The sequence below is a fragment of the Proteiniphilum sp. UBA5463 genome, from assembly GCF_002427225.1.
Taxonomy (GTDB): domain Bacteria; phylum Bacteroidota; class Bacteroidia; order Bacteroidales; family Dysgonomonadaceae; genus Proteiniphilum; species Proteiniphilum propionicum.
The window spans coordinates 1-88,798 of record NZ_DIQL01000010.1 but is presented as its reverse complement, the minus strand read 5'-3'; the positions used below and the strand labels follow the sequence as shown (position 1 = coordinate 88,798).

At 41.3% G+C, this 88,798-nt stretch carries 63 protein-coding genes and 1 tRNA gene; 34 read left to right on the top strand and 30 right to left on the bottom strand.

From position 1 onward, the window contains the following. The first annotated feature begins 39 nt into the window (after window positions 1–39). From B3B27_RS02180 to B3B27_RS02145, 8 genes are all read left to right on the top strand, one after another. Window positions 40–3,642, top strand: a complete 3,603-nt coding sequence (locus B3B27_RS02180) for a hybrid sensor histidine kinase/response regulator (RefSeq protein WP_286846773.1) — start codon at window positions 40–42, stop codon at window positions 3,640–3,642. Window positions 3,643–3,977: 335 nt separating this feature from the next. After that, window positions 3,978–7,127 carry a SusC/RagA family TonB-linked outer membrane protein gene (locus B3B27_RS02175; protein ID WP_286833747.1) on the top strand — a complete coding sequence of 1,050 codons (3,150 nt, stop codon included), beginning with the start codon at window positions 3,978–3,980 and terminating at the stop codon, window positions 7,125–7,127. 11 nt (window positions 7,128–7,138) lie between these two features. Next, window positions 7,139–8,671 carry a RagB/SusD family nutrient uptake outer membrane protein gene (locus B3B27_RS02170; RefSeq protein ID WP_286833746.1) on the top strand — a complete coding sequence of 511 codons (1,533 nt, stop codon included), beginning with the start codon at window positions 7,139–7,141 and terminating at the stop codon, window positions 8,669–8,671. A 4-nt stretch (window positions 8,672–8,675) separates the two neighbouring features. Then, on the top strand, window positions 8,676–9,080 hold the full coding sequence (locus tag B3B27_RS02165; protein WP_286833745.1) for a hypothetical protein: 405 nt from the start codon (window positions 8,676–8,678) through the stop codon (window positions 9,078–9,080). Between the two features lie 154 nt (window positions 9,081–9,234). Further along, a complete protein-coding gene (locus B3B27_RS02160; RefSeq protein WP_286846771.1) occupies window positions 9,235–9,606 on the top strand; it encodes a hypothetical protein in 372 nt (123 codons plus the stop codon). Window positions 9,607–9,720: 114 nt separating this feature from the next. Then, window positions 9,721–12,420, top strand: coding sequence for a formylglycine-generating enzyme family protein (locus tag B3B27_RS02155; RefSeq protein ID WP_286846769.1), 2,700 nt, complete (start codon window positions 9,721–9,723; stop codon window positions 12,418–12,420). A gap of 152 nt (window positions 12,421–12,572) precedes the next feature. Next, on the top strand, window positions 12,573–14,606 hold the full coding sequence (locus B3B27_RS02150) for a beta-L-arabinofuranosidase domain-containing protein (protein ID WP_294071457.1): 2,034 nt from the start codon (window positions 12,573–12,575) through the stop codon (window positions 14,604–14,606). A 17-nt stretch (window positions 14,607–14,623) separates the two neighbouring features. Beyond that, window positions 14,624–16,483, top strand: coding sequence for a glycoside hydrolase family 127 protein (locus B3B27_RS02145; protein ID WP_414703222.1), 1,860 nt, complete (start codon window positions 14,624–14,626; stop codon window positions 16,481–16,483). 75 nt (window positions 16,484–16,558) lie between these two features. On the opposite strand, the gene B3B27_RS02140 is transcribed toward B3B27_RS02145, so the two are convergent. Both B3B27_RS02140 and B3B27_RS02135 read right to left on the bottom strand, forming a co-directional pair. Then, complete coding sequence (locus B3B27_RS02140) at window positions 16,559–19,108, bottom strand: DUF4982 domain-containing protein (RefSeq protein WP_286844911.1); 2,550 nt, start codon at window positions 19,106–19,108, stop codon at window positions 16,559–16,561. A 73-nt stretch (window positions 19,109–19,181) separates the two neighbouring features. Then, entirely contained in the window at window positions 19,182–20,822 is a 1,641-nt protein-coding gene (locus B3B27_RS02135) for a fumarate hydratase (protein ID WP_238868175.1), read from the bottom strand. Between the two features lie 387 nt (window positions 20,823–21,209). Between B3B27_RS02135 and feoB the strand changes: the two genes are divergently transcribed. From feoB to B3B27_RS02120, 3 genes are all read left to right on the top strand, one after another. Further along, the gene (feoB, locus tag B3B27_RS02130) at window positions 21,210–23,702 is read left to right on the top strand and encodes a ferrous iron transport protein B (protein WP_286833749.1); all 2,493 of its coding nucleotides are present in this window, start codon (window positions 21,210–21,212) and stop codon (window positions 23,700–23,702) included. A 152-nt stretch (window positions 23,703–23,854) separates the two neighbouring features. After that, window positions 23,855–24,019: a hypothetical protein gene (locus B3B27_RS02125; protein ID WP_286833737.1), complete on the top strand. Its 165-nt coding sequence runs from the start codon at window positions 23,855–23,857 to the stop codon at window positions 24,017–24,019. Window positions 24,020–24,462: 443 nt separating this feature from the next. Continuing rightward, entirely contained in the window at window positions 24,463–26,844 is a 2,382-nt protein-coding gene (locus B3B27_RS02120) for a TonB-dependent receptor (protein WP_238868177.1), read from the top strand. 278 nt (window positions 26,845–27,122) lie between these two features. Here B3B27_RS02120 and B3B27_RS02115 read toward each other — a convergent pair. After that, a tRNA-Leu gene (locus tag B3B27_RS02115) sits at window positions 27,123–27,204 on the bottom strand. Between the two features lie 23 nt (window positions 27,205–27,227). Continuing rightward, window positions 27,228–27,875, bottom strand: coding sequence for a phosphoribosylglycinamide formyltransferase (locus B3B27_RS02110; RefSeq protein WP_407681803.1), 648 nt, complete (start codon window positions 27,873–27,875; stop codon window positions 27,228–27,230). 100 nt (window positions 27,876–27,975) lie between these two features. On the opposite strand from B3B27_RS02110, the gene B3B27_RS02105 reads away from it, so the two are divergent. The 3 genes from B3B27_RS02105 to rnc are packed head-to-tail and all read left to right on the top strand — an operon-like array spanning window position 27,976 to window position 30,292. Beyond that, on the top strand, window positions 27,976–28,212 hold the full coding sequence (locus tag B3B27_RS02105) for an acyl carrier protein (protein ID WP_238868179.1): 237 nt from the start codon (window positions 27,976–27,978) through the stop codon (window positions 28,210–28,212). Between the two features lie 12 nt (window positions 28,213–28,224). Then, on the top strand, window positions 28,225–29,487 hold the full coding sequence (gene fabF, locus B3B27_RS02100; protein WP_238868180.1) for a beta-ketoacyl-ACP synthase II: 1,263 nt from the start codon (window positions 28,225–28,227) through the stop codon (window positions 29,485–29,487). A gap of 1 nt (window position 29,488) precedes the next feature. Continuing rightward, a complete protein-coding gene (rnc, locus tag B3B27_RS02095) occupies window positions 29,489–30,292 on the top strand; it encodes a ribonuclease III (RefSeq protein WP_238868181.1) in 804 nt (267 codons plus the stop codon). Between the two features lie 79 nt (window positions 30,293–30,371). Here rnc and B3B27_RS02090 read toward each other — a convergent pair whose 3' ends face one another. The 3 genes from B3B27_RS02090 to surE all read right to left on the bottom strand — a co-directional run bounded on the left by B3B27_RS02090 (window position 30,372) and on the right by surE (window position 33,646). Beyond that, the gene (locus B3B27_RS02090; protein ID WP_238868182.1) at window positions 30,372–31,388 is read right to left on the bottom strand and encodes an ATP-dependent 6-phosphofructokinase; all 1,017 of its coding nucleotides are present in this window, start codon (window positions 31,386–31,388) and stop codon (window positions 30,372–30,374) included. A gap of 349 nt (window positions 31,389–31,737) precedes the next feature. Beyond that, window positions 31,738–32,871, bottom strand: a complete 1,134-nt coding sequence (gene lpxB, locus B3B27_RS02085) for a lipid-A-disaccharide synthase (RefSeq protein ID WP_238868183.1) — start codon at window positions 32,869–32,871, stop codon at window positions 31,738–31,740. Between the two features lie 10 nt (window positions 32,872–32,881). Next, window positions 32,882–33,646: a 5'/3'-nucleotidase SurE gene (surE, locus tag B3B27_RS02080; protein ID WP_238869531.1), complete on the bottom strand. Its 765-nt coding sequence runs from the start codon at window positions 33,644–33,646 to the stop codon at window positions 32,882–32,884. Window positions 33,647–33,800: 154 nt separating this feature from the next. On the opposite strand from surE, the gene B3B27_RS02075 reads away from it, so the two are divergent. Continuing rightward, complete coding sequence (locus B3B27_RS02075; RefSeq protein ID WP_238868184.1) at window positions 33,801–35,429, top strand: alkaline phosphatase; 1,629 nt, start codon at window positions 33,801–33,803, stop codon at window positions 35,427–35,429. Window positions 35,430–35,525: 96 nt separating this feature from the next. Here the strand turns inward: B3B27_RS02075 and B3B27_RS02070 are convergent, their stop codons facing one another. The 3 genes from B3B27_RS02070 to purD form a co-directional block, all read right to left on the bottom strand. Beyond that, on the bottom strand, window positions 35,526–36,029 hold the full coding sequence (locus tag B3B27_RS02070) for a DUF4251 domain-containing protein (RefSeq protein ID WP_238868185.1): 504 nt from the start codon (window positions 36,027–36,029) through the stop codon (window positions 35,526–35,528). 156 nt (window positions 36,030–36,185) lie between these two features. Continuing rightward, complete coding sequence (locus B3B27_RS02065; RefSeq protein ID WP_238868186.1) at window positions 36,186–37,229, bottom strand: hypothetical protein; 1,044 nt, start codon at window positions 37,227–37,229, stop codon at window positions 36,186–36,188. A 13-nt stretch (window positions 37,230–37,242) separates the two neighbouring features. Next, a complete protein-coding gene (gene purD, locus B3B27_RS02060; protein ID WP_238868187.1) occupies window positions 37,243–38,520 on the bottom strand; it encodes a phosphoribosylamine--glycine ligase in 1,278 nt (425 codons plus the stop codon). A gap of 173 nt (window positions 38,521–38,693) precedes the next feature. Between purD and B3B27_RS02055 the strand changes: the two genes are divergently transcribed. From B3B27_RS02055 to B3B27_RS02025, 7 genes are all read left to right on the top strand, one after another. Continuing rightward, window positions 38,694–39,647, top strand: a complete 954-nt coding sequence (locus B3B27_RS02055; protein WP_238868188.1) for an NAD(P)H-dependent flavin oxidoreductase — start codon at window positions 38,694–38,696, stop codon at window positions 39,645–39,647. 84 nt (window positions 39,648–39,731) lie between these two features. Next, window positions 39,732–40,571 (top strand): glycosyl transferase, encoded by an 840-nt coding sequence (locus tag B3B27_RS02050; RefSeq protein ID WP_238868189.1) that lies wholly within the window; start codon window positions 39,732–39,734, stop codon window positions 40,569–40,571. Between the two features lie 56 nt (window positions 40,572–40,627). Continuing rightward, window positions 40,628–41,452, top strand: coding sequence for an MBL fold metallo-hydrolase (locus B3B27_RS02045; protein ID WP_286846768.1), 825 nt, complete (start codon window positions 40,628–40,630; stop codon window positions 41,450–41,452). A 3-nt stretch (window positions 41,453–41,455) separates the two neighbouring features. Continuing rightward, the gene (locus B3B27_RS02040) at window positions 41,456–42,352 is read left to right on the top strand and encodes a glycosyltransferase (RefSeq protein ID WP_238868191.1); all 897 of its coding nucleotides are present in this window, start codon (window positions 41,456–41,458) and stop codon (window positions 42,350–42,352) included. A 3-nt stretch (window positions 42,353–42,355) separates the two neighbouring features. Continuing rightward, a complete protein-coding gene (locus tag B3B27_RS02035; protein WP_238868192.1) occupies window positions 42,356–43,585 on the top strand; it encodes a glycosyltransferase family 4 protein in 1,230 nt (409 codons plus the stop codon). Continuing rightward, window positions 43,578–44,321 carry a glycosyltransferase family 2 protein gene (locus B3B27_RS02030; protein WP_238868193.1) on the top strand — a complete coding sequence of 248 codons (744 nt, stop codon included), beginning with the start codon at window positions 43,578–43,580 and terminating at the stop codon, window positions 44,319–44,321. The genes B3B27_RS02035 and B3B27_RS02030 overlap by 8 nt, the downstream gene beginning before the upstream one ends. 227 nt (window positions 44,322–44,548) lie before the next feature. Beyond that, window positions 44,549–45,088: an RNA methyltransferase gene (locus B3B27_RS02025; RefSeq protein WP_238868194.1), complete on the top strand. Its 540-nt coding sequence runs from the start codon at window positions 44,549–44,551 to the stop codon at window positions 45,086–45,088. 111 nt (window positions 45,089–45,199) lie between these two features. Here B3B27_RS02025 and B3B27_RS02020 read toward each other — a convergent pair whose 3' ends face one another. From B3B27_RS02020 to B3B27_RS01990, 7 genes are all read right to left on the bottom strand, one after another. Continuing rightward, window positions 45,200–45,943, bottom strand: a complete 744-nt coding sequence (locus B3B27_RS02020) for a UDP-2,3-diacylglucosamine diphosphatase (RefSeq protein WP_238868195.1) — start codon at window positions 45,941–45,943, stop codon at window positions 45,200–45,202. A 31-nt stretch (window positions 45,944–45,974) separates the two neighbouring features. Beyond that, a complete protein-coding gene (locus B3B27_RS02015) occupies window positions 45,975–46,292 on the bottom strand; it encodes a metal-sulfur cluster assembly factor (protein ID WP_238868196.1) in 318 nt (105 codons plus the stop codon). 49 nt (window positions 46,293–46,341) lie between these two features. Continuing rightward, complete coding sequence (gene radC / locus B3B27_RS02010; protein WP_238868197.1) at window positions 46,342–47,031, bottom strand: RadC family protein; 690 nt, start codon at window positions 47,029–47,031, stop codon at window positions 46,342–46,344. Between the two features lie 148 nt (window positions 47,032–47,179). Continuing rightward, on the bottom strand, window positions 47,180–47,746 hold the full coding sequence (gene efp, locus B3B27_RS02005; RefSeq protein ID WP_238868198.1) for an elongation factor P: 567 nt from the start codon (window positions 47,744–47,746) through the stop codon (window positions 47,180–47,182). Between the two features lie 90 nt (window positions 47,747–47,836). Further along, a complete protein-coding gene (locus tag B3B27_RS02000; RefSeq protein ID WP_238869532.1) occupies window positions 47,837–48,223 on the bottom strand; it encodes a GtrA family protein in 387 nt (128 codons plus the stop codon). A gap of 141 nt (window positions 48,224–48,364) precedes the next feature. Then, window positions 48,365–49,675 carry an NCS2 family permease gene (locus B3B27_RS01995; protein ID WP_238868199.1) on the bottom strand — a complete coding sequence of 437 codons (1,311 nt, stop codon included), beginning with the start codon at window positions 49,673–49,675 and terminating at the stop codon, window positions 48,365–48,367. Window positions 49,676–49,693: 18 nt separating this feature from the next. Beyond that, window positions 49,694–50,404: a DUF5020 family protein gene (locus tag B3B27_RS01990; RefSeq protein ID WP_238868200.1), complete on the bottom strand. Its 711-nt coding sequence runs from the start codon at window positions 50,402–50,404 to the stop codon at window positions 49,694–49,696. 161 nt (window positions 50,405–50,565) lie between these two features. On the opposite strand from B3B27_RS01990, the gene cysS reads away from it, so the two are divergent. From cysS to B3B27_RS01955, 7 genes are all read left to right on the top strand, one after another. After that, window positions 50,566–52,044, top strand: a complete 1,479-nt coding sequence (cysS, locus tag B3B27_RS01985; RefSeq protein ID WP_238868201.1) for a cysteine--tRNA ligase — start codon at window positions 50,566–50,568, stop codon at window positions 52,042–52,044. A gap of 421 nt (window positions 52,045–52,465) precedes the next feature. Continuing rightward, entirely contained in the window at window positions 52,466–53,695 is a 1,230-nt protein-coding gene (locus B3B27_RS01980; protein WP_286832726.1) for a 3-phosphoshikimate 1-carboxyvinyltransferase, read from the top strand. Window positions 53,696–53,701: 6 nt separating this feature from the next. Next, on the top strand, window positions 53,702–54,133 hold the full coding sequence (locus B3B27_RS01975) for a phospholipase (protein ID WP_238868203.1): 432 nt from the start codon (window positions 53,702–53,704) through the stop codon (window positions 54,131–54,133). 14 nt (window positions 54,134–54,147) lie between these two features. Then, window positions 54,148–54,975 carry a metal ABC transporter permease gene (locus B3B27_RS01970; RefSeq protein WP_238868204.1) on the top strand — a complete coding sequence of 276 codons (828 nt, stop codon included), beginning with the start codon at window positions 54,148–54,150 and terminating at the stop codon, window positions 54,973–54,975. Window positions 54,976–55,416: 441 nt separating this feature from the next. Continuing rightward, on the top strand, window positions 55,417–57,693 hold the full coding sequence (locus B3B27_RS01965) for a tetratricopeptide repeat protein (RefSeq protein WP_286846767.1): 2,277 nt from the start codon (window positions 55,417–55,419) through the stop codon (window positions 57,691–57,693). Between the two features lie 61 nt (window positions 57,694–57,754). After that, window positions 57,755–58,336 carry a non-canonical purine NTP diphosphatase gene (locus tag B3B27_RS01960; RefSeq protein WP_238868206.1) on the top strand — a complete coding sequence of 194 codons (582 nt, stop codon included), beginning with the start codon at window positions 57,755–57,757 and terminating at the stop codon, window positions 58,334–58,336. Window positions 58,337–58,397: 61 nt separating this feature from the next. Continuing rightward, a complete protein-coding gene (locus B3B27_RS01955) occupies window positions 58,398–59,459 on the top strand; it encodes an oxidoreductase (protein WP_238868207.1) in 1,062 nt (353 codons plus the stop codon). Window positions 59,460–59,596: 137 nt separating this feature from the next. Here B3B27_RS01955 and B3B27_RS01950 read toward each other — a convergent pair whose 3' ends face one another. The 5 genes from B3B27_RS01950 to B3B27_RS01930 all read right to left on the bottom strand — a co-directional run bounded on the left by B3B27_RS01950 (window position 59,597) and on the right by B3B27_RS01930 (window position 70,129). Beyond that, window positions 59,597–61,192 (bottom strand): hypothetical protein, encoded by a 1,596-nt coding sequence (locus tag B3B27_RS01950; RefSeq protein WP_286846765.1) that lies wholly within the window; start codon window positions 61,190–61,192, stop codon window positions 59,597–59,599. A gap of 70 nt (window positions 61,193–61,262) precedes the next feature. After that, a complete protein-coding gene (locus B3B27_RS01945) occupies window positions 61,263–62,279 on the bottom strand; it encodes a family 16 glycosylhydrolase (protein WP_238868209.1) in 1,017 nt (338 codons plus the stop codon). Between the two features lie 255 nt (window positions 62,280–62,534). Then, complete coding sequence (locus B3B27_RS01940; RefSeq protein WP_238868210.1) at window positions 62,535–64,514, bottom strand: RagB/SusD family nutrient uptake outer membrane protein; 1,980 nt, start codon at window positions 64,512–64,514, stop codon at window positions 62,535–62,537. A gap of 17 nt (window positions 64,515–64,531) precedes the next feature. After that, window positions 64,532–67,726: a SusC/RagA family TonB-linked outer membrane protein gene (locus B3B27_RS01935; RefSeq protein ID WP_238868211.1), complete on the bottom strand. Its 3,195-nt coding sequence runs from the start codon at window positions 67,724–67,726 to the stop codon at window positions 64,532–64,534. Between the two features lie 99 nt (window positions 67,727–67,825). Beyond that, window positions 67,826–70,129, bottom strand: a complete 2,304-nt coding sequence (locus tag B3B27_RS01930; protein ID WP_238868212.1) for a family 20 glycosylhydrolase — start codon at window positions 70,127–70,129, stop codon at window positions 67,826–67,828. Window positions 70,130–70,769: 640 nt separating this feature from the next. On the opposite strand from B3B27_RS01930, the gene B3B27_RS01925 reads away from it, so the two are divergent. After that, window positions 70,770–74,768: a hybrid sensor histidine kinase/response regulator transcription factor gene (locus B3B27_RS01925; RefSeq protein WP_238868213.1), complete on the top strand. Its 3,999-nt coding sequence runs from the start codon at window positions 70,770–70,772 to the stop codon at window positions 74,766–74,768. A 172-nt stretch (window positions 74,769–74,940) separates the two neighbouring features. Here B3B27_RS01925 and trpA read toward each other — a convergent pair whose 3' ends face one another. The 7 genes from trpA to B3B27_RS01890 form a co-directional block, all read right to left on the bottom strand. Continuing rightward, on the bottom strand, window positions 74,941–75,711 hold the full coding sequence (gene trpA, locus B3B27_RS01920; RefSeq protein WP_238868214.1) for a tryptophan synthase subunit alpha: 771 nt from the start codon (window positions 75,709–75,711) through the stop codon (window positions 74,941–74,943). Between the two features lie 63 nt (window positions 75,712–75,774). Beyond that, complete coding sequence (locus B3B27_RS01915; protein WP_238868215.1) at window positions 75,775–76,386, bottom strand: phosphoribosylanthranilate isomerase; 612 nt, start codon at window positions 76,384–76,386, stop codon at window positions 75,775–75,777. Window positions 76,387–76,473: 87 nt separating this feature from the next. Next, window positions 76,474–77,280, bottom strand: coding sequence for an indole-3-glycerol phosphate synthase TrpC (trpC, locus tag B3B27_RS01910; protein WP_238868216.1), 807 nt, complete (start codon window positions 77,278–77,280; stop codon window positions 76,474–76,476). 97 nt (window positions 77,281–77,377) lie between these two features. Further along, complete coding sequence (gene trpD, locus B3B27_RS01905) at window positions 77,378–78,373, bottom strand: anthranilate phosphoribosyltransferase (RefSeq protein ID WP_238868217.1); 996 nt, start codon at window positions 78,371–78,373, stop codon at window positions 77,378–77,380. Window positions 78,374–78,548: 175 nt separating this feature from the next. Then, window positions 78,549–79,955: an anthranilate synthase component I family protein gene (locus tag B3B27_RS01900; RefSeq protein ID WP_238868218.1), complete on the bottom strand. Its 1,407-nt coding sequence runs from the start codon at window positions 79,953–79,955 to the stop codon at window positions 78,549–78,551. A gap of 21 nt (window positions 79,956–79,976) precedes the next feature. Further along, window positions 79,977–81,164, bottom strand: a complete 1,188-nt coding sequence (gene trpB / locus B3B27_RS01895) for a tryptophan synthase subunit beta (protein WP_238868219.1) — start codon at window positions 81,162–81,164, stop codon at window positions 79,977–79,979. Between the two features lie 374 nt (window positions 81,165–81,538). Further along, the gene (locus B3B27_RS01890) at window positions 81,539–81,748 is read right to left on the bottom strand and encodes a heavy-metal-associated domain-containing protein (RefSeq protein WP_238868220.1); all 210 of its coding nucleotides are present in this window, start codon (window positions 81,746–81,748) and stop codon (window positions 81,539–81,541) included. Window positions 81,749–82,128: 380 nt separating this feature from the next. Here B3B27_RS01890 and B3B27_RS01885 point away from each other — a divergent pair, with 380 nt between their 5' ends. After that, entirely contained in the window at window positions 82,129–83,187 is a 1,059-nt protein-coding gene (locus tag B3B27_RS01885; RefSeq protein WP_238868221.1) for a DUF3810 domain-containing protein, read from the top strand. A gap of 207 nt (window positions 83,188–83,394) precedes the next feature. Continuing rightward, window positions 83,395–83,811, top strand: coding sequence for a DUF6146 family protein (locus tag B3B27_RS01880; protein ID WP_238868222.1), 417 nt, complete (start codon window positions 83,395–83,397; stop codon window positions 83,809–83,811). Between the two features lie 87 nt (window positions 83,812–83,898). Here the strand turns inward: B3B27_RS01880 and B3B27_RS01875 are convergent, their stop codons facing one another. After that, window positions 83,899–86,316 (bottom strand): heavy metal translocating P-type ATPase, encoded by a 2,418-nt coding sequence (locus B3B27_RS01875; protein ID WP_286833985.1) that lies wholly within the window; start codon window positions 86,314–86,316, stop codon window positions 83,899–83,901. A gap of 406 nt (window positions 86,317–86,722) precedes the next feature. Here B3B27_RS01875 and B3B27_RS01870 point away from each other — a divergent pair, with 406 nt between their 5' ends. After that, on the top strand, window positions 86,723–87,301 hold the full coding sequence (locus tag B3B27_RS01870; protein WP_238868224.1) for an RNA polymerase sigma-70 factor: 579 nt from the start codon (window positions 86,723–86,725) through the stop codon (window positions 87,299–87,301). Between the two features lie 123 nt (window positions 87,302–87,424). Beyond that, window positions 87,425–88,408: a FecR family protein gene (locus tag B3B27_RS01865; protein ID WP_238868225.1), complete on the top strand. Its 984-nt coding sequence runs from the start codon at window positions 87,425–87,427 to the stop codon at window positions 88,406–88,408. The last annotated feature ends 390 nt before the right edge of the window (window positions 88,409–88,798 follow it).

The following is an 88,798-nucleotide window of genomic DNA, read 5'->3' as shown; positions in this document are numbered from 1 at the left end:
ATTTACGATCCAATGTGTGAAAAATTTTTCCGTTTCGATATGAAAACGACTGACGGGGAAAAGGTGGAGGGCGCAGTCAGGGATTTAAAAAGAGATGGGAAAGGGAATATTTGGATAGGTGTACAAGACAAGGGTATATATTGTTTGAGCAATGAAAAAGAACTTAAAATATATCGGTTGAAGAATACAAACGTACGAAAATTTGATTTTGATGTGGATGGCAACGTATGGGTGGCGACCTATGGGCGGGGATTGCTTAAAATTAACCCGGCATCTGCTCAAGTGAAGGAGTTTCTGATAGATGAGAAAAGGAATAAGATTTCAGAGAACGATATTAATACCATTTTGTCATTTAGCTCCAGCTATCTGTTGGTCGGGACGGTCAATAAGGGTGTACAACGGTTCGATTTGCATACCGAAAAATTTACTCCGTTTTTGGAGAAGGGACAGGACAATTCACCTCTCTTTGTACGGTGTATGATAAAAACTGACAATCAGGAACTGTGGATCGGTACTGAGGAAGGTGTATTTATCTATGATTTAAGAACAAATGATTTTGTTAATCTTAAACATAGTCATAATAATCCTTATTCATTATCCGACAACGCAATTCACAGTCTTTACCAGGATAAAGAAGGAGGGGTATGGGTTGGTACTTTTTTTGGTGGGGTCAGCTATTTCCATAACTCTTTCACACAGTTTGAAAAATACTATCCGAAACCTGGTAAAAACTCAATAAGTGGGAAAAGTATCAGTGAGTTTTGTGAAGACAAAAAGAAAAACATTTGGATCGGGACAGAAGATGCCGGACTTAATAAATTTAACCCAATAACTATAGAGTTCACTAAAAGCCCGATAACATCAGGAAATATTCATTCCCTGTTATGCGATGAAGACAGATTATGGGTAGGAACATTTTCTGATGGTCTTCATGTTATGAATCTAGAAACTCAAGAGGTGGATTCGTATAAAAACGGTGTGTCAGACTACTCGATAAAAGATGATAATATTTATTCAATTTATAAGGATACCTCAGGAAGAATATGGATCGGGTCATCGACCGGCTTGCAATACTACAATGAGCAGACAGACGACTTTAGGAGAATTAAGGAGGAAATCATAAAAAACCAGGTTAACGATATACTTGAAGACTATAGAGGCACTCTATGGTTTGCCACAATTGGCAATGGAGTTTTCTCATACGACAGATTCTCAGAAGTATGGCATCACTATTTATCAGCATCTGAAACACAAGACGAGGATACCGGAAAATCAATTATTTGCCTGTTACAAGATAAAAAAAACAGATTATGGATAGGTACGGAAGGGGCAGGTATTGGAGTCTTCAACAGAGAGTCAAACTCCTTTTCTACTTTAATTACTTCTAACACAGGCTTACCCAACGATGTTATCTACAAGCTGATAGAGGATCCGAAAGGGTATATTTGGGGCAGCACAAACAAGGGGATTTTCAGGCTTGATCCTGAGAGCTTGGATGTTATAATTTATACACATTCGAACGGACTATTGGGAGATCAGTTCAATTACAAGTCCGGATTTAAAGATCATAACGGTAAAATATACTTTGGAGGCGTTAAAGGCTTTGTGGCATTTAATCCATGTGATTTGGGCATTAATGAATACATTCCACCGCTAGTTCTGACCAGTTTCCAAATTCAAAATAAAGAAGTTTCTTTAAATGACGAAGAGTCTCCATTAATAAACTCTATCACACATAGCAATAGCATCAACATCCCATATAATTCTTCAGTATTTAGCATTGGCTTTGCCGCCCTTAGCTACGTCTATCCTAAAGGTAATATTTACGCATATAAATTAGAGGGACGTGATAACGACTGGATTTTTGGCTACCAGGCCCATCAGGTAAATTATACAGATTTATCACCGGGAAGTTATACATTTAAAGTAAAAGGAGCTAACAGTGACGGAATCTGGAACGAAACAGGCGTATCCCTGTCTATCAATATTTTACCACCATGGTACCAGACAGTATGGGCGTACTTACTCTATCTTGCAATAGCAGGTGCCATCCTGTATTATAGCATACGCAACATTGTTAGAAAAGCTAAACGCCGTAATGCAAGGGTACTCAAAGAACTTGAAAACACCAAGGAGAAGGAACTATATACTGCAAAAATTGAATTCTTTACACATATTACACACGAGATAAGAACTCCTTTAAGCCTGATTAAGATCCCATTGGAAGATGTTATTAAAAATATCGACCGGCAAAGTCCCTATCTGGAAAATCTTACAATTATCCAACGAAATGTCAACAGATTGTTGAAGCTGGTGAATGAATTAATGGATTTTAGGAAGACGGAATCACAGGTTCTCAGATTAAATTTTGCAAAAGCCGATATCATAAATATTGTAAACGAAACAATTAATAGATTCAAGCCGAGTTTTGAATCCAAAAAAATTACATTTAACACACTCTATTCAATCAAGAGCCTTTATGCCGATGTTGACAGGGAAGTCTTAACGAAAATATTAAGTAATTTATTCTCAAATGCGTTAAAACATTCTCATACAGTCATAGAGCTGGGTTTAAGGTGCAATGAAAAATACTTTGAAATAAAAATTGAAAATGATGGTGATGTAATTCCTGACGAATACGTCGAAAAAATATTTGAACCTTTATTTAAATTGAACAAAAACATCCAGGGAACAGGTTTGGGCCTTGCGTTTGTAAAGTCGCTGGTGGAGCTGCATAAGGGAACGATCTGTTGTGATAACTCTAAAATGGGAAAGACAATCTTTGTGATGACTCTTCCAATTAAGCAGGAACAAAGTATAAATATTCACGATGAAGAGGATCAATTCGAAAAAACAGAATCCTCACAAATAGCCTTGCTGAAAAGTCAAAAGCCAAGTGCTACACCAACAATTCTCACTGTGGAAGATAACGAGGAGTTTCAGCATCTTCTCTATAAACATTTGATAAAAAAATATCATGTATTGCAGTGTAAAAACGGAATGGAGGCTCTAGACATTTTGGATAAGGAAAATGTAGATATAGTAATTTGTGATATAATGATGCCTATAATGGATGGATTGGAATTTTGCAAAACAATGAAGGAGAACATTAAGTATAGTCATATACCGGTCATCCTATTAACTGCCAGAACCAATTTGGAATCCAAAATTGAAGGGATTAATTGTGGTGCAGACGAATATATTGAGAAACCGTACTCTACCGATTATCTTCTGGCCAGAATTGAGAACCTGCTGGAGAGCCGAAGAAAAATGCAGGAAATGTTCAGGAACTCACCCGAACTTGCTTATCAAAGCATTACTCACTCAAAAGCAGATGAGGATTTCTTACAAAGACTAATTGCTATTATTCATGATAACCTTGATGAACCTGATCTGAATATTGACAAACTAGCTGAGGAAATGGCTGTCAGCCGATCAACTCTCTATAGGAAAGTCAAAAATGTATCCGAACTTTCTCCAAATGATTTTATTATGCTCATAAGGCTTAAAAAAGCAGCTGAGCTGATAAAAGAAAAACAATATCAAATCAGCGAAATTGCATATATGGTAGGTTTTAGTTCACCGAACTATTTTTCGAAGTGCTTTTTTAAACAGTTTGGAGTTTCGCCTAAGGACTTTTAATCCTCCCCGGAATAATTGTTAACCTTATTTTGACACAATTTTGCATTTAATTGGAACAATATTTCAATCCTTAACACTTTAATTTGTCCATCTTTGGATTGACTATTCATTCTATTTGATTATCAATGTCTCAAAATACTTTTCACCTGTTTAAGGTATTTATTTTTTATTTATAAACATATTTGCCTATGAAGATAATAAGTTCAAACATCCCATTTTAAAACTGTAAATTTTAAATCAGGTAACCCTATTTGTGGGTCTAATCAGCAATTTATAAATTTAAATCTGCCAAATATTTCGAGATTAATCAAATGAAATTAAATTAATATGACAATATGAATAACATTAATACACAAAGTGACAATATGACCATTGCATTTTCCGGTCATATAATAAAAAAAGCAAAAAAAAGAATATCGTTATTGCTAGTTGCCTTTTTAAGCTCTGTTGCCTTGTTCGGGAGCTCCCATAATATTTTACTGATTGAAATAAATACCGGATTAAATAATTTTGCTATTGAAAAATCAACTATTCAGCAAAATAAAAAGCGGATCACAGGCAAAGTAACAGACTCAAGAAAAGAGCCAATTATCGGTGCAAATATTATTGAAGCCGGCACATCCAATGGAACGGTAACCGATATTGACGGAAACTTTTTATTAGAGGTAAATGATAATGCTGTTTTAAAAATCTCGTATATCGGTTTTAAAGATATTGATTTCGACACAAAAAACAGATCTTATGTCGAGATTGTATTGGAGGAAGATACAAAAATCCTTGATGAAATTGTTGTTACGGGTGTAGCAAAAGGCACTTCAAAAGAAAAGCTGTCCTTTACAGTTGAAAAAGTAAGTAACGAGGTTGTAAAGGAGGTACCTGGACTTAATGTTGCTTCAACTCTATCTGGGAAAATGCCTGGAATAAAAGTTTTTTCTACAACCGGAAACCCAATGGACGAACCGATCATTCAGTTACGTGGCACAACATCTTTTACAGGAACATCTCAACCATTAATTATAATTGATGGCATTATAACATCTGGCGTACTGAAAGATATCAATATGGAAGATGTTGAAAGTATAGAGGTGATCAAAGGAGCTGCAGCTGCATCATTTTACGGTTCAAAAGCTGCAGGTGGTGTCGTGAATATTATTACGAAAAGAGGAGGGAACTTGGAAAGTGGGATTTCCAGAGTCTCTCTAAAAAGTGAGATCGGAGCTAACTGGATTGGATTTTTACCATCAAGATCGACAGCTCATGGTAATTTGGTTGATGAAAATGGAGAACCTACACGAGGAGTACTGGATGAAGACCAAATCTGGGACAACAAATACAAAATGACTCATAATTCATATGACGATTTCTTTATTCCCCGCATTTTTAACTCAACTACAGCAGGCATAACAAGCCGATCAAGAGACGGAGATATGAATTATTATACCTCAATTCAATACACTCATAATCCGGGCATCGTTCGCGATTTGGATGGAGTAAAACGACACAGCTTCAGAGTCAACCTTGACAACAAAATTTCTAATACAGTATCGCTCAACTTGTCAAATCTTTATGTAAGGACAATTAACGATCGGCGTTCAATAAATTTCGATGATATCTATTATGCTGATCCAAATGCAAATTTTTTTGCAAACAACCTGGATGGTACTCCATATAAAGTTAATCCGAATATTGTATCCACTCGTAACAATATAAACCCATTGTACGACATAAACAACAAAATTCAACGTGGGACAGCAAACCGTTTTTTAGGGAGTTACGGGATTAGGTACATGCCAACTATGTGGTCAACATTCAATGTTAATTATAATCTGGATTATTTCCACTATCAGGATGAAGACTTGATCCCAAAGGGACGGCTGTTAGTTAATTATCCTGACGGCAGCATTCGCGACGACGGTTATGTCTACAAAGGATCCGGAAATACATTCAAGCATAATCTTGAAGTAAGCGGCCTTCTTACGAAAACTTTTAGCGAACTAACAACCACATTAAAGCTTCAATATTTATATGAAGATTCGAAGTCGGAGGGTCTGTGGGGAAACGGTTCCAAGCTTGCCGTTTCGGGGATGAACAATACTTCTCTTGAACTGGCAGATCCAGAAACAAGGGATCACTCATCTTGGGGAAGTCGTATTGTGTCCAATAGTTATACAGCTGTCGGGAACCTCGATTATAAAGGAAAATACATTATTGATGGCTTGGTGAGAAGAGACGGGGCCTCCGTAATTGGAGATGATAACATGTGGCAAACATACTACCGGATTTCTGGCGCATGGAATGTAACCGGAGACTTTATAATCCCCTATTTCCAAATGCTTAAGCCTAGGATATCATATGGCACAGCTGGAATACTACCAAGTTATGGAGCTAAGTACGAAACATTTTCACTTAGCAACGGTACTTTATATGGAGGGGCTCAACTAGGAAACAAAAAACTTAAACCTGCACTATCACAAGAACTTGAAGTCGGTGTAGATATGCGATTTTTGAATCAATTTGACTTGTCCTATACGTATTCGAACAAAAGGAACACAGACCTGCCTTACGTGATGACAGTTTCCGGCGTTACAGGATTCCAATTTCAAAATATAAATATAGGAGAGTTCTTTGTACACAGTCATGAAGTCTCTCTTAATGCGAACCTTCTGAAAAGGAAGGGCTGGAGATGGGATGCCACCCTGACCTGGGACAAGCTAACCGAGTATGTAGGAGAGCTGGGGCGACCTGATTTTACGATCGGTTACACCAAAGTAGCATCTAATGAGAAGTACGGGAACCTCTACTCAAGTAAATTTGCAACTTCTCTTGATCAGGTAAAGACGAGTCCATTAATAAAACCGGGGCAATCGGTAGAAGATGTTTTTACAATTAACAACTACGGGTATGTTGTTCGGAAAGACCTTATAGGCACCAGGGATGAAGCTAAAATGTCGGTGTTAAACGAAAACGGTGCTACCTCACAGAATGAGTTTATTGGAAATATGCTGCCTGACTTTAATGTTAATTTAATGAATATCCTGAATTACAAAAATTGGATGTTTTACTTTACACTTTCATGGCAACAAGGCGGAGTGTTATATAATAATACAAAAGTATACATGTCTTTCGCAGGAAGAAATGCAGCTTTTTGGGATATGTCGGAACGTCCATGGGAACGAAAAAAACCAATGAGCTATCTTAACCAACACTCGAGAGCTTCATTCACAGAAGATGCCACTTTTTTGAAAATGAGAGAAATGTCGTTAAATTACAATATTAACAAACAACAATTGCAGATGTGGGGCATTTCATTTATTAACAATATTAAATGTGGTGTTGTAGGCAGAAATTTATTTACTCTTACAAAATACTCAGGGCCAGATCCAGAGACCCGTACAGTTGAGAGTGGTACATTAAACGGATCGGATACTCCAAAATATCCTTCCGATATCAGAACTATTACCGGAACAGTAACTATTGAATTTTAATTCTTAAAATTATGAGAAAGATAATATTTATATCGTGTTTTATTTTCTTGTATCTAGAAGCATGTGACCCATATTTTTCAGGCTTGGATATAAAGAACGATCATCAGCCGGATATTTCAACGGTTATGGGAGATATTAATCAGTATCCATCTCTTATAAGCGGAGCTTATAATAATTGGTGGCATCACATGCTGGCACCTAATGATGGTGATACATGGATATTGGCAACTAATTCAGATTCTTTTACTGCAGGAGCAGGCAACTGGGACCTTCAGGTATATTATTATCGGAAGAACTATGAAAAACCAATGATTCCTAACACGGATAAAAATGCTGGTTTCCCCAGAACATTATGGTATAACCACTACAGCAAAATAAGTACAGTAAGGAATATGTTGGCAATGATTAAAGACAACCAGCTTATATACAAAGAAGATAACAAAGATCAAACATTTAAGATACTAGCAAACTGCTACTTTTTGATGGGAGCTTTCTACACAGAATTGAGCTTGTTATTTGACAAATGTTTCTTGGTAACTGAAGAGTCAGATCTTCAAAAAATTACATCTGATGACATTAAGCCTGCTTCAGAAGCAAAGTCTTTAGCGCTTGAATATCTGGACAAGTGCATTGAAATATGCAACAATCAAAGCTTTACAAACTTCGGAGGGCTGTTACCTTCTGATATTGTAGGGAACAGCATAAAATTACGTCAATTCGCTAACTTTATGGCTGCCAGAGCTATAGCCTATCATCCTAGAAATAAGGAACAATACAATTCTGTGGACTGGAGTGAAGTAAAGAAATACATATCCGAAGGACTGACAGAAGATGTGAAGGCAAAACTGCCTCAACAAGGATGGGATGTATGGTCATATGCTGCAGCTTCATGGCCGGGTGGCAATCAGTGGGGAAGAGTTGGCATGAGAGTTATTAATATGATGGCTAATCCGGGCGATCCGGGTGCAATCTGGCCGCTTCCAACAGATTTCGGTCAAGGGAAAACCTTACCTGAGGCCAATTCTCCTGATTTCAGATTAGGCACTGATTTTATATATTATCCTTCAGTAAATACACCTACGGGAGGCCTGTCATATGATGGATACACAAAATACAGCTCTTATGTTTTAAACCGATTTTCGGAGACCGGACAACAATCGGGAGAAGGGGATCTTTATTTTTTTACAAAAGCTGAATCTGATCTATTATATGCAGAAGCAGCACTCCAAACGACAGATATAACCAAAGCAGTTCAAATGGTGAATCTCACACACGCTAATAGAGGCAAGCTAAACGATATAGATGTAAATTCAACAAAAGATGAAATTTTAGAGGCAATTTATTACGAACGATTTGTTGAATGCGGATATGCTTATACTGCTACACCATTTTATGATAGGCGGCGAACCCCGATTGATAAATTTCAATTGACCACCAGATCGTTTCGTCAACTACCAATTCCCATACTGGAGCTTAGCTTTTATGACATTGATTCTTACACTTTTGGAGGAGAACAAGATAAAAATGACCAATATAATTTTTAAATATATGAAAACTATCAGAATAATAACTATAATAATATTTTCGATATTCATAGTGTCTTGTGACAGATCCGGAATATTTGAAGAATTTCAGAAAGCGACTCCCTGGGAGTTTCACGTTCAGGTATTCAATGATGATAATATGACACAAACAGTTGCCGATGCAGTTGTAAATATCTATAAAACAAAAGAAGATCGTGACGGCAACACAAACATTTTTTTAACACGCAATACTGGCGAGAACGGTGAAGCTGTTTTTTCTTTAAAAGATTTTGAACCCGGTTTGGATGTCCAAAAGTCAAAAGGAATATACTATGTAAGAGTTGAAAAAAACGGAATCGTCAAGAACGATATAACTCGCTATCTTTTAATGAATGATGGACATACATACCATAAAATTGTCCTTAAATAGCAAATAGTAACTTTCATTAATCCATTGTAGATTAGGTCTCTATCAATTGCAACAAGAAAACAGAGTAAATTTTCCGTACGATTTGATCTGCAATGGATTTATATTAAACTTATTATGCAAATAAAGCAAGTATTATTTAACAAATATATCTCAATTGACCTCGTGGGAGAAATACTCTGCCTATTGTTTAAAGTATGAAAAATTTGAAAAGGGGAAAGCACAGGTTGGCAATGTTCATTATCCTCCTAATGGAGAACACGATTATGACTTTGGAAATGAAACATATATAACAAATTATACAGATGATTGGCTAAACTACCCTTATCTAAGAGGGAAAGAGTCAAAAAGTGTGAACCGCACAGAGTGGGTCAATCCTGAAGGATCATGGCAACTGGGATGGATGAAATATTATCTTGCTCTCATTCCCCGTTACAGAGGGATCAATCTAAATGACGGGAAATTGAATAACTGGTGGCATTACGTAGTTGATTATAACGATGCAATCAAAAAACAAAAGATCGATTAAACTATGGAAGTATCAAAAAAACTGCTAAACCTTAATTGTTGTCTCTTTTTGAGTTTATCCTTACTTTGCGGACAATCACTGAATTCAATACAGTTTGACAAAGAGAACCATCTTATGGTTCAATCACTTGAACCCGGCATCTTACTACCCAAAGGATTACCACTTGTCTCGTACCGGATTGACGAAACAGATTATTCAACGGCTTGTCCCTCCAAAATTATGGATATCTCTTTTTCAGCAAAACCGTTTGAACACGGAATTAAAGGGATAATACGTTTTAAAAACAATTCAACCGACACAATAAACCTACATAATGTTGTTCCGTTAGGCCGGGATGAAAAGCATGTGTATATCACCGGAAAAGGAACTCACGGCTTATCCCGGTCCTATCTGTTCAGACCCGGATATCAGCCATTGAATGTAATCCTGCCCGATAATGCCTGGGAATTAGGATTTACATGTGCCGAGACAGAAGAGAGCTGCAATATTGCCGCATTGGTCCGTCGTAATAACAAAAGCCTGAATAATGGAAAGCTGAGACGCTTTGAAACAACACTCTATCCCGGTGGCACAATTGAATATAATTTCTGGCTGGACAGGTATCAGGGAAATTGGCAGGAGGGGCTGAGATTAATATTTCAGGACAGACTACTGTACGATGTTCCGGTAGGTACATTCAATAACAAATTGCTTGAAAGAGAAGATCTTAAATGGATCCGGAACTGCTATGCGGTGAATCTTATGATGACATGGGATAAACGTTTTTATGACTATACAGATAATGCTTTTCATGTAAAAGGACACCTGGAAAAGATGAAAAGCCTTATGGGAGGCTACGATGTGTATGGTATTTGGCCTACATGGCCAGCATTGGGGATGGATCAAAGAAATCAATGGGATATGTTCCGGGATTTACCTGGTGGGTTTCAAAAGCTCAGGGAAATATCAGATTTATGTTACAAGTTGGGAAGCGCTTTCTTCATTTGCTACAATCCCTGGGACGAAAGCACTCGTGACGATGAAGGACATCTTGAAGGGATAACCAATATTACCCGGACTGCAAATATAGATGGCTTTGTATTAGATACAAAGGGAGGATCAAGTGATGAGTTACAAGACGCAGTTGATACAGCCAGAAAAGGGGTGGTGATGTATAGTGAAGGAATGGCGGTCCCAAAAGACATGCAAGGCATTGTATCAGGCAGAGTTCACAATGCTCTTTATTATCCTCCAATTCTAAATTTAAACAAGTTTATAAAGCCCGATTTTGCAATATTTAGAGTGGCTGAGGAAGCCCGGGAACCCATCAAAAGAGAATTTAACCTCTCTTTTTTCAATGGATACGGTACTGAAATAAACAGTTTTCCTCCAGGCAGATTCGAATGGTCTGATGAACAGATGTGCTACTGGGGCAAGCTATTGCAAATACAAAGGGAAAGCAGCAGTAACTTTCTACAAAAGTTATATATTCCTCTAATACCTACTCTCGTTGATAGCATATACGTGAATGAGTGGCCCACAGAGTCAAAAACCATATATACAATATGCAATTTTCATCCGGGTGGTTTCAGTGGTAACCTTTTTGAAGTAAATTCAGCAGATAACGATTCCCATTTTGTCGATATATTTCATCATGAGGAGCTGGCAATAAACAGTGTTGAAGATAAAAATTACATTACTGTAAATCTTGATGGGTTCAACTGTACAGACTTAGGAACAAATAACGAGAGCACTGTTTCTGCTATTGCAAAATTTCCAAAATTGCTGTCGGTAAAGCTGTCAGGAGATATTTTAACCTTTTCAAGCCAGACAGGAGATAGTATACGTATCTGGGCAGGTAATCCCTCTTACCAAAAGATAGCTGCTTTGTTTGGAATTCAAGAGCAATCGATCAGACTACTTTCATACTTCCCTGATTACGAAGGAAAGTTTGTTATTCAAGCTTTCAAAAATAGAGAAATTATTGATGAACGAATAATAAATATTAATCCCGGTACAGCACGGCTTATATCGGAACCTGAAGTAACGGCCAGGATTGGCAAAGCGCCTCAGGGAATGGTTCTCATTCCATCAGGCATATTCCAATGCGACAGCTACCGGACAGGGGACTCATTCATCAGTTATCCCGAAAATCCAACATCAAATGGAGATAAAGTGGTAATGAAAAAATTCTACATGGATAAATACCCGGTCACCAACAGACAATACCGGGAATTTCTGGAGGCAACAGGATATCAACCAAATGATACGGCAAATTTTCTAAAGCACTGGACAAACAATCAAATTCCCAAAGGGCAAGAGAACTATCCTGTAACGTATGTAACTCTTGAAGATGCAAAAGCCTATGCTAAGTGGGCAGGAAAACGTATTCCGACCGAAATAGAATGGCAGTATGCGGCTCAGACCGAAAAAGGCAACGAATGGCCATGGATACAGGAAAAACCAGTGGAAAGGGAAGAAGAATTCATCACGAATACTCTTTCTGTCTGGAAGATAAAAGGAATAAACCCAAACCGATGTAATTTGGGCGATGGTTCACTTTACCCGGTTGGAAAATATAAGGATGGAGCAAACCCATACGGATTAAATGATTTAGTCGGTTGTGTATGGCAGTTGACAAATGATGTATATGATAATACCACTTATAGATATATAATGTTAAAAGGAGGAAGTTATTTCTTACCCACATCTAGTTTTTGGTATGTACAGGGGGGCCCTAGAGAATTGAATTTTAGGCAATATTTATTACGGCTCTCAACATCGTTCGAAAGAAAAGCAACGGTTGGGTTCCGCTGCGTCAAGGATGCTTTATAAGAATAAGATTTGATTATTAACTGATTCTACAATTGATATACAGAGAGCGATTTTAATAAATCCGGCCTATTAGATAAAAATTCCGGGTCCGATATGCATGTAAAGAAAACAGACAGACAAAAATAAATTAATTTATGTAAATTTGAAATATTATGAAGAAAGTAAACTTGATCATTTTATTTTTTATTGTAATAAATATGTGCACCAAGTCTCAATTAAAACAACCGACAACAGATTTATATTTAAATAATCGTACACCATTAATTACAAAACCATTTATGGAACTCCCAGTAGGGACAGTACGCCCTGAAGGGTGGCTGAAAAGCCAGTTGCTAAAGATGAAAAACGGGATGACAGGACACCTTGACTCTCTTTACAGTGAGGTTATGGGGCCTCGAAATGGATGGCTGGGAGGCGACGGAGATGTATGGGAAAGAGGGCCTTACTGGATTGACGGGCTGTTGCCTTTAGCATACATCCTGGATGACAGCTTGCTAAAAGCCAAGGTCCAACCCTGGGTGGAGTGGACATTGAAAAGTCAGAGGCCTGATGGTTATTTTGGCCCCTCTGTAGATCGGAAACCGGAAGAGGGATTACAAAGAACAAATGCACAGGACTGGTGGCCAAAAATGGTTGTATTAAAGTTCATGAAATCATATTATGAGGCAACTGGCGATGAGCGCGTCATTCCTTTTATGACAAACTATTTTAAATACCAATTAAAAGAGCTGCCCCAGAAACCCTTGAATCATTGGACACGTTGGGGACAACAACGGGGAGGAGATAACTTAATGGTCGTTTATTGGCTTTATAACATTACCGGTGAAAAATTTCTATTGGATCTGGGTGATTTAATCACCGGGCAAACTATCGACTGGACAAATTCTTTTTTGGAGGGAAATATGCTTAACAGGCTCTTTGGCGTACATTGTGTGAATCTGGCACAAGGCATGAAACAACCAATTATCCGGTATCAAGCCACAAAGGATACAAAACATATTGATGCTATTAACAAAGGATTTTCCGATTTGATGAGAGCGCACGGTTGGCCTAATGGATTATATGGTGCGGACGAGCTGTTGCATACCGGAAATCCGACCCATGGTTCTGAACTTTGTACTGCGGTTGAACTAATGTTTTCTTTGGAAAAAATGGTTGAAATTACAGGAAATGTAGCATGGGCAGATTGGCTGGAAAGAGTTACTTTTAATGCATTACCCACACAGGTGACTGACAATTACGATGCACGGCAATATTACCAGCAACTTAATCAGGTAGAAATATCACGCCATCCAAGAAATTTTGTAACCAGCTACAACGGCACCGATCAATTATTTGGGCTTTTGACCGGATATCCCTGTTGCACTTCAAACCTGCACCAGGGTTGGCCTAAATTTACAAAGCACCTTTGGTTCGCGTCAGAAGATAACGGTTTAGCAGCACTTTTTTATTCGCCTTGTATGGTAACTGCAAAGGTAGGATCCGGTACTGCTGTGAAAATTGAGGAAACAACAGATTATCCATTCGACGAGTCAATTCATTTCCAAATAGAGATCATGGATAAAAAAATAGAATCGACAGAGTTCCCATTCTATTTGCGAATCCCTGAGTGGTGCAGCGAAGCTACTATAAAAATTAACAATGAAATTCGATTAAAGGCGAAAGGCGGAAATATTGAAAGACTATCAAGAAAATGGAAATCAGGAGATAAAGTGGAGCTAATACTACCAATGAGTGTTATTATCACCCGTTGGTATGAAGGATCTGCAGCAGTTGAAAGGGGGCCGCTTTTATATGCTTTGCGTATGGAGGAAAAATGGACAAAGGTTCGGGATGACCGCAAGTTCGGTAGCAGGTATGGCGACTGGTATTACGAAGTTCACAGCGATTCTCCCTGGAACTACTGTTTAAAAGAAGAATCAATTAAGCCGGAAAATATTAAAACCGATTTTCAGGTAGTGAAAAAAAGGATGAAAGGATATCCCTGGAATGTTAACAATGCACCCATTGAGATTAAAACAAAAGGGAAGCGGATAAATGAATGGCAATTGTACAACAGTTCTGCAGGGCCCCAACCATTTAGTGTTCAATACCAGTCGGAAACTTTACCCGAAGAAGAAATCACTTTAATCCCTTATGGTTGCACAACATTAAGGATAGCTGAATTTCCAATTACAAGAAAATAAGTTAAAATGTATCAAAAATGAACAAATATTTGATTTCACTCATAATCCCCCTTTTGGTCTTATGTTGTATAATGATCAAAAATGAAACGAACCCTTCATCAAAGATGATCAACCAGGTAAATTTCGCAAGTGTAAAAATCACAGATAGTTTTTGGTCGCCAAGGCTAAAAAGCCATGTAATATCAACGCTTCCTGTTTGTATAGATCAAATTGAAAATAAAACAGGGAGAATCCGCAATTTTGAAAACGCGGGAAAAGGTACCGGCGAACATTCGGGTATTTTTTACGATGATTCCGACGTGTATAAAGCATTGGAAGGGATGGCATACAGCCTTATCAACAACCCCGATCCCGAACTGGAGAAAAAATGTGACGAATGGATCGATAAATTTGCGGCGGCGCAGCAACCCGACGGGTACATCAATACATTCTACGCGCTTACGGGGCTCGATAAGCGATGGACAAATATGGACAAGCACGAGATGTACTGTGCCGGACATATGATTGAAGCGGCAGTGGCATACTACAAGGCAACGGGCAAACGGAAATTGCTGGACGTATCAGTTCGGATGACCGAGCATATGATGAGTCTGTTCGGGTCAGGCAAACGTCATTGGGTGCCGGGGCACGAGGAAATAGAACTGGCATTGGTTAAACTCTACGAAGTGACAAAAGAGAAAAAGTATCTCGACTTCGCTTACTGGCTTCTCGAAGAGAGAGGCCATGGATATGGGAGCAAGGGAACGGAAGGGGAATGGAACAAACTCTACTATCAGGATTCTGTACCTGTAAGAGAACTGGAGGAGATAACAGGACACGCAGTACGAGCCATGTATCTTTTCTGTGGAATGGCTGATGTAGCTGCACTTAAGGGGGATAAGGGTTATATTCATGCTTTAAACCGTTTATGGGATGATGTCGTACTTCGAAAAATGTATGTTACCGGTGGCATTGGTTCATCGCTGCAGAACGAAGGCTTTACCGAGCCTTACGATTTGCCCAACTATGAAGCTTATTGTGAAACGTGTGCTTCGGTTGGGATGGTATTCTGGAACTCACGCATGCATCAATTAACCGGCGATTCAAAATATATTGATGTGATGGAGCGGTCCATGTACAACGGAGCTCTTGCCGGCATATCTTTGAACGGCGATCGGTTCTTTTATGTGAACCCGTTGGCATCACACGGCAATCATCATCGCCGTGAATGGTATGGAACAGCTTGCTGTCCCAGCCAGATCTCCCGGTTTTTGCCATCCATCGGAAGCTATATTTACGGGGTATCAGATAAGGCAATATGGGTAAATCTATTTATAGGGAACAACGCTGAAATTACTACCGGGAGAGAAACTGTCATCATACATCAGAAAACCGGTTATCCGTGGGATGGTGCAGTAGAGCTTAGCATAGATTCACTAAAAAGGCCAATGGAAAAGGAAATTCGTCTGCGCATTCCCGGATGGTGCAAAAAGTACAAAATCACTATAAACGGTGAAAAAGTAGAGAACATACCAGTTGATAAAGGTTTTGCTGTGATCGACAGAAAATGGAAAAACTCCGACAGGCTGACATTCACTATGGATATGCCTATAGAGGTAGTAGAGGCTGACAATCGTGTAAGAGAGAACATCGGTAAACGAGCCGTTCAGCGCGGACCGTTGGTATATTGTATGGAAGAAGTTGATAATATCTCTTTTGATAACCTGTTCCTGACAAGGAACACAAAATTTACAAACGGTTTTGAACCTGCTTTACTAAACGGGGTAGTTGCAATAAATGCATATATAAACAGCGATAGCATCCGTTTTGTTCCATACTATGCCTGGGATAACAGAGAACCCGGACAAATGAAAGTGTGGATTAACTATAAAGAATAAAAATCAAACAACAGAGATAGTGTAAACGCTCCACCTTTTGATGGAGCGTTTACACTATCTCTGTATGATTCTGAACTACTTTGCTTGAATTTTGATTGAAGCACTCCTAATCCCTTTGGCGTTGGCCTCGAAAGTAATTGTTCCAGGCTTATCGGCCGACTCAACAATTGCCACAAGCTTGCCGTTGAAAAGGTGCATCTGTGGCAGATGAAACAGGTCGAGGCTTGTGGGGTCACCGTTGGCCCCGGCACGGTAGGTTCCTGCCCCGTTCACATTGAATTTAACCAGTTCATTTACATTGGGGCAAGGGTTTCCGTTCTTGTCTTCAACCGATACGGTGATGAACGAAAGGTCTTTTCCGTCGGCACTGATCACATTCCTGTCTGTTTCCAGCACCAGACGGTACGGTTTCCCTGCTGTGTGGATCTCTTTTTCAGCAACCGCAATCCCGTTATTGTCATATGCAACCACCTTCACCGTTCCCGGCTCATACCGGGTATCCATCCACATCAACCGGTAGCGCTTCTGCCGTTCCAGCCCTTTCTGTGCTTCTGAGCTGTAGCTCCCTTTGAGCGGAACGGAGAGATCTTTTTTCCGTACACCCTGGCTCTTGCCGTTGATAAACAACTCTGCCGAGGGATAATTGGTATAGACGAATACCGGTGTTACCTCGCCCTCACGGCCCTCCCAGTTCCAGTGGGGAAGGATATGGAGTGTTTCAGCCTCTTTGTTCCAGTGGCTTCGGTAGAGGTAGAAGCGATCCTTTGGAATACCTGCCAGGTCCACCGCCCCGAAGAGGGAACTGTGGCTGGGCCAGTTGCTATAATAGGGCGTGGGTTCGCCCAGATAGTCGAACCCGGTCCATATAAACTCACCGATGGTATAGGGCAATTCCTCATGCTGTATAAAGTCATCCTCCGGCAGGTTTGACCAGCCGGCATGCTCAAGGTCGTAGGAAGAGGCCTGATGATCGTCATACATAACCATCGCCTTCCGCTCCACCGGGAACTTGTAAACCCCGCGTGAACTAAGCGTGGAGGTGGTCTCACTGCCAAGCACTATCTGCTGCGGCAATTTCTCATATGCTTCCTGATAACGAAATGAGCGGTAGTTGAAACCAGGAACATCCATGATAGCAGCCATATGGTTGCTGAATACATGATCGGGGCGGTCCATACCATTGGTAACAGGACGGGTGGGGTCTTCCCGGTGACATATATCCTGAAGGTAACGGGCCACCTTAGCACCCTGCGGGTTGCTCTGCTCTTCCACCTCATTACCTATACACCACATTACCACGCTGGGGTTGTTACGGTAATGATGCAATACATTGACCACATCCTTCTCTGCCCAATCCTTGAAATAGCGGTTATACCCATTCTTTACCTTAGGTATAGCCCATTCATCAAAGGTCTCAACCATCAGCATCATCCCCATCTCATCAGCAATACGAACATATTCAGGAGAGGGCATGTTGTGCGAGGTACGGATGGCGTTTACACCCATATCCTGCAAGATGCCAATCTGACGACGTATCGCCGCTTCGTTCACTGCGCCACCGAGCGGCCCCAAATCATGGTGCATGCATGCGCCTTGAAATTTCACCTTTCTACCATTGAGAAAGAACCCTTTATCAGCAACCACCTCAACACTACGAATGCCGAAAGAAGTAGTAAATTCATCTACAGGATATGCCAACTCCTCAGTAGTAGTTTTATTCTCTTCTGTTTTCACCTTTCTTTCAACCATAATCAGCTCTGAATATACCTTGTAAAGGTTGGGCTGCCTGATATCCCACAACAGCGGATTCTCTACTATAAGTGACTGCTCCATCTCATCCCCATCGAATTTGGTAAATTCATCTTCCGACTCAGCCACTAACTTCCCGGCAGGGTCGAGGATCGAGGTCTTCAGCCTGAGAAAGTTTATATCGGAAAGCCCTTCTGCGCAATCCACTTTCGTCTTCACATTAACCTTCGCAAATGCTTCATTTACTTCGGGTGTAGTTACATAGGTTCCCCAAACAGGAATATGAGTCTTGTGAGTTGTAATAAGGTGTACGTTCCGATAGAGCCCAGCTCCCGGATACCAGCGGGATTGCTCTTCGAAGTTCTCTAAGCGAACAGCCAGTGTATTGTTTTTCCCATCACTGTTTAAAAGATCTGTAATATCGAAGTAAAACGTATTGTAACCATTAGGCCAGACACCCGCCTCTTTCCCGTTTACAAAAACACGGGCGTTGCTCATGGCACCATCGAACTGGATGGTTACGCGCCTATCGTTGGAAAAACCGGGAATAGTAAAAGTGTTTCTGTACCACCCCACTCCAACAAAAGGAAGCCCGCCGGTACGGCCGTAATGTTCTATGGCCTTTGTTTGTCCATCCTGAACGATAGCCATCCTGTGAATATCATTTTCTTTGCTGAACGGGCCGTAAGTAGCCCAATCGTGGGGTACTCTGACCGATTGCCATTCACTGTCGCTAAAATCGGTTTCAGATGACCTCGGATTATCCTCCCGGGTAAATCTCCACCCATTTTCCAGAGTGATGCTGGTCCGGGTCTGTGATTCTATAGCCGATAAACCTAAAAAAAGAGCAATCAATATAATAAACGTTTTCTTCATATTTTTTTACTTGTAATGTGAATCAATACTTTGGCAAATATCAAATCAATAAACTTCAAAATTGACATTATGGTTATCCAAATAAACAATTTGGCTGCGTCACCACCTGGAAGAAATCATTACCCTTATCATCCACCAGTATAAATGCCGGGAAATCTTCCACCTCTATCTTCCATATCGCCTCCATGCCTAACTCCGGGTATTCAATGCATTCGAGGCTTTTGATACTGTTCTGCGCTAGAATTGCAGCAGGTCCACCTATGCTCCCGAGGTAAAAACCACCGTGCTTTTTACATGCATCGGTAACCTGCTGGCTTCGATTACCTTTTGCCAGCATTATCATGCTGCCACCGTTCGACTGAAACAGATCAACGTAGGAGTCCATGCGCCCTGCCGTTGTAGGTCCCATTGAGCCTGAGGCATATCCTTTGGGGGTCTTTGCGGGCCCGGCATAGTAGATAGGATGATCTTTTATGTATTGAGGCAGTCCCTCGCCAAGGTCGATACGTTCTTTGAGCTTTGCATGGGCAATATCGCGCCCAACAATGATGGTACCGTTCAACGACAACCGGGTGGAGACCGGATATTTTGACAACTCAGCCAGTATCTCTTTCATAGGCCGGTTTAAATCTATCTTAACACCTCCAGCTTCCCCTGCTTCACGGTATTCCTCAGGAATAAGGCGAGTAGGATTATCTTCAAGCTTCTCAATCCAAATACCATCGCGGTTGATCTTCGCCTTTATGTTACGGTCAGCCGAACAGGAAACACCCATTCCAACCGGGCAGGAGGCGCCGTGACGCGGCAGGCGGATCACCCGCACATCGTGTGCAAAATATTTCCCTCCAAACTGTGCACCCAATCCAAGCTTTTCCGAAGCCCTCTTCAGTCTCTCTTCCAGCTCATGATCACGGAAAGCCTGGCCGAGCTCATTCCCTTCCGAAGGAAGGTTATCGTAGTATTTAGCTGAGGCCATCTTCACCGTTTTCAGATTGGCTTCGGCTGAGGTACCACCGATAACGAAGGCCAGGTGATAGGGAGGACATGCAGCGGTACCCAGCGATTTCATCTTATCAATAAGGAAATCCTCAAGTTTCCCGGGGGTCAACAGAGCTTTCGTCTCCTGATAAAGATAGGTCTTATTGGCCGAACCTCCTCCCTTTGCAATACAAAGGAAATTATATTCATCTCCATCAACAGCATACAGGTCAATCTGTGCGGGGAGGTTTGTTCCAGTATTCACTTCATCATACATATTCAACGGCGCATTTTGCGAGTAACGCAGATTCTCGTTAACAAAGGTGTTGTAAACACCCAGTGAAAGGGCTTCTTCATCATTGCCTTCAGTCCATACCCGTTGACCTTTTTTACCCATGATAATGGCCGTGCCTGTGTCCTGGCAGAAAGGGAGAATTCCCTTTGCGGATATCTCCGCATTGCGCAGGAATGTAAGAGCCACGAACTTGTCGTTTTCACTCGCTTCGGGATCGGACAGAATTTTTGCTACCTGTTCCTGATGTTCGGAACGAAGCAGAAACTCTACATCACGAAAAGCAGTCTGAGCCAACAGCGTCAATCCCTCTTTCGATACTTTCAGAATCTCCTTCCCTTCGAATTCAGATACTGAAACATGCTCCTTAGTGAGCAGATAATACTCCGTTTGGTCCTTCGACATGGGGAAAGGCGGCTGATATTTGAATGGTTTATTTGCCATAAATAATTGGTTATATTTGTTTTGATTACTATCTGTTTTATTCTTAAGCAGACAAAAATACAAAGAAAAAACGGCATCGAAAAACGATAAAGCAAAACATTTCCCAGTCATACCCGGTCGCCCATACCTTAAGATGCACCCTCTCGCCGGAGTCTTCTGCCGTTAAAGACTCATCTCGCTCTGCCTCCTCTCTCAGCGTATCTTTTCTATCCTGTAATCCAAGCTATATTGTAGTTTACTGATCTATTATAAACTGATTATTTTTAAACTTTTAAATAATATACTGAGAACAACCTAGAACAGCCCAAATGTTATTATTTATAATTAATATAAATAATACAGAGAAAAATCTTACCTTTGCAGGCTAATCAGGGAGTTTATTCATCTATGCGTCTTTCAGAACTTCAGACAGGACAAAAAGCATACATCATAAAAGTAAATGGTAGTGGGGCTTTCAGAAAACGTATTCTCGAAATGGGGTTCGTTCGTGGAGAAGAGGTAAAGTCAATTCTGAACGCTCCTTTAAGGGATCCCATCAAATATGAGATCATGGAGTACGATGTTTCATTGCGCCGCAGCGAAGCAGTGATGATAGAAATCTCCATGCTAAAAGAGGATGTCAGGAACAATGGTTACACCAAAGATGAACTGGCCTTAACAGGAGAGCTACCTTGCAATGGCACAGGGAAGGGGCATAGGAAGCGTCACCGGAGAAGGGATAACTGCCTGAACAAGAAAAACATCAAGGTTGCCTTGCTGGGAAACCCCAACTCGGGAAAGACCTCCATCTTCAACCTCGCATCGGGCGCTCACGAACATGTTGGTAATTACAGTGGTGTAACAATTAATTCCAAGGAGGGGAAATTAAGGCATAACGGATATTCATTTACGCTGGTAGATCTTCCCGGCACCTATTCTCTATCTGCATATTCACCTGAAGAGTTATATGCAAGAAAATATCTACTGGATGAGAAGCCTGACGTAATTGTGAATGTGGTGTCAGCTTCCGCGCTGGAGAGGAATCTCTATCTCACCACCGAACTGATAGATCTGGAAGTCCCCATGGTTATAGCCCTGAACATGTACGACGAACTGGAACAGAGCGGCCGCAAATTCGATTATGAAAAGTTCTCTTCACTTATCAATATTCCAGTTGTACCTACCGTCGGCAAGAGGGGAGAAGGGATTCCGCAACTGCTTGAGAAGGTTATTGCAGTACACAATGAGGAGGTACACAATTATGTACAGATCCCCTACGGCAGGGTATTGGAAAAATCGATCAGCATCATGGAGCGTGAAATAAAAAACTGCAATATTTCCGGATGGGGAATACCTCAACGGTATATATGCATCAAGATGCTTGAAGGCGACCACGAGGTAGAAAGGCGTACCAGGGAACTCCCCCTGAATGAACAGATATTTGCACGTAGAGATAAGGAACAAGCATATATCGGGAAACTTCTCCGCGAAGACCCGGAGTCGGCATTCACCAATGCCCGCTATGGCTTTATCGCTGGTGGGCTGCAGGAAACGCTCACGGAGAAAGGTCAAAAGACAGATAAAACAAAACTGCTAGACTCCATACTTACCCACAGGTATCTTGGCTTCCCACTATTCTTTCTCTTTCTCTGGGTCATGTTTGAGGCTACGTTCCGTCTGGGGGGCTATCCAATGGAGTGGATCGAATGGCTGGTGGCCCAACTGGGTAACCTCATCAGAAACAATATGGCTGAAGGGCCTCTGAAAGCTTTGATTGTTGATGGTATTATCGGGGGTGTGGGTGGAGTTATCGTGTTTCTTCCCAATATCGTAATATTGTACCTCTTTATTGCTTTTATGGAAGATTCTGGTTATATGGCACGTGCAGCCTTTATCATGGATAAGCTTATGCACAAGATAGGGCTGCATGGGAAATCGTTTATTCCGTTAATCATGGGATTTGGTTGTAACGTTCCGGCTATCATGGCTACACGTACTATCGAAAGCCGCAGTAGCCGGATGATAACCATGTTCATTGTTCCGTTCATGTCGTGTAGCGCCCGCTTACCAGTATATATACTCTTTGTTGGAGCATTTTTCCCTTCCCGGGGCAGCATTGTAATGCTGGGATTGTATATTTTTGGTATTGCGATAGCAGCTCTGACAGCCCGAATGTTCCGGAATACACTGTTCAAAGAGGAAGAGACTCCGTTTGTTATGGAGCTGCCTCCCTACAGAATGCCGACTAAAAAATCAATTCTCACACATATGTGGGATCGTTCAAGCCAGTATCTCCGTAAAATGGGAGGACCAATTCTCATCGCATCCATCCTGATATGGTTTCTGGGATACTTTCCACAAGACAAGGAGAGAGACAATTTGTTCGACAGAGATATAGTGCAGATAGGTGTACAATATGACAAGAATGAAATCAGCAGCGACGAGAAAAAGCAGATGACAGCCGTGATTGATCATGCCCGTAACACCTCTCATCAGGAAAACTCATACATAGGAAGGATCGGAAAATTTATTGAGCCTGTGATGCGTCCCCTTGGGTTTGATTGGAAAATATCAGTCAGCCTGCTTTCAGGGATGGCTGCCAAAGAGATCGTTGTCAGCACAATGGGAGTACTCTACACCGGCGATAGTAACAATCAGCATTCGTTGCAGGAGCGGCTGCAAGCAGAAACCTATCCGGGAGGGGCACCAGTTTTCACTAATCTCGTGACCATTGGTTTTCTCCTTTTCGTGTTGATCTACTTCCCCTGCATTGCCACAATCGTGGCTATTAAGGAAGAGTCTCACTCTTGGAGATGGGCTCTCTTCAGCGTACTTTATTCCACCGGCCTGGCGTGGCTTGTTGCCTTTGTGGTGCATCAGGCAGGAAATCTTTTTGTTTAAAAATAAGAGTCAGCTCCTAAAACCCAAAATATAAAATTGATTACATATTATTGAATACAAACATCTGTTTTGGCCCGATTATAATGAAAGAGACTTTTAGGGAAGAGATTTAAAAAATATTTATCTAACATCACAAAATTTGTTTCAAGGAGATGGACCTACAACTACTTATAGTTATTATAACAGGTATTGCGGTTGCGGTTAAGCTTATACGCTCAATATATAATCTCTTTGTTGAAAAGAGAGACAACCCCTACTGCGGCGGTTGCAAAGGATGTGATATATCAAACAGGGTAATGCCACCAAAAAAAGAGTAATTCTCATTAATTGAATTCTCTGTTAAATATAGGATATCACATTTGCCTGACTCCCGCCGGCAGCTGCATACACTAACTCCGTTATCTGAAAAGAACCGCTTAGTCAATCCCGGAAAATAGCTCTTTCGTCAGGAAATTTGCATTACTCACCAAAAGTTGTCCGGCAATTTCAAAGAACCCGTATGGTACCGTGAAAACGTTAGTGAACTATTTCGTTAAGCTAAATGAGCAGAGGACAAGTTTATTTGGACTATGCCATAGCGAGAAATAGTCTAACGTTAGTGAACTATTTTGCTGCAATCGTGATGCATTCGAAGAATGAATGAAAAATTTTCAATGAAAAAAACATTACTTCATGTTGAACAAAAGCAAATAAATTATGTTTATTTCAGGTATAAATTCTCACCAATATCTTTTTTTAAAAATCATATTGTGAAACTTTTATGAAAAAGTTTTTCATTTTTATTTTCTTACTCATAAGCGTTTTGTCTTATGGCCAGAAAGGAAATATCCAGGGTCGCGTTTACAATGCCAAAACAAACGAACCGCTTGAATTTGCTACTATTCAGATTGAGGGTACTACCATTGGATCAAATTCAGATATTGACGGCAATTTCCGGCTTACAGGTATTGATCCCGGGTTCAAAAAACTTATCGTGACTATGGTGGGCTTTGAAAAGACAATCTCACCGGAAATACAGGTACAGGGAAATCAAACTTCGTATATAGATATTGAGGTTAGGGAGGCATCTATCCAGCTTCAGGGTGTGGAGATAATGCCCAGGATCACGGCAAAGCGTATCGAAAGCCCATTGTCGGTGGTAACTATCGGAGTACAACAGATTGAAAAAAGCGCCGGTGCCAACCGCGATGTATCTAAAATAGTGCAGACATTGCCCGGCGTGGGCGCAACCGACCCAAACCGTAACGACCTGATTGTCCGTGGTGGAGGCCCCTCGGAAAATGTCTTTTACCTTGATGGCATAGAGATACCGGTGATCAATCATTTCTCCACCCAGGGAGCTTCTGGAGGTGTAGTCGGAATCATCAATCCCGATTTTGTTCGCGAAATCAGCTTCTACACCGGAGCATTCCCTGCTGCTCGCCCCAATGCATTAAGCTCAGTGATGGAAATACGTCAGAAAGATGGCAGCAAAGACCGTCTGCATAGCAAGATTTCAGTCGGAGCTTCGGATGCAGCTCTTACCCTTGACGGCCCAGCAGGTAAGAAATCCACTTTTATCATTTCAGCCAGACAATCCTACCTTCAATTGCTTTTCAAAGCGATAGGACTTCCCTTTTTACCTACATACAACGATTTTCAAATTAAATATAAGTACTCTGTCGGCCTCAAGAACGAACTCACGTTTATTGGCCTCGGCGCTATCGATAACATGACACTCAACACCGATTTGCAAAAGACCGGTACCGAGTCGCAACAGTATCTGTTAAGCTATCTTCCCGTTTACAAACAATGGAATTATGCTTTAGGGACCGTTTACAAGCACTTCTCCGACAACTATTTTGACACTTGGGTACTCAGTCGCAACATGCTGCGAAACAGTAATTACAAATATCCTGAAAACGATGAATCCAAACCTAAGAGTTCCGATTATCGCTCCGATGAAGCAGAAAATAAACTGCGCTTTGAGCGCAGTTACCCTGCATTTCCTGTAAAACTGCAGTTTGGTGGAGGAGTAAAGCATACCCGATATACCAATTATACTTACAGGAAGATCTTTATTGACGGAACAACTCGCGATTTTGATTATCAAACTAAACTCAACCTGTTTGCTTATCAGGCTTTCGTACAGCTTTCCGACGATTATATAGACGGAAAGCTTAGGCTCTCTCTAGGACTCAATACGGCAGGAAACACATTCAACGATAATATGAGAAACCCTTTTAATCAACTTTCGCCCCGCTTTTCGATATCATATGCCTTATCCGAAAGATTGAACCTGAACACAAACATTGGACGTTATGTTATGCAACCTTCCTATACGACTATGGGATTTAAAAACAGTAACGGAACATTTGCAAACAGAAATGAAAGTGTTCGATATATTCTTTCAGATCAGGTAGTTGCAGGTTTTGAATATAATCCCCAGGAAATGATACGGTTTACGGTAGAAGGGTTTTACAAGCAATATAACCGCTATCCGATTTCTGTAGCCGATGGAATAAGCATTGCCAGCAAGGGCACCGAATACGGCCAGGTGGGAGACGAAGAGGTGATTTCCGAAGGCAAGGGAAGAGCATACGGTGTAGAGTTTCTAGCCAGGGTTATGTCGTTGGGAAATGTAGATCTAACCTCTACCTTTACCCTTTTCAGAAGCGAATTCAGCAATAGTAAAGGCCTCTATATCCCTTCATCATGGGAAACAAAGTCAATATTGAATATTACGGGGGGCTACCGTTTCGGCAAAAGCTGGTATATTGCAGCACGGTGGCGATATGTGGGTGGGGCACCCTATTCTCCCATCGACTGGAACCTGTCGACCGACAAAGAGGCATGGAGCATCACCAGTCAGGCTTATATCGATTATAAGAAATTCAACACATTGCGTTTAAAAGATTCTCATCAGCTGGATATTCGTATCGACAAGGAGTTCTATTTTCAGTGGTTGATGCTGAATGTTTATGCCGATGTACAAAATGTATATAACTTCCGTTCTGAGAATACGCCCATCTATACCAATAAAGATACTGAGGGGAAGATAATGGACGATCCGAATGATCCAGGGAAGCGGCAGTTGCTTCGCACGCTCGACTCTTTCAGAGGAACAGTATTACCAACAATAGGGCTTATCGTAAAATTTTAAAAACTCCCGGAATAGCACTTTAACTTCATTTATAACTCAGCTGCTTAAGATTGATATGATGAGTCTGATTCAAAAACCATAAAACCAATTTAACGGATTGTAAAACACTGAATTTCAGAATATGTTCCCGTATATTTTGGACATAAAAGACTTATCGGAGGAAACTAATAGGAATAATATTACTGAAGAAATAAAGTAAAAGCTTTTACATCTGCGCTTTAAGTAACCTTGAAGAATAAAAAAACTCCCCTCGGGTTTCCCTGAAAGGAGCTTTAATGTGCGGCTGAAGGGACTCGAACCCCCACGACTCTCGTCACTAGATCCTAAGTCTAGCGCGGCTACCAATTACGCCACAGCCGCAAAACGGGATACAAAGGTACTACTTATTTTTTTATCTGCGACTCTCCGCTTGCTATTTTTTTTACCACCTCTTCAACCACCCGCGGATAGTGAGTATACTCCAGAACATGAACTTTCCGGGCAATATCATCAGGCGTATCCTCTTTATTTACTTCACAGGTTGCCTGATAGATGATGCTACCTTCATCATAATTTTCATTTACATAATGTATTGTGATTCCCGACTCCTTATCACCTGAATCAACCACAGCACGATGCACCCTGTCGCCATACATTCCTTTTCCTCCGTGCCTTGGCAGAAGAGCAGGATGAATGTTAACTATTCGTTCAGGATAACTGTCAAGAAGAGGTTGCGACAATTTCAGGAGAAACCCGGCAAGTACAATAAAATCGATATTGTATTCACGAAGAGTGTCGAGAACAAGCAGGCCGTCATCAAATTCAGGCTTGCTGAATGTAAAAGAGGGGATACCCAGATGCCTGGCACGCTCGTGCACATAAGCATCTCTTTTATTAGAGATAATTAGTGAAACCACAATATCGTCACTATCGGAAAAATAACGGACAATATTTTCAGCATTACTGCCGTTACCCGACGCAAAAATAGAAATACGAGTCATAAAACGGATGTTTTTTGCACAAAAAAACGTGATTTGTGCACTTATTTTGATTTTAATAGACAAAAGTTTGCACAATTAGAGAAAAAATGCGTTACTTTGCATCGCAAATTTAAGAATAAAATTTTTAATTTATTAATTAATATCGAAAGTTATGTCTGAAGTAGCACAAAGAGTAAAATCGATTATTGTCGACAAATTAGGTGTTGAAGAAGCTGAAGTAACAGAAACAGCAAGCTTTACCAATGATTTGGGAGCCGACTCACTTGACACAGTAGAATTGATCATGGAATTTGAAAAGGAATTCAATATCTCAATTCCAGACGATCAGGCAGAAAAAATCTCTACTGTTGGCGACGCAGTTTCTTATGTAGAACAACACGCGAAATAATCCATTCTATTCATGGAGTTAAAAAGAGTAGTAGTAACAGGCTTGGGAGCAATTACTCCGCTGGGTAACGACGTTAAGACAACGTGGGAAAATGCCTTAGCGGGTAAGAGTGGTTCCAGGCCTATTACTCATTTTGATGCATCGCTTTTTAAAACGCAGTTTGCCTGCGAAGTAAAAGATTTCAACCCCAGCGATCTTTTTGACCGCAAGGAAGCAAGAAAATATGACAGATATGCCCAACTTGCGATCAAGGCAGCCAAAGAGGCGATGGAAAATTCCGGACTTGACCTGGAGAAAGAAGATACAAGCCGTATTGGGGTAATATTTTCTGCGGGGATCGGAGGAATAAGAACATTTGAAGACGAGGTAGGTGACTATTATATCAATAAGGAGAAAGGACCACGGTTCAACCCCTTTTTCATTCCGAAAATGATAGCGGATATCGCAGCTGGGCATATCTCTATGATTTACGGACTGAGAGGTCCGAACTATGCAACCGTATCCGCTTGCGCTTCATCAACAAATGCCATCGTGGATGCTTTCAACCTCATTCGTCTTGGTAAGGCAAATGTGATCGTTACCGGTGGTGCTGAATCGACCATCAGCCCGTCTGCCGTGGGCGGATTCAATTCAATGCATGCTCTGTCTACACGAAACGACTCTCCGGAAACAGCATCACGCCCGTTCAGTGCGAGCCGTGACGGGTTTGTTATCGGCGAGGGAGGGTCAGCACTCATCCTGGAAGAGCTGGAGCATGCAATAGCCCGTGGAGCAAACATTTACGCGGAGGTGGCCGGTGGAGGTATGTCTGCCGATGCATACCATATAACCGCTTCACATCCTGAAGGATTGGGAGCAAAGTTAGTTATGCGTAATGCACTGGAAGATGCCGGAATGAAGCCCGAAGATATCGATTACGTAAACGTACATGGAACATCTACAACTGTTGGAGATATATCAGAGGTAAAAGCTATTCTCGAAGTATTCGGTGAACATAGCTATAAACTGAATATCAGCTCTACAAAATCGATGACAGGCCATTTGCTGGGAGGAGCAGGCGCACTTGAAGCAATGCTTAGTATCCTGGCAATCAGGGATCAGATTGTCCCCCCCACCATCAACCATGAAGAAGGGGATGACGATCCGGAAATTGACTATAATCTTAATTTTACATTCAACAAAGCTCAAAAAAGGGAGATAAGAGCTGCGTTATCTAACACTTTTGGCTTTGGGGGACACAACGCAAGTGTAATTCTCAAGCAATACAGCAAATAATGTGTTAAGAAGACTCGTAAAAAGGATCAAGGCTCTCCCTCATATTGGGAAAGAGCCTTATCTTTCATATTACAATGTACTTGGGTTCTATCCTGACAGGATTGATCTCTACAGGGAAGCTATGACTCACCGTTCCTCTTCCGTACGCTCCAAAAAAGGGAGATGGGTGAACAATGAGCGACTTGAATTTTTGGGAGACGCCATTCTCGATGCTATCGTTGCAGATATTCTCTATAAAAAATTCGAACACAAAAAGGAGGGATTTCTTACAAGCACTCGCTCACGTATTGTACAAAGAGAGACACTTAACAAGTTGGCAGTAGAATTAGGACTTGACAAGAAGATTGTATCATCTACCCGAAACCTGGCACACAACACTAACATATATGGAGATGCTCTCGAGGCTCTAATTGGCGCCATCTACCTTGATCAGGGCTACAGGGTAGCCAAGAAATTTGTATACGAAACACTTATAAAGGAGCATCTGAACATTGAAAAGGTACTAAAGAGTGAAGTCGATTTCAAATCACGCCTAATTGAATGGGGACAAAAAAACAAGGTGGATGTCTGTTTTGAGGTCACAGAATCGCTGTATGATACCCAAAACAACCCTGTTTTTATTTCATGTGTAAAGGTTGCAGGAGCTGAGATTGGTTCGGGAAAAGGATATTCAAAGAAAGAGTCGCATCAGATGGCAGCCAAGGTGGCCATCAAAAAACTTAGAGAAAGCGACAGCCTGCAGGAAGCCATCGCCAAAACTCAACAAAATAACTTATCAGCTCAAAACGAAATAACACAGGAGTAATGTCCTGAACAGAATTAAGGCAGCTAAAAAAATCATCTGTACTGACAGTCTTCAGAATGTGGTGCGTGCAACGCTTACCCTATAAAGTACCAAAAGAGATACCCATGCGCTTACCATGGACAACCAGGTCAGTGTCGGGTGTTACCAGTCGAAGCTTTCCTGCAATTTCTGACAAAGGTATATCGGAGATGCTGTTTCCCAGCTTTGCCACCATTCTCCCAAACTTCCCTTCATGGATCAGTTCCGCAGCATGTCCCCCCAGCAACGTACCAAGATTTCTGTCATAAGGCGAAGGTGATCCGCCTCTCTGTATATATCCAAGCACTGTTTCACGTGTCTCGAAACCGGTATGCTCCTCAATTTCACGGGCGAAATATGTAGCTGGCCGTTCTCTCACTGGCACTTCCACACCCTCTGCAACAGCAACAATAGAATAAGCTTTCCCCATCTCCATCCGTTTGTTGATTTTTTCTATTATTGCCTTCATATTATATCCCAGTTCGGGTATAAGAATTATATCCGCACCCCCTGCCATTCCTGCATAAAGGGTAATCCACCCAGCGTGATGCCCCATCAGCTCAATCACCATAACGCGACGGTGAGAACTGGCTGTGGAGTGTAGCCTGTCGATAGCCTCGGTAGCAATATTTACCGCCGTATCAAAACCGAAGGTTATATCAGTGCCGTACACATCGTTATCAATGGTTTTTGGTATCCCCACCACATTTAATCCAAGCTCCGAAAGCATCCATGTTGTTCGTTGGGTGCCGTTTCCTCCAATGCATACCAGACAATCGAGCCCCAGCTCGTGATAGGCATTTTTTATCTGCTCCCTGTCCTTCTCGTCGGGAGAGGTAATCATCTTGCGAAATACCTTTTCACGCGCAGTCCCTAAAATTGTACCACCCATATTAAGGATACCGGACAACGACGGGTCGGTAAGTTCTACAATATCTTTATGCAACAATCCTGAAAATCCATTCAAGATACCTATTACCTGCATACCGTAATTATTGATGACTGTTTTACCTACACCACGTATTGTAGCGTTAATGCCTGGAGCATCTCCGCCTGAAGTAAGAATACCGACTTTCATAAAATTTTTCTTTTAATCATTCAGGTCTGTGGATAATTGAATAGTCGCATAGATGCTGAATTGCATACTTGTTACCTCCCTATTCTACTTATCCTTCAAAATTGACATGTAAATGTGACATGCAAAGGAAATAAAAAAGAGGTAAAAAAAGAACAGGAGGGGGTTATTTTATTAAGGAGACTTCATAAAAGCCCTTAAAAATTATGCTTAATTGTTGGAACCCCCACTAAATGCTTGTTAACGCCTTAAAACTCTTTCCTTATATCAGTCGCAAGATATTTATTTAAAAAAACTCCAAAGCCTCCCGGTACCGGCTGCTTATTAAAAAATTGAAAGCTTGGAAGAATATTTATTTATTGCTGCTAAAAATTATCTCCGCAGCTCTGTCAGATGCACCGGGCCCACCCAGAACCTGTTTCATATTTTTGTAATTATTAAGCATATTCTGCCTGTAGCTCTGCACATGAAGAATCTGATGCAACTCTTTGCGAATATTGTCTTCCGTAAAGTTAATTGCAAATAATTCTTTTACAACCTCATGTCCGCATATCAGGTTAACCAGCGAAATATAAGGTGTGTGAAGAAGATGTCTGAATCCCCAATAAGATAGCCTGGGCATTGCCATGCGGTAACATACCACTTGGGGCACTCCAAGCAAAGCAGTCTCAAGGGTGGCTGTCCCCGATGTCACCAACGCCGCATCCGATTGTGCCAGAATGCGATAAGTTTGATTGAAAAGCACGGTTGCAGGAGGGAAAGAGGTGGTGAAATCTTCATAAAATTGTGGATCTATTCCTGGGGCACCGGCTACAATAAACTGGTAACCATCAGCAAAACCCGCTACCGCCTGTAGCATAGAAGGTAAATTGCCCGCGATCTCCTGTTTGCGGCTTCCGGCCAGAAGAGCAATAACAGGCTTGTTCTCGAGGTTATTGACAGTGATGAAATCGTTGAAAACCTCATCTTTATGGCTTCTTGCCGCAATAGCATCTAACGTTGGATTACCAACATAACGGACTTTATATTGATGTTTTTGGTAAAAATCGACTTCAAACGGCAGGATGGAGAGCATCTCATCAACATATTTTTTTAACAATCTTATCCTGTACTCTTTCCATGCCCAAACTTTTGGTGATATATAATAATAAACAGGAATTCCAAGAACTCCTTTTGCATACCTGGCTATTTTCAGGTTGAATCCCGGATAATCTACCAGAATAACCACATCGGGACTGTATTCTGAAATATCTCTCTTGCAGTAAGCTAGATTTTTGAGAATAGTGCGAGAGTTCATAACAACAGGAATTATACCCATATATGCCATATCGCGGTAATGTCTTACAAGTGTCCCACCTTTTGACTGCATAAGATCACCTCCGAAGAAACGAAATTGAGCCTCATCGTCAAGTTTTTTGAGCGACTGCATCAGGTTCGATGCATGCAAATCGCCTGATGCTTCTCCTGCCACAAGATAATATTTCATGTTTTTTATTTTATAATCGCCACTCGTTCAACTCGGGAAGAAAATTGTGAGCTGTCATATCTATTTTGACCGGGACTACTGCTGCATAACCGTTCGCAAGTGCCCACTCATCGTTATTATTGTTTTCCTCTTCCCAATTTTCAAAATTACCGGTCATCCAGAAGACATCTCTTCCCATGCCATCTTTCGACCGGTGATACTCATTCACCCATTTCCCTTGTGTCTGGGTTGTCATTCTAATCCCTTTAATGTTGCCCGCAGGAACATTGACATTCAAACAGATCCCTCTGGGAAGCCTAACTTCAAGAACTTTTTTTGCAAGCTTGCGAGCAACATTTGCCGTAATTGAAAAATCCGCGTCGGGCGTAAAATCACAAAGCGAGAAACCTATTGAAGGTACATCAAAAATACAACCTTCAATTGCTGCCCCCATAGTTCCTGAATAGAGCACACTGATGCCGGCATTTGAGCCGTGATTGATTCCTGAGACAAGCAAATCGGGTTTTCTGTCCATGAACTCGTTGAGTGCAAGCTTCACACAGTCTGCCGGCGTTCCGTTACACATGTATGCTGTAAGATCCTCTTCTTTGTGAAATACTCTTGCACGAAGCGGTGTTGAAGTAGAGATAGCACTCGACATGCCCGAGCGGGGTGAATCGGGTGCAAAAACAACAATCTCTCCCAAACCTTTCATCGCTGAAGTAAGCGAAACAATTCCTTTAGCCTGATATCCATCATCGTTGGTGACAAGGATCAGGGGTTTTCTATTACTCATCATTCAATTTTTTAAAACCACAAATATAAGTAAATTCAAACACTTCCGCACAATGATGACTGTTTACAGGTCTAATTATTATGTAATCCTTATAATAACATAAGAAGAATTTACTACCTTTGGACGGTTAGATTAAATAAAAAAAATCAATATAATGAGAAAATTACATCTTTTGTTTTGCTTATTACTTATTTCCCTTACACTTTTTGCACAGGAAGTAAGACCAGTAAAAAACTTAATCGTTATGATCCCTGACGGCACCTCCATAGGTGTGTATTCCGCAGCAAGATGGTTCAAATACTATAACAATCAGGGCGAGTCGCTTCACATTGACCCCTATCTCACCGGGACCGTTACAACTTTTTCATCCAACGCGCCCATAGGCGACTCTGCACCTACAAGCTCAACATATGCCACAGGAATCTTGCAGCAATCGGGTAATGTAGCAATTTATCCGGAAAAATCGGATAACGACATTTTCCCGGTTGACGAATCAAGAACCTGGCAGCCGGCGGCAACAATACTTGAAGCGTCTAAAATTGAAAAGAAAAAAGCAGCCGGACTGGTAGTAACCTGTGAATTCCCGCATGCAACTCCTGCCGACTTTTCGGCACATCATTATAAACGAAGCAATTATAAAGCCCTTGCAGCTCAAATGGCATATCAGAATTTAGACGTGATGTTTGGAGGTGGAAACGGAATTCTTACGGATGACATCAAACAACATTTGTCCAACAACGGGACCACACTTATTCAGGATGATAAAAATTCACTTCTTAACTATAAGGGAGACGGAAAGGTTTGGGCATTGTTTGGTGACAAGGCTCTGCCTTACAACATCGACAGAAACACTGATAAGATACCAAGCCTTGCAGAAATGACAGAAAAAGCTATTGAACTACTATCAAAAAATGATAACGGTTTTTTCCTTATGGTAGAAGGGAGTCAGGTGGACTGGGCAGCACACGCCAATGACCCTGCTGCTATGATTGACGAATTTCTTGCTTTTGACGAAGCTGCAGGCAAAGTGATTGAATTTGCTATAAACGATGGAAATACAGCTGTGGTAATTCTTCCCGATCACGGGAACAGCGGCTTCTCAATAGGCAGGAAAGACTGCCCCGGATATGATAAGCTTTCAATTGAAAAATTATTTGGAGCAGTATCAAAATATAAACTTAGCACCAATGGTTTGGAATCAATCCTGGCAGATACGAAACCTGAAAATATTAAAGCTGTTTTTAAGAAATATACCAGTATAGACATTACGGACGAGGAGTTAGAAACGCTGCTCTCTTCCAAGAACTACAAAGAAGCCGATTATACAAAGGTGGGCACAGGCAACAATCTGGCGCATAATATTGGGAATATTTTAAATTCACGCACCTGTTTTGGTTTCACCACAGGAGGCCATACCGGAGAAGAAGTACTTCTTGCAGCCTATCACCCACAGGGTGATGTACCTGGAGGGCACCTGATGAACACACAGGTAAACGAATATCTTCAGAAGGTATCGGGTCTGGAAACATCGTTGCAAGAGCTTACAGACCGGATTTTTGTAAAACATTCGGAGTTGTTTTCAGGACTTAATTACTCTATTGATAAAAAAGATCCTGACTTTCCTTTGTTACGAGTAAAAAAAGGGAAGAACAGTCTTGAAGTGAAGGCTTTTTCATCGGTGGCAAACCTTAACGGAAAACCATTCGATATAGGCTCAGTAGTGGTTTACATCGATAAAAACGATACTTTTTATCTGCCAAAGATGCTTGCTGAGAAATTATAAACGGCAATGGAATTTAATCCAGGTTGTTGAACAAAAAAATCCACTTTACCGTGGATTTTTTTGTAATAATGCAATGAAAGACTTCATGGTCGGGACTTATCTCTTATTTGCTGTTTCAATATTTCCCAGAAATGAGATATGTTCTCTGTTTACATCACTCACATCGAGACGTGCTGTACCGTTCTCCCAGATATCAAAGCTAAATGTCACAGCCCTGTCCAAATCTAAAATGGAAATTTGAGCAATCCAATTCCCTTTTTTCTTTCCCTGAGCGACCTGGTACGAAAAATCGGTACTTGTGAAGTTAAAACCACCTTCCCGCGGATCCATGAGTGCCCGGTATGCCCGTCCATAATATGGCAGATATGCCTTTACAGTATCGGGAGTGACTTTTACATCATAATAGGGAGAAAGGTAAACCGACATAAATCTGTTAGGATAGGCATAAGTGGCTTCAAAAGTAAAGTGAGGTATCTCCACCGCATTTTTTATCTCTGCTGCCCGCATCTCTTTATCGGCGGCTGTCTGTGTGCTTCCGCATGCCTGAAAAACAAGCAGGACAAAAAGCACAACTATTACATAGCGTAGCAATTTTGTCATTTTTCACCTCCTTAATTATTTGAAAGATCTTTCTGAGTTAAAGCCAAAACAGCACCGTATATCAATGCTGCTAGCGAAAAAACTAATCTCAGGCAAGAGAATATTTTTACGCGGGTTTAATGCAAAAAATAAAATAATCACATGAAACCTATATATTTAACACCTGAAAACATGATATTGTTTAACTAAAAGATCAGCAAAAAAGGAAAAATGAGAAAGGTAAAAACAGGTCATCACCACTATAATGAAATATGCCATATATATAGCTGACTTGGAAACAGTCCTAGTGTAGAAGTATGCATTCAGATAAGATATTAGAGGCACGACAAGAGTTAGAAAGAATATGTTCCGGCTCCAGTAAACAATCTGCAATAATAACATAAATACGGTGAGGAATACCACAAACTGCATAAAGCTAATTGTTAGCACTTTATCTCTTGAGTAGGTATTTATACTAAAAATCATGTTCGACACAAAAAACAGGCCGGTAATAATCACAGCCACCCACTCCGAAACGGAAAAAGCTGGAATCCCGGGAAGCGAAAATAAAGCAAAAGCTAAAAAAGGCTGAACGAAACCGGGAATATCATCGAAAAGAAAATAGAGAGAAAAAACAGATAGATATATTAGTGAAACACCGAAAAGCGATGACAAGAGCGAACGGAACTGAGGGCCGCGCATTGTCCGTTCCCCTTTCCACCATAGAGGTATCAGCATAAGCGCGTAGATCTGGAACAATGAAGCTGCAGCTATTAACACCCCTGCACGAAAGGAATAGAGGTATGAACTTGACTTTTGATAAGATCTCAGTAGAGGAAAAAATGCCAGCAGGACAAACACGATGGCGATATAGTTGCCGTTCATCACAAGAAAACATGGATGGAGGCTTAACAAAAAAAGAGGAACAACAAAGGGAAGATTTGAACGTGAACGGATAAGGTTAAACCTGCCATTCATAGTGGCAATTATTGATGCAATAAGAAAAACAGAGAGAGTGGAAACGAAAAACGATGTAAACGGATCATCAAACAAATGTTCAAAATATCTCCAAAGATGGCTATCGTCGATAAAAGAGGCTTGTGCCCTGTTTCCCCAATAAAACATTGCGGCACGCATACCTATCACACATATTGAAGTGAGCACAGGGATGAAGCGTCCCTCGACTATTACTGACCTGAATCTCCTTACAACACTGTGCATGAGGATTGATTGTTTACGGGATGCGAAGATCGAACCCTATATCTTTTCTGAAATAACTCTCTTCGAATCTTATTTTTTCAATGTTCTTGTAGGATGTTTTTAATGCTTCATCCATTGTGTTGCCATAAGAGGTAACTGCCAACACGCGGCCGCCTGCAGTAACCACATCGTTGCCCTGAATTTTTGTTCCTGCATGAAACACAATACTATCCTGAATATTTTCAAGACCGTCAATCTTTTTACCTTTTTCATAGGCTTCTGGGTAACCCCCTGAAACCATCATAACGGTTGTTGCAAAACGACCGTCAACCTCCAGCGTTTTGCTATCAAGCGTCTCGGTTGCCACACTGATAAACAGTTCTAAAAGGTCGGACTTGACAAGCGGCATCACCACTTCCGATTCCGGATCACCCATACGCACATTGTATTCAATCACTTTTGGGTCTTCTCCTATCTTAATCAGTCCCAGGAAAATAAATCCTTTATATTCGATCTTCTCTTTTTGTAATCCTTTTATGGTAGGTTCAACAATGCTAATGCGCACTTTTTCCATGAATTCTTTATCTGCAAAGGGGACAGGCGATACGGCACCCATGCCGCCGGTATTCAAGCCGGTATTACCTTCTCCAACACGCTTATAATCTTTTGCAACAGGAAATATCTTGTATGAGTTTCCATCGGTCAACACAAAAACCGAACACTCTATACCAGACAGGAACTCCTCTATCACTACCTTGCTGCTTGCCTTGCCGAACTTCCCGTTAAGCATCTCCCAAAGCATCCTCTTTGCTTCATTAAGTTCATCAATAATAAGTACACCCTTACCTGCAGCCAATCCGTCAGCTTTTAACACGTAGGGTGAAGGAAGTGATTCTAGAAAGGTGTTTCCCTCTACAATATTTTCAAGAGTGACAGTTTTATAAATTGCCGTGGGGATATTGTGGCGAATCATGAAATCTTTGGCAAAATCCTTGCTCCCTTCCAGCTGTGCCCCCTTTTTTGAAGGGCCTATTACGGCAATATGACAAATATCTTCATCGTCATGAAAAAAATCGTAAATACCTTGTACCAAAGGGTCTTCAGGACCGACCACAATCATATCAACATCATTGTCGAGCGAGAATTGCTTCATCGCTTCAAAATCAGTAACGCTAATAGAAACATTTGTCCCCAGCATTGCAGTGCCTGCATTACCAGGAGCAATATAAAGATTATTCAGATAGCCGCTTTTGCGTATTTTCCACGCTAAAGCATGCTCACGACCACCGGAACCAAGAAGAAGGACATTCATAATGTCAGCGATTCATTTACAATTTTACTTATTCATTGCCTTATCAGAGACATCAGGCAACAGCTTACAAAGCTACTAAAAATATTCTTAAGAAGCAGATAGTAAATTAAAATTTGGATTATGATTAGATAAAATTGATAAGCAAAAGCTATCTTTGCACAATAAACAAAAAAATGAACAGTAACAGGATATCAGCCCTATTTGGCATACGCTACCCTATTGTACAGGCCGGCATGGTATGGTGCAGCGGGTGGAGGCTGGCTTCAGCAGTTAGCAATGCCGGTGCTTTGGGATTGATTGGAGCGGGATCAATGCATCCTGTCACGCTGCGGGAGCATATTAAAAAATGCAAGGCAGCAACTGAAAAACCCTTTGGGGTGAATGTCCCGCTGATGTATCCCCAGATAGAAGAGATTATAAAGATAGTGATGGAAGAGGGAGTACCTGTAGTTTTCACTTCCGCTGGAAATCCAAAAACGTGGACCCCGGTACTGAAAGCCAGGGGAATAAAAGTAGCGCATGTTGTCTCAAGCTCCCTGTTTGCCCAAAAATCCGCTGCTGCAGGTGTTGATGCCATAGTTGCCGAAGGGTTTGAAGCAGGTGGCCACAACGGCCGCGAAGAGACCACCACACTTACTTTAATACCACAGGTAAGGGGTGCAGTTGATCTGCCGCTTATTGCCGCCGGTGGTATTGCCTCCGGAGAGGCGATGGCTGCAGCATTTGCTCTGGGTGCAGAAGGGGTGCAGTCAGGTACACGCTTCGCCCTTACTTATGAGAGCTCTGCCAGCGATGCATTCAAAGAAAAGTGCATCACCTTGGATGAGGGCGATACCATGCTTTCACTCAAGAAAGTAAGTCCCACACGCATAATTAAAAACGACTTTTACCGTCAGGTTCAGGAGATGGAAGACAGGGGGGCCACAGAGGACGAATTACGGCAACTCCTTGGCAGGGGTCGTTCCAAAAAAGGTATTTTTGAAGGTGATCTCAACGAAGGCGAGCTAGAGATTGGGCAGATAGCTTCACAGATCAAACAGATTATCCACGCCGAAGATGTGGTGAGAAAGATGATTGAAAGCTATAACCAAACAGTAATAAGGCTGTCTCAGCAAACTTTTGAATAAACAAGCGTTGCAACCAAACGTAAGCCGGCATGCCAATATCTGCAAATGAGGAATAACTTTATAGATATCCGTTAGTTAATTGAAATGAAATCATATGTAACACTTGTACCATACGGGGGACTTGCAAACCGCATGAAAGCTATCGAATCAATTATAGCTTTAATAAGAGGTACGAATATACAAGCTACGGCGATATGGTTCAAAGACAAAGGACTGAACTGCTCTTTTGAACAATTATTCCAATCAATTGACATACCAAATTTAAGATTGCGCAACGCTGTATTATCGGATTACATACTGTATGACCGTCCCCGTAGGAAAAACCTTTTTATTCCATTTATTTTTGAAAAAGCTGCTTTCAATAACTGCCTGTATGAAGATGATGTAACACAAAGGGTAAGCATGAATTTCGACTTCCGTCAATGGGTGTTATCAAATAAAAAAACTTATCTGTCAGCATGCGTGCTATTCTATCCAGGCGAATCTAAGTTCAGATTCAACTCTTTTATTCCTGTACCCTGGTTGCAGGAACGGATAAATGAAAGGTGCAAAAATTTTACAAACTATACTGTTGGGGTACATATCCGCCGCACAGATAACATTAACTCCATCAGAGAAAGTCCTACTGAATTGTTTATCCAGCGGATGAAAAAAGAGATAGAAAGTGAAAGTGACGTACGTTTCTACGTAGCATCGGATTCTACGGAAGAAAAAAAGAAGCTTACAAGCATTTTCGGAGATCGAATAATAACGGACTGGAAACCCACTTCACGATCTACCCCCGAAGGGATAGAGGATGCTTTAGTGGAACTATACTCCTTATCACGTACACAAAAAATATTTGGATCACATCGCAGTTCTTACTCAGAGACAGCTGCTGAAATAGGCAAGATATCACACGAGAAGATAAAAAGCAAATTATAAGCTGCCCATAAAGAGATGCCGGTATTGATTTATTTACTTTATCTTTGTATTCAACTATGCAATACGAACTTTTTCAATTGGAACGATTCTCATTTTTCAGCCTGAGCAGCGGGAGTTGCGGCAATTGCTACTATCTGGGTAACAGCCGTTACGGCATCCTTATAGATGCCGGTATAGGGCCCCGCGTTATCAGAAAGCGACTTGCCGAAAACGGAGTTGATCTATCATCTATTATGGCAGTTCTGATAACTCACGATCACTACGATCATATAAAATCGGCCGGATACCTGGGAGAGAAACTGCATATCCCGGTGTATGCAACCCGTGAGGTGCACAGAGGCATATCAAACAGTCCACTTATACGCCACAGCCTCAACGGGTCATCAAAATATATTAAAAAAGGGAACCCTTTTCAGATTGAAGATTTCCGCATTACTGCTTTCAACGTGCCACACGATAGTATCGATAATGCAGGCTATTTTTTTGAATTCGGCAACAACAAGCTTACTCTGGTTACCGATGTAGGTGCCATAACCGATGAGGTAGCATACTATATCTGCAAAGCAAACCACTTGGTTATTGAAAGCAATTATGATGAGGAGATGCTCCGTAACGGCTGCTATCCCTATCATCTGAAACGCCGGATCACATCAGGAGAAGGACATCTCAGCAACCGTGAAACTGCCGAATTCCTAGCTAACAACTATTCATCGGAGCTGCGCAATATCTGGCTCTGCCATCTGAGCGGCGACAATAATAATCCAACACTGGCTTATGAAACAGTAGAGAGACAGCTTTCGCAGAGAGGTATAGAAGTGAGGCGCCACGTTGCGCTACATGTGCTAGAACGAAATGTGCTGTCGAACAAAATAGATTTTTAGCCTATGAACCCTGCCCCTGTCATACTCTTCACATATAACCGTCCTTCCCATACCCGGCAAACATTAGAGGCATTGCTCAACAACAAGTTAAGCAGCCAGAGCGTGCTATATATTTTTTCTGACGGTTATAAAGACAACTCCGATAAGAGTGAGGTGCTGAAGGTACGTGAACTTATACACTCAATAGAAGGCTTCAAGGAGATTCATATTATTGAAAACAAGTTTAACCAGGGCCTGGCAAGAAATATTATCGACGGTGTTACCAGGATTGTAAACGAATATGGCAGAGTAATTGTTCTTGAAGACGATATTGTTACATCTCCATATTTTCTGACGTTTATGAACGAAACGCTTGAGAGATTCAAAGATGAAGAGAGGATAGGTCATATACAGGGATTCTGTTTCCCTTTGCCCGACCTGCCGGATGTCTTTTTAATAAGATGGACAGGCAGCTGGGGATGGGCAACCTGGAAAAGAGCTTGGCAGATGTTTAACCCTGACGGGGAAGCTCTGTTATTGTCACTGAAAAAGAAGAGACTAACAAAAGCGTTCGATTTCAATGGAAATTACCCATATACACGTATGCTGAAAAGGCAGGTTAAAGGGAAAAACGACTCCTGGGCTATCCGCTGGTACGCTTCACTGTTCCTGAACAACGTTCTTTCACTCAATGCAGGAAAATCACTCGTTCAAAACATTGGATTTGACGGAAGTGGAAGACATAGCGGAAGGAACATCGTTTATTCGACCAGTCTCCATAAAGATGATTTAAAGACAGAGATCGGAGTAATCAGAGAAAACAGAGCTGTAAAAAAAGCAATCGGTAAATATTACAGAAGAAAAAACTCTGTTTGGGCAAAGTTAAAGGGAAGGATTAACCGTTTTCTGAGAAGTAGATAACATATGAACATTCTCATTGTAAGCACATCAGACATTTACGGCGGGGCAGCTTTGGCAGCATTCAGGCTAATGAGAGCACTAAATTCCGGTGGAGAAAATGTTAAAATGCTTGTCCGGGATAAAAGGTCAAATGACCCTGATGTGTTTGTGGTTGGCAACCAACTCAAAAGCAGATGGAATTTTTATTTTGAACGGGGAGCGATTTTTTTACAAAACCGTTTCTCAAAAGAAAACTTATTCGACGTTTCTATCGCCAACACTGGCTGCTCAATTACAGAGCTACCCTTATTCAGGGAGGCCGATGTTATTCATCTGCATTGGATTAATCAAGGGATGCTATCCGTAAATGAAATTGAAAAGATCATTGCCTCCGGCAAAAAGGTGGTGTGGACAATGCACGATATGTGGCCGTTCACCGGAATCTGCCACCATGCGGTTACTTGCATTAACTACGAGAGGTCATGCGGTTTGTGCCCCTATTTAGTATCAGCATCGCCTGAAGATCTGTCACACAGTATTTTTCTGAAAAAACAAGCCATCTACGGAAATGGGAAAATCACTTTTGTGGCCTGCAGCAACTGGCTCAAAGAACTTGCAATCAGAAGTCCGCTAACGCAAGGACATACGGTAGTATCCATACCTAATCCCATAAATACTGATGAGTATTGCCAAAAAAACAAATTTGAAGCGCTCAAAAGGCTCAATCTGCCCGTTGACAGGAAAATTGTGCTGTTTGCAGCAGTAAAAGCATCTGATCCCAGAAAAGGGATTCACTGTCTGCTCGAGGCAAGCCGAATACTTGCAAAGAATCACAACAACATACTGTTCATCATTGCCGGCGGCAACGGTGAAGAATTGGAGGAAAAGCTTTCGCTCCCTGCTATTGACTTGGGACTTATTCCGCCTAATAAAATGGTTGATGCCTATAACGCTGCCGATCTGTTTGTAACACCATCGTTACAGGAGAACCTGCCCAATACCCTCATGGAGGCAATGGCATGCGGAACACCCTGTGTAGGGTTCAATACAGGTGGTATTCCCGAGATGATCTTACACGGTGAAAACGGTTACGTAGCCAAATACAAAGACGCCGGAGACCTGGCAAACGGGATATTATGGACTCTTTATAAGGCCGATTACGCAACACTATCATCCAACGCACGCAAAAAAGCACTTAAAGATTACAATGAATCACTGATAGCACAACAGTACATCGATATATATCATGCTTAAACTTTCTGTCATAACTGTTACCTTCAATGCCGAAATGACTCTGGAACGAACACTGAAAAGCGTTCAGGAGCAAACATATCATAACATTGAGCACGTGATTGTAGATGGAGCGTCAAAAGACGATACACCGATGCTCATCAGTCGATATTCAAATGAGAAGATGAAATGGATGAGCGAGCCGGATAAAGGATTATACGACGCAATGAACAAGGCTGTAGCAATGGCATCGGGCGATTATATCTGTTTTCTGAACGCCGGTGATACCTTTTTTGAAAAGGAAACGGTAGAAAAAATGATGCAATCTTTTAAGGAGAAGGCTTCTCCCGATATTCTCTACGGAGAGACTGCCATTGTAAATGGAGAGGGTGAATTTTTACATATGCGCCGGCTGAAAGCTCCTGACAGACTCTCTTGGAAGAGTTTCAAAATGGGAATGGTAGTGTGTCATCAGGCATTTTTTGTGAAACGGATACTCTTTGAGCCTTACGATATTTCATACCGATTCTCCTCCGATTTCGACTGGTGCATTCGAATGATGAAAAAGGCTGCATCAATTTACAACACTCGCAGTACGCTCATCAACTATCTTAACGAAGGAATGACTACTGCCAACCGTAAAGCATCTCTAAGAGAACGGTACCGTATCATGGTGAAATATTACGGCCACCTGTCAACCTTGCTTCATCATGCATGGTTTGTTATAAGGGCTGTTATAAAACGCGATGGGAAAAAGTGATTTAATATTGAGAAATACCTTCTCTGTTTACTTTATTTATGCCTCTTTGGCCTTTGAAAAGGTAACTGAGTATTTGGAAAGACCATTTGAAATAACAGGAGGATGCGTGCGAATGTTTATCTACGAAAAGGCTATCGAGTGTTGGAAATGACGGATTGATACGATAGAGATGTTTGAGATGATTGAAAACAACAGCATGATAATGAATAAATCTGATGTTTAGTAAAATGAAAAGACGAAAACTTAAGGTTGAAGAGCTGAATCGTATAAGTATTGAGGAGTTTCAGGCTGCTGAGAAAATTCCCCTGGTAATAGTACTTGATAACGTACGCAGCAGGAACAATATAGGTTCTGTTTTTCGCACAAGCGATGCTTTCAGAGTCAAGGAGATATTACTTTGCGGTATAACCGCAACACCACCCGATGCCGAAATCCACAAGACTGCTCTCGGTTCCGAAGACTCAGTAAAGTGGCGCTATTTTGAAAAAACATTATCGGCCGTTCAGCAACTGCGATCTGAAGGCTATACAATCTTCTCCGTTGAGCAGGCTGAGAACAGTCTCTCATTGGAATCAACGGAGTTGGACAAAAACAAAAAATATGCTGTTGTCTTCGGACACGAAGTTTACGGTGTGCAACAATCAGTTATCGATGCTTCGGACGGGTGTATCGAGATCCCGCAATATGGCACCAAGCACTCTCTCAATGTGTCGGTTGCTGCAGGTATTGTAATATGGGATTTTTTCAAAAAAATTTTGCATCCCTAAAATTACACTGCATGAATTGAAGTTCGCCATGTGCGAAGGCCCATTATATGTTTACCGGGGATATAGCTTCGTAAATCTCGGTACATCAGTTAAAAAGGATAAAACTGATATTTAAGAGTCGTACCTCTCTAGCCTTAAGGTTTTCCCGTTGAATACTGCATAGGAGAAGTATGTTATCCAGTCCCCAAGCATAATTACTTTAGAGCTCTCTGCTATGGGCAGTTCAAGCAATATATGGCGGTGTCCGAAAATAAAGTAATCAATATCAGGAACTTCACTCAGTTTCTGTTTTGCAAAGTTGACAAGATTCTCCTTTTCCTCGCCCAGGTAGGGCTGCACTCCGCCGTAGAGGCGGCTGCTATTCGACCAGGCATGTGCCATCGGTATGGTCCACCTTGGGTGAATAGCCGAAAAACATCTCCTGAGGAATTTGCTGTGGAACACTTTTCTAAGCAGGCGAAACGACCTGGAGTTATCCCCCAGCCCATCGCCGTGAGCAAGAAAAAATTTCTTTCCTTCTATTTCGGTTATAAAAGGTTCGAAATGCAGAATTAGCCCACACTCTTCTGAAAGGTAGTCGGTTAACCATATATCGTGGTTCCCAATAAAAAAATGGACCTCCACCCCTGAATCGGTCACCTCTGCCAGCTTTCCCAAAACACGAGTAAACCCTTTAGGTACAACATACCTGTATTCATACCAGTAGTCAAATATATCACCCATCAGATAAATCGCCTGGGCATCCTGTCTTGCGAAATCAAGCCAACGACACAGCTTCCGTTCCGTCTCAAAGGAATCGTTATGCGATTTTGATCCTAAATGGGCATCAGCGAGGAAATATATCTTTTTATCCACTGTTAATGATTCTGCAAATTTCCACACCAGATTACATCATTCCCAGCTCCAGAAGAGCCTCTTCACTCATCATCGAACGATCCCACGGCGGATCGAAGGTAAGATTGATGTCCACCTTTTTCACCTCCTGTATCGATTCAACTTTCAACTGCACATCCATAAGGATAAAATCTGCAGCCGGACAAGCGGGCGATGTAAATGTCATTTCTATTGTTACATTGCTATCATCATCTACATCCACATCGTAGATCATACCCAGATCATAGATATTCACGGGAATTTCGGGATCATACACCGTACGGAGCATCACCACTATTTTATCTTGTATCGCCTGTATCTTTTCGTTCATAATTCATTTTTTATTATTAAACCGAATTCCGGGCAAATTGTTTCTTTAATCAGATAATTCCTTCATCTGCATAACTGAAATAAGTTTCCCCGCATACTATAATATGATCCAACAGCATGATATCCATCAATTGAGCAGCATCTTTCAGCTTTTTTGAAATATGAGTATCCTGAGGGCTAGGACGGCAATTCCCGGAGGGATGATTATGCCCAAGTATTATACCTGATGCATAATGATTTAGCGCCTCTCGAAGAATCAGACGGATATCCACAACGGTCCCCGAAATACCTCCCCTGCTGACCTGCATTGTGGTAAGTACCTTGTTTGACCGGTCTGTAAGCAAAGCCCACGTCTCTTCATGGTTCAGATCGGAAAGAATTGGAAAGAAATGTTCATGTGCATCGCGTGATGATACTATTTTTCTTCTGTCGGAGATATCCGTATTTTTCCTTCGCCTCCCCAATTCGAGAGCCGAGATAACTGTAACTGCCTTGGCTTCACCTATTCCACGGAAGTTCCGCACCAGGTCGGCCACACTCATACGGGCAAGATTATTCAAATCGTTGTCGGCTTTAAGCAGAATTCGTTTACTCAGTTCTACCGCACTCTCCCTGTCATTACCAGAGCCAATCAATATAGCAAGTAGCTCTGAATCGGAGAGCGCCGATACCCCTTTCATCACTAATTTTTCCCTTGGACGATCTTCCTCTGCCCACTGTTTGATACTTAACCTGTTCATGTTATTATATTTCCGGATTGTAACAGAACAAATGTACGAATAAAAATCATAATGGGAAGGGGACGGCAGTTTTAAAACAAAAGAGGACGGACATTTTCTTTCATGTTCGTCCTCTCTAATACGAAGTTATTTAAATGTTTACTAAGAATCACTCTCTCACACGTTCCACATAGGATCCGTTTCGTGTATCAACTTTTATTTTTTCACCTGTGTTTACAAAAAGTGGCACACGCACCTCAGCACCTGTTTCAACGGTTGCAGGCTTCAAGGCGTTTGTTGCGGTATCGCCTTTTATTCCTGGCTCGGTATAGGTAACCTCAAGCACAACATGCAGAGGCATTTCTGCTGTAAGAATAGTCCCGCTTTCGGCATGGATCTGCACATCCACTATATCACCTTCTTTTAAGAACTGCACTCCTTCAATCTGCTCTTCAGGGATGGGTATTTGCTCAAATGTTTCGGTATTCATGAAATTATATCCCATATCGTCGCGGTAGAGATACTGAAAAGGGCGACGTTCTATACGTACCTCATCCACCCTTACCCCCGAGTTGAATGTCTTTTCAAGCACGCGTCCGGTAGTCACATTTTTAAGTTTTGTACGAACGAAAGCTGCCCCTTTACCTGGTTTCACATGCAGAAATTCCACAATAAAAAAATACTGCCCATCCAAATCGATGCACATCCCGTTCCTGAAATCAGCAGTTGTTGCCATAAAATATTGTCAGTGTTAGTATTACTTATTATTAATTGATTCAGAGCGCAAAAGTAATTATTTCATCTGTAAAAAGCAAATGAAAATGCTTTAGCATTTATTAAAGGTGAAGAAATAGTTTGCAACGAAGTTCCACAGGGTTACGAATGCAGTAGCGATAGCTTTAGATATGTAGAAGTTTATCTTCCCCTTTTCGTGAAGTAGATAAAGAAACAGGTTATTCAATCCTAGGCCAATCACCGAAACTAGGAAAAAAGATAAATATTCAAGTCCCACATCAGGATTTTCGCTTTCAAATGTCCAGATTCTGTTCAAAACATAGTTGGATGTGGCTGCCAGCATAAAACCGATTGAATTGGAAAGAAATTTATTCCACTTTAACTTCTCCTTGCACATCCATGTAAAGAAAAAATCGATCACCGTACCCGACAATCCTACCACGCCAAATTTAAGAAACTTTAAAAACAAATCTATCATCATTCAAAAACTTTATTAATCGGTTTTTCCATTAAAAAAAGATACCAGATGAAGCCTGTACCTAACTACCGTTTTCTGCAAAAATAAAAAGTAAGTCCCGGTAAAACGAATTTTACAGGACTTACTTTCATTAATAGTTATTTATAGCACATTCATCGCATCCAATACCATCTTCACAATAAACAACACAAATATCACCCACATGGTCGTGGAGATCTGCCTGAATTTTCCGCTCAGCGCTTTCAGGAAGACAAAAGATAGCATGCCGAACACGATACCCTGGGCAATACTGAAAGCAAAAGGCATCATCACAATGGTAAGGAAAGCCGGCAGGGCTTCTGTCATATCATGGAAATTGATCTTTACAACTGAAGTTATCATGAACAGCCCAACCAGTATAAGCGCTGGAGCAGTAGCTGAGGCAGGAACCATTAGGAACAGCGGGGCGAGAAACAACGCCAGTGCAAACATTACAGCCGTGGAGAGAGCGGTCAGCCCGGTGCGTCCTCCCACAGCTACGCCAGAAGCACTCTCAACGTATGAGGTAACTGTACTTGTTCCCAGAACAGCACCAAAGGTTGTGCCAAGAGCATCGGCAAAAAGGGCACGTTTAATTTGCGGAAAGCTCCCTTCGTTGTCAGTAAGCCCAATCTTAGAAGCAACTCCCAAAAGGGTTCCAATGGTATCGAAGAGATTTACAAAAAGGAATGTAAACACTACGATCAGCATATCGGGTGTAAAGATATTGTGCCATTCAAACTTCATAAAGATTGGTGATATATCGGGAGGGAGAGCAACAATGCCTCCTTCGGGCAGGTGGACCAGTCCCAGCAAGCCTGCAAAAATTGTAGCGACAATAATCCCTATAAGGAACGCCCCGTGTACTTTTTTATGATACAATACCGCTGTAAGTATAAGTCCCGCCGAAGCGACCCATATATGGGGGTTAGACATCGCCCCAAGGGTTAGCATGGTGTTTTCATCTTTCACAATCAATCCCGCGTTCTGCAGCCCAAGAAAGGTAATGAAAAGGCCTATTCCTACTGGAATAGCATTTTTGATTGAACCCGGAATACTCTTCACTATCAGTTCCCGCACATTAAAGAACGTGAGGATAACAAAAATAATCCCTTCTATAAAAACTGCAGTAAGGGCCATCTGCCAAGAATAGCCGAGCCCTAACACTACTGAAAAGGCGAAGAAAGAGTTAAGCCCCATACCGGGTGCCTGTGCCACCGGCAGATTAGGGATGAACGCCATAAACATGGTTCCCAGTACGCTAGCTAATGCCGTTGCCGTAAAAAGTGCTGCCTTGTCCATACCCGATGCGCTCAGGATATTTGGGTTCACTATTAAAATATAAGACATGGTGAGAAAAGTTATGATCCCCGCCACAATCTCGGTACGAACAGTCGTCTTGTGTGCTTTTAGCTTAAATAATTTTTCCAACATAGATTCTTATATTAAACTTCAGAAAGTCCATTTAGTTGCCAGCGTTGGGATGGCATAAAAATTCTCAAGTCGCACAAAATTGTAGCTTATCTCCACTTCGCTCCCAACAGAAAAATTGGGAGTGACATTGTACCATATCTGCGGTTCGCTCAGCAAAACCAGCCTTTTCCCCGATTCAACACCTGTACGGTCTTTGTTCTCGGACCACAAGTCGAAAAATCCGGAAAGCGAAAGCTTGCTATCAGCCAGCAACGAGTTCCATGTAAAGGTCCACTGTGCGTCGTGACTCACCTCCTGAAACGAATTCAGCTTGTATGCCACGTATGTGTTCATGTGGAAATTACCCAACTGAAAGGGGTATCCCAAACCTCCCAGATAAGCAGCAGGAATGGAAAAGCCAATACCTGTACCTTTTACCAGTCCCAGGCCCCCATTATATTCTATATGGGGAAAAAGCGGAAAATCGCCTATCTTAAATTCACGGGCTATCTCTGCATAAACCAATCCCGGGTTCCTTTTATCGAAACTAAAATCAAAGTCCACAAACATAAAAGTATTCCCCCACCGGTCGGGTTTAAACATTTCAAATGTAGCCGTAAGATAATTGACAGGGGCAACTTCATCGCCGTAAAATGAATGGCGGGGATCGAAATGCAGTTGTAGATTCTGCGCCTCAATCACAACCGCAACAGAAAGGATTGCAAGGGAAAGAAAGATCTTCCTGAACATACTGTAGTTGTTTTGATGAGTTAAACAAAAATAAATCGCAAAAGTAATAAAAAACGCAAAACAACACCGGTTACAGAAGACTTTTTTTCCTTTTTTATACCAAATGCCGTTATTACCGCTTAAATTTGTAATTTTGCCTTTTTAAAAAACTAGCCGGTAAAATGAACGAAGAAAAAGCAAAAAGTTTGGTAATCTACAACACATTAAGCAGGACAAAAGAAGTTTTTAAGCCACTGCATCCTCCTCTCGTGGGTATGTATGTATGCGGCCCCACTGTGTATAGTGATATCCACCTTGGGAACTGCCGTACATTCATCTCTTTCGATATGATATACAGATATCTGCTTCACCTCGGATACAGAGTGCGCTATGTACGCAATATTACAGATGCGGGGCATCTTGAAGGCGACCGTGATGAAGGAGAGGATAAATTTGCCAAAAGGGCCAGGATAGAACAACTTGAGCCGATGGAGATTGTACAAAAGTACACCATCGGATTTCATGAAGTACTCTCACTCTTCAACACTCTTCCGCCAAATATTGAGCCCACCGCCACCGGACATATCATTGAGCAGGTAGAGATGATAAAAGAGATTATGGCTGCAGGGTTTGCTTATGAGGTGAACGGATCAGTCTACTTCGACGTAGAAAAATACAGCCGTCACCACGACTACGGAATGCTTACAAACAGAAAACTGGAAGATCTGCTGGAAGGTACTCGCGAACTGAGCGGACAGGATGAAAAACGGGGAAGGCTTGATTTTGCACTATGGATAAAAGCAAATCCGGAAACTCTTATGCAGTGGCCTTCACCATGGGGCCAGGGTTTCCCGGGCTGGCATATCGAATGTTCAGCCATGAGCACCAAATACTTAGGTACTTCGTTCGATATTCATGGTGGCGGAATGGACCTTCAGGCAACTCACCACACCAATGAGATTGCTCAATCGGTAGCCTGCAATCACACTGAGCCTGTAAAGTACTGGGTTCACACCAATATGCTCACCGTAAATGGTACACGTATGTCCAAAACGGCGGGAAACGGTTTTTTGCCAAGGGAGCTGTTCACCGGTAGCCATCCATTGCTGGAAAGAGGTTATTCACCCATGACCGTACGTTTCTTTATGGCTCAGTCTCATTACCGGAGCACACTCGATTTCTCCAACGAGGCTCTTCAGGCATCAGAAAAAGGATATAAAAAATTGATGGAGAGCTTCTCAACAATAGAGAAGATAGAGCCTTCACCCTCCTCTTCGGTAAACATCGCCGATCTGGAAGACAGATGCTACGCTGCCATGAACGACGACTTTAACAGCCCCGTGCTGATTGCCCATCTGTTCGATGGAGTACGTATTATCAACTCAGCGTACGATAAAACAGAATCTCTCACTGCCGATGATCTGGCAGCACTGAAAAGGGTTATGCACACCTTTGTTTTTGAAGTATTAGGGTTGGTGGATGAGTCAAAAAGCGTGGCAGGAAGTAATGTGATTGACAATCTTATGAAGTTGATTCTTGATATAAGAGAGACTGCCCGTGAAAACAAAGACTGGGCTACTTCAGATAAGATACGTGACGAACTGAAAGCCGCAGGCGTGGAGATAAAGGACACCAAACAAGGTGTTGAATGGAGAATGTAAGACAGAATATGTATATCTGGACAGGATATTAAACAATTGAGAAAGCATTATATTGCGCCCTAAACCTAAAATATCAAAAATAATTATTTATAATATAAATACCTTTTTGGCAATTGATATTAAAATAGATTTTCAGAGGAGACTCAAGGCATTGAATGTAGAAAGTAAGATAAACAGAGTATGACGAAAACCGGGATAGTGGTATTCATAGTGAAAAGAGATGCAGAAAAGAGATGCAAGGTCAAAACAATATTCAAAGCAGAAGAGTGTAAATAACATCAACAACCGATTGCCAATATTTCACAAGGCGGAAAAATTAATTAAATGAATTTAAACAACGTAAAAGCGAAAAGAAACAGCTGAACCTTCGTTTTAAAGTATTATTTTTGTATTATATATCAGTGATAAAAGTCGCACAGAGATGCAATTACAATATAAATTGTTTCCACCCGGCTCAATCCGGGTCACAGTACAGCTCCCCTCTTCTAAGAGCATGAGCAACAGAGCTCTTATTCTCAATGCATTGAGTTTGAGCGATAATCCTATCAGGAATCTTTCCGATTGCGAAGACACGCAAGTGCTTATAGATGCTTTCAACTCCGACTCCAACGTGTTCGACGTTAAGGGGGCCGGCACCGCAATGAGGTTTCTGACTGCTTTTCTAGCGGGGATGGAGGGCGAATGGATCGTAAAGGGGTCAAAAAGAATGCATGAGCGCCCCATTCATCCTCTTGTAGAGACTCTCATAGCGCTGGGAGCAGAGATTGAATATCTCGAGAAAGAGGGATTTCCACCTCTCAAGATAAAGGGGCGAAAACTCAAGGGTGGCGAAGTGTATCTCTCCGGAAATATCAGTTCTCAATTCATATCGGCACTACTTATGGTTGCCCCTCTGATGGAAAAGGGACTGACCATGCATATCGAGAAAGAAATAGTCTCCAGGCCTTATATCGACCTTACTCTGAACATGATGGAGAAATGTGGCGTTCATGCCAAGTGGGATGGTAATGATATAACAGTCAAGCACCAAGCCTACAAGCCAATTGAGCATGTGGTGGAGGCAGACTGGACCGCTGCTTCCTATTGGTATGAAATGGTTTCCCTGCTTCCAGGTTCTGAGGTAAAGCTGAATGGGCTGAAGAAAAAGAGTCTCCAGGGCGATGCCAATGTGGCTAATCTTTTCGGCGACCTGGGTGTAACAACTGATTTTGTTTCGGATGGTATTATCATTCGTAATTCAAAGAGAAAAACGAGAAAATTTTTTCACGACTTTGTAAATGAACCTGATCTAGCACAAACTTTTGCGGCTACCTGTTGTTTTATGGGTATACCATTTCTTTTCTCAGGTATCCAGAGCCTGAAGATCAAAGAGACTGATCGTGTGCAGGCATTGATCAATGAGTTGGAAAAGCTTGGATATCTGCTTAATGAAACTGAAATAGGCATGCTTGAATGGGACGGAACGCGATGTTCTCCCGTAAAAGAGCCGTCTATAGACACCTACGATGACCATCGTATGGCTATGTCCTTTGCTCCGGGTGCAATCATTTTAGACACACTGATTATTAATGACCCAAATGTGGTTTCCAAATCGTATCCCAATTTCTGGGAAGATTTAAAATATGCAGGATTTAGAATAGAAGAAAGGTAACTGATTATGCAAAGTTTATTTGTTTTTGCCGGCATCATAGTTTTTTTCATCATAGCACTTGCTGTATCCAACAGCTTACAGCGCAAAAAGGGTAATACGAAGGAGCGGGAAGCCACTCCCCCCTATATCGACTTAAGTGGAGGCGGTTGTTGCGGAGCGCACGAAGTGTGCGAAAAAGACAGCCTTATAGCTGCCTTCGAGGAGAAACCGGAATATTTTGACGACGAGGAACTTGATAAATACTCAAACCGCGACTCTTCAAAATATGCCACAAACGAGATAGAGGAGTTTCGTGAGGTGTTCTACTCTGTTCTTGATGAGGAGAAACCACGCTGGATAAGAAGCCTTCAGATGAGAGGAATTTCCGTTCCCGATCAGATGAAAGATGAAGTGCTTATGATAGTAAATGATCTTAGAGCACAAAAAATGCATGCCTGACAGGGAATAAAGAGATGAATATCATTGAACTGTTTCAGTATGCTTTCTTCAGGAATGCACTTTTGGGAAGCCTTTTCGCAAGCATTGCCTGTGGAATCATAGGTACTTATGTAGTTACAAGACGACTGGTATTCATCAGTGGCGGCATTACACATGCATCATTCGGGGGATTGGGAATAGGTTTTTATTTTGGTCTTCCTCCTGTTTTGTCGGCTATGGCCTTCTCTGTTTTTTCAGCTTTCGGCATCCAGTGGCTATCAAGCAAGCAAGACGTTCGTGAAGACTCTGCCATTGCCGTCTTCTGGTCGCTGGGAATGGCAATAGGAATAGTACTTACTTTTCTTACCCCGGGGTATGCCCCTAACCTGTCGGAATACCTTTTCGGCAACATCCTTACTATTACACGAGCCGATATTGTTTCTCTGTTTGTTTTATCACTTGTTCTCCTGCTTTTCTTTGTACTGTTTTATCATTCTATTGTATCAGTATCGTTCGACACCGAATTTGCCCGTACCCGGCGTCTACCCACCCAATTTATTGAATATACGATGATGCTCTTTATCGCTGTTACCATTGTCCTGAGCATCCGCCTTGTGGGAATTGTGCTGCTTATGTCGCTTATCACCGTCCCGCAGATGACCGCCAACCTGTTCACTGTAAGCTATTCAAAAATTATCTCACTCTCTGTCCTGTTCAGTTTTGTGGGATGTGTTACCGGCTTGCTTCTCTCTTATTACCTGAACGTTCCCTCCGGAGCATTTATCATTTTTATACTGATCTTGATATTTTTTATCGGGAGAACCTTAAAACTCATTTTAAAAAACAAAAACAGGAATAATTAAAAACACGATAAGCATAGAAATGCTATTTAATCCATTAACTATCTGAGAATATGCTTTGCCGAATCTCAGTAGCCTTTCTTTTCGATTGTCAGTTGTTAAATAAACATTAACCTAAATAAAAGTCCCCTCCGATAAGTTTTTTATACACATAATGCACAAAATCACATACTTATTTTTAGCATGTTGCAATCCGTTAATATCGGTTTTCGGGGTTTTCGTGACAATCTCAAGTTTCGATATTGAAAAGCCTAAAACTTTAAGAAACTTATATGGCATACACAATAAAACAGTGTTTTTAGTGTTATTTACATAGAACAACGCCATATCGATATAAAACATATACTCCTCGCTGCTATCCAGCGAAAATCTACTAATATTGAACAAAGTAAATATCCTTATATCGAACACGCGTTGCAATAATTATTCATTTTAAACCGGTGAGTGAAATTAAAAGACAAAATCTGCATAGTTATCTCGGGATCTCTCTGTATAGCCCTCATTTTCGGGTGTTCTACCAAAAAGAATACCCCAGTCACACGTGCCTATCACGAGCTAACCACCCGCTACAACGTTTTTTTTAATGCACAGCAGGCCTATAATGAAGCACTGGCAAATCAGGTGGAAAATTTATCTGACAATTATTATAAACTACTCCCGTTTTACCCCTTGGAAACAATACAGGGGAAGACAACACCAGGCGGACCGTTTGATGGCGTGATTGATAAAACCACAAAAGCCATTCGGGAGCACTCTATTTCAACTAAACCGCGCCGCATCTCCTCAAAGAGATACTCGAAAGAGCAGTTACAGTGGTTTCGACAGGAGGAGTATAATCCCTTTATGAAAAATGCCTGGCTGCTTATGGGAAAAGCCTTTGTGCAGAACCGCGACTATGAAGAGGCGTTATCGGTTTTCGGTCAGATCATACGCTTATACAAGGATGATGCCGATGTGAAGTTTGAAACAGAGATCTGGATGTTGCGTATATACACTGAGATGAACAGGACGTACGATGCAGACAATATGGCCTATGTTTTGAAGCTGAAAACGGTTCCTACTCATTTAAACACTATTTTCACAGAGACTTACACACTCTATCTGCTTCATAAAAAAGAGTACGCCAATGCTATCCCTTACCTGAAAAGAGCAATCAGTACCGAGAAAAATCACAAACAGCAAAAACGGCTGCAATTCCTTCTCGGGCAGGTTTATGCAATTCTTGGCGAGAACAAAAATGCTTACCAAGCATTCGAAAAAGTAAAAGGGCTCACTACCCCTTATAATCTTTTGCTGAATGCCACAGTTTACCAGACTGCCCTTTCTACCGGAAAGCAACAGCACAAAAGTCATGGAGAGTGGATAAACCTAGCTAAGAGAGAAGTCAACAAAGACACTACCGCAACGGCTTATAAGCTCTATAAGATATACAGTGAACTAGGTAGTGATTATCTCTCTCAAACACTATATCAAGGACTGACAGAAGAGAAACCAAATAAAAAGGAGACCACATTATCTTCCTTGCCTGCACCCCAAAGCAGGGTATCTCTTTTTACCTACCCTGAAGAGGAGTTGTATCAAAAAGCATATGAGGCTTATAAAAAAGGAGTTACCGCAAGTGTGCATAATGCTTTTGAAGAATTCATCGTTAAACATCCCGGATCGGGATTAATGCCTCAGTTCCTTCTGCTTAACGCACTATCTTACGCGCAAACAGGCAATGTGGCACAGACAAATGAATATTTGAACAAGCTTCTTGAAAGCTTTCCGGACTCAGATGCGGCTCCTATTGCCGAAAACATAGTGGAAGCGATATCGCAAGGCCGGACATTGGCAGACAACGCTTCCATGTATGTTGAGTGGAATAACGATTCGGCCGGCTCTCTCAATCAAAAAAAAGTAAAATTTGAGAACACCCTGTTCAGTAACGATAAAAAAGGGCTGCACCTTTTCCTCCTCTTATTTACACATAACTACACTGGTAAAAACAGGCTCCTTTTCGCAACGGCAAATTTCAATTTTTCACACTTCAGCTATCGCCGGTTTAATCTTTCTTTCATCCCTCTCATTAAGATGGAGGCGCTCAGTGTTCAGCCCTTTAACTCTTTTGAAGAAGCTTCACAATATGCACAAACAATATTATCTGATTCCATTTTTATATCTGCGTTGACTAAGGAAGTTTTTCCCGTAGTAATCTCCGAAGAGAACATCTCCTTACTGCAAATCCCGGAAGATATTGAAGAGTATCTTACCTTCTGCCGGGAGTATTTAAATACTTCACCGGCAAGAGTTCAGCAGACTGAAATGATTGTAAAAGCAGAAACAGGTGAAAATTTCGCACAAAAAGAGGAAAAGATTGTACCTTTGGATAGACGGAGTATCCCTGTGGGGGAAGGTTCGGTGAAACCGATCCGGCAAACAGACCGAATTACACCCGATGAGTTGAAACTGAGGCTCGAAGTGAAGGCCGCTGAGGCGATCCGGCAGAACAGGAAAGCCACGGAATCCGCCAGCAGAAAAGCTTTACAGAAAAAACGGGAACGTGAAAGAAAAGAAAAGATCAGGCAACGGGAACAGGAACTGAAGAGAAGGCAGCGCTTGCGTGAAATCGAATTAAAACAACGTGAACGGGAAAGAGATTTAAAAATTCGGAAACAGGAGGGTACCCGGAGAGAGAAGCTCAATGAAAGAGAGGCACTATTGCGTAATCAGAAAAAATAAACAGTTAATAAAAGCATAAACATCGTTTTCATTTGCTTATATGAATATGAATAGTCAACGTATGAAACAAATTGTTTTTGCAACAAACAACAGCCATAAACTCGACGAGATCAGAAAAATTATTAACGGAAGACTGCAAATCCTCAGTCTTTCCGATATTAACTGTCACAACGAGATAGAAGAGACCGGGGGAACCCTTGAAGAGAACGCCCTTATCAAAGCCAGATTCGTTAGAGAAATGTTTGGATACGACTGCTTTGCCGACGATTCAGGACTGGAGGTGGAAGCACTTGGTGGAGCTCCCGGCGTTTACTCATCGCGTTATGCAGGTGAAGGGTGCAATTCTATCGACAATATGAATAAACTGCTCCTGGCATTGCAGGGATTGGGAAACCGCATGGCACAATTTCGCACCGTAATAGCTTTGGTTATCAATGGAGAAGAGCACCTGTTTGAAGGAGTAATAAAGGGACAAATCATTGAGGAAAAGCGTGGGAAAAGCGGTTTTGGTTACGATCCTGTATTTGTCCCCCTTGGTTATGATCAAACCTTTGCCGAACTGGGCAACGACATTAAAAACAGCATCAGCCATCGGGCCATTGCCACTCAAAAACTGGTCGATTTTCTGCTGAAGCAAGAGTAACACTCTCTTTTTATTGAAAAATTCCCTATCTTTGAGAACTTAACAAATAAATTTATAACCTATGTCAACCAATATTCGTACAGGCATCATCGGCTACGGACTCTCCGGCCGCGTGTTTCATGCACCTTTCATCGACGTTGTGGAAGGCTTTGAACTTTCAAAAATAAGCACATCAAATCCCGGAAGGCAGGCCCTGGTAGAAGAACGATACCCAATCACAACAGTTGTTCCCAACGGAAAAGGGATCATCGATGATCCAGAGATAGATCTCGTAATCGTTACCTCTCCCAATACCGGTCATTTCCGTTGGGCAAGAGAAGCGTTGCTGGCTGGTAAGCATGTTGTGGTTGAAAAGCCTTTTACTATAAATGTAGCAGAAGCAAACGAGCTTATTGAGATTGCGGAACGACAAAAAAAGATCTTGACAGTTTACCACAATCGCCGTTTCACCAGCGACACCAAGACTGTAAAAAAACTACTTGAAAGCGGAATATTGGGAGAAATTGTTGACTATGAGACCCATTTCGACCGATACCGAACTGAACAACGTCCTAATGGGGCTTGGCGTGAAGAACCTCTTCCCGGATCGGGCATCTTCTACGATCTGGGTTCTCACCTTATCGACCAAGCCTTGTGGTTTTTCGGCATGCCTGCAGCAGTAACGGCGCAAATCGACTCACAGCGGCCTTGGGCAAAGGCTGACGACCATTTCGACGTGCGCCTCCACTATTCCAATTTCATCGCTACTCTGAAATCTGGAATGATCTGCCGGATACCTGGACCCACCTATATGCTTCACGGCACTAAAGGGTCGTTCGTCAAGTATGGGCTCGACGTGCAGGAGGCAACACTCGACAGCGGTATAATACCCTCCGGAAAAGATTGGGGGCGTGAACCGGATAACATCTGGGGCTCCATCAACATCGAATATAAGGGAGTGAAAATACAGGGAAAAGTAGAAAGTGAGCACGGCGATTATCGCGATTATTTCATCAATCTGCGTGATGCTATCAACGGTGAAGCCGAACTGGCCGTAAAACCGGAAGAGGCACGCAACGTAATGAGGATCATTGAACTTGCATTCCAGAGTAGCAAGGAGAGAAGGACCATCAAAGTCTTGTAATAGCTATGACAATCAGGGAAGATGTTAAATTGTTATTTCAACATCTTCCCTTCACCATTTTGAAAGTGTGTTTCATTACTATAAAAATGAAACGCTTTCGTATTTAACCTTCTGTCCCGATAATGCCAGCAACTTAATTATTTTCTTTCTGAATTGATTTGTTCTATTCTGATAAAGGCCAAATCCGTTTTATCAAAATCAGAAACAGTAAAGGTAAAAACACTGTTTGTCTCTGAGAAAAATTTCTCAATTTTTTTTTCTTCTTTGGAGGTATATACCTTAATGGCATATTTCCCGGGCATGGTTACAGAACATTGGATAGCTACATCTTCGTTCTTAGCCCCTTCTAAATTATCAGTAATTTCAATGCCGGTAAGGTCGTATATCAGAGCAAGCGTTTTTCCGCCATCTAAATTCAAGTGGCTGATTTTTATATTATCGTCTTTTGCCGTCAGCACAGCATATCCAGGTCCCGGTAGACCCGGGTAAATAATGTCTACATTACTGGTGATATTTGAAAATATTCTCGTCAATGCTTCTCTTTCTGTTACTTTATTTGGCAGTTCTTCTCTTACCTCTCCGTAACAATACACTCCAAATCCTTGCGCAGCACGTTCAAGTGTTTGTGCTGTGAATCGGCGGAAGTAAGGCAAGGAATTGAAAGATCCTATCCCAATCTCTGATGGTATGAGTACAGGCAGTCTGTAATTATACATATTTCCGTAATGTATGTCTAACCCCAAAAGAGCTTTTTCTCCCCAATGTTTATAAAGCATTGTACCTATAGCATCTAAGTTCCCGTCGGCATAAGTGGCAGCACTGGTCCCGGTCATTTCTACTCTTTTCGGGTCATTGGCTTCCGCTTGTCCCGCATCTAAATTAAAAGAGATAATTTTATAGGGGTCGCCTTCGTGATAGGCAGTTGTAAATTGTTTCCACCACCAATCCATAGCATCTTTCTTAAAGAGCGCATAATCTGTTTTGTTTGTCTTTAGCTTCCATTCTTCGTAGAGTGCTGATGTAACCGGATTAAAGTCGCTTTCATCCAAAAAGCTAAATCCTTCCTCGTTCCCCAACTGAATGCCCAATACTGTTGGATCGTCGCGATAATGTACCGCCAGTTTATATAACATGCGACGAATACGGTGAAATATTTCGGGATGCCCGTAAACGTGCAGCGGACGAATTCCGCCATCTTCGAGCAAACTCTTAATATCTTTATATACTTTTCCGTTTCGTTTTGGCCATTGCATTGTATAATTGGCCGAATCTCTATTGTCGAGGTGAAAAGTCCATGCTGTCTCAGGTTTTTCAGTCGGCACTTTGTCACGCTGGGCATGGAGAAACAGTATCCATTTAATTTTGAGTCCTTGCTTTGCGGCAGCATTTGTTACTTTATCGGAAAAGCTGAAGTCGAATTTATTATCCTGTGTTTCAATATCTTCCCAATGCAACATAACATAAGCGGTATTAGCTCCAATCCCCTTCATATCAGCAAACACCTTGTTGTAATCCGTATCCGGGTGGTAGCGTGTGTCCCAATAGCCTGTTTCTATAGCTTTTATGAAGAATGGCTGCATCACACCATTTTCTTTTGACATGTAAACAACTTTCTTGTTAGTAAGGCGTACTAATGAAAATGGTGCGTTAACTGTGTCTTTGTGCTCATAATCTGTTATGATTGCCGATTTTGGAGCAAACGGAGTCATAAAAGGAATTTCTTTGCTCATCATAGACTGAGCGCTGACTGCCAGGGATAAAATTAATCCGGCGACTAAACAAATAAAAGGTCGTATCATTGTATCAATAGTATCTGGCTTTAGAAGGAGCTTCTCCTTTATATTTTTCGTTTGTATAAACCCTGATCCAATCTATTTGCATATTTGGAGGATTACCTGGATTCCAGTCTGCCGGGTTTGCGCTTCCCATCCAGGATCCCTGACTAAAGGAGAATCCGGGAGTCATCATAAAATACCATCCTTCGGGGGTATTCCAGGGCCAGTCGATATTCCCGTTGTCCCCATATTTATGAATAAAATAGCAATCTCCATTAATACCAGCACGTATCTCTTTTTCTGTCAGTTCAATCCAATATATATGCCATTGGTTCATATCGTCAAGATCAAGCGTTTTATGAGTACTTCCATTAGGAGATTGATTATTGAAATTTTTGGAGTGCAGCGTAAACCACGCCTTCTCATTGGGCTTAGCCCGAGGTGTTTCCAGGAGATCTATCTCTCCGCATTCGGGCCAGCCAACGTAAGACGCGCCGCCATCTTTTCCGTAACGGGAGTTCTCCGGCATAAACCACAAGGCATGATTAAACCCGAGTTCGGGACCACACTTCATACGCACCTCATAGCGCATATTTTCTGTAAAAACGCCCCAGTATTGTGGAGATATGGGGGCAACCGTTTGTGTGGAGTAGGTAGAGTATTTCACAGTATTTCCGAAGAAATTGACAACTGAGTCGGGCTCTTCGATAGTAAGAAGATGGAGAACACCTTTTTTTACTCTCATACACTTGCTATTGTCTATTGCAGCATGATTCTTAAACCATTTCATTTGGTCTTCAAATCCGTAAGGGACACCATTAGGATTTACATCTTTGTCTTTAAATTCATGGGCTGTAAAGAAATACCATCCTGTCTGTGTCGGGTGCTTATCACCTGGTTTCAATTTAATTGGTTTGGAAGGGTTGGAATAAATAAGTGTTTCGTCTTCCTTGGGTTGTTTTACTTGTTTTGTCTGTGCTATAAGCGGGGTATAGTTGAGTGTCAACAAGCAGACACTAATAATAGTAAATAATATTCTAATCATAGTTTTATAAAGATTAGCTGTTTATTTGTTTAATTCAAACAAAAAAGTCATCGAACTATTTCTTTCTATTTTTTTTGGCAAATAAATTTTCACTTTGTTGCCTTTTACTTCGCATCTCCCCTTTTATAAAGTTTCAATAGCCCATAATCTGTTAATTAATGGATTACGTGGCATACAGGAACTTTATTACCGAACTGATTTAAATTATAAAAGAGAAAAAAGCACCGGCACTATTGCCGGTACTTTTTAAAAAATTTAGTAGCCAATAGCTCCTGAATTTGAAGTAAGCGGCCAACCGGGATTCTGATAGATTACCGAAGTAGAGGGATCATCGGGATTGGTGGCTGTAATTCGGAAATGCTCAATGTTGATCGGACTCAAATAATGAGCTTCACACCATTTGTAACCATCTTTCACGTAGTTGCTCGCAGTCAGGTTGATGCGATATGGACGGATATATTCGCTCTCATCAGGACTAGAAACGTTAGCTTTAGCAGCCGGAGCAGGAATCAGCACTTTTTTGGCATCTATTTTCCCTTCCGCTTCATAGAGAGGTTTATAATGAGAGCCCCAAAGACGGAATCCTTCGGGCATAAAACCGTTGATATTATCAAGAGCTCTCCATCGTTTCAGATCGTCCATACGAAAGCTTTCTTCCATAAGTTCGCAACGACGCTCTCTTCGGATATTGTAAAGAAGTGAAGATACCAAGTTCTTACCTGAATATTTTCCCCAATCTGACTCTTTACTCAAATCGGTAGCGGCAACTGTAACAGCGTAATCTGCAGGTAGCATTGCACGGGTACGCAGCTGTTTCCAATATTTATCTGCAGTAGCGTCAACGCTGTTTCCACCATTTTTAATGCACGAAGCTTCAATATAGTTAAGATAGGCCTCTGTAACTCTGAAGATAGGACAGCCTTCAACGCACCAGCTACCACCTCCGGCATAGGGTTCGTCCGAAAGGCCTTTGCGGAGAACATATCCGGTTACAGGCCTTACTTCAACCAAATCGACTACGTTGGGAAGAAGTGGCGCTTTGTCAAGGTTATCGCTTTTGGTGGTAAATTTTTCACCGGGTGTCATCATGAAAATCTGCAAACGATTATCGCGGTTTTCTCTTACACTTTCGATTGAAAGATCACCTTGATAAAGCGATGATGCATAAATTGGCTTGCCATCGCTGCAGAGGAATGTTTCAACAAATTGACGAGTGAATCCGTTATTTCCGCCATGACGGAGGTAGGAAGACGCACTGTGATTCAATTTGTCATTACCGCTACCTAAATCTTTCTCATAAGCACGCCAAAAAAGTATTTCAGGATATTTTTCCAGGCTCTTGTCAGCAAATTGTATGTAATAGGGGTTATTGGCATATCCACCGTTGTTTTCTGCCAAAGGAATAGCATCTGCTAGTTCTTTGGAAGCTTTCATACATTCATCGAGAAAGAAAGATATTTCGGTTTCGATATTGATACCTGTTTTTTTGCCAGGCCAACCCGGGCCACCAGGAACAAGAGCTGTTCCTTTATGATAGCTTAACCAGCTTGCTTCAAACAGTGCTACACGAGATTTCATCAACAATGCAGCATTTTTTGTCAGTCTGTTTTTACCTCCAACAGGTGCATTATTCATATATTCAATAGCTTTATCAAGATCAGAAAGAATGAACCGTGCCACTTCATTGCGTGGAGCACGTACGCTTGCCTCGGTAAGAGCAGCCATATCGTCAGGTAATTGAGTTGTGATAATAGGGAAGTCGCCCAATTCTTTCAAACGGGTAAAGTAGTCGTAAGCACGAATGAAATACACTTCTCCAATGTATTGTCTGAGGTTTACATCATTACCTGTCAGTTCTTTTCCTTCATAACGGGGAAGAACTGTTTCGAGGAAGTAGTTGCACGAGCGAATTATTTCAAATTTCCAACTATCATTGTTAGAATCAGTTTCAGGTACACGCCATTGCCCCGGCACCCAACGCGTGCTGTAATCTGCGGAAGTCTGATTGTCGGTATGCCTGTCGTTACCAAATGTCCCAACACTTCCCCACACACCGTGAACCGGGAAAATTGTATACAGATTGACAGCATAGGCGGCAAGATCGTTATCTGTCTTTAAGAACGTGTTTGGGGTGATCTGCGACAGAGGTTCTCTGTCAAGATAATCATTGCAAGAGGATGTTACAAGCCCAAAAAGGAACAGAAACATCACGGAGATTTTAATATTTTTATTCATATCAATATGTCTTTTAATTAAAAGTTAATACTCATACCAACGGATAATGTCCTGACCAATGGATATGTCTTTGTAACACCGGATGCCCAGGTACTGCTATAACCGGTACCCAAGACTTCAGGGTCAAACTGACTGGTCAAACTGGTAATAGTGAACAGGTTTTCGCCTGATAAGAATAATCTGAGGTTATTGAGGTTTATTTTATTCATCATTTTCTTTGGAAAGGTATAACCAATTTGAGCATTCTTCAAACGAATATAGGCCGCATTTTGTAAGTAACGGGTCTGAACATACTGGTTCTTACCGGCGCTTAGGATCGGACGTGCAAAATAAGCATCAAGGTTTGCACCATCGGGGTCTCCTTCCGGACGGAAGAAGTCGAGATGTTGAACAAATCCACTCGATTGCCATTTACCTCCTGCTGCACCAAAGAATGTATTTCCGGCACACCAGTAGTCGCGTTTTCCAACTCCCTGGAAGAAGATGCGAACATCAAAACCTTTCCATGCTGCATCAAGATCGAGACCGAATTTGTAGCGAGGGAGATTGTTGCCAATAATCCTGAGATCACCCGGATCTGTGATAGTGCTGCTCCCGGTATTTATTTTTTTGTCATCGTTGAGGTCGCGATACATAATGTCTCCGGCTTCCCATTTGCTGCCAATTTGAGACTGGTCGGTAGTAGCCAGGTGTTCTTGCATCTCTGCATCAGTTTTGGCGATGCCGATTGTTTCAAATCCCCAGATCTCACCTAAATATTGACCTGCCAGGTATGTTGAGATTGATCCGGTCGGGTTAGGGTAACGGTCAATTTTTTGACGGTCGTCTGATAAGTTTGCTTTAATTCCATAAGAGAAACTTCCTATAATATCGCGCCAGCTAAGGTCTAATTCAAAACCTTTTGAGGTTAAGTCAGCATTGTTGGTACGAGGTACTGCAATACCAAGAATATTTGGAAGCGCTGGTGCAGGCCCTACCATATTCAATGTATTCCGTACAAAGTATTCGGCTGATAAATTTAGACGGTTGTTGAACGCTGAAAGGTCAAGGCCGATATTCCACAAACGGACAGTTTCCCATCCCAACGATCTGGAAATAAGGGCGGGAATGCTCGATATGTTTTGCTTGGCTCCATTAATTATCCATGAATTCCAGTTAGTGTTTGAAGCACCTGCTGTAAAAGGCATAGTCTGTATATACGGATACAGGCTTTCTGTATTCTGATTGCCCAACTCTCCCCAGGATCCGCGTAACTTGAAGTTACTTACGAACTTGTTGGAATCAATTGTTTCCCAGAACGATTCGCGTGCAATGTTCCATCCGAGAGAGAAAGAGGGGAAGAAATTCCAACGTTTTTCCCTTGCAAAACGTGAAGTACCGTCGTAACGGCCACTGACTTCCAAAAGATAGCGCTCTTTGAAGTTGTAGTTGATACGCCCGAAAAAACCTGCAGTAGCCCAATCGTTGATGTTGCCATAAATCCCCGTATCTTTACCTGATGCAGCTCCGATTGCCTGAACCTCCTGGCTGATAAGGCCAGCACGAGTAACCCCAACTTCATTGTACTTGTTCAGTTCGGACTGAAATCCAGTCAAGAACAGAAAAGAGTGTCCGCTATCTAGATTAAGCGCGTAGTTAGTATAAACGTTTGGGTTGAAAAAGTTAGTGCGTGCGCGGCTCTCTGAAATACTTGTAGTGCCTGATGTATTGGCAGGCGTATTTTGGACAGTCCAATCGGTGGTAAATAATGTTGTTTTGTGAGTAAGATAATTATCTGTACGATAGTTCATCTCAGCAAAAATCTTCCAATTCTTTACAAATTCGAATTCCAGCTGCAACTGCTGATAGAAAATATCATTTTGTTGAATATTCCTGCCGCTGTTCATAATAGCATTGGCAAAGCTTCTGTAGTGCCCGTTAGGATCAATTAATGGCTCAGTTGGCCAACGCTTAGCAATATCGTGATAAATCTGGGCATCGTTCATTGACAAATATGTTGGTTTGTCAAGGTCGTTACGTATCCACTTCGTACTGTAATTAGCCTTTAGGTAATCGGTAACCTGAGCATTGATTTTTGCAGTAGTAGTGTAACGTTGCAATTTATCAGGGGCAAAAGAGATAATACCGTTTTGAAGCATATAGTTACCTGATACGTAATATTGGAACTTTTCCGTACCACCACTAATGCTTAAGTTATGCTCGTGTGAGGTATGTGTTTCGCCAAACATGATGTCATACCAGTTATTGTTTGCATTCCCAATCCAGTTCCAGGTTGTTCCATCAGCATTGGCATAAGTCTGATCGGTAATTTTTCCTGCTTGATAGTCAAGAATTAATTTCATCACTTCATCGTTATAGGTGACCCCCTCACCATTATTTATCGCAGCTCGATTGAAGTATTTAGCGAAAGTATAAGAGTCCATTGTCTCCGGCCTGTTAATAGCATTGGTAAAACGGATGTTGTTGTTGTAATTTACAACCACTTGTCCGGCTTTTCCTTTTTTAGTTGTAATCAAGATAACACCGAACGGAGCACGTGAACCATAAATAGCCGAAGATGCAGCATCTTTCAAAACCGAAACACTTTCAATGTCTTGAGGGTTGAGATTATCAATGCTACCTTCCATCCCATCAATAAGTACCAAAGGGGATGCTTTTGAGTCTTTACCGATGGTGCCTGCACCACGAATGTTAATATTAAGGTTATTACCTAACTCCCCTCCGTTTCCACCGTAGCTGAAGTTCATACCCGGAATAGCACCTTGCAGGGCTTGAGTCACAGAGGCGACAGGGCGAGATTCAAAAACCTTGCTGTCAACTGTTGATACAGCACCGGTTAAATTTACTTTCTTCTGGGTACCAAAACCTACCACAACAACCTCTTCCAATAACTCAGTGTCAGAAGTCATAACCACATTAATAGTAGTGCGTCCGTTTACAGAAACCTTCTGCGTTTTCATACCTACGTAGGTGAACATCAAGTTTCCGCTTGCCGGAACATTGTTCAACACATAGTTTCCTTCAATATCGGTAGTGGTGCCTATAGCAGCATTACCTTCCACAATAATGGTCGCTCCTATCACTTCCAGTCCGGTATCGTCTTTCACGTTACCTTTCACCGTAATGGTTTGAGCATACATTCCTAAAGACATCATCCACAGCATGGTGAATATTAGTCCTTTCCACATAATAATTGAATGTTTCCTATTCATTCTGATTTTTTTTAAAATTAATAATTGATTCATAAATCATGGCTGTTTTTATTGTTTTAGAATAGCTTTTTATATTTTTGATTAACTACATATGTTTTGTTAGTTTATAACAACTTCATCCAGATAAACCCATGTTTTTTGTCCTTGTCGCACGTGATATGGCGGACAAATTCCCGGATTTTTCACATCGATACGTATATATCTTGCAGAAATATTACAGAGAAGGAGTGATTTATCTTCACTAAAAGTTCCTTCGCGAAATATTTCCTCATAAGGGGTTTTCAACTGTCCGATTTGATGGAAATTCTCACTGTTTTCTGAAACAGATACTGTGAATTCGGATGGTTGATGCACCCCCATACCACTATTGGTTATGGTGCCAATGGAAAGAAACTGTAACGCCTGTACTGTCCCCAAATCAATAACAAACGAAAAATCAGTATCGTACCAACCCCTCCATTCAGAATCGGTGTGTTTCAAACTTCCCCGAACTCCGTTCACAAGCAACAATAAATTTCCGCTTGTTCCTTTAATTTTTGCTGCTGTAGCTTTGTTGAAACGTATTGGAAACGACAACACCTCTCCCATTCGCAAACCGTTTTTAAATGCGGCGGCTTTTATAAAAGTATACTTATCCACAACTAAACTTTTTTCAAAAATATGCGATTGATGTGTAGGTTGTGACCCATCCACGGTATAATGCACTTGCACATCGGGACGGATACAACTTATCGATACTTCTAATCGTTTATCATCTATTGGGAGCACAAGGTGATCGAGGTTATACATAGATGCGGCAAAGGAGATACGCATTGCCGCAAGCCTATCTGTAAATGCATCAAGCCGTGGTAAGAAATCATTCCAGTCTGCAGCATTTTTATCGCGCCACGCCATATCTGCAAAGGCTATCAAACGCGGGAAAACAAGATATAGTACATCTTCAGGCGATGAGCAAAATTCAGTCCAAAGTGAGGCCTGAACGCCCATCAAGAGGTTTTGCGCGTTTTTATCCCAGTCCGGTTGAACAGGTTCGTAATCGTAAACGTCTTTAAGCGTATTGTTCCCGAAATAGGTAAACGGCTCAAACCACTGAGGCCCCTGATATCGGATTAAATAAAGCTTTTTGGCAGGAGTCATTACAAACCTGTGTCCGAGTTTAGCTGCTTTTATCGCTTCTTGTCCATTGCCCTGCCAACCGAAAATTATTGCATTTTCAGGAATTTTACTATTCGTCAGTTCATCCCAACCCATTACTTCCTTTCCTTTACTCTGAACATATTGACCGACACGTTTCATGAAATAACCTTGCAATTCTTCTTCTGTTTGGATATTCTCTTTTTTCATTCTTAATTGGCATCGCGGGCATTTCTTCCAATAATACTTATTGGCTTCATCGCCGCCAAGATGAATGTATTTTGAAGGGAAGAGAACCATAATCTCATCCAAAACATCTTGGAGAAAAGTGAAAACACTGTCGTTTCCTGCACAGTAAATGTGTGAACGACCCTCTCCACCGCCAGGTATTACACCGAAAAACTCATCATCAACAGGACATGCTAATTCGGGATAAGCTGCCAGTGAAGAAACCGTATGGGCAGGCATCTCTATCTCTGGAATTACATCTATCTGACGATCAGCCGCAAAGCTCACTATTTTGCGGACATCATCCTGAGTGTAAAATCCACCAACTGTAGCCGGTTCATGCGCCTTTTGATTTCGCCTGTTCGGAAAAGGATAAACATTACGGTTTACGCACCACGCTCCAATACCGGTAAGTCTTGGGTATTTTTTGATTTCAATTCTCCAGCCATTATCGTCAACCAAATGCAAATGAAGTATATTGAGTTTAAGCATTGACATTGCCTCAATGATTTTCAAAACCGTTTCCTTAGGAATAAAGTAACGCGACACATCCAACATTAATCCGCGATAGCCGAAACGCGGCTTATCTATTATTTCTCCGCATGGCACTTTCCACTCAATTTTCTTTATATTAATGCTGCCTTCAATATCAGCAGGCAGCAACTGTCGTAAAGTTTGGAATGCATAAAAAAATCCGGCATTTGTTGATGCTGAAATCTGAATTTTTGATGGATATACGTTCAGCTTATAGCCTTCAAAAGGAATTGATCTGTCTGTTTTGAGCTGAATGTCTGATTTATTTGATTCCCCTGATATAATCACAGGTCGAAATCCAGCTGAACTAACAAAAATATCTGCAAAAATTTTTGCAGATATATATTGCTCTTCACTTTCAACCGAAATTGTGGTTTGCGGAGAAAAGTTAAAATAATCTTTGTTGTGCCTATGAGCTGATACAACTGGTGTAATATTATATGCCTTAACTAAAGGACTAAAAGCAGATATTAATATAAATACGAAAAAAAAACTTTTTTTCCTCATGTAATCTTAAAATTAGCATTTTGAAATAAAAGACAAGATCATAGTTTATTAAAAAAACTCACATATAGGGATATATTGATAAATGTCATTAAATGACATTACCGATTAGAACTATTATAATTTGTTTGAATGTTTTTGCGAAATTCTAAAAAAATTCGTGAAAGAATGTTCAAAAACATCTAATCTATTTCAAATAATATCTATTTAACATATTCTCTTGCTTATAAAGGCCTATGATAATATATTGATATGTTTTAGCATTTTATTGATAACATGATATATAAGTCCACTTCTATAAGTATTTTTCACGTAAAGTGGACCAAATGCATATTAAAATTAAATGTATCCTGTTAAATGTACAGGTTTATATTCAACGATGGAATAATTGTCCATGCGTGTATTTACATCCCAACTTATTTGAGATTCATTTAAAATAGAAGCAGGTTTCTCCGCAAATTAAGTTAAGGTTATATCTCCTTTATTTAATTGAGATAGTTAAGGGGTGGATCTGATCTATAAATTAAGTTAAGATAGTAGTTGAAGAGCACAATTATGAGACAAAATTTATTAAGAAAAAAACATCATTTATCAGTTTCAATTAGCTAATTTTGTAGAATGAAAACGAAAGGGGAAAATTTTTATGAGCTATACATTTAGAAACCGGTTTTTAATTTTTATAGCTATCTTATTTTATCTTTTACCGTTATTTACAAAAGCTCAAAATAACAACTTCTACAATTTCCATACTTTTTCTCTTAAGGATGGATTGACACAATCTACAGTATATGCTATTTTACGTGATAATAATGGCTATTTGTGGATTGGCACAGGTGCTGGGTTGAGTCGTTTTGACGGTCAACTAACCACCAGATATTTTGCTTCTATTAATGACAGCGAAACAATTCCCGGAAACCGTATCTTTTCTATCATTGATGATACAATGGGCAATGTATGGATAGCTACTTCCGGAGGATTAGTGCGCTTCGATGATAATAAAAATATCTTTGAGCGTCAGGAAATCAATGGAAAACCAATTATCGGAAACACTTTATCTGTTTTACCTGATGGCATTTTTTGCACCTCTGTCGACTCGTTTTACAAATATGATTACAAAACAAAAAAATGGCAAACACTACCTGTAAAAAGTAAAAATAAAGTTGATTTATTTTTCACAAGTACTGTTATGCTGAGTAATAACAAATTCTTATTAAGCGCCCGGCACAAGAATTTGTATCTTTACGATATCAACACAGGCGAATTCTGTGAAGCTGCATTTTACGAAGGAAAACATGATGTGAACAAAGTTTATCTCGATAATCAAAATCTCATTTGGGTTGCACCATACGGCGAAGGGCTCATGTGCTATTCACAAACAGGACAACTGATTAAAATCTACAATACCGCTAACTCCGGCTTGAACAACAATGTGGTATTAGATATTATTGAGCACAACGGCAGCCTATGGATTGGAACTGACGGAGGAGGGATTAATATTCTGAATACTGCTAACGATGAGTTTTCTCATTTACTGCCTATCCCGGAGAAAACATCTTCATTCCCTGCAAGGGCTATCGCTTCACTTTACAAAGACAAATGGAATAATCTTTGGGTAGGCAGTATTCGCAACGGATTAATTGAAGTCAAATCAGTATTTATGACTACTTACCTGCAAACTACATTTGGCAACCCTCATGGACTAAGCAGTTCTACCGTTATCTCATTACTGCAGGAGGACGACAGTACCATTTGGATTGGAACAGACGGAGGTGGGATTAACAAATTTAATCCTAAAAACAGAAGTTTTGAACATTTTCAGGCTTCAATTGGCGACAAAGTTTCCTCAATTGTGAAACATACAAAAGATGAGTTGTTGATTTCGGTTTTTGGGCAGGGTGTTTATTATTTTAACAAAAAAACCGGTCGGAAACGTCGTTTGATAGTGATGAATGAAAAGGAAGATTTTCGTGTGCTCAGATCTGGCTATACAGCAACCTTGCAAACCAATGATGGCATACATTATCTAATTCTTTCCGATAGTATCTATGAATATGACAGCCGGAATAATTCATTCACAATAATACATTTAGAGAAAAATATCTCTGAACAAAGTCATGTGATACGACAGGTAATATCTGATACTAATTGCAGATTTTTATTCACTGCAAACACCCTGTATTCACGTACTGAAAATAAAGAGTGGAAAAAAATGATTTCATTCCCTTCGGAGGAGATTATTGGGACTGTTGCACTCGGCTATGGTGAGACCTTATGGATTGGTACAAACTACGGGCTTAATCGTTTTAATCCACATACAGATAGTGTGGCACATACAATTCCATTACCTTACGAAAGTTCCATCACATCTCTTATATGTGATTACCAAAATCGTCTATGGATAGGTACAAATGGTACATTATGGGTATATTATGTTAACGAAAACCGTTTTGAACAATTCGATGTGTCAAGTGGAGCCATACCTAATGAGTATATGCCACGCTCAGTTATGATCTCCGGCAGTGGAAATATCTATATGGGTGGAGTAAACGGACTATTGTTTATTGACAAGAATATTATTCCATCAAAAACTACACAACCGGAAATTCAACTTAATGAGGTAATTTGTAACGATAATTTGCGTCAAAAACTTTATACAGCCGGAAAAAATATTGGGGAACCACCACGCTTAAAATTAGCTTGGAACAAATCATCGATAACTATGCAAATAATGGTTCCGGAAAAAGATATTTTCAGAAAACGTTTGTTTCATTACTATATTTCAGGATTTTCCGGTAAGCCAATTGAGACTGAAGACCAAAATATTACTCTGCAGTCACTTCCCTCAGGCAACTTTACTATTTCTGTATCGTGCAATTTAGCTAATGGCTTATGGAGTGACCCGCAAAAAATCCTATATCTTTCCGTATTGCAGCCCTGGTGGAAAAGTAGCTGGTTCATCGCTCTTTTTACTCTTGCTGCTTTGGCTGGTATCATTTTGACTGTATTTTGGTATATTCGCAAAAAAGAGAATGCTCATAAATGGCAACTAGTTATGCATGAGCAGGAAGTTTATGAAGAAAGGCTGCGGTTTCTTACCAATATAAGTCATGAATTACGCACACCACTAACACTTATTTATACGCCGCTAAAACGAATTATAAATCGGTTGCCTGAAACAGGAACAGGAACAGGAACAGAAAATGAAAAAAATGAAATTACCGGGATTTACAAACAGGCAGCAAAAATGAAAGAGATTATCGATATGGTGCTCGATATGCGTAAAATTGAAACAGGTAATGAAAAGCTAAACATCGAATTATATCCGCTGCACGAATGGATTATAGATACGGTAGAGTATTTTTCTGAAGAGATGAAGTACAATGAAATTACCCTTAAGTACAATTTTGACGAACATGTAGATAAAATTTCTTTTGACAAGAGAAAATGCGCCATAGTCTTATCTAATCTTTTATCCAATGCGCTAAAATTTGGCGGATTCAAAGGCAATATAACCATAAGTACCAAGTTGAGCAAAATTGAAAATTGTGTTCGAATATCTGTCTCGGATGAAGGTAAAGGGCTGAATGATTTAGATACCGACCGGTTATTTTCATGGTTCTATCAGGGAAAGCACGAGTATGGGGGGAGCGGTATCGGCTTGGCTTTTTCAAAGAAGTATGTTGAAATGCACAAAGGAAAAATTGGTGCACAAAGCAACAAAAATGGAGTAGGAGCAACTTTTTATTTCGAATTGCCTTTAAATCAACATCAGCTTAATAACGATGTTACCATAAAAGCTCAATGCAACGAGCTAACTGATAACGAGAACGATTCATCATATTCACAATATAAAGCAATACCTCGTTTCAACACCTCAAAGCTCTCTTTGTTGGTTGTTGAAGACAATCCTGAATTGCTCATCTTCTTAAAACAAAATTTCAGAGACACATTTCACACCGTTTTAACTGCAACAAATGGTGTAAATGCATTAGAAATAATTCGCAGTATGCAACCCGACATTATTTTGAGTGATGTTGTTATGCCTCGTATGGATGGTTTTGATCTTTGCCGTATTGTAAAATCGGATATCTCCATAAGCCACATTCCTGTGGTGCTGCTCACTGCACGTACCGGTTCAGAGGATACGTTACTGGGATATAAGCTTGGTGCGGATGCTTATGTAACGAAACCTTTCGATATTGATTTTCTTCAAACCATACTCGAAAATCAACTTAACGCTAGAGAACAAATCAGGGTGCAATATAAATCTAAAGCTACTGTTATGCAACCTCATGAAATAACTTTCAGTAATGCCGATGAGCACTTTATACAAAAACTTAACGCGCTTATTGAAAAACATTTAGATGACTCAAAATTCAACGTCCCATATATTGCCACGGAAATGGGGATGAGCCGGGCATCGCTTTACAACAAGATGAAAGAGTTACTGAATATCGGGGTAAATGATTATATAAATCGAATAAAACTTGAAAGAGCGGCTTTTTTATTAACCTCAAATCCAGATTTAGAGATCGCAGAAATTGCATCGAGAATGGGCTTCTCATCCCAACAATATTTCAGCACAAGTTTTAAACAATACAAAGGTGTTTCGCCGAGTGAATATCGGAAAAGGGAGCCCTGACGTGATGTAACCATTTCTCTGAACCTGATTCCTTTCGGCACTATGATGAAAATGGGCACCAGCACGATCAGTGCGGAGGCAATACATTGGGAAAAACATTGAAAATCCGTCTATTCTCTTTTCTCGGAACAAGCGGAGTGCAAGGATATATGAATATATTCAAAAAAACCACTCAGCGGATCTCTTGAATAAGTTTTTTCACTGCTCTTTCAATCGTCTTTTCACTCTTAAGCAGAGAGATGAATTTGCTACCTATTATTGCTCCCGAAGCTTCCCTGCAGGCAGCATCATATGTCTCTTTATTTGATATTCCAAAACCTATCAGGCGGGGATTCTTTAACTGCATCGCATTTACCCGCCGGAAATATTCGAGACTATCCTCACTAAAGGTGTCTTTGGCGCCGGTCACCGAAGCATTGGAGACCATGTAGATAAAGCCGGAAGTATGTCTGTCTATCTGCCTGATCCGTTCTTCCGATGTTTCAGGAGTAATAAGCATTATCATTCGAAGGCCATACTCTTTAGCAATGAATTTATAAGATTCCATATATTCGGCAAAAGGTAAATCGGGAATGATAAGACCGTCAATTCCGCATCTGGCTGCTTCCCTGCAATAATTATCGAACCCAAACTGAATTACCGGGTTGAGATACCCCATCAGCACCAGAGGGATCGATACCGACTGCCGCACATCGGTCAGTTGTGAAAAAAGAGTTTTCACGCTCATACCGTTACAGAGCGACTGCGCTCCAGAAGCCTGTATTACGGGTCCATCGGCCATGGGATCGCTAAACGGCACACCAATCTCAAGCAAATCCGCTCCATGTTTCTCAAGCGCCTGTATTACACCAACTGTATCGTCTAATTGCGGATATCCTGCGGTAAAATAGACCGATAAGATATTCTTTCCTTTCTCTTTAAATAATTGATCAATCCTGTTCATATCTGATTATTTCACTAAATTTAAACTTATTCTGCCACCTTCGCACCTCACCAAAAACCGGACTTAACGGAAGTGTTCTATTAATATTCTTATTAATTCAATATCTTTAATTGCCGGGGCAATCTCAAAACGACTGTTCACATCGATTCCTATATACTTGGGATGTGAAAAATATTTCACTGACTCTGCATCTTCCGGTGAGATACCGCCACTTAACAGAAAAGGTGTTCCGCCACGGTAATCCAAAAGCAGCTCACGGTTGAATTTCCTGCCGGTACCACCATAAAGCGGTGATTTTGTATCGAAGAGAAAATAGTCGCAACAACCTTCATAACGTTCCGTAAGCACTATGGGGAAGGGCTCATCTATGCTTATTCCAAATGATTTTATCACCGAAAAGCCTTTATCTCTCAACGCATTGCAATATGCAGGAGATTCATTTCCGTGCAATTGCAAAATCTGCAAGCGGTTATTATCAGCCAATGCAAGAAGAGAATCGATATCCTCATCCACAAAAATGCCTACTCTCTTCACCTTCTCCGGGATATAGGCCAATTTTCCACCTGTGTAGCGGAGCGACTTCCTGTAAAAGATAAATCCCATCCAATCCACCCCCAGCTGTTCTACTTTGCGAATGTTCTCTTCATCGCGCATACCACACACCTTGATGATCATTTTTCAATTCTTTTATTCATGCTTCATCGTTATTAACTTATACGGCTCCTCTTTATTATCCACTAAATTCAAGTTACTCACTATGAATTACCTGGCATTGCCGTTACTACCGGTAATATCATCTATCATCTCTTTCAGGCTCTTTCCTGGATTATCGCCCTTCATAAAATGTTCTCCGATAAGGAAACCACGATACCCTGCCTCTCTCAACTCTTTAACGATTGCAGCATCAGAAATGCCGCTTTCTGAAATCAGAATAGCCTCTTCCGGAAGTAGCTCTGCCATACTGAACGACTTCTGCAAGTCGGTCACAAAACTTTCCAGATTACGATTATTTATACCGATAAGAGTGTTAAGCGGAGTGATATAGTCCACCTCTCGTTCATCGTGTAGTTCCAGCAAGACCTCCAGTTGCAGGTCGCAGGCCAGTTGAGTTAGCTCTATGCATTCCTTCTTTGTAATAGCTGCCGCAATAAGCAGTACAGCGCTAGCACCTGCCAGTTTTGCTTCAAACAGCTGGTACTCATCTATGATGAACTCTTTCCGCATTACAGGAATCTTCACTCCACAGGATGCCTTTTCCAGATCTTCCATCGTTCCTCCAAAGTATCTCTCATCAGTGAGAACAGATAGTGCCGAAGCACCTGAGGACTCATATTCCTTTGTCACCCTGCTCACATCGGCAGAACGGTACAGCCACCCCTTGCTTGGAGAACGACGCTTAAATTCTGCTATGATTCCTGTTTCTGAAAATTCCAAAGCTGTTTTCAATGAATAGAAGGGGATAACGGCATCCTCAAGCTGCTTTTCCAGGAAGGGGAAGGGCTGCTTTTCCTTTCTCCGGGCAACTTCTGTTCTTTTATGTATAATGATCTCTCTTAATATATCTTTCATCTGTCGTCTGCTTTCTGTTTACTGTTGTCTGATACCGGCTCACCTATGCGGAAAATACTCCGGAACGGATTCAATGAACGTTATCCATATTCTCTTTTCAACTGTTTAACGTTACAAATTTCTCCAGCACCATCAATGCCTTTTTCCCATACAATGAATCTTCGGCCATTTGTAAACACTCCCCGATAGGTTTCTCCTGATCGATTGTCTGAATGCCGAAAGCAGCATTAACCAACACCGCATTCATCTGTGCATCAGTCGCCCTGCAATTAAGAACATTCCGGAATATTTGAGCAGCCTCTTCAGGGGTGTCCCCTCCATACAACGCCTCCTGTGATACACGGCTAAAACCGAGTTCTTCAGGGACAAACAGCTGTTCGCCTTTATTTGAGGACACTTTAAACTGACTTGTGAGAGATACTTCATCATAACCGTCAAGACTATGTACGATACAGAATTTCTTATCCTCCTCCTGGTAAATATAACTGTATAACCGCAACATAGACAGGTTGTAGACACCCAGCATCTGGTATTTGGGTTGCACAGGGTTTACAAGCGGCCCCAGCACATTGAAAAAATTGCGGACTCCAAGGCTTTTTCTCACAGGAGCTACAGCCTTTAATGCCGGGCTGAACAGAGGAGCGTGAAGATATGTAATATGGCAGTTCTCCAGACTTTTTCGAAGAAGATTAATATCGGTAGTAAACTTCACTCCCAGCTGCTCAATAACGTTACTTGCACCACTAATGGAGGTGGCCCCGTAATTGCCATGCTTAACTACGTTGTATCCTGCTCCGGCAACCACAAAGCATGCCGATGTAGAAATATTAAATGTATTTTTGCCGTCGCCGCCTGTTCCCACAATATCCAGCGGACTGTATTCAGACAGATCTGTCGGTAAACGCATCTCAAGCAGTGCATCGCGAAATCCCAGTATCTCATCCACCGATATGCTTCGCATCAGAAAGGAGGTGATAAGAGATGCAATCTGGGTATCGGGAATATCTCCATTTACAATATTGAAAAGTATCTGTTTGGCTTCTTCTCGAGAAAGATAATGAGAGTCAAAAAGCTTATAGAGTATTTCTTTCATACTATATTCAAATATTTTATTATTCAAGTTTCGTATATATAAATTAAAACATATACAGCTAAATATGAGGCCTGTGAAATGTATAGTGGGAACCCATTCGATGAAACAGTCGTAATCTGATAAGCTGTTTGAGCAAAACAAGTGAGCGCTATATTATCATTGTACCGCTTGATATTTATGCATTAAAGAGAGTTGCCGCTTTGTCGATGGCCAGCTTCAACGCTCCCAGCTTATTATTTACTTCGTTCAGTTCGTAAGTATCGTTACTTTGAGCAATTACACCTGCACCGGCCTGATACCACAGATCATTATTCCTGCTCACAAAGGTCCGGATAGTAATAGCCTGGCTCAAATCGCAATTAAGACCAATAAACCCAATACATCCACCATATGCACCGCGGTTGTGAGGCTCTATTTCGGAAATGAGCTGCATAGCCCTCACCTTTGGTGCACCGGAAAGAGTGCCGGCAGGGAAAGTGTCAAAAAAAGCTTTTATGTGATCGGCATTTCCATTGAGAGTTCCGCTCACGCGTGAAACCAGGTGTATCACATGAGAATAAAACTGAGGCTCTTTGAAGAACTCCACCTTTACATCGTGTGCATTACGACTCAAATCGTCCCGTGCAAGATCTACCAGCATCGCATGCTCCGCATTCTCTTTCGGATCGTTCAATAGATAATCCAAAGCTTTCATATCATCCTGGTAGTTACCGCTCCGTTTGGTTGTCCCGGCAATCGGATCAATAGTTATGGTCGATCCTTCTATCTTACAGTGCGTCTCGGGTGATGAACCAAAAATGCGGAATCCGCCGAAGTCGAAATAGAAAAGATAAGGTGAAGGGTTTATGGAACGTAATGCACGGTAAACCTTGAAATCGTCACCCGAAAAGGGTTGCACAAACCTTCTCGAAAGAACAATCTGAAATAGCCTACCACCTACGCAGTGCTCCACTCCTTCACGCACACTATTTTTGAATTGTTCGTCGGTCATGGTGCTGTATTCTTCTCCTTCTATAAAAAAGTTGTAAGTAGCATAGTTACGTTGATTTATAAGTGATTCCAGTTTGTGTAGAGTGCTAAGCTCTCCTTGCTCTTTCAGTTCTATCAGTGTGATTTCATCTGTAAAATGGTTGAAGATCATCACATATTTATATAGGATATAGAGCATGTCGGGGGCATCGTTCCGCTCCTCTATGCTCTCTCGCACAGCAATATTATCCGTATATTTCACACAGTTGAATGTAGTGAAGCCGAATAATCCGCAATGCCCACTTTCACTACCAGTCACTTCAAAATGTCCAATAAAGCTGTTTAGTGCATCGGAGATGGTAAAATCTTCCGAAAGTTGCCGTTCTTCCTCCCGGTCATCAGGAAAGAGGAATCTGCAGATACCCCTGTTCACCTCAACTCGTGCAATTGGCTTTAGTGCCAAATAAGAGATACTGTTCTCATTGGCATGGTAGTCGGAGCTCTCAAGCAATGCCGACTGGGGAAATGCATCCCTTACTTTCAGGTAAGTGCTCACGGGGGTATGCAAGTCACCCATCACCTTTTTGCTGTTAGTTTCAAATTTGTATATCATACGATAATAGTTTTATTATGTTTAGTACTCTTTTTCATACCTGAAATATGTATCGAGATCCTTGTCTCCTCTTCCGGAAAGTGTCAATACAACAATATCACCGGGAGAGAAATCCACTTTCTCGAGCGCTGCAAGAGCATGAGCAGATTCAAGTGCCGGAATTATACCTTCATGCCGTGTAAGGTCAAATGCAGCTCTTAGCGCTTCGTTATCGTTGATAGCGTACACTTTTGCTCGCCCTGTAGCTGCAAGATTGGCATGTACCGGACCTATGCCCGGGTAATCGAGTCCGGCAGAGATGGAATAGGGCTCAGTGATCTGCCCGTCTTCGGTCTGCATCAGCAGTGTTCTGCAGCCGTGCAACACACCCGGTTTACCCAGATGGATTGTAGCAGCCGATTCGCCGCTGTCTATTCCTTTACCTCCAGCTTCAGCCAACACTATGCGAACCTTTTCATTATCCAGGTACTCATAAATGGTACCAGCAGCATTACTCCCGCCGCCCACACAGGCAAAGAGGTAATCAGGATAATCACGCCCCTCTTTTTCTGCAAGCTGAACCCTGATCTCCTTACTGATGACCGATTGCAAACGTGCTACAAGGTCGGGATAGGGATGGGGGCCGATGGTCGACCCTATAATGTAGTGGGTGTCGGCGGGATGGCTGCACCAGTCGCGTATTGCCTCGTTGGTGGCGTCTTTCAGTGTCATATTACCGGAAGTGACCGGAACAACCTTTGCACCCAACATCTCCATCTTTCTCACATTCACCTGCTGACGTTCTACATCGGTTTTTCCCATGTAAACCGTACACGGCATCTGCATCAGTGCACAAACAGTAGCCGTTGCTACGCCGTGTTGTCCTGCTCCTGTCTCTGCAATAATACGTGTTTTACCCATTTCACGGGCTATCAGGATCTGTCCGGTGGTGTTGTTTATTTTATGTGCACCCGTATGGTTTAGGTCTTCCCGTTTCAGATATATCTTCGCCCCGAAACGCTCCGACAGACGGTTTGAGTAATAAAGCGGCGAAGGCCGCCCCACATAATCGTGCAGAAGCCGGTTAAACTCTTTCTGAAAGCTCTTACTCTCGATAATTGCCAGATAAGCCTCCTTGAGGTCTGTTACACACTGATGCAGTATTTCAGGAATGTATGCTCCTCCAAACTCCCCATAATATCCCTTCCCATCAATTGAAAAATGTTGCATATGTTTATTTATTTAATTGTCTTCTGTAGCGGCCCACGAAAGAAGTATCGAATGTTGACAATTGTTTGATCAACCTATCTCCTCTATTTCGTCCAATCCGTTTGTTGTCTGCCTATTGTCAATATCCTGCCTGCAGTTTGTATATGCTAAAACACAAAGAGCCTGTCGCAGGATTGCGACAGGCTCTTTATATTTTTTCGATTTACTATAAACGCACGATGCTTCTCCTTACGACATTTTGAGTAGTAAGTAGCGCCACCAATATCCGTTTATAAGTAGATTCGTCATTTCGCTATTATTTTGGTTGCAAATATATACGATCGAAAAATAACACGCAACATTTTTTTCTTTTTTAACTTTAAACCATATTCAGGTTAAATTACCTCTGCATCAAAACCGGTTCGTTTCACGGTTTTGATGATATCCTCCGGAACTAGATCTTCCGTTTCCACAACCAATATTTTATCTGGATTGTCAAGCTCCATATTCCATGAATGTATTCCTTCCTTTCTATTCAAAAAAGGGGTAACCTTAGCTAGGCAGTTTGAGCAATTTATATTTGTTTTGAATCTGATAGTTCTCATTTTATTTCCTTATTAAAATTAGATGGAAGCAGCTGTTCTTTGAAACATCAAACTTTCATTTTAAAGACAAATGTAAACCTTTTTTGTTCATATTTCCCCTAAACCAATTGGGAGCTGAAGGGAAATTCTCTTATAATGGTCTGTATTTAGACCATTATAAAACCATTTTAAAACCATAATAACACCAAATAAATACGGAGTATATTAGGAGAAGATACGGAGGATCATAAGACAAACCCAAGCTCGGTTGAGGATTATTTCCTGTTCAAAGACAGGCTGGATCTTCAAAAACATTGAACAAGAAACAAATAACCAAAACAAATGTGATGATTTAGCGGGGCAGAGAGCAAAGATTCGCAATAAATGCATTATTTTTGGAAATGGCAAAAAAACAAAACAGGCACAAATTTACGCATCTGCTGACAGTTGCAGGGGCGTTGTTTGGAGTGATAATCATTTTCAGCCGCAGCACCCCCCTTTCGGAATGGTATATGCGCCACATTTACCCTGCGGTTGCAACCGTGCTATCCATGCTATCGGGGTTATTCCCCTTTTCACTCTACGACCTGTTTATTATGGCAGCGTCACTTTATCTGATAAAGCTGATTCTCTTTGTGATCATTCGGAAGAGTGGTTTTAAAAAGTTTCTTTATTCGCTGGTTCGTTTTGCGACGATTCTGGTCACCTGGTTTTATTTCGCATGGGGCATCTCCTATTTCAGGGAAGATTTTTATGCGAAGAGCGATCTCCAGGAGACTACATTTGGCGCAGAAAATCTAAAAAACTTTGCTGTTCGTTTTATTGCAGATGCCAACAACGCTTTTGTGGATTTCGATATCGTGGACAAAGAGATTGTCCGGGAAGAGATTGAAAAATCTTATATCTCATTGCACCGGAAGCTGGGGATTGCCTACCCCAATGGCAAAAGAAGAGTAAAACCCATGATGTTTGAATCGCTCTACTCGAAAATGGGTGTCTCCGGGTATTTCGGACCTTTTTTCAATGAAATTCATGTGAACGACTACAGCCTGAATTTCACTTACCCTTTCACATTGGCACATGAAATGGCCCATCAGTTTGGTATTGCGACCGAATCGGAAGCCAACCTGTATGCATTTATTGTTTGCGTGGGAAGCGAAGATGAACGAATTCGGTACAGTGCTTATGTCTCAACGCTTCTCTATTTGATGAACGATGCTGCTTATTTTCTGCCGGATGAGGTTGAGTCATTGACATCGCCAATACGAACGGAAATAATCGCAGATTTGAGAAGAAACCGGGAACACTGGCTGGTCGTCAGGAACAAGTCTCTCTCGGAGGTGCAGGACAGGGGCTATGATGCTTATCTGAAAACAAACAAAGTAAGCTCGGGGCGTGAGAACTACTCCGAAGTAGTTGGATTACTGATTTCAAGCTACGACATCTACATAAAAAAATAGCAAAGAAACTCCCGGAAGAACCGAGCTAACTAAAGTTTAATTCAGCTGTTATATATAGTAAATAACCGGTTATAAAACGGGCATGAATTGCTTGCAATCGATGAAAGGTAGGTATTCGCTCGCAGTAGCATAGTTCAAGCAAGCTTGACTCTGCTCATTTAGTCTAACGCGGACATTCCTTACACAAATGAAAAAATAAATAATCAGATGAAAAAGTTATTCCTTTTATTTACAGCCGTATCATTCATTGTTGCCTGCTCGGGGCCAAAAGGATTGGTAAAGATTGAACCGAACGGTAGTGAGGCCGCTCCGGAAGATTCCGTGGAATACGAGCTGATTGTCATGGATGCGGGATTCGAGACCTGGTATACACTCCAGGATTCACCGGCCAGGTACCGTTCGCAACAGTACTACGAAGGCTGGAACCAACAATATGTGTCGGCCTGGAACTATCTGGCTACACAACCGGGCAGAAGATCTTTTTTTCAGACCATCGTTGGATATGAACCGGGTGTGGACTATGGCTTCAAGCTAAACCACAAACTGTTCTACTATTTTCAGTACGTGGAACATGTTCTGGGTATTCCCATTCTGTCCTACCATCCGGAGGGCGTGGTCTTTTGAAGATATTTGTCCGTCATAACAAAGGGTAGAGCCTAAGGGCATGCCTTTACGTTGCTTTCCGGGATATTTTCCGGAAAATAAGCATTGTCATATTTTTTTGTTCTTCAGACGCAGGCTGTTTGTCACCACACTTACAGAACTCAATGCCATTGCAGCACCAGCAATCATGGGGTTTAGCATAAAGCCTGTGAGAGGATACAATACCCCTGCCGCTATGGGGATGCCAATAATATTATAAATAAACGCCCAAAAAAGGTTCTGACGGATGGTCTTGACTGTTGCCCGGGAGAGTTGGATTGCCTTAGGTATCTTATTCAGATCAGAAGAAATAATGGTCATTTTCGCCACATCCATTGCGATATCGCTCCCCGCTCCCATGGCGATGCTTACATCGGCCTGAGCCAGCGCACCACTATCGTTTATTCCATCTCCCACCATCGCAACTTTTTTTCCCTTTTGCTGGAGTTCCTTCACCATTTCGGCCTTTTCTTCGGGTAAGACACTCCCTTTATAGTGAGTGATGCCCAACTCTTTTGCCAATGCAGCTGCTACTTTCTCATTATCTCCGGTATATATAGCCACGTCAATTCCCATATCGCGAAGTTTATCTATCGCCTCTCTGGAAGTAGGTTTCATTTTATCGGTAATACCTACCACACCATATGCCTTCTTCTCATCGGCAAACAGGGAGACAGTATGCGCAACATTCAGTTCTTCGTCGATTTTGCGTTGCAGTTCAGATGAGATCAATATGTTCTTCTCCTTTATAAACTGCTCATTCCCCACATAATACGTCAACCCATTATATCTCCCCTCTATTCCTCTTCCGCTTACCTGTTGCACAGTCACATCGCCAAGTAATGTACAGTTCTCTTTCAGTGCTCCCGTGATAGCATCCGCCAGGGGATGCTCCGACCTGTATTCAATACTGTAAAAGATGTCATGATAAAACGTAAGAATACCAGGCTCCCACATAACAGAGCTAACCTGCGGCCTCCCCTCGGTAATGGTACCGGTCTTATCGAGCACCACAACATCAATATCCTTTGTCATCTCCAGGCTCTCGGCATCCTTGATCAGAATACCCTCTTCCGCTCCTTTACCTATACCAACCATAATGGCTGTAGGTGTGGCCAGTCCCAGAGCACAGGGACAGGCAATCACCAGCACCGTCACCATCGCCATCAGTCCGAAAACAAAGCCGTTGCCACCACCGGAAATAACCCAAACAACAAAGCTCAGCAAAGCAATAATGATCACTACCGGAACAAATACACCTGCAATTCTGTCCACCAATCCCTGTACGGGTGCCTTACTTCCCTGTGCTTCATCCACGGTTTTTATTATATGTGCCAGCAACGTCTCCTTACCCACCTTCCGGGCCTTGAAGCGGAAGCTTCCTTTCTGGTTGATGGTACCGGCATAAACCTTTTCTCCCGGGAGTTTTTCAACATGAATCGGTTCACCTGATATCATGCTTTCATCTACAAAAGAACTTCCTTCCGTCACCTCGCCATCCACAGCAATTTTGTCTCCCGGCTTCACGAGAACTATATCACCTACAAGTACCTCTTCAATGGGAATCTCTTCCGGTTTCCCGTCCCTGAAAACAATCACAGTGGAGGGCTGCAGCCCCATCAGCTTCCTGATAGCCTCAGAGGTGTTTCCCCTGGCACGGGCTTCTAGCAATTTCCCAAGCAGGATAAAGGCGATAATCACACCCGCCGCCTCAAAATAAACATGTGCTTCCAAACCGCGGTTTTCCCAAAACCGAGGGTAGAGCATATTAAAAAGGCTGAACAGATAGGCGATCCCGGTACTTAGTGCAACCAGCGTATCCATGTTGGCGGTATGGTGTTTGGCTTGCTTCCAGGCACCAACAAAAAAACGTCGTCCGAATATAAACAGGGCAGGGGTTGCCAGCAACCACATCGCTATGTTGGCAAACGGAGCATACATAAAAAACATGCCTATAATCACCAGGGGGACAGCCAATCCCACTGCCCAGATAGTATCACGACGAAGTTTTATATAATTCTCTTCCCGGAGATGTTCCAGATTTTCAAACGAAACCTCTTCCTCCTCTATCAACAAATCGTACCCTATCTCACGAAGGGCAGTTTTCATATCCGAAGGAGTTACAACACCCGGAAGGAACTCAATATTCCCTTTACCATTGCCATAGTTAACAGATGCGGCAAGCACACCCGGAACAAACGAAAGGATATTCTGAGTACTTGATGCGCACGCAGAACAAGTCATGTTGAGCACCGGCCGGATGATTTTTTCAGTTTTTACCTCTCCTCCCGATTTCCTGATGACAGCTGCCACCTCCTGCAGTATCTCTGCTGCAGCATCATTATATTTTTCATCTATTGCTATCGTTATCATTTTCTGTCTGCCGTTAAAATGAAACGATGCAATACCTTTTATCTGTTGAAAGGAGAGTTCAGACATAGCCGGCTCGCCTGTGATATATATTTTGTAACTGAGATTCTCTTTCATAATTAGTTATAACAATTCTGAATAGATGAAGTTCAAAACGAGTTTCATCATCTTTTTCATGAAAAAAATTGTATTTTTGTAAATAAATTTCGTACAAACCCTGCCTGACCGGAACTGGCACTGATAAAAATTTATTTTTGTTATGTTTAACAACAAGCCTGGTGTTATCCTGAATGAGAAAGCTTGAGCTGAACATAACACAGTGTCACTTGGTAAGCCAATTTTTGAATGCTTCACAGCGGAGTGTTATACAATATTGGCAAGCATCAAAACAGTGAAATTCTATCGATCTACCTTTAACAGTTCTTTGAGCACTGGCCGAGAGATGATTACGCTCTGGTATAGATAAATAAGGGATTGTAATTTACCGGGAAAAGACAAATAAAAAATTAGTTGCCTGTAAGAGATGTCTGATGAAGTAAACGATCTTATTGAATTAAAGAACGGCTCGGAAAAAGCTTTTGAAACTATCTACAAACGATACGCCGGAAAGCTTTACAACTTCATTATGACCATCTCTCATGGAGACCGGTATATGGCAGAAGAGATTGTTCAATCAGTATTCGTAAAACTGTGGGTAATCCACCAGCAGATTAATCCAGAGAAGTCTATTCTTTCTTTTCTATCCGTTATCGCGAAAAACATGCTGCTTAACAAGTACCAAAGACAAACCGTTGAATTCTTGTATCATGAGTATGTTTCAAAAGAGCAGCCGGTTCATGACACGGTAACCGAGAAAGAAATTGATAGAAAATGGCTTGAAAACTACATAAATGAGCTTATCGAGCAATTACCCCCATCTAGAAAAAGGATTTTTATATTAAGAAGAAAAGAAGATTTATCAACTAGGCAAATCGCGAAGGTAATGAAAATATCCGTCAGCACTGTAGAAACTCAACTTTCACTGGCAACTAAATTTATACGAAAGGAGTTTGAAAAGAACTACGATAAATTGTTTCTCTTGGGACTCTGTTTGTTAATTTAACATAATGCACAACGTATGATTAAGGTAATTCCAATCACAAGCTGTACTATTTAATAAAGGAGCTTCAGGGTAGTCAACTGGTAAATACATTACACCCCCCATAACTAACAACTCGATCAAATAATGGAAAAAGAAAAATACATATTGCTTTTTGAGAAATATCTCCGGAACGAGGCCTCTGAAGAAGAGAAAGAACGTCTACTCACTATGCTTCGGAGGGACAAATACATCAATCAATTATTGGAAAAAGGACTTGAAAATAGCGAATCGGAATTCGATGAAGAAATCATAAACCGTATGTATGAAAATATTCGCACGACTGTTTTCCCTTCAAAAAAAAGCACGCGCAAGCTCATACAACCTGTATGGCGAAAAGCCATGCAGTGGGTAGCCATCATAATGCTTCCGGTTTTATCAGCATTTTTAGCATATTATATCACTATAAACCAAACTTACAACAACAATAATAATGTAACCGTCACTGCTGGCAATGGCGAAAAGGCCGATATTATGCTCGCTGATGGTAGCCACGTATGGATAAATTCCGGTTCTTCGCTTACTTACAACGAAGGTTTCAACCGCAAAGAGCGTAATGTTTACCTTGAAGGCGAAGCCTATTTTGAAGTGGCTAAAGATGCTGAACGCCCGTTTATTGTAAGAACCGGTGAAATGGATATCCAGGCGTTGGGTACTGCTTTCAACGTGAACGCATATAATGATGAAAGATATGTTTCATCCGTTTTACTGGAAGGAAAAATCAAAGTAATAGCGCTGGGGCAGGAACACATACTAACGGAAAACGAACGCGTTACAATAGACAGATCACTTCAAACGCTTTCCACTGACAAAGTTTATGCTTCCGATTTTGTGCAGTGGAAAGACGGAAATATCTATTTCGAAAATCGCTCCTTTGAAGAAATTGCCAATACGCTATCACGCGTTTTCAATGTAGAAATCAGGTTTGCCTCCGACAGCCTTCGCCCAATTCGTTTTTCGGGAACCCTCGGAAACAGCAGTATTCGCAATGCAATGGATATATTATCACTCACATCGCCCATGTACTATGAAATGAATGGTACTGTTATAGAGTTATATTACAAAGAGTAGTTCACGATCAGGTCTTTCTTAGTTAATATTATGGTAACACGCCAAATCAGGCACAGACCTTTAGCTGTACGCTTGGGGCCTTTCTCCGCCATTATTAAAGTAACACTCCAAAACAAATAGTCGTTTAAATGGCTTTCTATTTATCCTTTTTCAAAAGCTATCTGTTTTCTTAAAAACCGGTCAGTTAAATATTGCTAATTATAGTTAACCTATTAGCGGAATCATTTTACATTCCTGTACTATTATTAACAGGCGGGATAAGCACACTGGAGAAAAAACCTATTATATATTTTTCATTCATCGGAGATAAGAGTGAAACCTAATATGATTTTTTATCCCGGCGACCAAGGTCAACACTTAAAAAATTTAATTTATGAGGCAAAAACAATT

What these genes read in the sequence shown, in the direction of transcription:
- B3B27_RS01870 (WP_238868224.1), top strand. Translation starts at nt 86,723, where the DNA reads ATGTCTGATGAAGTAAACGATCTTATTGAATTAAAGAACGGCTCGGAA.
- trpA (WP_238868214.1), bottom strand. Translation starts at nt 75,711, where the DNA reads ATGAACAGGATTGATCAATTATTTAAAGAGAAAGGAAAGAATATCTTA.
- B3B27_RS02180 (WP_286846773.1), top strand. Translation starts at nt 40, where the DNA reads ATGAAAACGACTGACGGGGAAAAGGTGGAGGGCGCAGTCAGGGATTTA.
- B3B27_RS01940 (WP_238868210.1), bottom strand. Translation starts at nt 64,514, where the DNA reads ATGAATAAAAATATTAAAATCTCCGTGATGTTTCTGTTCCTTTTTGGG.
- B3B27_RS02045 (WP_286846768.1), top strand. Translation starts at nt 40,628, where the DNA reads ATGCAATACGAACTTTTTCAATTGGAACGATTCTCATTTTTCAGCCTG.
- B3B27_RS02015 (WP_238868196.1), bottom strand. Translation starts at nt 46,292, where the DNA reads ATGAACGAAAAGATACAGGCGATACAAGATAAAATAGTGGTGATGCTC.
- B3B27_RS02150 (WP_294071457.1), top strand. Translation starts at nt 12,573, where the DNA reads ATGAAGAAAGTAAACTTGATCATTTTATTTTTTATTGTAATAAATATG.
- trpC (WP_238868216.1), bottom strand. Translation starts at nt 77,280, where the DNA reads ATGAAAGATATATTAAGAGAGATCATTATACATAAAAGAACAGAAGTT.
- B3B27_RS01980 (WP_286832726.1), top strand. Translation starts at nt 52,466, where the DNA reads ATGCAATTACAATATAAATTGTTTCCACCCGGCTCAATCCGGGTCACA.
- B3B27_RS01865 (WP_238868225.1), top strand. Translation starts at nt 87,425, where the DNA reads ATGGAAAAAGAAAAATACATATTGCTTTTTGAGAAATATCTCCGGAAC.
- B3B27_RS02030 (WP_238868193.1), top strand. Translation starts at nt 43,578, where the DNA reads ATGCTTAAACTTTCTGTCATAACTGTTACCTTCAATGCCGAAATGACT.
- B3B27_RS01975 (WP_238868203.1), top strand. Translation starts at nt 53,702, where the DNA reads ATGCAAAGTTTATTTGTTTTTGCCGGCATCATAGTTTTTTTCATCATA.
- B3B27_RS01970 (WP_238868204.1), top strand. Translation starts at nt 54,148, where the DNA reads ATGAATATCATTGAACTGTTTCAGTATGCTTTCTTCAGGAATGCACTT.
- B3B27_RS01900 (WP_238868218.1), bottom strand. Translation starts at nt 79,955, where the DNA reads ATGATATACAAATTTGAAACTAACAGCAAAAAGGTGATGGGTGACTTG.
- radC (WP_238868197.1), bottom strand. Translation starts at nt 47,031, where the DNA reads ATGAACAGGTTAAGTATCAAACAGTGGGCAGAGGAAGATCGTCCAAGG.
- B3B27_RS02145 (WP_414703222.1), top strand. Translation starts at nt 14,624, where the DNA reads ATGAACAAATATTTGATTTCACTCATAATCCCCCTTTTGGTCTTATGT.
- B3B27_RS02025 (WP_238868194.1), top strand. Translation starts at nt 44,549, where the DNA reads ATGAAAAGACGAAAACTTAAGGTTGAAGAGCTGAATCGTATAAGTATT.
- feoB (WP_286833749.1), top strand. Translation starts at nt 21,210, where the DNA reads ATGCGTCTTTCAGAACTTCAGACAGGACAAAAAGCATACATCATAAAA.
- purD (WP_238868187.1), bottom strand. Translation starts at nt 38,520, where the DNA reads ATGAATGTCCTTCTTCTTGGTTCCGGTGGTCGTGAGCATGCTTTAGCG.
- B3B27_RS01885 (WP_238868221.1), top strand. Translation starts at nt 82,129, where the DNA reads ATGGCAAAAAAACAAAACAGGCACAAATTTACGCATCTGCTGACAGTT.
- B3B27_RS02165 (WP_286833745.1), top strand. Translation starts at nt 8,676, where the DNA reads ATGAAAACTATCAGAATAATAACTATAATAATATTTTCGATATTCATA.
- B3B27_RS01880 (WP_238868222.1), top strand. Translation starts at nt 83,395, where the DNA reads ATGAAAAAGTTATTCCTTTTATTTACAGCCGTATCATTCATTGTTGCC.
- B3B27_RS02070 (WP_238868185.1), bottom strand. Translation starts at nt 36,029, where the DNA reads ATGACAAAATTGCTACGCTATGTAATAGTTGTGCTTTTTGTCCTGCTT.
- trpB (WP_238868219.1), bottom strand. Translation starts at nt 81,164, where the DNA reads ATGCAACATTTTTCAATTGATGGGAAGGGATATTATGGGGAGTTTGGA.
- B3B27_RS02090 (WP_238868182.1), bottom strand. Translation starts at nt 31,388, where the DNA reads ATGAAAGTCGGTATTCTTACTTCAGGCGGAGATGCTCCAGGCATTAAC.
- B3B27_RS02050 (WP_238868189.1), top strand. Translation starts at nt 39,732, where the DNA reads ATGAAATCATATGTAACACTTGTACCATACGGGGGACTTGCAAACCGC.
- B3B27_RS01950 (WP_286846765.1), bottom strand. Translation starts at nt 61,192, where the DNA reads ATGATGAGCAAAGAAATTCCTTTTATGACTCCGTTTGCTCCAAAATCG.
- B3B27_RS02040 (WP_238868191.1), top strand. Translation starts at nt 41,456, where the DNA reads ATGAACCCTGCCCCTGTCATACTCTTCACATATAACCGTCCTTCCCAT.
- fabF (WP_238868180.1), top strand. Translation starts at nt 28,225, where the DNA reads ATGGAGTTAAAAAGAGTAGTAGTAACAGGCTTGGGAGCAATTACTCCG.
- B3B27_RS02125 (WP_286833737.1), top strand. Translation starts at nt 23,855, where the DNA reads ATGGACCTACAACTACTTATAGTTATTATAACAGGTATTGCGGTTGCG.
- B3B27_RS02105 (WP_238868179.1), top strand. Translation starts at nt 27,976, where the DNA reads ATGTCTGAAGTAGCACAAAGAGTAAAATCGATTATTGTCGACAAATTA.
- lpxB (WP_238868183.1), bottom strand. Translation starts at nt 32,871, where the DNA reads ATGAAATATTATCTTGTGGCAGGAGAAGCATCAGGCGATTTGCATGCA.
- B3B27_RS02075 (WP_238868184.1), top strand. Translation starts at nt 33,801, where the DNA reads ATGAGAAAATTACATCTTTTGTTTTGCTTATTACTTATTTCCCTTACA.
- B3B27_RS02170 (WP_286833746.1), top strand. Translation starts at nt 7,139, where the DNA reads ATGAGAAAGATAATATTTATATCGTGTTTTATTTTCTTGTATCTAGAA.
- B3B27_RS02065 (WP_238868186.1), bottom strand. Translation starts at nt 37,229, where the DNA reads ATGCACAGTGTTGTAAGGAGATTCAGGTCAGTAATAGTCGAGGGACGC.
- B3B27_RS01945 (WP_238868209.1), bottom strand. Translation starts at nt 62,279, where the DNA reads ATGATTAGAATATTATTTACTATTATTAGTGTCTGCTTGTTGACACTC.
- B3B27_RS02140 (WP_286844911.1), bottom strand. Translation starts at nt 19,108, where the DNA reads ATGAAGAAAACGTTTATTATATTGATTGCTCTTTTTTTAGGTTTATCG.
- B3B27_RS02035 (WP_238868192.1), top strand. Translation starts at nt 42,356, where the DNA reads ATGAACATTCTCATTGTAAGCACATCAGACATTTACGGCGGGGCAGCT.
- B3B27_RS01915 (WP_238868215.1), bottom strand. Translation starts at nt 76,386, where the DNA reads ATGATCATCAAGGTGTGTGGTATGCGCGATGAAGAGAACATTCGCAAA.
- B3B27_RS01960 (WP_238868206.1), top strand. Translation starts at nt 57,755, where the DNA reads ATGAAACAAATTGTTTTTGCAACAAACAACAGCCATAAACTCGACGAG.
- B3B27_RS01955 (WP_238868207.1), top strand. Translation starts at nt 58,398, where the DNA reads ATGTCAACCAATATTCGTACAGGCATCATCGGCTACGGACTCTCCGGC.
- B3B27_RS02120 (WP_238868177.1), top strand. Translation starts at nt 24,463, where the DNA reads ATGAAAAAGTTTTTCATTTTTATTTTCTTACTCATAAGCGTTTTGTCT.
- B3B27_RS02055 (WP_238868188.1), top strand. Translation starts at nt 38,694, where the DNA reads ATGAACAGTAACAGGATATCAGCCCTATTTGGCATACGCTACCCTATT.
- B3B27_RS02175 (WP_286833747.1), top strand. Translation starts at nt 3,978, where the DNA reads ATGAATAACATTAATACACAAAGTGACAATATGACCATTGCATTTTCC.
- B3B27_RS01925 (WP_238868213.1), top strand. Translation starts at nt 70,770, where the DNA reads ATGAGCTATACATTTAGAAACCGGTTTTTAATTTTTATAGCTATCTTA.
- efp (WP_238868198.1), bottom strand. Translation starts at nt 47,746, where the DNA reads ATGGCAACAACTGCTGATTTCAGGAACGGGATGTGCATCGATTTGGAT.
- B3B27_RS01875 (WP_286833985.1), bottom strand. Translation starts at nt 86,316, where the DNA reads ATGAAAGAGAATCTCAGTTACAAAATATATATCACAGGCGAGCCGGCT.
- B3B27_RS02135 (WP_238868175.1), bottom strand. Translation starts at nt 20,822, where the DNA reads ATGGCAAATAAACCATTCAAATATCAGCCGCCTTTCCCCATGTCGAAG.
- B3B27_RS01890 (WP_238868220.1), bottom strand. Translation starts at nt 81,748, where the DNA reads ATGAGAACTATCAGATTCAAAACAAATATAAATTGCTCAAACTGCCTA.
- B3B27_RS02155 (WP_286846769.1), top strand. Translation starts at nt 9,721, where the DNA reads ATGGTTCAATCACTTGAACCCGGCATCTTACTACCCAAAGGATTACCA.
- B3B27_RS01930 (WP_238868212.1), bottom strand. Translation starts at nt 70,129, where the DNA reads ATGAGGAAAAAAAGTTTTTTTTTCGTATTTATATTAATATCTGCTTTT.
- B3B27_RS02000 (WP_238869532.1), bottom strand. Translation starts at nt 48,223, where the DNA reads ATGATAGATTTGTTTTTAAAGTTTCTTAAATTTGGCGTGGTAGGATTG.
- B3B27_RS01990 (WP_238868200.1), bottom strand. Translation starts at nt 50,404, where the DNA reads ATGTTCAGGAAGATCTTTCTTTCCCTTGCAATCCTTTCTGTTGCGGTT.
- cysS (WP_238868201.1), top strand. Translation starts at nt 50,566, where the DNA reads ATGAACGAAGAAAAAGCAAAAAGTTTGGTAATCTACAACACATTAAGC.
- B3B27_RS01935 (WP_238868211.1), bottom strand. Translation starts at nt 67,726, where the DNA reads ATGAATAGGAAACATTCAATTATTATGTGGAAAGGACTAATATTCACC.
- trpD (WP_238868217.1), bottom strand. Translation starts at nt 78,373, where the DNA reads ATGAAAGAAATACTCTATAAGCTTTTTGACTCTCATTATCTTTCTCGA.
- surE (WP_238869531.1), bottom strand. Translation starts at nt 33,646, where the DNA reads ATGAGTAATAGAAAACCCCTGATCCTTGTCACCAACGATGATGGATAT.
- B3B27_RS01995 (WP_238868199.1), bottom strand. Translation starts at nt 49,675, where the DNA reads ATGTTGGAAAAATTATTTAAGCTAAAAGCACACAAGACGACTGTTCGT.